Source organism: Selenomonas sp. (assembly GCF_057272215.1).
In genome coordinates this window covers 1-113198 of the sequence record NZ_DBHIUY010000010.1, presented here as the reverse complement: position 1 = coordinate 113198, position 113198 = coordinate 1, and the positions used below count along the sequence as shown (strand labels likewise).

The 113198-nt window shown below is 53.1% G+C and carries 99 protein-coding genes, 1 tRNA gene and 5 pseudogenes; 74 read left to right on the top strand and 31 right to left on the bottom strand.

Features of this window, described 5'->3' with window-relative positions; all coding sequences use genetic code 11:
* The 5 genes from ACO5Z0_RS09835 to ACO5Z0_RS09815 form a co-directional block, all read right to left on the bottom strand.
* Positions 1-450, bottom strand: a 450-nt coding sequence (locus ACO5Z0_RS09835) for an IS3 family transposase (protein ID WP_485650160.1), incomplete at its 3' end; no start/stop codon positions are given.
* Between the two features lie 197 nt (positions 451-647).
* Positions 648-2936 carry an AAA family ATPase gene (locus ACO5Z0_RS09830; protein WP_485650159.1) on the bottom strand — a complete coding sequence of 763 codons (2289 nt, stop codon included), beginning with the start codon at positions 2934-2936 and terminating at the stop codon, positions 648-650.
* Between the two features lie 11 nt (positions 2937-2947).
* Positions 2948-3139 (bottom strand): helix-turn-helix domain-containing protein, encoded by a 192-nt coding sequence (locus ACO5Z0_RS09825; protein WP_069180717.1) that lies wholly within the window; start codon positions 3137-3139, stop codon positions 2948-2950.
* An 8-nt stretch (positions 3140-3147) separates the two neighbouring features.
* Complete coding sequence (locus tag ACO5Z0_RS09820; protein ID WP_485650158.1) at positions 3148-3786, bottom strand: hypothetical protein; 639 nt, start codon at positions 3784-3786, stop codon at positions 3148-3150.
* A gap of 13 nt (positions 3787-3799) precedes the next feature.
* Positions 3800-4612 (bottom strand): hypothetical protein, encoded by an 813-nt coding sequence (locus tag ACO5Z0_RS09815; protein WP_485650157.1) that lies wholly within the window; start codon positions 4610-4612, stop codon positions 3800-3802.
* A gap of 383 nt (positions 4613-4995) precedes the next feature.
* On the opposite strand from ACO5Z0_RS09815, the gene ACO5Z0_RS09810 reads away from it, so the two are divergent.
* A complete protein-coding gene (locus ACO5Z0_RS09810; RefSeq protein ID WP_485650156.1) occupies positions 4996-5640 on the top strand; it encodes a sigma-70 RNA polymerase sigma factor region 4 domain-containing protein in 645 nt (214 codons plus the stop codon).
* Positions 5641-5686: 46 nt separating this feature from the next.
* Here ACO5Z0_RS09810 and ACO5Z0_RS09805 read toward each other — a convergent pair whose 3' ends face one another.
* From ACO5Z0_RS09805 to ACO5Z0_RS09785, 5 genes are all read right to left on the bottom strand, one after another.
* Positions 5687-7636, bottom strand: a complete 1950-nt coding sequence (locus ACO5Z0_RS09805; protein ID WP_485650155.1) for a DNA polymerase — start codon at positions 7634-7636, stop codon at positions 5687-5689.
* 68 nt (positions 7637-7704) lie between these two features.
* A complete protein-coding gene (locus ACO5Z0_RS09800) occupies positions 7705-8265 on the bottom strand; it encodes a DUF2815 family protein (RefSeq protein ID WP_485650154.1) in 561 nt (186 codons plus the stop codon).
* Positions 8266-8371: 106 nt separating this feature from the next.
* Positions 8372-9508, bottom strand: coding sequence for a DUF2800 domain-containing protein (locus tag ACO5Z0_RS09795; RefSeq protein WP_485650153.1), 1137 nt, complete (start codon positions 9506-9508; stop codon positions 8372-8374).
* A complete protein-coding gene (locus tag ACO5Z0_RS09790) occupies positions 9501-9788 on the bottom strand; it encodes an NAD-dependent DNA ligase (RefSeq protein ID WP_485650152.1) in 288 nt (95 codons plus the stop codon). The genes ACO5Z0_RS09795 and ACO5Z0_RS09790 overlap by 8 nt, the downstream gene beginning before the upstream one ends.
* Positions 9763-9888, bottom strand: a complete 126-nt coding sequence (locus ACO5Z0_RS09785) for a hypothetical protein (RefSeq protein WP_485650151.1) — start codon at positions 9886-9888, stop codon at positions 9763-9765. Before ACO5Z0_RS09785 ends, ACO5Z0_RS09790 begins: the two co-directional genes overlap by 26 nt.
* Before the next feature lie 286 nt (positions 9889-10174).
* Between ACO5Z0_RS09785 and ACO5Z0_RS09780 the strand changes: the two genes are divergently transcribed.
* From ACO5Z0_RS09780 to ACO5Z0_RS09680, 21 genes and pseudogenes are all read left to right on the top strand, one after another.
* Positions 10175-10378 carry a hypothetical protein gene (locus ACO5Z0_RS09780; RefSeq protein WP_485650150.1) on the top strand — a complete coding sequence of 68 codons (204 nt, stop codon included), beginning with the start codon at positions 10175-10177 and terminating at the stop codon, positions 10376-10378.
* On the top strand, positions 10375-10767 hold the full coding sequence (locus ACO5Z0_RS09775; RefSeq protein WP_485650163.1) for a DUF7768 domain-containing protein: 393 nt from the start codon (positions 10375-10377) through the stop codon (positions 10765-10767). The genes ACO5Z0_RS09780 and ACO5Z0_RS09775 overlap by 4 nt, the downstream gene beginning before the upstream one ends.
* Positions 10768-13623, top strand: coding sequence for a DUF927 domain-containing protein (locus ACO5Z0_RS09770; protein WP_485650149.1), 2856 nt, complete (start codon positions 10768-10770; stop codon positions 13621-13623).
* A gap of 266 nt (positions 13624-13889) precedes the next feature.
* Positions 13890-14363, top strand: coding sequence for a hypothetical protein (locus tag ACO5Z0_RS09765; protein ID WP_485650148.1), 474 nt, complete (start codon positions 13890-13892; stop codon positions 14361-14363).
* Positions 14360-14641: a VRR-NUC domain-containing protein gene (locus ACO5Z0_RS09760; RefSeq protein WP_485650147.1), complete on the top strand. Its 282-nt coding sequence runs from the start codon at positions 14360-14362 to the stop codon at positions 14639-14641. The genes ACO5Z0_RS09765 and ACO5Z0_RS09760 overlap by 4 nt, the downstream gene beginning before the upstream one ends.
* Complete coding sequence (locus tag ACO5Z0_RS09755) at positions 14634-15311, top strand: ORF6N domain-containing protein (RefSeq protein ID WP_485650146.1); 678 nt, start codon at positions 14634-14636, stop codon at positions 15309-15311. Before ACO5Z0_RS09760 ends, ACO5Z0_RS09755 begins: the two co-directional genes overlap by 8 nt.
* Before the next feature lie 31 nt (positions 15312-15342).
* Positions 15343-16683, top strand: coding sequence for an SNF2-related protein (locus tag ACO5Z0_RS09750; protein WP_485650145.1), 1341 nt, complete (start codon positions 15343-15345; stop codon positions 16681-16683).
* On the top strand, positions 16684-17040 hold the full coding sequence (locus ACO5Z0_RS09745; protein WP_485650144.1) for a hypothetical protein: 357 nt from the start codon (positions 16684-16686) through the stop codon (positions 17038-17040). It begins immediately after the preceding gene.
* Position 17041: 1 nt separating this feature from the next.
* Positions 17042-17446, top strand: a complete 405-nt coding sequence (locus ACO5Z0_RS09740) for an RNA polymerase subunit sigma-70 (protein WP_485650143.1) — start codon at positions 17042-17044, stop codon at positions 17444-17446.
* A 161-nt stretch (positions 17447-17607) separates the two neighbouring features.
* Complete coding sequence (locus tag ACO5Z0_RS09735; RefSeq protein WP_485650142.1) at positions 17608-17964, top strand: HNH endonuclease; 357 nt, start codon at positions 17608-17610, stop codon at positions 17962-17964.
* Between the two features lie 111 nt (positions 17965-18075).
* Complete coding sequence (locus ACO5Z0_RS09730; RefSeq protein ID WP_485650141.1) at positions 18076-18645, top strand: P27 family phage terminase small subunit; 570 nt, start codon at positions 18076-18078, stop codon at positions 18643-18645.
* A gap of 5 nt (positions 18646-18650) precedes the next feature.
* Positions 18651-19914, top strand: a pseudogene (locus tag ACO5Z0_RS09725) (site-specific DNA-methyltransferase).
* Positions 19914-20456 (top strand): N-acetylmuramoyl-L-alanine amidase family protein, encoded by a 543-nt coding sequence (locus ACO5Z0_RS09720; protein WP_485650140.1) that lies wholly within the window; start codon positions 19914-19916, stop codon positions 20454-20456. The pseudogene ACO5Z0_RS09725 and the gene ACO5Z0_RS09720 overlap by 1 nt, the downstream one beginning before the upstream one ends.
* Positions 20457-20753: a prevent-host-death protein gene (locus ACO5Z0_RS09715; RefSeq protein ID WP_485650139.1), complete on the top strand. Its 297-nt coding sequence runs from the start codon at positions 20457-20459 to the stop codon at positions 20751-20753.
* Positions 20754-20820: 67 nt separating this feature from the next.
* Positions 20821-21555 (top strand): virulence protein, encoded by a 735-nt coding sequence (locus tag ACO5Z0_RS09710; protein WP_485650138.1) that lies wholly within the window; start codon positions 20821-20823, stop codon positions 21553-21555.
* Positions 21539-21775, top strand: a complete 237-nt coding sequence (locus ACO5Z0_RS09705; protein ID WP_485650137.1) for a DUF4314 domain-containing protein — start codon at positions 21539-21541, stop codon at positions 21773-21775. Before ACO5Z0_RS09710 ends, ACO5Z0_RS09705 begins: the two co-directional genes overlap by 17 nt.
* Positions 21772-21957, top strand: a complete 186-nt coding sequence (locus ACO5Z0_RS09700) for a DUF5049 domain-containing protein (RefSeq protein WP_485650136.1) — start codon at positions 21772-21774, stop codon at positions 21955-21957. The genes ACO5Z0_RS09705 and ACO5Z0_RS09700 overlap by 4 nt, the downstream gene beginning before the upstream one ends.
* 117 nt (positions 21958-22074) lie before the next feature.
* Positions 22075-23028 carry an amidoligase family protein gene (locus ACO5Z0_RS09695; RefSeq protein WP_485650135.1) on the top strand — a complete coding sequence of 318 codons (954 nt, stop codon included), beginning with the start codon at positions 22075-22077 and terminating at the stop codon, positions 23026-23028.
* Between the two features lie 120 nt (positions 23029-23148).
* Positions 23149-23640, top strand: a complete 492-nt coding sequence (locus ACO5Z0_RS09690; protein WP_485650134.1) for a gamma-glutamylcyclotransferase family protein — start codon at positions 23149-23151, stop codon at positions 23638-23640.
* Positions 23641-23737: 97 nt separating this feature from the next.
* Complete coding sequence (locus ACO5Z0_RS09685; RefSeq protein WP_485650133.1) at positions 23738-23962, top strand: DUF7678 domain-containing protein; 225 nt, start codon at positions 23738-23740, stop codon at positions 23960-23962.
* 101 nt (positions 23963-24063) lie between these two features.
* A complete protein-coding gene (locus tag ACO5Z0_RS09680) occupies positions 24064-26685 on the top strand; it encodes a terminase large subunit (protein ID WP_485650132.1) in 2622 nt (873 codons plus the stop codon).
* A gap of 109 nt (positions 26686-26794) precedes the next feature.
* Here ACO5Z0_RS09680 and ACO5Z0_RS09675 read toward each other — a convergent pair whose 3' ends face one another.
* Positions 26795-28318 (bottom strand): SEC-C metal-binding domain-containing protein, encoded by a 1524-nt coding sequence (locus ACO5Z0_RS09675; protein ID WP_485650131.1) that lies wholly within the window; start codon positions 28316-28318, stop codon positions 26795-26797.
* Between the two features lie 130 nt (positions 28319-28448).
* Here ACO5Z0_RS09675 and ACO5Z0_RS09670 point away from each other — a divergent pair, with 130 nt between their 5' ends.
* The 23 genes from ACO5Z0_RS09670 (at position 28449) to ACO5Z0_RS09560 (ending at position 47511) form a co-directional block, all read left to right on the top strand.
* Entirely contained in the window at positions 28449-28727 is a 279-nt protein-coding gene (locus ACO5Z0_RS09670) for a transposase (RefSeq protein ID WP_485650130.1), read from the top strand.
* The gene (locus ACO5Z0_RS09665) at positions 28673-29587 is read left to right on the top strand and encodes an IS3 family transposase (protein WP_485650162.1); all 915 of its coding nucleotides are present in this window, start codon (positions 28673-28675) and stop codon (positions 29585-29587) included. The genes ACO5Z0_RS09670 and ACO5Z0_RS09665 overlap by 55 nt, the downstream gene beginning before the upstream one ends.
* A 142-nt stretch (positions 29588-29729) precedes the next feature.
* Positions 29730-30989, top strand: coding sequence for a phage portal protein (locus ACO5Z0_RS09660; protein WP_485650129.1), 1260 nt, complete (start codon positions 29730-29732; stop codon positions 30987-30989).
* Complete coding sequence (locus tag ACO5Z0_RS09655; protein WP_485650128.1) at positions 30979-31674, top strand: head maturation protease, ClpP-related; 696 nt, start codon at positions 30979-30981, stop codon at positions 31672-31674. Before ACO5Z0_RS09660 ends, ACO5Z0_RS09655 begins: the two co-directional genes overlap by 11 nt.
* A 13-nt stretch (positions 31675-31687) precedes the next feature.
* Positions 31688-32863, top strand: a complete 1176-nt coding sequence (locus ACO5Z0_RS09650) for a phage major capsid protein (protein ID WP_485650127.1) — start codon at positions 31688-31690, stop codon at positions 32861-32863.
* A gap of 69 nt (positions 32864-32932) precedes the next feature.
* Positions 32933-33208 (top strand): head-tail connector protein, encoded by a 276-nt coding sequence (locus ACO5Z0_RS09645; protein ID WP_485650126.1) that lies wholly within the window; start codon positions 32933-32935, stop codon positions 33206-33208.
* A complete protein-coding gene (locus tag ACO5Z0_RS09640) occupies positions 33208-33549 on the top strand; it encodes a phage head closure protein (protein ID WP_485650125.1) in 342 nt (113 codons plus the stop codon). The genes ACO5Z0_RS09645 and ACO5Z0_RS09640 overlap by 1 nt, the downstream gene beginning before the upstream one ends.
* A complete protein-coding gene (locus ACO5Z0_RS09635) occupies positions 33539-33928 on the top strand; it encodes an HK97 gp10 family phage protein (RefSeq protein ID WP_485650124.1) in 390 nt (129 codons plus the stop codon). The genes ACO5Z0_RS09640 and ACO5Z0_RS09635 overlap by 11 nt, the downstream gene beginning before the upstream one ends.
* Positions 33925-34284 (top strand): tail completion protein gp17, encoded by a 360-nt coding sequence (gp17, locus tag ACO5Z0_RS09630; RefSeq protein WP_485650123.1) that lies wholly within the window; start codon positions 33925-33927, stop codon positions 34282-34284. Before ACO5Z0_RS09635 ends, gp17 begins: the two co-directional genes overlap by 4 nt.
* Complete coding sequence (locus tag ACO5Z0_RS09625; RefSeq protein ID WP_485650122.1) at positions 34284-34880, top strand: major tail protein; 597 nt, start codon at positions 34284-34286, stop codon at positions 34878-34880. Before gp17 ends, ACO5Z0_RS09625 begins: the two co-directional genes overlap by 1 nt.
* A 20-nt stretch (positions 34881-34900) precedes the next feature.
* Positions 34901-35212 carry a phage tail assembly chaperone G gene (gpG, locus tag ACO5Z0_RS09620; protein WP_485650121.1) on the top strand — a complete coding sequence of 104 codons (312 nt, stop codon included), beginning with the start codon at positions 34901-34903 and terminating at the stop codon, positions 35210-35212.
* A 171-nt stretch (positions 35213-35383) separates the two neighbouring features.
* The gene (locus ACO5Z0_RS09615; protein WP_485650120.1) at positions 35384-37996 is read left to right on the top strand and encodes a phage tail tape measure protein; all 2613 of its coding nucleotides are present in this window, start codon (positions 35384-35386) and stop codon (positions 37994-37996) included.
* On the top strand, positions 37923-38309 hold the full coding sequence (locus tag ACO5Z0_RS09610) for a phosphoribosylformylglycinamidine cyclo-ligase (protein WP_485650119.1): 387 nt from the start codon (positions 37923-37925) through the stop codon (positions 38307-38309). Before ACO5Z0_RS09615 ends, ACO5Z0_RS09610 begins: the two co-directional genes overlap by 74 nt.
* 2 nt (positions 38310-38311) lie before the next feature.
* Positions 38312-38725 carry a hypothetical protein gene (locus ACO5Z0_RS09605; RefSeq protein WP_485650118.1) on the top strand — a complete coding sequence of 138 codons (414 nt, stop codon included), beginning with the start codon at positions 38312-38314 and terminating at the stop codon, positions 38723-38725.
* Positions 38726-38737: 12 nt separating this feature from the next.
* Positions 38738-39634: a hypothetical protein gene (locus tag ACO5Z0_RS09600; RefSeq protein WP_485650117.1), complete on the top strand. Its 897-nt coding sequence runs from the start codon at positions 38738-38740 to the stop codon at positions 39632-39634.
* 3 nt (positions 39635-39637) lie between these two features.
* Entirely contained in the window at positions 39638-41689 is a 2052-nt protein-coding gene (locus ACO5Z0_RS09595) for a hypothetical protein (RefSeq protein ID WP_485650116.1), read from the top strand.
* Positions 41690-41691: 2 nt separating this feature from the next.
* Positions 41692-41916 (top strand): hypothetical protein, encoded by a 225-nt coding sequence (locus tag ACO5Z0_RS09590; protein ID WP_485650115.1) that lies wholly within the window; start codon positions 41692-41694, stop codon positions 41914-41916.
* A 4-nt stretch (positions 41917-41920) separates the two neighbouring features.
* Positions 41921-43120 carry a hypothetical protein gene (locus ACO5Z0_RS09585; RefSeq protein ID WP_485650114.1) on the top strand — a complete coding sequence of 400 codons (1200 nt, stop codon included), beginning with the start codon at positions 41921-41923 and terminating at the stop codon, positions 43118-43120.
* Complete coding sequence (locus ACO5Z0_RS09580; protein WP_485650113.1) at positions 43120-43524, top strand: phage holin family protein; 405 nt, start codon at positions 43120-43122, stop codon at positions 43522-43524. The genes ACO5Z0_RS09585 and ACO5Z0_RS09580 overlap by 1 nt, the downstream gene beginning before the upstream one ends.
* A gap of 162 nt (positions 43525-43686) precedes the next feature.
* Positions 43687-44115 (top strand): RNA polymerase subunit sigma-70, encoded by a 429-nt coding sequence (locus tag ACO5Z0_RS09575; protein ID WP_485650112.1) that lies wholly within the window; start codon positions 43687-43689, stop codon positions 44113-44115.
* 6 nt (positions 44116-44121) lie between these two features.
* Positions 44122-44310 (top strand): SHOCT domain-containing protein, encoded by a 189-nt coding sequence (locus ACO5Z0_RS09570; protein WP_485650111.1) that lies wholly within the window; start codon positions 44122-44124, stop codon positions 44308-44310.
* Between the two features lie 17 nt (positions 44311-44327).
* A complete protein-coding gene (locus ACO5Z0_RS09565; RefSeq protein ID WP_485650110.1) occupies positions 44328-45983 on the top strand; it encodes a recombinase family protein in 1656 nt (551 codons plus the stop codon).
* Entirely contained in the window at positions 45946-47511 is a 1566-nt protein-coding gene (locus tag ACO5Z0_RS09560; protein ID WP_485650161.1) for a recombinase family protein, read from the top strand. Before ACO5Z0_RS09565 ends, ACO5Z0_RS09560 begins: the two co-directional genes overlap by 38 nt.
* Positions 47512-47573: 62 nt before the next feature.
* Here ACO5Z0_RS09560 and ACO5Z0_RS09555 read toward each other — a convergent pair whose 3' ends face one another.
* From ACO5Z0_RS09555 to ACO5Z0_RS09540, 4 genes and pseudogenes are all read right to left on the bottom strand, one after another.
* The gene (locus tag ACO5Z0_RS09555; protein ID WP_485650109.1) at positions 47574-49250 is read right to left on the bottom strand and encodes a ShlB/FhaC/HecB family hemolysin secretion/activation protein; all 1677 of its coding nucleotides are present in this window, start codon (positions 49248-49250) and stop codon (positions 47574-47576) included.
* Between the two features lie 33 nt (positions 49251-49283).
* On the bottom strand, positions 49284-49520 hold the full coding sequence (locus ACO5Z0_RS09550; protein WP_485650108.1) for a DUF7336 domain-containing protein: 237 nt from the start codon (positions 49518-49520) through the stop codon (positions 49284-49286).
* Between the two features lie 5 nt (positions 49521-49525).
* Entirely contained in the window at positions 49526-49960 is a 435-nt protein-coding gene (locus tag ACO5Z0_RS09545) for a DUF7336 domain-containing protein (protein ID WP_485650107.1), read from the bottom strand.
* Positions 49944-51635 (bottom strand): annotated as a pseudogene (locus ACO5Z0_RS09540) (hemagglutinin repeat-containing protein); the annotation flags it as partial. The gene ACO5Z0_RS09545 and the pseudogene ACO5Z0_RS09540, both read right to left, overlap by 17 nt.
* Positions 51636-51991: 356 nt before the next feature.
* Here ACO5Z0_RS09540 and ACO5Z0_RS09535 point away from each other — a divergent pair.
* Positions 51992-52167 (top strand): annotated as a pseudogene (locus ACO5Z0_RS09535) (IS256 family transposase); the annotation flags it as partial.
* A gap of 40 nt (positions 52168-52207) precedes the next feature.
* Here ACO5Z0_RS09535 and ACO5Z0_RS09530 read toward each other — a convergent pair.
* Positions 52208-53074, bottom strand: a complete 867-nt coding sequence (locus ACO5Z0_RS09530) for a hypothetical protein (RefSeq protein WP_485650106.1) — start codon at positions 53072-53074, stop codon at positions 52208-52210.
* A gap of 4 nt (positions 53075-53078) precedes the next feature.
* Positions 53079-60989: a two-partner secretion domain-containing protein gene (locus ACO5Z0_RS09525; RefSeq protein ID WP_485650105.1), complete on the bottom strand. Its 7911-nt coding sequence runs from the start codon at positions 60987-60989 to the stop codon at positions 53079-53081.
* A 408-nt stretch (positions 60990-61397) separates the two neighbouring features.
* On the opposite strand from ACO5Z0_RS09525, the pseudogene ACO5Z0_RS09520 reads away from it, so the two are divergent.
* Positions 61398-62543 (top strand): annotated as a pseudogene (locus ACO5Z0_RS09520) (recombinase family protein); the annotation flags it as partial.
* A gap of 141 nt (positions 62544-62684) precedes the next feature.
* On the opposite strand, the gene ACO5Z0_RS09515 reads toward ACO5Z0_RS09520, so the two are convergent.
* On the bottom strand, positions 62685-63104 hold the full coding sequence (locus tag ACO5Z0_RS09515) for a pyridoxamine 5'-phosphate oxidase family protein (RefSeq protein ID WP_485650104.1): 420 nt from the start codon (positions 63102-63104) through the stop codon (positions 62685-62687).
* 76 nt (positions 63105-63180) lie between these two features.
* On the opposite strand from ACO5Z0_RS09515, the gene ACO5Z0_RS09510 reads away from it, so the two are divergent.
* A complete protein-coding gene (locus ACO5Z0_RS09510) occupies positions 63181-64125 on the top strand; it encodes a helix-turn-helix transcriptional regulator (RefSeq protein WP_485650103.1) in 945 nt (314 codons plus the stop codon).
* Here the strand turns inward: ACO5Z0_RS09510 and ACO5Z0_RS09505 are convergent, their stop codons facing one another.
* Positions 64126-64923: an SDR family NAD(P)-dependent oxidoreductase gene (locus tag ACO5Z0_RS09505; RefSeq protein ID WP_485650102.1), complete on the bottom strand. Its 798-nt coding sequence runs from the start codon at positions 64921-64923 to the stop codon at positions 64126-64128. It abuts the gene before it with no gap.
* 125 nt (positions 64924-65048) lie between these two features.
* On the opposite strand from ACO5Z0_RS09505, the gene ACO5Z0_RS09500 reads away from it, so the two are divergent.
* The 3 genes from ACO5Z0_RS09500 to ACO5Z0_RS09490 all read left to right on the top strand — a co-directional run bounded on the left by ACO5Z0_RS09500 (position 65049) and on the right by ACO5Z0_RS09490 (position 67539).
* On the top strand, positions 65049-65420 hold the full coding sequence (locus ACO5Z0_RS09500; RefSeq protein WP_485650101.1) for a MerR family transcriptional regulator: 372 nt from the start codon (positions 65049-65051) through the stop codon (positions 65418-65420).
* A 241-nt stretch (positions 65421-65661) separates the two neighbouring features.
* Entirely contained in the window at positions 65662-67191 is a 1530-nt protein-coding gene (locus tag ACO5Z0_RS09495; protein WP_485650100.1) for a YifB family Mg chelatase-like AAA ATPase, read from the top strand.
* Between the two features lie 30 nt (positions 67192-67221).
* Positions 67222-67539, top strand: coding sequence for a TfoX/Sxy family protein (locus tag ACO5Z0_RS09490; protein WP_485650099.1), 318 nt, complete (start codon positions 67222-67224; stop codon positions 67537-67539).
* A gap of 152 nt (positions 67540-67691) precedes the next feature.
* On the opposite strand, the gene ACO5Z0_RS09485 is transcribed toward ACO5Z0_RS09490, so the two are convergent.
* The gene (locus ACO5Z0_RS09485; protein ID WP_485650098.1) at positions 67692-68471 is read right to left on the bottom strand and encodes a DUF4931 domain-containing protein; all 780 of its coding nucleotides are present in this window, start codon (positions 68469-68471) and stop codon (positions 67692-67694) included.
* 211 nt (positions 68472-68682) lie between these two features.
* On the opposite strand from ACO5Z0_RS09485, the gene ACO5Z0_RS09480 reads away from it, so the two are divergent.
* The 6 genes from ACO5Z0_RS09480 (at position 68683) to ACO5Z0_RS09455 (ending at position 73525) form a co-directional block, all read left to right on the top strand.
* Positions 68683-70344 (top strand): putative polysaccharide biosynthesis protein, encoded by a 1662-nt coding sequence (locus ACO5Z0_RS09480; RefSeq protein ID WP_485650097.1) that lies wholly within the window; start codon positions 68683-68685, stop codon positions 70342-70344.
* Positions 70341-71213 (top strand): diacylglycerol/lipid kinase family protein, encoded by an 873-nt coding sequence (locus tag ACO5Z0_RS09475; protein WP_442673263.1) that lies wholly within the window; start codon positions 70341-70343, stop codon positions 71211-71213. The genes ACO5Z0_RS09480 and ACO5Z0_RS09475 overlap by 4 nt, the downstream gene beginning before the upstream one ends.
* Positions 71214-71369: 156 nt before the next feature.
* Positions 71370-71951, top strand: coding sequence for a translation initiation factor IF-3 (gene infC, locus ACO5Z0_RS09470; RefSeq protein ID WP_442673270.1), 582 nt, complete (start codon positions 71370-71372; stop codon positions 71949-71951).
* A 2-nt stretch (positions 71952-71953) separates the two neighbouring features.
* A complete protein-coding gene (rpmI, locus tag ACO5Z0_RS09465; RefSeq protein WP_442673262.1) occupies positions 71954-72148 on the top strand; it encodes a 50S ribosomal protein L35 in 195 nt (64 codons plus the stop codon).
* A 32-nt stretch (positions 72149-72180) separates the two neighbouring features.
* The gene (rplT, locus tag ACO5Z0_RS09460; protein WP_006192170.1) at positions 72181-72534 is read left to right on the top strand and encodes a 50S ribosomal protein L20; all 354 of its coding nucleotides are present in this window, start codon (positions 72181-72183) and stop codon (positions 72532-72534) included.
* Positions 72535-72703: 169 nt separating this feature from the next.
* Complete coding sequence (locus tag ACO5Z0_RS09455) at positions 72704-73525, top strand: TrmH family RNA methyltransferase (protein ID WP_485650096.1); 822 nt, start codon at positions 72704-72706, stop codon at positions 73523-73525.
* Here ACO5Z0_RS09455 and ACO5Z0_RS09450 read toward each other — a convergent pair.
* On the bottom strand, positions 73513-74214 hold the full coding sequence (locus ACO5Z0_RS09450; RefSeq protein ID WP_485650095.1) for a thiamine diphosphokinase: 702 nt from the start codon (positions 74212-74214) through the stop codon (positions 73513-73515). The genes ACO5Z0_RS09455 and ACO5Z0_RS09450 overlap by 13 nt on opposite strands.
* Positions 74215-74326: 112 nt before the next feature.
* On the opposite strand from ACO5Z0_RS09450, the gene ACO5Z0_RS09445 reads away from it, so the two are divergent.
* From ACO5Z0_RS09445 to dut, 4 genes are all read left to right on the top strand, one after another.
* A complete protein-coding gene (locus ACO5Z0_RS09445) occupies positions 74327-75004 on the top strand; it encodes a metal-dependent hydrolase (RefSeq protein WP_485650094.1) in 678 nt (225 codons plus the stop codon).
* A complete protein-coding gene (miaA, locus tag ACO5Z0_RS09440; protein WP_485650093.1) occupies positions 75001-75939 on the top strand; it encodes a tRNA (adenosine(37)-N6)-dimethylallyltransferase MiaA in 939 nt (312 codons plus the stop codon). The genes ACO5Z0_RS09445 and miaA overlap by 4 nt, the downstream gene beginning before the upstream one ends.
* A complete protein-coding gene (gene hfq / locus ACO5Z0_RS09435) occupies positions 75929-76162 on the top strand; it encodes an RNA chaperone Hfq (protein WP_442673257.1) in 234 nt (77 codons plus the stop codon). The genes miaA and hfq overlap by 11 nt, the downstream gene beginning before the upstream one ends.
* 74 nt (positions 76163-76236) lie before the next feature.
* The gene (gene dut / locus ACO5Z0_RS09430; protein WP_485650092.1) at positions 76237-76692 is read left to right on the top strand and encodes a dUTP diphosphatase; all 456 of its coding nucleotides are present in this window, start codon (positions 76237-76239) and stop codon (positions 76690-76692) included.
* A 12-nt stretch (positions 76693-76704) separates the two neighbouring features.
* Here the strand turns inward: dut and ACO5Z0_RS09425 are convergent, their stop codons facing one another.
* Positions 76705-78462 carry an Rqc2 family fibronectin-binding protein gene (locus ACO5Z0_RS09425; RefSeq protein ID WP_485650091.1) on the bottom strand — a complete coding sequence of 586 codons (1758 nt, stop codon included), beginning with the start codon at positions 78460-78462 and terminating at the stop codon, positions 76705-76707.
* Between the two features lie 248 nt (positions 78463-78710).
* On the opposite strand from ACO5Z0_RS09425, the gene ylqF reads away from it, so the two are divergent.
* The 9 genes and pseudogenes from ylqF (at position 78711) to ACO5Z0_RS09380 (ending at position 87416) form a co-directional block, all read left to right on the top strand.
* Positions 78711-79619: a ribosome biogenesis GTPase YlqF gene (gene ylqF, locus ACO5Z0_RS09420; protein ID WP_485650090.1), complete on the top strand. Its 909-nt coding sequence runs from the start codon at positions 78711-78713 to the stop codon at positions 79617-79619.
* 14 nt (positions 79620-79633) lie between these two features.
* The gene (locus ACO5Z0_RS09415; protein WP_442676853.1) at positions 79634-80380 is read left to right on the top strand and encodes a ribonuclease HII; all 747 of its coding nucleotides are present in this window, start codon (positions 79634-79636) and stop codon (positions 80378-80380) included.
* A 131-nt stretch (positions 80381-80511) separates the two neighbouring features.
* Positions 80512-82566 (top strand): hypothetical protein, encoded by a 2055-nt coding sequence (locus tag ACO5Z0_RS09410; RefSeq protein ID WP_485650089.1) that lies wholly within the window; start codon positions 80512-80514, stop codon positions 82564-82566.
* Positions 82563-82901, top strand: coding sequence for an EscU/YscU/HrcU family type III secretion system export apparatus switch protein (locus ACO5Z0_RS09405; protein WP_485650088.1), 339 nt, complete (start codon positions 82563-82565; stop codon positions 82899-82901). Before ACO5Z0_RS09410 ends, ACO5Z0_RS09405 begins: the two co-directional genes overlap by 4 nt.
* Entirely contained in the window at positions 82898-83263 is a 366-nt protein-coding gene (locus ACO5Z0_RS09400; protein WP_485650087.1) for a YraN family protein, read from the top strand. Before ACO5Z0_RS09405 ends, ACO5Z0_RS09400 begins: the two co-directional genes overlap by 4 nt.
* A gap of 197 nt (positions 83264-83460) precedes the next feature.
* Positions 83461-83901 (top strand): 50S ribosomal protein L13, encoded by a 441-nt coding sequence (gene rplM, locus ACO5Z0_RS09395; protein WP_442672782.1) that lies wholly within the window; start codon positions 83461-83463, stop codon positions 83899-83901.
* Between the two features lie 25 nt (positions 83902-83926).
* Positions 83927-84319: a 30S ribosomal protein S9 gene (rpsI, locus tag ACO5Z0_RS09390; RefSeq protein WP_006192988.1), complete on the top strand. Its 393-nt coding sequence runs from the start codon at positions 83927-83929 to the stop codon at positions 84317-84319.
* A 252-nt stretch (positions 84320-84571) separates the two neighbouring features.
* Positions 84572-86148, top strand: a pseudogene (locus tag ACO5Z0_RS09385) (type I restriction-modification system subunit M).
* Complete coding sequence (locus ACO5Z0_RS09380; RefSeq protein ID WP_485650086.1) at positions 86145-87416, top strand: restriction endonuclease subunit S; 1272 nt, start codon at positions 86145-86147, stop codon at positions 87414-87416. The pseudogene ACO5Z0_RS09385 and the gene ACO5Z0_RS09380 overlap by 4 nt, the downstream one beginning before the upstream one ends.
* A gap of 112 nt (positions 87417-87528) precedes the next feature.
* Here ACO5Z0_RS09380 and ACO5Z0_RS09375 read toward each other — a convergent pair whose 3' ends face one another.
* Positions 87529-88407 (bottom strand): Abi family protein, encoded by an 879-nt coding sequence (locus tag ACO5Z0_RS09375; protein ID WP_485650085.1) that lies wholly within the window; start codon positions 88405-88407, stop codon positions 87529-87531.
* A 151-nt stretch (positions 88408-88558) separates the two neighbouring features.
* On the opposite strand from ACO5Z0_RS09375, the gene ACO5Z0_RS09370 reads away from it, so the two are divergent.
* Both ACO5Z0_RS09370 and ACO5Z0_RS09365 read left to right on the top strand, forming a co-directional pair.
* The gene (locus tag ACO5Z0_RS09370; RefSeq protein ID WP_485650084.1) at positions 88559-91618 is read left to right on the top strand and encodes a type I restriction endonuclease subunit R; all 3060 of its coding nucleotides are present in this window, start codon (positions 88559-88561) and stop codon (positions 91616-91618) included.
* A 278-nt stretch (positions 91619-91896) separates the two neighbouring features.
* Entirely contained in the window at positions 91897-93963 is a 2067-nt protein-coding gene (locus tag ACO5Z0_RS09365) for an alkyl/aryl-sulfatase (RefSeq protein WP_485650083.1), read from the top strand.
* 349 nt (positions 93964-94312) lie between these two features.
* Here ACO5Z0_RS09365 and ACO5Z0_RS09360 read toward each other — a convergent pair whose 3' ends face one another.
* The 8 genes from ACO5Z0_RS09360 to ACO5Z0_RS09325 all read right to left on the bottom strand — a co-directional run bounded on the left by ACO5Z0_RS09360 (position 94313) and on the right by ACO5Z0_RS09325 (position 103484).
* Entirely contained in the window at positions 94313-95185 is an 873-nt protein-coding gene (locus ACO5Z0_RS09360) for an RsiV family protein (RefSeq protein ID WP_485650082.1), read from the bottom strand.
* Between the two features lie 298 nt (positions 95186-95483).
* On the bottom strand, positions 95484-95984 hold the full coding sequence (locus ACO5Z0_RS09355; protein ID WP_485650081.1) for a methylated-DNA--[protein]-cysteine S-methyltransferase: 501 nt from the start codon (positions 95982-95984) through the stop codon (positions 95484-95486).
* Positions 95985-96065: 81 nt separating this feature from the next.
* Positions 96066-96761, bottom strand: a complete 696-nt coding sequence (locus tag ACO5Z0_RS09350; RefSeq protein WP_485650080.1) for an MT-A70 family methyltransferase — start codon at positions 96759-96761, stop codon at positions 96066-96068.
* The gene (locus ACO5Z0_RS09345) at positions 96754-97428 is read right to left on the bottom strand and encodes a BglII/BstYI family type II restriction endonuclease (RefSeq protein WP_485650079.1); all 675 of its coding nucleotides are present in this window, start codon (positions 97426-97428) and stop codon (positions 96754-96756) included. Before ACO5Z0_RS09345 ends, ACO5Z0_RS09350 begins: the two co-directional genes overlap by 8 nt.
* A 90-nt stretch (positions 97429-97518) precedes the next feature.
* Positions 97519-98805 (bottom strand): hexokinase family protein, encoded by a 1287-nt coding sequence (locus ACO5Z0_RS09340; RefSeq protein WP_485650078.1) that lies wholly within the window; start codon positions 98803-98805, stop codon positions 97519-97521.
* A gap of 70 nt (positions 98806-98875) precedes the next feature.
* A complete protein-coding gene (locus ACO5Z0_RS09335) occupies positions 98876-99652 on the bottom strand; it encodes an HAD-IIB family hydrolase (RefSeq protein WP_485650077.1) in 777 nt (258 codons plus the stop codon).
* Positions 99649-101313, bottom strand: coding sequence for a glycoside hydrolase family 13 protein (locus tag ACO5Z0_RS09330; RefSeq protein WP_485650076.1), 1665 nt, complete (start codon positions 101311-101313; stop codon positions 99649-99651). The genes ACO5Z0_RS09335 and ACO5Z0_RS09330 overlap by 4 nt, the downstream gene beginning before the upstream one ends.
* Positions 101314-101375: 62 nt before the next feature.
* Entirely contained in the window at positions 101376-103484 is a 2109-nt protein-coding gene (locus ACO5Z0_RS09325) for an alpha-glucoside-specific PTS transporter subunit IIBC (RefSeq protein ID WP_485650075.1), read from the bottom strand.
* 418 nt (positions 103485-103902) lie between these two features.
* On the opposite strand from ACO5Z0_RS09325, the gene ACO5Z0_RS09320 reads away from it, so the two are divergent.
* Together ACO5Z0_RS09320 and ACO5Z0_RS09315 are read left to right on the top strand one after the other, a co-directional pair.
* Positions 103903-112977: a hypothetical protein gene (locus tag ACO5Z0_RS09320; protein ID WP_485650074.1), complete on the top strand. Its 9075-nt coding sequence runs from the start codon at positions 103903-103905 to the stop codon at positions 112975-112977.
* Positions 112978-113055: 78 nt separating this feature from the next.
* Positions 113056-113141, top strand: a tRNA-Tyr gene (locus tag ACO5Z0_RS09315).
* The last annotated feature ends 57 nt before the right edge of the window (positions 113142-113198 follow it).

Below are 113198 nucleotides of genomic sequence, written 5' to 3'. Positions count from 1 at the left end.
CATACGACGATCCGTCAAGCTTGCAACAACGCTGCGATCATACAGATCAATAATCGTACAGTTGTATCGGACATCGCCTCCTTTGAGAAATAAATAGGTGAAATCTGTTGCCCATTTCTGATTGATTTGTGTTGCCGTAAAATCTTGCTTGAGCAGATTCTCAAACTTCTTATGCTCTATGCCACCTTGATATCTTGGAGCTTTTTGCCGCACAATAGAGCGCAATCCCAGTTCTGTGTTCATGTACTTATGAACCGTCAGGGCAGAAAGCTCGATACCTTTGCGCGCCAGATCAACCTGCATCCTGCGGTACCCGGCAACGCCATTGGTTTCATGGTATAGGGCTTGAATTTGACGCAGGATGTTCTGTTTTCGGGCATCTTCTTTTGCCCGCCTGTGCTTTCGGTAGTTGTAATAAGCATTCGGATAAATTCCAAAACGCCGCAGCAACCACCGGACGCCGAACAGATTCCGATGTTCATCGATGAATCGATATGCCTCTAGTCGATTCCTTTTGCGAAGAATGCCGCTGCTTTTTTAGGAAAAGGTTTTCTTTGCGTGCATCTGCGAGTTCTTCGCGCAAGTGAAGTGGTATACTAAAACTGGATACAGAAGGGGATATCGAGTGTAATCAAGCACTGCATATTTTATGATCTCACCGTTTCCATCATCATGCGGTAGTGCTGATCTTGCCCCATAATCTCAAACACTTTCTCAAAGGTAGACTTGAGGCTTTGAATATCTTCGGTATCTTCCACATAATCGAATCCTGCATTAAATCCCTGTGTGTCAGAGCCGACATATTGCAATAACGCATTGATGGATTGGACAAGCTCTTCATCTCTGTTCCCGTCAGCATCGTTGAATACGGTTTCGTCCTTGAAGATGCGTTCGCGGAGAACGTGCCCTTCGAAGCCGCTGATCTGCAGGAAGTAATAGTCCAGTATGTGCCGCATAACCCGTTTCAAGGCGATGGCAGACTTTACCTCGCCATATTCATGCCAAAGTGCCGCATAGGAGTTTTGGACAGGATTGTAATTATGGGGGATGGTTGGCTCTTTAGCGTGTGGATTATGCTTGGTGCAGCAGAGAACTTCAGAGATGTTATTGGTCTTTTTTACAAGATAGAAATTCACACATTCCCATTGCTTTATTCTATCATAGGAAATCCCGTGCAGGAAATAGGCGTTGTGAGTCAGAATGAACATTTGCCTGATAAATCGTTTGGCATCCGCTTTTGCCGGATGTCCATTGTTGTAGCAAATGCCAATCAACTCGCGGATGATGGTGCTGACGATGAAAAGTGAACTGCTGTCCATACTGGACACTGGGTCGTCGATGACCACGATTCTGTCTTTGAAAACGGCATCGGCGGATTCTCTTCCCCATACCTTGTGATAGAAATACAGAAAGGCAATAAAGTTTTTCTCGCCCTCACTCAAGCCATGGGCGGGGGAGTTGTCATCACGGACGATGACATACCTGTTTTTATCCTCATCCTTGTTGCCCTTCTTCCTAAGATGGAAGCCTTGAAAGCCCGAGTCGGACAAAGTTTTGTTTATGGCGAGCATGGTGGAATCTATGCCCTTGATTTCCTTCGCAAGGTCGGTTATTTCGTCACTGAGGGCTTTCCCCTTATCAGTAAGCGTTTTTAATTCGGCATTCAAAGCGTCTGTTTCGGTTTTGTTGGCGTGCATCTTCCTTATGTAGTCTGTCTTGACAGATTTCACCAAGAAGGACATATGCTGCCATACAGCGGTCACACATTCAGCCTTCTTGGTTGCGCGGGATTTTATGATTTCGTTGTAAGATTTGATGTCTTGGTTAAATCCATCAATCAACGCAGCTATCTCAGTTATTTTGTCATCAAGTGGTTCTATGCTTTTGACAGTACCCGGCGTTTCCACCTTATCTGCCAAGTGTTCCTTATTCAACTTGATGGTAGTTGCCAGCGCACCAACTTTATCATCATATGCCGAGAAGTCGATTTGAGGAAATGCACCGAGTTTGTTATTTTGCAGCAGGGTAATGAGTGCCGTAGTTTTCTGTTCGTACTCCGATATGAAGCCTTGAAGTTTCTGTATATCTTGCCGATAATGTTCGTCAAAGCAGGCAGCAAATTGCTCTTCAAAATCATCATCGAGCTTCTTCATACAATATGGGCATTTCCCATCCGACTTATGGGCATAGGTATCATGACTGCGCCTAAGCCAGTCGGTAGCACCGATTCTTTTGATGAATTTGGCATATTCGTTGTCGGAACTGCTGATAATTTTCTCATCCAGCAAGTCAAAGCCGTCGATCTTGTCCTCAGCGAGCAGCTGGGGCTTTTTTAATTCCGTATAGGTAGTAGCATCGCTTCCGAAAGCAATATCGTAAAGACGATGAAGTTCGTCGAGATTAGCTTCTTTGGCTGTGATGCTCGTTAGCAGTTGGTCACATACGATTGCTTTTGTAATACGGTTAGAAATCTTTGCTTTGACAGCCTTTGGAAAATCCGCTCTTGGAGCGGCCGTGAGACTCCAGAAACGGCTCTCTAACTCTCCCCGCAAAGAAGCAGGTAATTTTTCTTTCCCTTCTTTGGTTTTCTTTTGGGTAGCGTATTGTTCCCGGAGTTTATCGAGTTCTTCCTGTTTGGCAGAAATTTGGTTTTGCTTTTCAATATCCTCGGCATTCATGCTGAATACACCCGGCATGGATCTGTCTTCCTGCAAATTCTCACGAATGAAGTCTTGATTATACACCAACACCTCATAGGCAGATACATCGGGAAAAAGTCCTTCTCTTTTTCCCTTGAAGCACTGAGCAATGGTTGATTTCCCCGCACCGTTCTTACCGAAGAAGAAGTTGATAAGCGTCGGCTCTATGCTCCTATTCTGATAGGTGTTGGTGTTTAGGGTGATCTTTTGGACAACTCCGGGTAATTTTTCATCCATGATGAGTACTCCTATTCGGATATCTTTCCATTCCTTACATAATCATCCACTTCAGATATTTTAAACTTGTAGCGTTTTCCCGCTTTATAAAACGGTATCTTATTTCCCCTTATCCATGCTCTGACCGTATCCTTGCTAACGCTGAGATATTCAGCTACATCTTCCAAGTTTACCCATTTTTCAAGTTGTGTATCTTTTTCCATTGGTTGCCTCATAATAGTGGGAATCCCATATCAACAAGTTCAGCGATTAAATCGATTTTCTTTATGCTCCAATGAGAACGATTGAATTCGTTATAAGAGGAATCGCCATATAAATCCAATTCAAATAACGCTTCGTTTATTCTCTGCTGTGGAAGGCGATAAATGACGTGAGGATAGATCATCACGCCGTTTCTTCGAACCTTGATCTGTTTAATATAGCCAAAGCCGACAGACTGATCCGTATCTGCCCATCCGCCATGTCTGTTCTCATTGGCAAACAGGCATGGAAAGGAAATCACCTTCTGTACTGTCGAGTCATCCTTCAAAGTCGAAAACATCTCTTTTACATCGCTGTCCATAAACTCCGTTAAGGCTCTGTCAGAAGCCACCTTGAAGGGGGTGAGGTGTTCAATCTCTAAATCTGCGCCCCATACGAACAGGTTGTAATAATCGCGGTTAAAATTTATTCCTTGTGCATTGGGTGTAAGAAGCGGGGGTGGCACATCAGACAATGGAATATTAAGGTGCAGATGGTCGATTTTATTATTGGCAACAAGGTTGTTGATTCCTACAGCAACATTCCTTTGAACATCCGGCACATACGTATTCAGAAGCGGAGGAAGAACGGTTTGCAGTTCACTTGCCAATTTCAAGTTCCTCCTATGACAGCGTCAGATTTTGAATCGTATTTCCGTGGATGTTGTTTTTTATCTTAATGTCGTAGTAGTTGTTGATTGTTGGCTCTTGTGGCTCAACATGAGCAGTAAATTCCTGCGAGTCAAATATCCCATCAGTTTCGGTCTCAGTAGGCTCTTCGATTTTTGCCGATGTTACGTTTATAGACATCGTTATGTCACTCCCAACAGTCCCTCTGTAATCGTTACGTTTAGGATACCACGATTGATATGTTTCCGCTCCCAGTTCGTTTTTCTCGGCACGGTTCATAATAACGAAGTGCCAAATGCCAAGGAGGAATGGCTCAATGTAGATTTTGTCCGTGCTGTCAATATCCTTCTTTGAGATCGGGCTTCCGTCCGGCAAAATATAGAATTCATCTATTGATTTTATGGTGTCATCATCCTTAATCATGCCGAGAAGACAACGCGCCAATTGCTCTCCGTTTCGGGGAACATCGATGCATTCCGAGACAAAATTGGCCATCATATAGAGAGCCTTGGAATTGTCGCTTCGTACATCTCGGTCAAACTTCATGCGGGAATCGTTGTCGGCGAAACCCGTAAAGGAAGCTAAGGAGTTCTGACACACCTTGAACTGGCTGGTGTATGTTTTGATGCTGCCTCCGGCATCGGCAGGAAATTCACCAAGCCTATATATTGACAACAGCCTCCTGAACACTTCTCGTTCAGGGAGGCTTTCTTTTTGCCCATTCATATGGTCGGTAGAAGTGGTAGTGCGCTCCGTCACCCGCAAAATTTGGGTGAGAAATGTGCCGCCGCACAAATATGGAATCATGGTTCTTCCTTCTTTGTCGCTGATTGTCAGAAATTAACTCAATTAACTGGATTAACACTTGTAGGGGATTGCATTTAACTCAATTAACAATAATCTGAAGTCGAGAGGTGGTTGAGAGGCAATCTTCATGTCTCATAGCAAACCACACTCAATCATTATATCACAGATTTACAGTTTGCCTATATGACGAACAAAGTTTCTGTGAAATTCGCTGCCTCAAGGCTCACCTTCTCCGGAGAGGGTGCCCAGAGCGGAGAGGCGGCAGGATATTAGTTAACGCCAACCTACTGGGGTGGTTGGTCATCAGGAAATGAGGATTCGTTCATGATGGCCAACAAAATACATATGGTGGACTTGTCCTCATTTGGAGGAGGACAAGTTCAATGGCAAATCAGAGTAAAACCGAGGATTTCTACATCATCATGGAGCTGGGATTCGAGTCAGTATGTGGCTTTGATCCTGCCAACGTCGTAATGTACAAGCCGTACTATGCCAAAGGAACGACGGCAAAGGCGTACAAATGCTACAAAACGCAGGGGTCTGTCGGCTCTAATCGGGAGTACTGGAATATGGTGCGTCGGGAGGCGCAGCAGAAGGCTCGCGAGAGTCGCTGCATGGTCAGAAGTCCGAAAACGGGGCGGCTCATTCGCTGCGAAAACAACTGCGTCCAATGCCCGGCGTTCCTGAGCGGCGACATCATCAAAGAGAAGAATCGCCCGGCCTCAACGGAATATATTGCGGAAAAGAACCTTGAAGCGCAGCATGGCGACTTCGGTAATTCTTACGCCAGACGGTCTATCGACAGTCCGTTAGTGAACTATATGGAGGACGACATTCTAGACCGTGTTGTGCTGGATGCCTTGATTGAAAAAGCGGCTACGCTTAGTCCTAAGCACGGAGAGATTTTCAAGTTGCTTTTTGACTATGATACACAACAGGCGATTGCCGATGAACTGGGCATGAAGCAGCGGACAGTTTCAGATAAGGTCAAGGCAATTCGGGAGCTGCTTGCGCCCGACATAAGGTAAGCAGAATAAAAAGGAGCATCCTATCGCTGTGACAGGATGCTCCTTTTCAATCTTTCTGATAGAATTCACACTCGAAACCATCGGCGCGGAGCCGTAGCCCCTCCGCCCAAGGCGGAGTTCTTGCCATTTGCTCACAAACGGCAGAGAGCAAGCCGCACTCGTCGCATTCGATGATGATTTCATCGTGAACGTGCGCGACAATATCCATGTGCTTCAACGTCTGTATGGCATAGCAGAGAATGTCACGACTGATGGCTTGTGTGATGTTTTCCACGAGCTTCGGTCCGTACGATTCTATCCGTACCCACTTCTTTGCCGTGTTCAATCCCATATAGGTAATGGATTCGCCGCCGAACTTGTTCTCGCCGATGCGCGGCTTTGCATAGGCAAGCCGTCTGCCGCTCGGAAGTTCGATGAACATCATGCCGCTTTGGTAGATGAACTGGATGCCGTGCGTGACCGTCTTGCTGCGCTCCTTGATGCAGTCCTTTGCAGCTCGGTCGACTGCCCACCAGAAATCCACGATATGCGGATTTGCCGCACGCCAGGCATCCACGAGCGGTTTCAGCTCATCTTCCTTCATTCCGGACTCCAATGCGCCGAATGCCTTCAGCGCACCAACGGATCCGCCGTAGCCACACGCCAGTTCTGCCTGCTTCCCCTTCTGCCTGAGATGCCCATTCTCGCCATGCTTCACCACGTTACAATGAAACATCCTGCCCGCCGTGGCACAGTAGATGTCGCCATCATTTGCAAAAACATCCATGCGCCATTGCTCCTTCGCAAGCCACGACAGCACCCGTGCTTCGATGGCAGAGAAATCTGCAACGATGAACTTCCTGCCCTCCTTGGGGATAAAGGCAGTGCGAATCAACTGGGACAAAACGTCAGGAACAGAGTCGTAGAGGCTGTTGAGGGATTCGAAATCGCTCTGCCGCACAAGGGCGCGGGCATACTCGATGTCAGCGAGATGGTTCTGTGGAAGATTTTGTAATTGAATATTCTTGCTGGAAAATCGCCCGGTGCGGTTCGCGCTGTAGAATCTGAACGTCCCTCTGGCACGATGGTCTGCAGAGGTAACATTCTTCATGGCGATGTATTTTCTCACGGATGACTTGGCAAGCTGCTGCCGCAAGGACAGCGCCTCGCTAAGTTCCGGCGGCGCATTCTTCAACAGCTCCAGCACAGCCTTCTTGTCGAGAGAATCCGTCTCCATACCATGCTGAGAGAGCCATCCCTTCATTTGCTGTACGGAGTTGGGATTGTCCAGCCCTGTGAGTCGTTTCATTCGCCCAGTCAGTTCCTCGTGAGAGCGGGCATCGACGGCGATGGCGTTATCCACCAATTCCATATCTATACGGATGCCGCGATCATTGATTTCTTGGTCGAGATGATATTCATCCCAAAGGAAATCCGGAACGGGGAACTTGGCGAGTCGATGCTGAATTGCCATCTCAACCTCGACATCACGCTTGTTGTACGCCTTGAACATTGCCCACTTATCTGGGGCATGGCAGGGAAGATTGCGTGTCCTGCCGCTGTTCGCTTTGGTGGCCGCGCAGGGCATGCAGAAGAAGCGAATAAGGGACTTTCCTTCTGTCATTTTCTGCTCTTCAAGTCCAAGGACGCTGCCTACATCGGCAAGAGAGAGGGAAAGTCCCATGTACGCTGCCCAAACCATGGTGCATCGCCAGCTTTCGGGGCTAAGGAAGGCAGCACGGAGAAATCCCAAGTCTGACAAGTAGCGTGATAGGCAGACACGCTCAAAGTTGGCATTGAACGCCCATTTGATGACGCTGTTGTCGGTCAGAGCATCCAAAATCTCCTGCGGAATCGGCTCCCCGTTGGCGAGGTCGACGACCTGCACTTCGCCGCCGTCCACGGCATAGGCAAAGAGCAGTATCTCAAAATTTGGCGACTCGGCATATTTGTAAGAGCCGCATTTGGAAATATCTACATCGGAAAATGTTTCTATGTCGATGGAAATCGTATTCATGTCGATTCCTTTCTTGCCAAAAGGCAGCGAGGATTTCTCCCCGCCGCCCTGGCAGAAGCCTTGTCTAATCAGTTGAGAAAATCTTCGTCCTCGTCGGCGAAATCGTCCTCGGCGCGGGTCTTGCCGCCCAGTGGCTCACCGTCGGAAATCTTCTGCAGGTTGTTCAGCCCGCAGGCGATGCCCTTGTTGCCGTTGCTGTTGAAGGCGTAGAAGTTGATGCTGGCACGACCGTAAACGCCGGAATACACCTCGGAGCGTTCGAGAATCGGCTGGCGGGCGGCATCCACGATACCGGGAGCCGTGGCAGAGTTCGCATTGATAAAGTAGCTGTCCTTGTAAGCCTCGTCATCGGGGCGCTCCGCATCGCCATCGCGCAGCGGATTCTTGATTGCCGAGAGCGCAGGCACAGACTTGCTGTTGCCTTTGAGCTTGCTCTGTCCCTCATCGTATGCCGCTTGAATAGCATTCGTGACCGCCGTCACGGTCTTGGTATCGCTCTTCGGGATAATGAGCGACACGCTGTACTTGGGGGAGCCGCCGTTGATGCTCTTCGGCTCCCAGACATTGGCGTAGCTCCAGCGCGTCTTTACGCCCGTGATAACCTTGGTTGGATTGTGAAATTTTGCCATAGTGGTGTTCCTCCTCAAATTTCCTTGTCGGTCAGCGTCAACCAATCAGCCTGCGCCTTGGGGCTTGGCTTCTTGGGACGCTTTCGCATGGGCGGCATTCGCGCCACTAAAGTGTCGATGCCGCTCCAAAATCATCTGCTGCAGTGTTCATTGCCGGACGCTTGTCGCTGTCGGGGACAAGCACCGGCTTTCCGGCTGGTTTATAGACCAGCTCGCCTAAGAGTTCCTCAAACTTCTTCTTGCCAAGTACCTGGCTCATGGCGGTGATGCCTAGGAGCTTTTGCTCATACGGCTCAAAGCCTGCCGCCTTGACTGCCTTGGCTACGGCATCCTCATCGGTGTACTTTCTGTTAGAGCGGCCTTCGACTACCTTGAAGCCATCAAACCGGGTGCCGGAGAGAGCTTTTTGCAGGGCATAATCCTTGACGTCGCCCGCCCAGGAAACCAGATCGTCAATCCTCGGCAAAATGGCGGCAACTTCGCTGTCCTCCAAGGTGGCAGGAACCTCGAAATCGTACTTGGCGAGTTCCAGGTTGTATTCGGCACGTTTCCGGCAGTTCGCCCTGGCCTTGCAGAACTGGCAGTGGTCTCCGGCTTTAAACTCGCCGTTTCCCTCCTGTGACAGTTTGTCAGCGGGGGCGAGGGTGTCACTTGCCCATGCGAGCAATTCGTCTTTTCCCATCTCGTACAGGCTGATGTTTGCCCGGCGAGGCTGATAAATGACGAGGGTGATGCGCTCGATGTCATAGATGCCATCAAACAAGTCCAGTGCACCAAGGGCGTAGCAGGAAAGCTGGCTGTTCTTCTCTGCTGACACCAAATTACCGAGGCCGTGCTTGTAGTCAATGACATACAGCATACGGTCGGCGACAATCACGCAGTCGCCCGTGCCGAAACTTCCCTCCACGTCCACATAGCGAGAGTAATCCAGTCTTTGCTCCACGAGGACGAGCGGATCGTTGCAGGATGTCTTGGCCTGTGCTATGCACTCCAAGACGAAATCCCGGTAGCCGTCGGAGCATTCCTCCATCTCCTCGTCGTAGAAGGAGAGGTGCTTGACGGGATTTCGAACTCTCTTGCCCAGAGCCTTTTCCAGCTTGTAGGCGCAAAGTTCGTGGCAGTCGGTTCCGGCTTGAGCGTATTCGCTGGGCTTGTCGGCGTATTCCTCAGAGAGCCTTGCCGACGGCGGGCAGGCAATCCAGCGTTGGCTTGCCGATGCTGAGAGTAGGGAATGCTTACCCATTGGCCTTCACTCCTCCGATGGCATCGGCTTCTGAAAGAAGCGCTGCATAGTGGGATGGGTCAACTGCAGACAGGCGATCGGCTCCGTATTTCGTGATGAGAGCCTTGACCTCTGCACTGAATCCCGCCTGCGCCGCAAGTATCAGCTTGTGCCGGACATCCTCAAGGGACGGCGGCGTCGGCTCTTCCGATGAGAGATTTTTTGCCAGTTCATCAGCGATGTCCATGATGGATTTCGCCGAGAGCCGCAGGGCTTCAATCTTCGCTGCAAGGTCTTCCATCCTCGCTCCCTCCTTCCGACAGCTTGTCCGCAAGTCGCCTGGCAATGATGCTGATGGCGACCAGCACTTCTGCCAGTTCCTTGTCGTTCTGAGTTTCCATGTGGATGTACCTCTCTTTCCGAGGGGCTTTCCTGCCCCTTCACTATTGAAAGGACAGAAACCTGAGTTTTCAGCGGATAAAATTTAAATATTTTTGCCGTTTCTGCCTCTCGCTATTGAAAGGACAGCAACGGCTATTTTTAGCGAAAAAAAATAGAGCCGCTTTTGGCTCTGGCATTTATAAGGAAAGGAAAAATTTTGTGGATTTATCCGCTAAGAATCCGATCTTCTGTCCTTTCAATAGTGAAGGGCTATGATGCCCGGTGTTTTGAAGGAGGAACGCTTTTATGTTCTATGTCAAGGAAACGATCAACGACGCTATGGAAGTCACAGTCGAGATCAACGACGAGAATGTCTTTTGCCGCTGCCCGCGCTGCGGAGAGGAAGTGCCGATCGACCTCAACGAGTTCTGTGGCGATGCCAAATTCGATCTCTTCGGCACGGCGATCTGCTGCACGGAATGCAGCAGGAAGGTACGGTGCGGCAGATGATGGACTGGAAAAACCACGAAGGTTACGCCGACCCGACGGCGTATGCTGCTCTCAACAGGGCAATCCGAAAAAATCGGTTTGCCTACATCTGCTCGCCGTATCGGGATAACCCGCGCGTCAATGTCATGCGGGCGCGGCAATACTGCAGGTTTGCGGTGAGCCAGGGGCGCATTCCTCTCGCGCCGCACCTGTACTTCCCGCAGTTCATGTCGGAGGGGACGGAGCGCGAGAAGGTTATGCAGATGAACTTCGAGCTTCTGAAGCTGTGCGGCGAGGTCTGGGTGTTCGGCGACAAGATCACCGAGGGCATGGAAGCGGAGATTGCTCATGCCGGGAGGCTGCGGAAGAAGATTCGTTATTTCACCACGAAGTGCGAGGAGGTGCTATGAATGGATTTTTACGAGACTCTTTACGGGAAATGCCAGAATTGCACGTTTTCCGTGATCACCCTTCCCGACAAAGGAGTGCGGCACTTTGAGACCATAGCTTCCATGCGGGAGGAAATCGGCAGGGTGGGAGATACCCGCAATACCTACATTCACCCCTGGCCGAGACGCAAAGGCATCAAAGATGGCGTGCGCGGTGATTCGGCAGACACCATGTACGCCACTTGCCTTTTCGCCGACATTGACATCAAGAGCGAGGCGCATAGAGAACAGATGCTTCCGGCATCCCGGGCGGAAGTTCTTTCTTTTTTAGATGCGTTTCCTCTGAAAGCGACCTTCACGGTTTTTACGGGACACGGCATTCATGCCTACTGGCTCTTTGACGCGCCGATTCATTTGACCGATGCCAATCGGGATAAGATGGAGAAACTTCTCGCGGGATTTGGACGCTGCCTTATGAAAAAAGCGAAAGATGAACGGGGATGGCGCATCGACCCGGTATTTGACCCGGCGAGAATGTTACGGGCTGTGGGCAGCATGAATCTGAAAATAGGGGAGAAAATCCCCTGTGAGGTGATTGCGGAAAATGAAGCGTTCTACAAGCCGGAAGATTTTCACGCCTACGTATTGGATGCGCCCAAGCCGCGAACGGAAGAATTTCATGTGGACGAACGTGTCATTGGGAGTGCCGAGAGAATCATGGAAGGCTGCGCGGCATTAAAGCAGATGACCGAACAGCCGGATAACGTCAGCGAACCTCTGTGGCACGCCCTTTGCACCAATGTGGCGCTCGCCAAGGACGGCGAGGAGAAGTTTCAAGAGTGGAGTTCCCTGTACAGCCATTATTCCCCGATGGAAACACAACACAAGCTGCGTTCTGCCCGCAATGCCAATAAACCCTGCACCTGCCGTTACATCAAGGATTGCGGTTTGTTTCCCTGCCCCGATGGCGGCTGCGGCGTAAAGGCACCCATCGTTCTTGCCCTTTACACGAAGTTCGAGCAGTTGGAGATTATTTTGGGCAAGGATACCTTGTCGGCAGAAGAACTCCTCGACCCCTATGTGGTGGGATTGCTCCCTTACGCCAAGGAAAACTGCCCCGCCGAATATTCACGGCTGAAACTTGCGGCGAAAAAAGTGGGCATCGGCATGCGGGATTTTGACCGCATAGCCAAAAAGGAGGAGGAAAAGCGGGACGTTGGAATTCCTTTTGATGCCGAGCCGGAGGAAATCAAGCTGAAGGGCATAGATTTGCATGGAGCCATGACGCCCAAAGGCTATCGCATCACCATGGAGTATGGGGTGGAGTCCTTCTACTTCGACGAAGGTGCGCTCGTTTCCTCAAACCTTTGCCCGGAGCCGCTCGTCATAGAACGCCGAATGGAAAATATCGACAACGGCACGGAGCGGTTCGAGCTTGCTTATCATCGCAGCCGCAAATGGAAACGGCTGATGGTGTCAAGGGCGATTGCGCTGAACAAGTCCTCGGTAGTCAGGTTGGCAGATAATGGCGTACCCGTGTCTACAGATAACGCCGATGGCGTGGTTCATTATCTTTCCCGCTACGAGGCAGAAAACGACAAAAAGATCCCTTTTGTACGCAGTATCGGTCGTATCGGCTGGCTTGGGGAAAAGGAATTCTACCCGTATATACTCGAAAGCCCGGTGGAATATGAGGACAAAGACGATGCGGCGATGATTGCGGCAATGAAGGAGCAAGGAAATTTTGAGACATGGCTTGCCTTTGCGAGAAAGCTACGGGGACAGACATACGCCCGAGCCATTATGGCTGCATCCTTTGCCTCCATCCTATTGGAAAAACTGAAAAGGCGTGTGGCGATTATCCATATCTGGCACTCATCCCGCAGTGGCAAAACGGCGGCTCTTAAATTCGCACTATCCGTTTGGGGAGACCCCATGAAACTCATGGGAAATTTCAACAGCACCGCTGTCGGCTTGGAGCGGAGAGCAGGGACTCTTCGCCACTTGCCTTTGGGCTTGGACGAATTGCAGGTCTTGAACGAGCGAAGGCTGTCGCCCTCGATGGTGGTTTATTCTTTGGGCAACGGCTACGGCAAAACTCGTGGAGCGAAAGCCGGAGGATTGCAGGAAGTCCCGGTATGGCGAAATGCCATCATCAGCACAGGGGAGCAGCCGCTTACCAATGAGGCCACCATGGACGGCGTACATAGTCGCGTTTTGGAACTTTACGGTCAGCCCATCTCCGATGCGGATTTTGGACGCAAGGTACACCAAGCAAGCGAAAACCATTATGGTTTCGCGGGGAAAGTGTATCTCGAACACATCGTAGACACGGATTTGAGCGATGAGTTTGAGGAAATCCGGGAGAGCATTGGCGACGGCGACCAAGGAGTGCATCTGGACACGGTAGCTTTATTGGCATTGGCGGACTATCACGCAGGAATATCGGTATTCGGCGAAACCAAGCGAAAGGCGTGGAAGGATGCCATTTCCTTTGGCAAGCGCATACTGACCAACGCCAAGGAGAACGAGCCGGAGGATGTTGTTGACCGGGCTTACGATTTCGTCACCGACTGGATTGCCGCCAACAGAAAACGCTTCGCCCAAGACGCCATACCTTGCTTGGGTAAAATCGAACCCGGCAAGGTACTGGTCATCGCCACAGAACTGAGGCGGGCATTGGAGGACAACGGCTTTTCTTATACCAAGTGCCGTAAAGGATTCCGAGACCGGGGCTATGTCGATACCTTTGAGGACAGTCAAGGCAAAAGCCGCAGTCAATATCTGCGGAATATTCAAGGCGTAAATGTCCGAGTGTTTTGTTTTCCCATCCAAGTGGAGAATATTTACCCTCCTGATGAGGATTTTTTGACATGACGGTGGTTAAAAATCGAGGAAAAAACCGTCCAAGAACCCAATGATTTCAAGGGTTCTCGCTCAGATAACCACTTTATCACCTTTTCCGCGCACACATTAACTTATATATAGAAAAAGATAATGAAGTATGGATTACATCGTTTCTATATGAGGGTATGTATTAAGTGGTTACTGTGGTTAAGTGGTTATCTATATAGACATATCAAGGCTTGAAAGGATAACCACTTACGTAACCACCAATTTTTAAGTGGTTAGGAGGAAAGAGGATGTATACCGAGCGATGCAGTGAGAAACTGGAAGCTATGGGCGCACCGCTCGTTGGCTGGTATTGCGAAGATGTCATTGATTGGGGTGAGGCGGCCTTCACCTGTGAACTTTGCGGTTATAAAAACGTGCGGTTTGTCCATGTGATGGCGCATAAGGACTTTTCGGAAAAACTCCGTGTCGGATGTATCTGCGCCGGAAATTTGGAGGGAGATATTTTCGCCGCCAAAGTTCGTGACAAGGAGGCCAGAGCTAAAAGCCGACGCAAGAAAAACTTCTTGAAAAAAGAATGGCGTGAGGAAAGCGGCATGCTGACACTTCGCTTCAAAAAACAGAAATTGACCATCGAGCAAGACAGTTTCCTTGGCAGACCTTACTTCAAGGTTGACATCGACGGCGATTGTTACCAATGGAAAAACAATCGCCGTATCGAAACCTTGACAGCCGCCAAGGAATACATCTTTGAGCTGTTATGAGAGAAAAAATCATCGAAAAGGAACTTGTAGCAAGAGTCAAAGCGATGGGCGGCATCGCGCCCAAGTTCACCTCGCCGGGATTTGATGGAATGCCCGACCGACTGGTGCTTCTTCCTGGCGGCAGGATGGGCTTTGTGGAGCTGAAAGCGCCAGGGAAGAAGGCGAGAGCCTTGCAGATGGCGCGGCACAGGCTGCTTCGGCGGCTGGGATTCAAGGTGTATGTGATTGACGAGATAAATCAGATTGACAGCGTATTGGAGGAGATCGACCATGAATGAACTTACGGTTTTAGAACATAACGACATCCGGGTCATGACCACGGAGCAACTCGCTGAGGCGTATGGATGCGATGTCCAGCACATCAAACAGAATTTCAACAACAACAAAGAGCGGTTCACGGACGGCAAGCACTACTTTCGGCTCGAAGGTGCTGACCTCAAGAGCTTCAAGAGGCAAGTCGAAAATTTCGACCTGCCTGTGAGCAAGTTTGCATCCGCGATTTATCTCTGGACGAAGAGAGGGGCGGCTCGCCACAGCAAGATGCTGGGAACGGAGCGGGCATGGGATGTTTTTGACGAGCTGGAAGAAAGCTACTTCAACCCCATGAAGAACATGACACCAGAGGAATTCCTCCTCTGCAGCGCACAGCGGATGGTGGAGCAGGCAAGGGCGATCAAGGCGGCAAATGCCCGGATCGACAAGGTCGATGAGCGGCTTCTTGAGGTGGAGTCGAGGCAGATGACCATCGACCAGCGTCACTACACCATCATCGGCTATGCCAATCTCACAGGAATCCGTGGGGTGAGTCGGGATGTTGCAGCCAAGCTTGGGCGCAAGGCAGCGGCGATGTCCAGAAAACAGGGCTACCACATCGGCAAAGAATACGACGCCAAATACGGCATGGTGAACACCTATCATGTGGATGTGCTACAGGAAGTTTTCCGGTAATGAATTCAGATGAGATTGGAGGTGATGCCCCGTGAAGTTCATACCGCATGATTACCAGCAGTATGCCATTGATTTCATCGAAAGCCATAAAACTGCCGCCGTACTCCTGGATATGGGACTTGGGAAAACGGTGATTACGCTGACGGCGCTCAACAACCTACTCTTTGATTATTTCGAGATTGGGCGTGTTCTCGTCATTGCGCCGCTCCGTGTGGCAAGAAACACATGGCCGCAGGAAATCGGCAAATGGGAACATTTGAACCATATTCGCTATTCCGTTGCAGTCGGTACAGAGAAAGAGCGGCTGGTCGCTTTACGCAAGCCAGCATCGCTTTATATCATCAACCGCGAGAACGTGCCGTGGCTCGTGGAGAAAACGGACTTCACCTACGATGCCATCGTCATTGACGAACTCTCCTCGTTCAAGAATTGGAGCAGCAAGCGATTCAAGGCGCTTATGAAGGTTCGTCCTCTCGCCAGCCGTGCCATCGGTCTGACGGGTACGCCGTCCGGCAACGGCTTGATGGATTTGTTCGCGGAATTCAAGGTATTGGATATGGGAAAGCGCCTAGGACGATTCATCACGAAGTATCGGCAGGACTACTTCAAGCCGGACAAGCGCAATGGGCAGGTCGTGTTCTCCTACGTTCCCTTGCTCGGAGCCGAGGCGCGGATTTACGAGAAAATCTCCGATATCACCATCTCTATGAAAGCCGCCGATCATCTGAGGATGCCGGAGCTGATTGAGAGCGAATACACGGTGAAGATGAGTGATGATGAGAGAAAGATATACACCGAGATGTGCGAGCAGTTGGTCTTGCAAATGAAGGGCAGCGAGGTGACGGCGGCAAACGCCGGAGTCCTGTCGGGCAAGCTCTCCCAGATGGCGAACGGCGCGGTCTACACGGACGATGGGGCTGTTCTGCATATTCACGACCGCAAACTCGACGCCTTGGAGGACATCGTCGAGAGCATGAACGGCAAGCCGCTTCTTGTGGCGTATTGGTTCAAGCATGATGCAGAGCGCATCGAAACGCGTGTGCCTTGTGTCCGACTGGATACGGATGAGGAAATTGCCCGCTGGAATCGCGGAGAAATCCCCGTTGCTCTGATTCATCCTGCCAGTGCAGGTCACGGGCTGAACCTTCAAAGCGGCGGTTCGACCCTTGTGTGGTTCGGCATCACATGGAGTTTGGAACTCTATCAGCAGACCGCGGCAAGGCTCTATCGGCAGGGGCAGGTCGCCAAGACGGTGGTGGTGCAGCACATCATCGCCGAGGGCACGATTGACGAGAGAATCCTTCGTGCCTTGAAGAAGAAGGACAAGACGCAGGCGGCGCTGATTCAAGCTGTCAAAGCGGAGGTGGGATAAGTGTACCGGAAAAATTACGAGAATCTGGCAAATGCCATCATCGAGCAGGTGGTGACGGACTATCGGAGAGTCGCGAAGTTTCTCAAAAAACATCCTCGCACCGATTCGTTGGAAGCTGTTGTTGCCACTCAGCTTGCCGATAAGGAAAAGCGCCGTGAGGAATGGAAGAACCTCAAGATCCCCAAGGAACGGGAGGAAAAAAGCAAGGAAGAACGATTGTTAGACTCCATCCAGGAGAGCGAACGGATGGCGGCTGAAACGGAGCGGTTCTTCCACTCCAAGTGGTTTGCACAACTTACCTCGCTTGACGGACAGTTGCTTTTCGAGCATATCAAGAAAGAATTGGAGGATGAGTGATATGGCAGCAAAAGAATTTTTGAGCCAAGCCTTGAAGCTGGATCAGCTGATTAACTCCAAACTGGAGGAACTTAACCAATGCCGAAGACTCGCCGAGAGTATCAACGGCAGTCGTTTGGACGAACGGGTCTGCCACAGCGCATCGGAGGAAGCGTCCTACGTCAAATGGGTGGAACGCATCGTGGAGAAAGAAAAAGAATTAGATTCCGAGATTGACCGTTTGGTGAATATAAAAATGAAAATCAGTGGCTTCATCGGCAAAATCAATAATCCTCAATGGCAATGCCTCTTACGGAACCGCTATGTGTTGGGCAAGACATGGGCGGAGATTGCCGAGGAAATGGACTGCAGCGTCCGAAATGTTCTTCGGCTTCACAAAAAAATCTTGGAAAATCTCGAAAACTGACACTTGATGTCACACAAATGCTACTGAATGTCACTGTTAGTCACGTTGCGTGTCACCCCATTGATGTGATAAAGTTCAGAGTAGAAGAGTATGCGTGAACTCGACCTCCAAAGGGAGTACTCCCAGCGGAGGTTTTTTTATGCCCAAAGAGAGGTGAAGTGATGCCGAGGAAACCGAAACGCCCGTGTCGCTACGGCGGCTGTCCCAACTTGACGGACAGGAAGAGCGGTTACTGCGATGAGCACGAGAAGCCGATGCAGAGGCACTACGAGCACTTCACTCGCGGCTACAGACAACATGAGCGATACGGCAGTGTGTGGCGCAGGATTCGCGACCGACACTTAGCACGAGAACCGCTGTGCGAGATGTGCAGAGCGCACGGACACTTCGTCGCGGCGACGCTCGTGCATCACATCAAGCCGCTCGGCGATGGCGGCACGCATGACGAGAACAATCTCATGTCGCTCTGCGTGTCGTGTCATGAAAAGATTCATCAGAGGAGCAGAGGAGATGCCTAGCCCCCCCCGGGGAGGTAAAATCTCCAAAACCGCGCCATTGCTGGACCGGCGATGGGTCACGCGCGAAAAAAGACCGGTTCAAACGGGGGATTAAAGAAAGGAGGGCGAAAGATGGCGAAGGACGGCACGCACCGAGGCGGCAGGCGCATCCGTGCGGGAGACAAGCCCGACGCTCTGGCGGACAAGATTGCAGGCGGCAGGGCGGCGAACATCATGGAGTTTCCCATGACGGAATTGGACGGTGCAGACCTTGCAGATGCCGCAGAGCTTTTCGGTGCAGATATGCCGAATCCGAGCGAGTATCTGTCCGCACGCCAACGTAATGGCAAGTCGCTCGGCGCGGACGAGATTTTTCGCGAAACATGGCTGTGGCTCAAGGAGCGAGGATGCGAGCGATTGGTGAATCCACGCTTGCTCGAAAGCTACGCGCAGGCCTTCGCTCGCTTCATTCAATGCGAGGAAGCTGTGAGTCAATACGGGCTCATTGGCAAGCATCCGACGACAGGCGGCGCGATTGCAAGCCCCTTCGTTCAGATGGGGCAGGCATTCCAGAAGCAGTCCAACCTGCTTTGGTACGAGATTTTCGACATCGTGAAGCAGAACTGCACGACGACGTTCAGCGGCTCGCCACAGGAAGACCGAATGGAGCAGCTGCTTAGGTCAAGGAAAAATGTGAGGTGAAGGCTTTGGACAAAACCACAAGCGAGATGAAGCTCGTACCCATCGACAAACTCGTGCCCTATGCCAACAACGCACGGACACATTCGCAGGAGCAGATCAACAAGCTGCGCGGCAGTTTGCGAGAGTTTGGCTTTATCAATCCTGTCATCATTGACAAGGATTACGGCATCCTTGCAGGTCACGGGCGCGTCGCCGCTGCCAAGGCGGAGGGCATGGAAAGCGTGCCTTGCGTCTTTGCCGAGCATCTGACGGAAGCGCAGAAGAAAGCGTACATCCTCGCAGACAACCGCTTCGCGCTCGATGCGGGATGGGATGAGGAAATGCTGCGCGTCGAGATGGAAGCCTTGCAGGGCATGGACTTCGATGTATCTCTCACGGGCTTCGACGAAGCGGAGATTGCCGATTTGCTCTCAACGGACGACGAAGCGCAGGAAGATGACTTCGATGTAGATGCAGAATTGCAGAAACCATGTGTCTCTCAACCGGGCGACCTTTGGCATCTCGGAAAGCATCGCGTCCTTTGTGGGGGATTCCACTCTGCCGGAGACATACGGGCGTCTGCTCGGCAACGAGAAGGTCAACCTCGTCTGCACGGACCCGCCGTACATGATCCGCCTTGAAAGCACATCGGGAAAAATCAAGAACGACGACCTTTCCGACAAGGATGCCTACGAATTTCTCAAGAGTGCATTTACGGCGTTTCACTCCGCGATGGTAGCGGATGCTTCCATCTACGTATTCTATGCAACAGCAAAAGCCCGCATCTTTCATGACGCTTATGAGGATGCGGGCTTTAAAGTTGGCGCGGGACTCGTGTGGAAGAAAGACCGCCTCGTGCTCACGCGCACGGACTGGAAGTACATTCATGAGCCGATTATCTGGGGCTGGCGCAAGGATGGCAAGCATAAGTGGTACGGCGATCAGAAGCAGACGACAGTCTTTTCCTTTGACCGCATCAAGGACTCGAAAAAGGATGGCTGCGGTCATCCGCCCTCGAAGCCCGTGCCGCTTCTGGCGTATCTCATCCGCCAGTGTACGCAGACGAACGGCATCGTGCTCGACGGTTTCCTCGGCTCGGCGTCGACGCTTATCGCCTGTGAGCAGTTGGGGCGCGTTTGCTACGGCGTGGAGCTTGAGCCGAAGTTCGTGGACGTGGCAGTGGAAAGATACATTCGGAGCAAAGACGGAGCGACGGAAGATGTGTATTTGGAGCGAGATGGAGAGCGCATTCCGTATGTGAATGTGTCGAAAGCGAAGGAGGAAGAGTGATGCGTATATTTTTGAATCCGGGGCACGCCCCTAGCGGCAATCCCGACCCAGGAGCGTGCGGATTTGGACTCCGAGAATGCGACGTGGCAAAGAATGTCGCAGATTTGGTAGCGGGCTATCTCACGGATGCAGGTGTGGAGGTCGTTGGCAATCTCCAATCGGACAGCTTGGAGGAAGTTGTCGATGTCTCCAACGAGAGCGAAGCCGACCTTTTCATCTCGATTCATTGCAATGCCTGCAACGGGAATGCGCGAGGCACGGAAGTCTGGTATTACCACCGAAGCGCATACGGAGAAATGCTTGCCGACTGTATCCGCCATCAGATCGTCGATGCGCTCGGTACGGCAGATCGCGGCAGCAAGGGCGCGAAGCCCGGCGTCAACGGACTGTACGTCCTGAACAACACGGGCGCGACAGCGGTCTTGGTGGAGCTTGCCTTTATTGACAACGAGGAGGATGCACAACTTCTGCGCGACAAGCAAGACGATTTTGCCCGTGCCATCGCACGCGGCGTAACGGATTACGAACAGGAGGTTTTTTAGATGGTGGATTGGAAAATGCTGCAAAGCGAGATGAAGGTTCATGCCGTGGGCTTCGTGCGGAAGGAAGCGAAAGAAGCGGCAGTGCTCTGGCTCAAGGAGAAGGGGCTTCCCGCTGCGAAGGAGATCGCGGTCGCCTACATCGCCGCCTTGAAGGAAAGTGCCGCGAAGGAAACGGGCTGGTGCCGCTTCCGCGACTGCGTGTTCCTGCCGGGCGTGGTGCAGGTGGCGCTCTGGCTTGCGGGCAACATGCTTGAGCGCATGACGGCGGCAGAGCAAAATACCACGAATCGAGCATAAATAGCTTGCTATATTCCTGTTTTTGAGGGATGTATGTAGTGAAACTATTTCAAGGGAGGATTGCACCATGAAGATTCATTACAACATCACGAAGGAGCAGCGGAAGAAACTGGTCGAGGTCGTCGGCAAAGCACTCGGAAAACAGCCTGTCTACTGCGGAGCGCCGACATTTTCTTACCGGGTGGGCGAGGTAGAGATTACGCCGGACGGAAGCATTTGCAACGAGGACGCGGCGGAGGTCGAGCGCGTGCGCACGGCGCTTCTGGAAGCAGGATTTGTCGCCGAAGAAGATGAACCCGAGATGCTAACGGCAGAAGTGGAGACAGCGGGAGCGGCAGCAGTGGAGACAGCGGCAATGACCGATGACGAGGACAAGCTCACTATCAGTCTCCCGCGCAGCTTCCTCACGGAGACGGCTCTGAAGAATCTGGACGCGCTCCTTGCCAGCAAAGGGAAGCTGATTCAAAAGGCGTTCAACATCGAGAAAGCGACGTACACTCGGACCGAAGAAACGATCAAGTTCGCATGGTTTCACGGAAAGATTGCCGAAGATACGGTACGCGCTTACACGGATTTCATCAGCAAGCTCTGCGAAATGGCGCAGAAGCAGAAACGCGCCATGGCGAAGGAGAAGCCGACGGAGAACGAGAAATACACTTTCCGCTGCTTCCTGCTGCGTCTCGGCATGATCGGCGATGATTACAAGACGAGCCGCAGGATTTTGCTGCAGAACCTCACGGGCAGCAGCGCGTTCAAATGCGGGCATCGGAAGGAGGCGGCAAACTGTGAAGTTTCCGAGTAGGGAGCAGATCGCCGCGCTTCGACAAAAATATCCGAAAGGGACGATGGTGGAGCTTATCTCGATGGAGGACATGCAAGCTCCGCCTCCCCACACCCTTGGCGAAGTGCAGGGCGTAGACGACGCGGGGCAGATTCTCGTGCATTGGCAGACAGGCTCTTCGCTGAACTTGCTTCCGGGCATCGACTCTTTCCGCATCGTAAGAGGAGAAAGCAATCCATGAGTGACGAGGTTTTTCGCCAGATCATGGCCATTCGCGATACCGGGCGCGTGAATATGTTCGACGTTCCTGCCGTCCAGCGCATGGCTTTCGAGAGCGGCTTCTACGAACTGGTCTGCTTCATCGAGGAACATCGAGAAGCGTATATACACTTCATTCTGACGGGAGAGGGGCCATTGCCTTAAAACATCTCTCGAAATCCCCAAGTATACACAAATATTCGCTTGCTATATGTGTCTTTCAGAGGCATATATGTACATGAAAAAAGAAAACAGGGCAAGCAAAGAAAGGGGATTTCAAAAATGAAAGAGACCACCGCACGGCAGATTGAGAACATGAATAACCAGACCATCGGCGTGGAAGTCGAAATGTACGGCATCAGCCGCAGCAAGGCAGCCAAGATTGCCGCCGAGTTTTTCGGCACCGGCAACTACGAGGATACCGCCAGCGAAAACGGCTACCACACTTGGAGCGCATGGGATGCCCAAGGACGCGAGTGGAAATTCCAGAGGGATGTCAGCATCAAGGCACGGAACAGCAGCGAACAGACCGAATTGGTCACGCCGATCCTGACCTACGCCGACATCGAAAACTTGCAGGAACTCATCCGGCGGCTGCGCCACGAGGGAGCGAAAAGCAACCCCGCACATATGTGTGGAGTCCACATCCACATCGGGAAAGCCGACCACACGCCCCAAACCCTCCGCAACCTTGCCAACCTGATGGCAAGCCACGAGAGCCTCCTGATTGCCGCCATGCGGATTGACCAGAGCCGCATCGGACGCTACTGCCGGACGGTCAACCCCAACTTCCTCGAACGGCTCAACAAGGAAAAGCCCAAGACGATGGAGGAGTTAGCGGACATTTGGTACGAAGGAAACTACGCCAGCCACGGACGCGACCACCATTACAACGACAGCCGCTATCATTGCCTCAATTACCACGCAACCTTCACCAAGGGGACGATTGAATTCCGGCTTTTCCAATTCGCCAACCCCACGGCGGAGCGCAAGGGCGGCTTGCACGGTGGAGAACTCAAGAGTTACATCCGGCTTTGCCTCGCCCTTTCCGAGATGGCCAAGAGCCTCAAGACCGCAAGCCCCAAGGAGCCGCAACATGAGAATTCGAAATTCGCGATGAGGACTTGGCTGATGCGGATGGGATTCATCGGCGAAGAGTTCGCCACGGCAAGGGACATCCTGACCCGGAACCTTGCCGGGGATGCAGCCTTCCGCTTTGGAAGAAACATCCACTAAGCACTAAGACCCCAAACCACCCGCCGGATGGCGGGCTTGGGGTGGTAGAAGCCAAGTTATTATGGCAAGTTATTATGACAAGTGGATGTTGCTTCGAGAGCAGAAGGGAGATTGATGGACATGAAGGGAAGAATTTACATCGCCTACGGCTCGAACATGAGCGTGGAGCAAATGAAGTTTCGTTGCCCGGAGGCGCAGCTTTTGGGGACGGGGTTGCTTGATGGCTGGCGGCTGATGTTCAAGGGTAGTCTTACGGGAGCCTACGCCACCATCGAGCGGGAAAAGGGACTCACCATGCCGATTCTCCTTTGGCGCATTTCGGCTGCCGACGAGGAGCGGCTTGACCGCTATGAGGGATTCCCTTCCTTCTACTACAAGCGGACAATCCAAGCCGTGAAAACCGATGAGCATGGGGCAAAATGCGGACTTACTCGCGGCATGGCCTACATCATGCACGAGGAGCGGAAATTTGGAATTCCATCTGGGCATTACCTCCGCATCCTCGAACAAGCCTATAAGGAGTTCGGCTTTGACGAGAAAATCCTCGGCGATGCCTACGATTACAGCCAGCCGGAGAGTCTTTCGGCTGAGGATTTGCCCTGTCTTTGGTAAAGTATACACGCTGAATCGCTTGCAATCTCTCGGGAAGTACGGGAATATGTGACTGCCGAAAGGGAAAAGCACAGAGCAAGCGAAGGAGGGAACGACCATGTGGAGCAAAGGCAGCATCGAGATTGACGGAACGAAAGTACAGTATTGGGTAAAGCATTTCGAGGAAGGCTCGGAATGGGGCATTGACGGCGGCAGGATTTCCAAACTGGAATGCCGCGCCGACGGTAAGATGCTCCTGCATTACGAGCGTGGGTGGGACATGGAGCCGGAAACGGAGCTTGGCTACCGAGCCTACGCCATTTTGACGAAGATGTACAACTGAAAAACGAAACCAACCGAGCGCAGCCCTTCGGGGCTGTTCCTCGTACAGATAGATTTTGGGAGTCGCTTATGGCGGCTCCTTTTTGATGGGAGGTGATTTGCTTGCGGAAATTGACCGATTACACGCCGACAAAATTCATGGCTAAGGATTCCCGCTACGATGCCGATGCCGCAGATTATGCGGTGGGATTCATCGAGTGTCTCTGCCATACCAAGGGGACATGGGCAGGAAAGCCCTTCGACCTCATTGACTGGCAGGAGCGGATAATCCGTGACCTTTTCGGCATCATTAAGAAAAACGGCTACTGTCAATTCAATACAGCCTATGTTGAAATTCCGAAAAAGCAAGGAAAGCAGTTAGCCTTGGACACCAAAATTCCTACGCCGGGCGGCTTTGCCACGATGGGAGACTTGCAAGTCGGCGATACCGTTTTCGATGAGAACGGTCATCCCTGCCGTGTGGTAGCCAAGAGCGAGGTTGACGATACAGAGCAAGCCTATCGGCTGACTTTCCGTGACGGCTCCTCCATTGTAGCCGGAGAACGGCATCTTTGGAATGTGGAATACATCGTGGGCAAGACCAAGCCTTTTCTGTGGACAACGGGCGAGATTTATCGGCGCACGATGAGACATAGGGAGCGGAACAAGCATGATGTGCATGAGGCACTTCGCTCCGTTATTCGCATTCCCGTTGGAAAGCCCCTTCAAACGGCAGAGCGTGATTTGCCGATAGATCCATACCTGTACGGATACTGGCTGGGGAACGGATGCGCCACCAAGCCGGAAATCACCGTGTGCGATGGAGATTTGCAGGCGGTTATGGCAAATATTCCGTATCGTGCCTACAACACTATCTGTCAGCCGGGGAGTGTCCGTGTATATTATCACGAACTTCGGAAAATCCTCGTGCCGACCTTTCGTGATAAGGTTATCCCAGCGGCTTATTTTCGAGCCTCCGAAAATAAGCGGTGGGAGCTTTTGCAAGGGCTGATGGATTCCGATGGATGCATTGGCAGACGCAAGGCGCAAAGCGTTTATGTCAGCACCGTAAAGCAGCTTGCCGAAACTGTCAGGGAACTTTTATGGAGCCTTGGAATCAAGAACTCCATGACCGAATCTCCCTCGACACGCTACGGAGAGCCAACGGGTGAAACGCTTTATACCATTCGGTTTACCACTTTTACCGACCAACCAACATCAAAGCTGCATAGGAAAATCTGCCGGAAACGGGAGCGGGTAAAGAAAACTCGCTCCTGTTTTCATTATCTGGAAAATATCGAGCCGCTCTACGGGAAAATCCCAATGCAGTGCATTCAGGTGGACAGCACCAGCCATTGTTATTTGGCGGGAGAATCTTTCGTTCCGACTCATAATAGTGAGCTTGCCGCAGCAGTCGCTCTCCTGCTTTGTTGCGGAGATGGCGAGGAACGAGCTGAAGTGTACGGATGTGCGGCAGATCGCCAACAGGCAAGCATTGTCTTTGAGGTTGCCGCCGATATGGTGCGGATATGTCCGGCACTCAATAAGCGGGTGAAAATCCTCGCATCCCAAAAGCGTATGGTGTATGCGCCCACCAACAGTTTCTACCAAGTCTTGTCCGCCGAGGCTTATTCCAAGCATGGCTTCAACATCCACGGCGTGGTGTTCGATGAGCTTCACACTCAGCCCAACAGGAAACTTTTCGATGTCATGACCAAAGGTTCCGGCGATGCCCGTATGCAGCCGTTGTATTTCCTCATCACGACCGCCGGGACGGACACGCAAAGTATCTGCTACGAAACGCACCAGAAGGCTCTCGACATTTTGGAGGGACGGAAGTTTGACCCCACATTCTACCCGGTCATCTACGGAGCGAGTGCCGATGAAGACTGGACTTCTCCTGCCGCGTGGAAGAAGGCAAATCCCTCCCTTGGAATCACCGTAGGCATCGACAAAGTACAGGCGGCTTGCGAGTCAGCCAAGCAGAATCCCGGCGAAGAAAACTCCTTCCGGCAACTTCGGCTGAATCAATGGGTAAAGCAGAGCATAAGATGGATGCCGATGAACAAGTGGGATGCCTGTGCCTTCAAGATTGATGAGGATGACCTCGAAGGGCGTGTCTGCTACGGCGGCTTGGACTTATCCTCCACCACGGACATCACGGCGTTTGTCTTGGTGTTCCCGCCGATGGATGCCGATGACAAATACGCCGTTCTTCCTCATTTTTGGATCCCAGAGGACAATATCGACCTCCGTGTGCGCCGCGACCATGTTCCCTATGACCTTTGGGAGCGACAAGGTTCCCTCCAGACTACCGAGGGCAATGTGGTGCATTACGGCTTCATCGAGAAATTCATCGAGCGGCTGGGGGAGCGGTTTAACATCCGTGAGATTGCTTTCGACCGCTGGGGGGCGGTGCAGATGGTTCAGAATCTGGAGGGAATGGGCTTTACCGTGGTTCCTTTTGGGCAGGGCTTTGCGTCCATGTCACCGCCCACCAAGGAGCTCATGAAACTGGTGCTGGAAGAGAAAATCGCCCACGGTGGCCATCCGGTGCTCAGGTGGAATATGGACAACATCTTCATCCGCACCGACCCCGCAGGGAACATCAAGGCCGACAAAGCAAAAAGCACGGAGAAGATTGACGGGGCGATTGCCCTCATCATGGCTCTTGACCGTGCAATTCGATGTGGGAATGATAATGGGGAAAGCGTTTATGACAGCCGGGGCGTGTTGGTGTTCTGATTATACATTTAGGTCTTTGTTGAGACCATAGTAGGAATTAACATAGAATGAACATTAAATCAATCTATTATAGACTCCTATAGAGTCGGACTGAAGAGTTTCTTTTGTTTTAATTCAGTCTCCTTCCACAACACTTCTTATATTTCATTCCTGATCCGCATGGACATATATCATTAGGGCTAATTTTAATCATATTTCTATATGTTCTACTTTTTAGTTCTGTATTAGTACCAACAATCTTAAGGCTACTAGGTGTAATACCTTTTAAACCAAGTATTAATATTTGAAATCTATAAATTAACTCATAAATGACTGCCAAACTTTTATACATTTGCCAAATATAATAACAAATCTCTTTAAGTGATCTATTCGTGCATTTCGTCTTGTCCTTCGCATCTATAAAATTGATTATTTGGCCATATGTATTAGCCACCTCATGAGCATCATAACTGAAATGTCCGATACCATTTCTTACGTCTTTATCAAGATATTTTCCTATTAGTTTTTCACATGGTTCTAGATCTGAAATGTAATTAACTATTTTACCATGTACGCTCTCAGTTATTAACCCTTCTAATACTCTTCCTTTAAAAATATTGGTGCTGTCATTACGCAGTATTCTAAAATCACCTCTGGTGAAGATATTGTCCAAACCGGCTACGAGTCCCATTGTTCGGCATATATGCTCATACAGATCAACATATAGACTTTTTACATCTTCAAAAGAAGCTGTGGTTATAACCCTAGCACTCTTTAATATTGCATTGGTAGATTTATAGTAATTTACGCCTATGACTGGTAGTAGATACTCAATATTATCCATGATCCTTTGTTGAAGCTTTACTGTATCTCGCTGCCACCGATTCAAATTTCCAACACGGTTAAGTAGCAAAGCCAATCCTACAACTTGATATTTATGATCTTTCACTGCCTTTGAGAAGATTTCTTGAGCTTGTAAGAGATGATCCTTTCCAATCTCATTCATATACTGACTTTGATTTACATAAAGCATAATACGCAACTCATCAGCGTCATTCTCCATGGGGAAATGTTGTGCTGACATTCGCATATCTCGGCGAACAACATTTTCTAATGCCTTCTTATTCTTAGCCGCATATAAATCATTGCAGTTTTTAACAAGTTGTAATCCATCAGATTTATACGTCAGTATCCTTTGAAATTCCATCCTATACTCTTCATAATTTTCTATCTCAATAGTAGTACGAATAAAAGGAGATATAGGCATAGTATCAAATGCGTCATAAACACTACTTGGTGGATTTGTGAGAAATTCGGGAGAAATAGAAATAATTTGACTTATTTGCTTCAAGTTCAATCGTTTAATCTCTTCAGTAGATAATTGCTTTGCGTTTTTAAAATGAATATCTTTTTCATTCCATTCCCCGTTAAGAGTCACGCCACATTTGCATTTGAATCTTATTGGATGATGATTAATAAATCCCATCTGATATTTAAGATTTGTAATCTTTTCACATATATCACATTTTAAATATAAATTAATAACCATCAATGTCCCTCCATATATTAAAACCTTCTTCTCTAGAAAAATTATTATCAACAAAGTTTGTTTAATAGTGCGGTCTATTTCTTTCGACAAATCCTTCTTTAACAAACAGTAACACTTTACAACATTTGAATTTAATCACAATACATTGCGACTGGTTTTATGATGCTAGTATGAATTAGTGGACACGAAAAGTGCGACACAGTAAAATTGCCTTAAGAAAGGATGTGTGTTGCACATGGCCCGCAATAGCAAACACTACGCTGAAGAATTTAAGCAACAAATCATTGAGCTACATCTGGCTGGTAAGCCAGTTGCAGAACTCGCGGCTGAATATGGCTTGGTTGAACAAACAATTTACAAATGGAAAAAGATCTATGCTCCTACAATCGAGGTGGATGAAAACAAATCCATTTCCTTGAAAGAATATCGGGCCATCCAAAAGAAAATGCGTGAACTGGAATTGGAGAACGAGATATTAAAAAAAGCTACAGCCATATTCGCCAAAAAACAATAAATCAAATCGTTGCTTTCATAACAGAATATCAAAATGTATATCCAATTAAACTCATGTGCAAGATGCTTCACTTTAATCGTAGTACCTATTACAAGGTAATACATCATGTCTCTTCAACGAGAGCATCCGAAACACAGCAGCTTGATGCAGATATTTTGAGGATATACTACGATACAAAACGCCGCTATGGAGCACCTAAGATTTATAAAGATTTACACGGTAATGGCTGGCATATCAGCTTAAAACGTGTACAGCGAAGAATGGCTGCCATAGGCATTGGTTCTGTAGTAATTAAAAAGTACCGTCACTTCTCGAATAACCATCCGGTAGAAGAGAAGGAAAATATATTGAACCAGGATTTTAAGACCACTGGAATCAATCAAAAATGGTGTACAGATATCACGTATATCGCAACAAAGAAAGATGGATGGACATACTTGGCATCTGTCATGGACTTATACAGCCGCAAGATCATCGGCTGGGCCTATGACACATCAATGACAGCTGAACTTGCAGTTAAAGCCGTCGAGAATGCGTGTCTGAATGTTTCTAACCCGGAAGGTATTATCCTTCAAAGTGATCTTGGGGCTCAATACACGAGTGATCAGTTTGAAAGCTATCTTGCAAAGAAAAAGATCCGGCATTCGTTTAGTCGTAAGGGATGTCCTTACGACAATGCATGCATTGAATCGTTTCATTCCTTACTGAAGAAAGAGGAAGCTAATCTTCGGGAATATAAAGATGCAAAAGAAGCTTTCAATAGCATCTTTGAGTATATTGAGTCTTGGTATAACCACAAAAGAAAACATAGTAGCCTAGGCTACAAGACACCAGATGAGGTTCACATGCTGAGAGCCTGATTTAATAGTCGCAATTTTGGTGTCCACTTTATTGACTTAGATCCATTAATTGTGAAAAACATATTGTGGTAAGAGCGAAAAGTTGGAAAGTGGAGATCAAATAATCACCCTTGCTGTTAAAAGTTTAAGGAGCGTGATACATATGGGAATTTTCAGTTGGCTCTTGCGCTCACGGGACAATCCCACCAATAGCTACCACTTCAGCGGCTGGCCGTTCGTGTTCGGCAAGTCTGCCGCCGGAGCCAAGGTCAACGAATTCACAGCCATGCAGACCACGGCGGTTTACGCCTGCGTCCGCATCTTGGCGGAGTCCATCGCCGGGCTTCCGCTTCATTTGTATGAATATCGAGGGAACGGGAAGGAGCGAGTGCCGGGGCATCCGCTCTATTTTCTTCTCCACGACTCGCCCAACCCCGAAATGACCTCTTTCATATTTCGAGAGACAGCGATGATTCACCTGCTCCTGTGGGGAAATTCCTACGCACAAATTTTGCGTGATGGGCGAGGACGCGTGATGGGGCTGTACCCGCTTCTGCCCAATCGCATGAGTGTCGGACGCGATGAATCTGGGGAAATCGTTTACACTTACACACCGATGAGCGAGTCCAATCCGCATCTCAAAGGACAGCGGCAGATTACTCTGCGGCGTGAGGATGTGCTCCATATTCCGGGACTCGGCTTCGATGGTCTTGTCGGCTACAGTCCCATCGCCATGGCGAAGAACGCCATCGGGATTGCCCTTGCGACGGAGGAATACGGCGCAGCCTTTTTCAAGAACGGTGCGCGTCCGGGCGGCGTTCTGGAACATCCGGGAGTCTTGAAAGATCCATCGAAGCTCCGTGAAAGCTGGCACGCCGTCTACGGTGGCACGATGAACACGGGCAGGATTGCTGTGCTCGAAGAAGGCGTCAAGTATCAGCAGATTGCCATACCGCCCGAAGAAGCGCAGTTCCTTGAGACGAGGAAGTTCCAGATCGACGAGATTGCGAGGCTCTATCGCGTGCCGCCGCACATGATCGGTGACTTGGAAAAATCCAGCTTCAACAATATCGAGCAGCAGTCGTTGGAGTTCGTAAAGTACACGTTGAATCCGTGGGTGGTGCGCTGGGAGCAGTCGCTGCAGAAAGCACTGCTTACGGATAAGGAGCGGAAGGAATATTTCATCCGCTTCAAAGTGGACGGGCTTTTGCGCGGGGACTACAAGAGCCGCATGGAGGGATATGCCATCGGCAGACAGAACGGCTGGCTTTCCGCCAACGACATCCGAAGCCTCGAAGACCTCAATCCAATTGAGGGTGAAGAAGGCGGCGACCTCTATCTCATCAACGGCAGTATGACGAAGCTCAAGGATGCGGGGTTGTTTGCGAATAAACAGCAGTGGGGGGAAAATGATGAAACGTAAATTTTGGAACTGGGTGCGAAACGAGGGGGAGAAGCGCACACTGCTCCTTGACGGCGAGATTTCGGATGAGACATGGTTCGGCGATGAAGTCACGCCTGCCATCTTCCGCGAGGAGCTTCATGCAGGAAAGGGAGATGTCGTTCTCTGGATCAATTCGCCCGGCGGCGACTGCTTTGCGGCGGCGCAGATCTACAACATGCTGATGGACTATTCGGGCAGTGTCACGGTCAAGATTGACGGACTTGCGGCATCGGCGGCATCCGTCATCGCGATGGCAGGCTCGACCGTGGAAATATCTCCCGTAGGCATGATATTAGTCCACAACCCTATGACCGTTTCCATCGGCGATGTGCAGGAGATGGAACGCGCCATCGCACTGCTTGCCGAGGTCAAGGAGAGCATCATCAATGCCTACGAAATCAAGACGGGAATGTCGCGTGCGAAGATTTCGAGGCTTATGGATGCTGAGACGTGGATGAATGCGAAGAAGGCGGTGGAACTGGGTTTTGCCGATGCCGTTCTCAATGGAGAGAAGAATCGCCCGATAAGCGATGAGGCGGATGGCCTGATCTTCTCTCGCGCCGCCGTCACCAACTCCCTGCTCTCGAAATTCGGGCAGGGCAGGCAGCTGAACAAAGTCGATGCAGAGTCGCTGAAAAAGCGGCTCTTTTCTATTGCACACTGAGGGGGAAAATAAAATGGATAAGATTTTGGCAATGCGTGAAAAGCGTGCGGCTCTCTGGGAGCAGGCGAAGGCGTTCTTGGATGAACACACGCAGGAAGGAAGTCTCTCGGCGGAGGATGCCAAGGCATACGAACAGATGGAAAACGAGGTTCTCGCGCTCGGCAAGGACATCGAGCGTATGGAGCGTCAGGCGATTCTCGATGTGGAAATGGCAAAACCGACGGCGGCGGCAATCACCAATATGCCGGGCGCGTCTTTGGACAAGGACAAGCAGGGCAGGGCGAGCGATACCTACCGCGCCGCAATGCTCAAGGCGCTGCGCACGAACTTTCGCCAAGTTGAGAATGTGCTGCAGGAAGGCACGGACGCAAGCGGCGGTTATCTTGTGCCGGAGGAATACGACAAGCGCCTCATTGACATCCTCAGCGAGGAAAATGTCCTGCGTTCCCTTGCAACGACGATCACGACGAGCGGCGAGCACAAGATCAACATCGCGGCCACGAAGCCTGCGGCATCTTGGATTGAGGAAGGCGCACCACTCACCTTCGGCGATGCGACCTTCGATCAGATCGTCCTCGACGCGCACAAGCTGCACGTTGCAGTCAAGGTCACAGAAGAACTTCTCTACGACAATGCCTTCAACCTTGAAAACTACCTCATTGAGCAGTTCGGCAAGGCTCTAGGCAATGCCGAAGAGGATGCTTTCCTCAATGGCGACGGCGTGCATAAACCGAAGGGGCTTCTCGCTACGGGGCAGCCTTCCCTCACCACAGCGGCGGCAGACATCAAGGCAGACGAACTTGTGACACTCGTCTACAGCCTCAAGCGTCCCTACCGCAAGAATGCGGCGTTCCTCGTCAACGACCAGACGCTCGCCGCCATCCGCAAGCTCAAGGACAACAATGGCGCGTATCTCTGGCAGCCTTCGTACCAGATGGGCGAACCCGACCGTCTGCTCGGATACCCCGTTCACACCTCGGCATATATGCCGGCGGCTGCAGCAGGGAAGATCGCACTTGCTTTCGGCGACTATGCCTACTACAACATCGGCGATCGCGGCACGCGCTCTTTGCAGGAACTCAAGGAGCTTTTTGCGGGGAACGGCATGGTGGCCTACCTTATGAAGGAGCGCGTCGACGGCAAGCTCGTGCTGGCGGAAGCCGTGCAGCTGTTGAAGATCAAGGGATAAGGAAAAGGAAGAGCCGCTACATCAATGGGTGCAGCGGCTTCTTCTTTGATGGAAAGGAGATGCGTTCCTATGCTTGTATCGCTCGAAGAAATCAAAGGCTACCTGCGCATCGACTCGGATGCCGAAGACAGCCTGCTCACCTCCCTTGCAGATACGGCGGAACAGCTTTCACTGGCAATTTTGCGTGCCAAGTCGTGGAAGGAAGTCAAGAAGCAGGAAGCGGCGCGGACAGCGGTTCTCTATGCCGTTGCGTATCTCTACGAGCATCGCGAGGAGGCTGACCATCGGAAGCTCGCCCTGACGCTTCGTGCTCTTTTGTTTGGCGAGCGAAAGGAGAGTTTCTAGTGTATGTGAGTGTCAACGAACTGCGTCATCGCATCACGGTGCTGCGTCCGCGAGATGCGCCAGATGCGGCAGGTAATCTTATCGAGGAGAGCCGTGAGCCGTACTGCACGTGCTGGGCAAAGATACTGCCGTTCGCAGCGAAAATCTCGGACGGGTATGCCGAGCAGGTCAAGGAAGTCGAGTATCGCGTCGTTATGCGCTATCGGGAAGACATCCGAGATACGGACTTCATCCAGTGGGGAAATAAGACTTTGGAAATCAAAGCGCCGCCTTACGGCATGGACGGCAGGAAGAGATGGCTTGTCATTGAGTGCAGGGAGTTGGTGGAAGATGAGCCGTGACTTTGTTTCTACGAGAGAATTGCTGAACCGCATGGGCAAGGGCGCAATGGATGCGGCGAAAAGGGCTTTGGCAGAAGGAGCGGAAGCCGTCAAGACGGAGGCGAAAAGCCGCTGTCCCGTCTATCGGGGGCGTGACAAGCGCGTCGTGCCGGGTGCGCTTCGAGATTCCATCCACTGCGTCAAGCGCGGGGGCGGCACGTCTTGGCATATCGTGGCGGATGCCAAAGCACAGGACGGCACAGCATACGGCAAGCTCGTCGAGTTCAGTCCGAAGATCAACCAGCCGTTTCTCTATCCCGCGCTTGATGCCGAGAGGGATGCCATCAAGAAGAACATCGTCGAAGCCGTCAAGGCTGCATTGCGGAGGGAAGGAAAATGAGCACAGCGAGCAAGGTCTACCAGGCATTGGCGAGATACAAGCCACTTACAAGACTGCTCCATCGAAACGGCATCTACCACGGGAGAAGTCCCGATGCGGGAAGCTATCCCGTCCTTGTATATTCCGTTATCTCTGATGTGCCCGCGCTGTCGGCGGACGGCATGGAGATGGAGCGGCGCGTGACCGTGCGTCTGCACATCCTCACGAAGGACGGCGCGTATGAAAAAATCGAGGATGCCGCGAGAAAGGTCATGGACAGCCTCGGCTTTCGCCGTTATCAATCGATGGAGTTGGCGGAAAAGCAGGCGTTCGTGAAAATCATGGATTTCAAAACAGGAACAGGAGTTGAGAAATAATGCCAAGTCCAAGCGTAACAGCGCCCGCCGCCAATCTCACGAGCGGGCAGTTCATCAATGTGGAGAAGCTGCATATCGCCAAGATGCTGACAGATGTGCCGAACGGTACGGCGACGTATGAATCGCCCATCAGCTTGGGTAAGATTCTGCGAAAAGTGGACATCAAGCCCAAGACGAGCCAGGCGGAACTTTTTGCCGACGGTCAGTCCGTAGATACGGCGGCCAATACCGCCTCGTACGATCTGACCTTCGACACATCGGCGCTCCCCTTGGAATACGTCGCCTATCTCTTCGGGCACAAGATTGACAAGGGCGTCATGACAGCGAACAAGGACGACGTGCCGCCGTATTTCGCCGTCATGTTCCAGTCGGACAAGCGAAACGGCAAGAAGAGGTTCACCAAATTTTTCAAAGTCCAATTTGTCGAGCCTTCGGAATCGGGCAACACGAAGGAAGAGAACATCAAGTACGATACGCCGACCATCTCGGCAAAGGCGATCTATCGTTTGTCGGACGGGCAGTCGTATGCGAAAGCCGACGAGGAAGCGACAGGCTTTGCCGCCGAAACCGGGACGAAGTGGTATGAAAGCGTATAAGGAAAGGCGGGAAAACTCTGATGGAAACACCAACCATCACGCTCTATGGCAAAACGTATGCGCCGAAACCGCCCAAGATGAAAGTGTGGCGCAGGTTTCTTGCCTTCTTCGACGAGGACAAAAAGAACCTCAGCGTCGAAGAGTTCCTCGATGCGGAAATCGACCTCATCCTGCTCGCCTTTGACCGTGAGGAAGTCACGAGAGAAGCCATTGACGACAACATCGAGGTCGCGGACATCGTGCCATTGACACGGGAACTTTTCCGCTGGATTCAGTTCTTGACCTTCCAGAAACTCGTGAAACTCCCAAACGACGAGGCGGGGAAGGCGTAGAGCTTTCCCCGTATCAAAACATTCTGCGCTACTACGAGCGCCTGCAGTCCTCTTACGGCTGGACGATGCAGGAGGTCGACGCTCATGAGATCGCCTTTCTCTTAGATCAGCTTTTGGCAATAACGCAGACCGAGGACAGGCAGGAAATTTTCATTGACGATGTGATGTGACATGGCAAGAGGACAGAAAATCGATGAGCTGTATATCAGTCTCGGCTTGGACATCGCACGCCTGCAGCTCGATTTCGATACGGCAGGGCGCACGGTTTCCGAGACGATTTCAAGGCTCAACAGCAAGAGCAGTCAGCTGAAGCTCAAGATGGACGTCGACCTCGCCAAGCTCGACGGCGCGGGAACGGAGCTTGACAAGATCAAGGTCAAATACGAAGCCATCAACCGCCAGTTGGACATTCAGAGGAAAAAAGAAGAAATCCTCGCCAACGTGCTCAAGGATGTGCAGAAAGCGGACAAGGACGGCGCACGTACGCGCTATGCCGAAACGAATCTTTTGAAGCAGCAACGGCAGGTCGCACAGCTTGAAGCGGAGCTTAGAAAGCTCAATGCCGAGATGAAGGCGATGGGGCAGAAACTTTCGGCGGGCTTTTCAGCTGCCAAAGGAGGCGTTCACAGCCTGTCGGAAGGCGTGTCCATTTTGAACGCCAAGACAGCGGCTCTTATGGCAGTATTCACGTCGGGTGCGGGATTGTTCAACATCACGCACGACGCGATGCAGGCGGGCGAGGGTATCTACCGTCTGACGAAACGCCTGCACACGACGACGGCGGAAGCCGCACAGATGAGCCGCGTGTTTAGTTTGGCAGGAACAAACATCGACTCGCTCGTGCCGCTCTTTGCAAGGCTCGATAGACAGATGGAGTCGGCAGGTGCGAAGGGAAATGTCACAACCGAAGCCCTGTCGCGTTTCGGCATAGCCTTGACAGACGAAAAAGGCAATCTCTTGGGGCTAAACGAGCAGTTGGAACGTCTTGCTAAAGGCTATCGAAGCGCCGCCGATGCCGGAATGGAAGAAGCTTTCACCGCCGAAGTCCTCGGAGCAAGGGGCGCGGCGCTTATCCCTGTCTTGGAACAGTATGACGACCTTATGGAAGTCGCCTCGCACGTCAAGACGACGGGATTGCTCAATCCAGAAGAAGCGCATCAAGCATATCTCAAATGGCGTGAGATGGAGATGGAGGCGGGACAGCTCAAGCTCGCCCTCGGCTCTGCACTCCTGCCTGTCGCGGAAGACTTAATGCCAAATGTCATAGACAGATTCCAAGACCTCATCGCCTGCATCCAAGACAACAAGGACTCTATCGAGGAGCTTGCCGATGTGGTCGACGCTTTTGCTCGTGCTTCCGTCGATGTCTTGGATGGCGTGGCGGATGCCATGGAGAGCATCGGCATCAATGCGAAATCCGTAAAAGAAACATTGCACGATATTGGCACGTTTGCCAAGCACGGCGGCATCAAGACCACGGTGGACGCGATGCTCGTCGGTGCGAGTACGGGTGCTGTGGCGGGAACGCTGGTAGAGCCGGGCGGCGGTACGCTTGTCGGTGGCATCGGTGGTGCGATCGTCGGCGGCATCGGAGCTTATGAAGCCGCCACAAGCAGTCAGAAGTTCAAGGACTGGCAGGCGGCGGATGATGCGCTTAAAGCTGAGAAAAAGGCGGCAAAAGAAGCGGAAAAGGCTCTGCAGGACGAGAGTCGCGCACAGAAAGAAGGGGCGAAAGCGGCACGGGAGAATGCCGCTGCCGTCCGTGCCGCCGCTAAGGCAAACGAGGACTTGAAAGAAAGCCTGTACACGCTTTCGCACAGCGACCTTGAAAATGCGCTGCATGAGGCTGCCAGACAAGCGGAGAAGTTTCGTCAGTCGGGTGCGGACGCGCAGATGGTAGAAGAATATCGGCTGCAGAAGCAGGCGAAGATTTACGAGGATTTCCAACGGAATGTAACGGATAAGGTAAACGCCATCCACCATACGGAATTGGAGAAGCATCTCGCACAGATAGACGAGGAAGAGCGTGCCTATCGCCGTCAAGGCTTGGACAAGATCAGTGCCGCCACCTGGGCAGAGGCGAGCAAGGCTCGCATCATGGAGCAGTGGGAGTCAGAGGTAGCCTCCAAGATTGACGCTATATGGAAGACTTCGTTGGAAAACCGTCTGGCGGACATCGAGCGCGAGAAAAAAGCGTGGATGCAGAAGGGCTTGGACGAGGTGAAGGCTGTGAAGTGGGCGGAGAAGGAAAAACTCGATGCCCGAAGGAATGCCGCCTTGGAAGCTCTCAAGAGCCAGAAGAAAGAACTGGAAGCATTCCGCAAAGGCGGCACGAGTGGGTTGTTGGACTACTTGCGCGAATCGAATGGGCTGACAAAGGACGATCTGAATTTCCGTCCCGAAGAACTGGAACGGTTTCAACGAGCAAGGCAGACAGCGTTGGAAGATATTCTGCCGAACTTTGCTCCGCGCCGGGAAAGAGAGTCGGGAGAAATCAAGATTACGCTCGGCAATGAAGTGATGGAACGCCTTGCAGGAACGTTTGAAAGCGGCATGACGCAGAAGGTTATGGACAGGCTCAATATTGCTCCGACGGTGAATTCCTCTGGGCGAGAAAGCCGTCCTACATCGACGGCAAACATCGAAGTGCAGGTGAACATAGAGAATGCCGTGACACAGGACAACGAGGGGATGCGGCTCTTGGCAGATCATGTGGCCGACCGCATCCGTCCTGCTGTCGAGCGTGCTTTGGGAGGGGATTCCAATTCATATTCAAATTGGTGATGTACGGACGCTCGAAGCGGAGAACTGGCAGGTCTTGCCCGACGACCGTCAGCGCATGGTGGAAATCGTCGGCGGCGTGGTCGTGCAGGATTTCGGACACGTCGCCCAAGGCGACCGCATCTCCTGCACCGTTACGGTATTGGCGGCGGATTGGGAGAAAATCAAGAGATACTGGGACGCTCGCGAGAAAGTGGACGTTACGGACGAGGCGGGGAATATCTGGCACAATTTGCGCGTGACGGTGAAGGCATATGCCTATGTGCCGCACTTCCCGCAAGTTTATAAGCTCACACTGGAATTTTGGAGGGTATGACTATGGCGAACAAGCTGCACATTTATATGAACAATCCTACGAACCGCATGAAGGATGGCACGGAAGCAAGCACGGATACGGAGACTTCTCCCATCGCAGTCCTGCTGGATGCCGCAAAAGAAGAGGAGAAAGCCGTCAAATGCGCCGTGCGCTGCGATTCCGGCTACAAGGTCGAAGGCGCGGTCACAATCAAGTTCGTTGGAAAGAATGCCGCCAAGTGGAAAGCCGCTCAAGACAACAACTACACGGCAGATACGGTCTTGGCATCCGCTGACTGGAAAGACACAATCTCCCTGCAAAGCGTCGGCGAGGGCAACGTCATCTTCTGGGTCAAGGCGATGAGCACGTCCGATGAAAGCCCGAAGAATGACACCACCGTTGACGTACAGGCGGAAGGGCTGATCGTAGAAGTCTGAGGAGGCGATGGCATGGCGTTCAAGTACATCAATCCGGGGTATGCCGACTTGATTGACTTGGGAAGCGACAAAACGGTGCGGGATGCAAAGTACAGCAAGACGGGCGTATCCTTCTGGATGCCGAAGATACGCGGCATTGCCGTTCCCTATACGCTGACCGAGCTGTACGGCAAGTTCGACGTATATATCAAAAGCGGGAAGAACCTGGATTCGACGGCGTGGCTTCAATTCGGCGAAAAGAACAGGGTCAAAATCCGCGGGTACAATGACTATTGGACTGTCTACGGGGCGAACAGTAACACCTCTTACTTTGATGCCAGAAAACATATGAAGCACGATGACGTCAATACCATATGGTTTCATATGAAGCAGGGACTCAATTACGACGCGATGCTCCATGTCATAGTCAACGGACATGAGATTGGCAAACGGACGAATCTTTACATGGATCTTCGAGAGGCGAAGGAAATCAGCATTTATGCGGATACGGATGATGCGTTGCTTTCCAATATCATTTTGTCTGACGAGGATATCAACATGAAAGAGCAGGCTGTCCTTTTGTCCGTTCAGTTGACGGTCACGGATATGACAGATGGCGGCGACGGAAGCTATCGGGCGACGGCTGCGGGACAGCAGATTTTGCAGACGATGGATACGGCGGCGCTTGCCGCAACGTATGGTGCAGATTCCCAAGTGACCGGCGTCACGCTGTTCGGTGCTCCCGCCTATCGCACGGGAACAGGCATCTGCACGCTCACAGCCTTGGAAGATGTGAGCGGAGCAGTGACGGAACACGGCAGACATGAATTGACGGATAAGACGACGGCGATTGTTTGGGACGGACGTGGCGCATCTTTCAGCATGGCGGAGATGGAAGCGAGAAAGTTTGGCTGGAAAGCGGGGGAATAGCGCATGGACGTCTTGCTGAAGCCGAAAACCTGCATCGCATGGATTCCCATCGGCGAGGAAGTCCTGCAGCCGAAGATGTGCATCGCATGGATTCCCCGAGGGAAAGAAGTCCTGCATCCGAAAATATGCGCGTCGATTCTTCCTGCGCCCAAGCACAGGGAAATGATGAGTGTAGATACCGAGCGCCAAGTTGCTGAAACAGCTGAAGCAAGAGCAGACAGCCAAAGACAGGTTTGCAGCACCAACCGCATTGCTGCAGATACAAGACGCACGGTCACTTCTTCCGCCATCGACTGGACGGGTGCCAAGCTCCTGCGGCGTGTCGCATATCACGATACAGTTTCTGCCGCCACGCGAAGATGCGTTGGCGGCATTTATGTTCGCATCCACTGCGACACCTACCGCACGCTCTCGCCGAACTACAATATTCCGCGCGGAGCGACGGAGCGTGAAGTCGTCAAGCGCGAGACGGTTCGTGGAGACACAAAGCGCACACCAGGCATCAAGAATCGCATATCAGTAAGGATGCAGCGTGGACTCGGCAGGGGAAATGTCGCCAAAGCCGCCCTGCGCCGTACCGTCGTAGCGCTAGTGCGCGTCCGCTTCGATACCTTGCTCCGCATTCCTCATGTGCTCGAATACGTCAAAACATCCCGAGGAAGAAGCAAGCGTGCCGTATCACAGATCGCCGACAACTTCCGCGCTCACGGCATCCGCTCCTTTGCCGTCGCGCTCGGCGAGATGACGCTCTCCGATACTTTTCAGATGGAGACAGCACAGCCGCTTGCCATCGGCGATGCCGTGCGCGGTCAGATCTTGGACTATCGCTTCTCCTTCCTCGTGGAAGAAACCCTCCAACGGGACTTGCTCCAAACGGTAAAAGGAACGTACAGCAAGGACGCGACGCTCTACTCTGCCATTCACATCTTCGTGAAAGAAGCACAGGCTTCCCATTACGCGCAGTCTATCGCCGCCGCGCTCGGCTTGCAGCTCCATTGGGCGTGCGATGATTTCACGCCGTCGCAGAACTTCGAGGACAGTGGCATGACATATCAAGACTTCATCTCCGCGCTTTTTGGCTGGACGGCGAAACTGCCGCAGAGACAGGTCAATGTGTTCATCCGCGAAGATACGCTGCATATCGTTCAGCGCGGCAGAGAAGCATCTGTCCTCGACATCACGGACTGGCCGCACAGTCGCCCAACCGTGGAGCGCCGCCTTGTGCGCTCCTTGTGGCACAACGGCCATGCCTCGGAGATGGCGGGGAACGCCTACAACGAAGAAGATACCGAGCCGATTCCCTTTACAGGCACAATCTCTTGGGAAGAAATGAGCCGCACCTACCACAACGGCTTCTTGACAAGTGAAACGAACGAGAAAGGCATGACCGAATACACCTACCATGGCGAATATCTGACGAGCAAGCAGACGCACAACAAGGACGGCTCCACAAGTCGCACGGAATACACCTATGCCGAAACCGAGCGTGATGTGTATCTCGTCAAAGAATGGGAGCGCACGACAGAACCCATCAACGATGGAAAAAAGCACACGGAATACGACTGGACGGACTGGAACAACGAGCGCGGCACGGAGCGCATCATCTACCACGCTCCACTAGGCTATGGCTGGTATGCGACGACCGTCTATGTCGACGGCAATCTTGAGGGCAGCACCCTCTCGCAGGGAAAACCGGGCGGCAAGGCAAGCCGCTTCACGGTCGAGCAGTCCAATCTGAGCCTCGGTTCAAGCTATTCGCGTGACGAAGAGGACGCGCCCTTCACATCGCTGATTGATACGGAATTTCCCGTGAAAGGCGAAGCGTACCTCAAAGAACTGACGCAGGCGATTCTCTGGCTCAACCGCAAGACGCAGGAAACCGTCACGCTGGAAGTTTTTGCGAATATTCAAGACGGTGTGCCGGATGTCGGGCATATCGCTGATTTCACCGAGCGCATAAAATTCGAGGGCAAAGAATATTTCCTGCAGTCGAATGCCGTCGAGCTTACGCCACGCTCCCTCAAGCAAACCATAAAGATGACGAGGTGGTACTGATTATGAACGGTGTGCAAGGACTAGCTGACATGCTTGGAAAGAGCGTCAAAGATACACGAGAGAGGCAGGAAGGCAAGGCGCAGAGGGGTGTGATTCAAGGCGGCAGAGTGCGCATCGGATCGCGCTCCTATCCGTTCAAAGCTGTCGTAGACTGCAGCACGGAAGAAGGTGCACTCGTCTGGGTGCAGATTTCCAAGGGCGGCACGGCGATTATCTTAGGAGCGTGAGAATATGCACAGAGCAAGAGTGACGGAAGTGAGAGGAAAGAAAGTTCTCGCCGAAGGGAAGTGGCTCACCGTCATCGGCAATCGAAGCGTCCATAGCGGCGACTGGGTGTGGACGGACGGCCGCTGCATCTATGGACATGAATCCACAGGCGGCAGTGCGCCTGTGCTCGGTAAAAGAAGGGAAAGCGGCGTTCCCGTCTATGTTGGTGCAAGGCACTGCATCTATCAAAGAGGAGTGTTGCGAAATCTGCATGTTGACTATGAATACAGAGGGCTTCTTTATCTGGGGGCGCACGCCGCACATCTTCTGCCGCATCCGTATCCGCAGAGAAAGCAGCAGCTTCTTGATGCAGACATGGATGCAGCCGGGAATATTTTTACGCTTACGGGCGTTTATTGGACATTGGATGAAGACGGGATGTGGCCGAGTCCTCTGGGCGCTGTCCGTGTGGAAAAGAATAGGAAAGAAATCGCCGCGCACGATCTCAGGCCGTATTATGAGATGTTCAAACTGCCGCACTACACAAGCATCGTCACTGGAGGCGGACATATAGACTGCGAAGGGAACTGGGGCTTCTATTTGGAAATCGACGCATCCTCAGACGACAGATATAACGAGAAGAGACCCGGCACAGAATTAACCAACACAGTGTATTATGTGGATTCTGGAGGTGCGCGTCAGTTGTTCCATGACTATGCACGCCTGAACGAAAAGGGGTTCATACGGAAAAGTGAAAAACACACGGGTGCGAGAGGAAAGAATTTTCCAATCCACGACGGCTACTACTACATGTGGAACCAATACGCGCCGACGGGCGCTAACTTCTTGTCCCGTCCCGAACGCATCATACTGACCATTTTCACACCGACAGGAGATAAAATCCTCACTGGGTGCTTCCGCCTTGGCACGCGCTTTACGATTCTCCGCATCGGAGATGGGCAGTATCTGCTTGGCGTGCATTCCGTAACCACGCAGACGCTTTCCATGTTCACCACAGGAGAGGATCAAGTTCCGGAGGTATATCCTCCCGAGTGGGGATGGGACGAAGTTCATCCTTTCGAGAACGGACTGTACCTATGCAAAGACGGTCTGCTGCAAAAACTGGCGGAGGGTGATTGCGACACGTTCCGCTTCCGTCGTGTGCGGGACGTAAAGACATGGGAAAAGACGTTGAAAAATGCAATTCAAGGAGGCAAAAAATAATGGAAAACCTTATGAACCTTCGCTGGTGGTCGGCGTGCGTCGGCGTGCTTGTCGGCGAGTTCCTCGGCGACTTCGACCATCTGCTCTACGCACTGGTCGTATTTATCGCCGTAGATTACATCACGGGCGTCCTCTGCGCCGTATTGGACAAGAACCTGTCGAGCGAGATCGGCTTTCAGGGCATCGTGCGGAAAGTCGCCATCTTCCTGCTCGTCGGCGTGGCAAACGTGCTCGACATCCACATCATCGGCAGCGGCTGCGTCCTGCGTTCGGCGGTGATCTTCTTCTACCTGTCGAACGAGGGCATCTCGATTGTAGGACATGCAGCGAGAATGGGACTTCCCGTACCGAAGAAGCTGCAGGAAGCCATGAAGGAGATACGAGAAAAACAGATGCTCGGATAAAGGAACGAAGCCCGGCGGGGGAAATCCTGCCGGGCTTATTTTTTTGCCCAAAATCCATGAAGTTTCACCTTTGCCGTGGCTCTCTTATAGAGGTGATTTTATGAAAACATCCGCTAAAAATTCGGCTTTCTGTCCTTTCAATAGTAGAGAGGGGAGAATACCATGACAGAAGAGCAAAAGGAGCAAATCAAAGACCTTCGCATGAAGGGCGTGGGCTACAAGAAAATCGCGCAGTACATCGGCTTGTCCGAGAACACCGTGAAGTCTTTTTGCCGCAGGATGAATGCAGCAAAGCCGGAGGCAGTCAAGCCGCAGGCTGCGGATGTTGGCTTGAGTTGCGAATGCTGCGGCAAGTCGATGGAGCAGATTCCCGGCAGGAAGAAACGGCGGTTCTGCTCCGATGCCTGCCGCCAGAAGTGGTGGAACAGCCATCTGCATCTCGTGCAGCGAAAAGCTGTCTATCCATTGGTGTGCCGTCATTGCGGCAGAACCTTCGAGATTTACGGCAACAGCCACAGGAAATACTGCTCTCATGCGTGCTATATCGCCGAGCGGTTTGGCGGATGCAAGAGCGCCCGCACTCGGAGGTGATCGCCCATGACAAAGGAACAGTTTCAGCGCGAGAAAATGTACCAGGCCACGATGGGCATGGTGCGTCGGATGCGTTCTGCGGGGCTGATCTCTTTGGAGGAATACGCTAAGGTCGAGCAAATCTTCCTCGAAAAATATAAGCCGCTGATCGGCTCAGTATATGCGGAAATACCGTTGACTCCTTGCCCGAGTTGAGGGATATATGATGAAGGGTGATACAATTGAAGCTTACACGCATAGAACCGACCGTAGCGACACTTACGCCCAAAAAGAAAGTGGCAGCTTACGCTCGTGTTTCCGTGGAATCGGACAGGCTGAACCATTCGCTTTCGGCACAGGTCAGTTACTACAGCAAGCTCATCCAGAACAATCCCGAATGGATTTATGTCGGGGTGTACGCCGACAGCGGCATCTCCGGCGGTGGGATTAGCCGCCGGGCAGAATTCAAGCGAATGGTCGAGGATTGCGATGCCGGATGCATCGACATTGTTCTCTGCAAGAGTATTTCAAGATTTGCCAGAAACACGGTAGACCTGTTGGAAACCGTGCGGCATTTGAAATCTCTCGGGATTGACGTGTGGTTCGAGAAGGAGAACATCCAGTCCCTCTCAGCAGACGGGGAACTCATGCTCGGAATTTTGGCGGGCTTTGCGGAAGAGGAGAGCCGCAGCCAATCCGACAATGCCAAGTGGTCGATTCAGAAGAAATTCGAGCGAGGGGAGCAATGGCACGCAGCAGCTTACGGCTACCGCTGGGACGGCAAGTCTTTCGTCATCTGCGAAGAAGAGGCAGATGCCATCCGGGTGATTTACGACAATTTCCTCAAGGATATTCCGCTCAGTCAGACATCCCGCTGGCTGCAGAAACACGGACATGCTTCATCCGTGCCGTTCATTCGCTACGCCTTGCGGAACATGGTCTACGTCGGAGACGTTCTCCTGCAACGCTATATCACGGAAAATCCTCGGACACACAGAATCATCGAGAACAAGGGGCAGCTGCCGCGCTACTACATTACGGACAACCACCCTGCCATTATCGACCGGAAGACGTTCGAGAAGGTGCAGGCAAAAATCAGGGACAGCTACGACTTCAACCCAGCGGCACATCGCATCGTAAAGCCAAGCTGCTTCTCGGCAAAAATCATCTGCGGCAAATGCGGAGCACACTTTGTCAAGGGAGCGACCAGAACCAACGGACATGACGGCTTGCAGGAGCATTGGTTTTGCTACGACAAAATCCGCAAGCGGACGTGCAAAGCCGGAAACATCCGAGGGTATCGACTGCGCGAGGCTTCCTGCGAGGTGTTGGGACTGACGGAATTTGACGAGAATGTGTTTGCCAAGACCGTAGAGAAAATCCTCACCACCGATGCGGATGTGTTGGAATTCCACTTCTACGATGGCACGGTCAAGACGGCGAGAATCCACTATTTCGATCAAGCGGAAAAGAAGTACACCGACCCGCACAAGAAGCCCTTCGGCTACCGATGGAGCAAAAACGGTTATGTGCTTGTTCCCAAAGAAGCCGAGGCGGTTCAGCTGATATTCCAATACTATCTCGACGGCTGGCAAATCACTGACATCTCACGAAAACTGGAAGCCGACGGCTATGGCAGCATTCACGGGAAAATATCGCGCAAGCTGATCGCCTACACGCTGGACAGCGACTTCTACCTCGGTGTTCGCCGAATCAAGGCGCAGTTCTCCGAGAGTGGGAAGGAAGAGGTCATCAAAAACGACCACGAGCCGCTGGTGACGCAGGAGACGTTCGATGCCGTTCAAATGCGGCGGCGAGCGGAATACAAACGATGGAAAGGACGTGAGCGCGATGCGAAGTGTGACGGTCATCCCCGCCAGCATCCATAAATTCTCGGAAGTTCCGCTGGCAACTGCAGCCAAGCGGAAAGTCGCGGCGTATGCGCGAGTTTCCACGGACAACGAAGACCAGAAAACATCCTACGCCGCCCAAGTGGATTATTACACCAACTACATCAAGAGCCGCTCGGACTGGGAGTTCGCCGGAATGTATTCGGATGAAGGCGTGACGGGAACCTCCATGAAAAAGCGTGAGGGATTCACCCGCATGGTGCAGGACGCTCTGGACGGCAAGATTCAGTTGATTGTCACGAAATCTGTATCGAGGTTCGCAAGAAACACGGTGGACAGCCTCACAACGATACGGAAACTCAAGGAAAACGGCATCGAGGTCTACTTTGAAAAAGAGGCGATCTGGACATTTCAGGCTCGCGGCGAAATCCTCTTGACGATTCTTTCCAGCCTATCGCAGGAGGAAGCGAGGAGCATTTCTGAGAACGTCACATGGGGCTTGCGGAAGAGATTCGCAGACGGCAAGTTCTCCGTCGGATACTCGCGCTTTCTCGGCTACGACAAGGGCGAGGATGGAAATCTTGCCATCAACGAGGAGCAGGCCAAGATCGTGCGGCTCATCTTCCGACTTTTCCTTGAGGGTATGACGGCTTGCCGAATTGCCAAGGAACTGGCCGCACGACATATCTTGACGGTCACGGGCAAGGAGAAATGGAACGCTAAGACCATCCGAGGAGTCCTCGCCAACGAGAAATACACGGGCTGTGCGAGGATTCAAAAGACCTTCACGCCGGACTTCCTCACCAAGAAAGCCGTCAAGAACTGCGGACAAGTGCCGAGCTACTTCGTGGAGCAGAGCCATCCTGCCATCATCGACACTGCCGTGTTCGAGATGGTGCAGCGAGAGATGGAGCGACGCACACGGGAAGGCGGGAGATACAGCGGCGTGAGCATTTTCTCGGGGAAAATCCGGTGCGGCGAGTGCGGCGGCTATTTCGGTTCTAAGGTTTGGCACTCAACAGATAAGTACAGGCGCACCATCTACCGCTGCAACAATAAATACGACGGGCAGAAATGCCAAACGCCCCATGTGACGGAGGATGAAATCAAGGAAGCATTTGTTACGGCATTCAATCGTCTGGTGACGGAGCGGGAGGAGATCATCGCCAATGCGCGACTCGTCCGGCAGACCCTTTGCGACACGATGGCGCTCATGGAGGAGAAAGCCAAACTGCAGCAGGAACTGGCGGTGTTGGTGGAGATGACGGAGAAATGCGTTATGCAGAACGCCCGCATTGCACAGAATCAAGAGGAGTATCTACAGCACTACGAGGGACTTGTGGCGCGGTACGATGCCGCCAAGGCACGGTTTGACGAGGTGACGGACGCCATATCTGCTAAGGAAGCGCAGTCCGAGCGATTGGCAGTGTTCGAGCGGACGCTTAAGGCGCGGACTGCTCCTGTGGCAGAGTTCGACAGCCAGCTGTGGGCGAGTATGGTAGAGTGCGTGACCGTGGATAAGGGCATGACGGTGATGTTTCGGGATGGAACGGAAGTGAGCGTGTAGAATATGGAGTAACAAGAAGATTTTCAAGGGCGGGATTGGGCTTGATGTTGGAGAATGAATCCCTAGAATTTCAACCCGAGGGAGAACCCATACGTCACATCCGGCGTATGGAATCCCTCGGGTTTTATGATGGGCGCAGCGGCGAATACGTCATAGGAAAGTGTATCTATCGCACCGCGCAGCCCGATTGCTGCGCCTGCGAGCACATGCCCGTTGTAGAGATCGGCGCCGTAGCCGTAGACGGCACCGACATCGAGTCCAAGGTAGAGTTCTGCCTGCTGCTTTGGAAATTTCGTCGCAAATTCATTTCTAAGATACCAGCCGTTTGCTCCCATCAGCGTGACCTCGCCATCGAAGCCGCGCACGGTGTAGCGTCCGCCCATGCTGATCATATCCACGCCATAGAGCCTTTGCTCGTTCATCGTCCACTGTCCGTGTAAGGAACTCGTGAATGTTGCAGGCCGATGATCGAAAGTAAACGGATGGACATAATCCACATCGACGAACCACAGGCGATAGCGCGTCTTCGGCGCATTCGGATAAGTCTTCTCCTCCTGTGCGCCCAGCCAACCGAGTCCGAAACGGTGCGCGATACGGAAATAAAGCGTATCCCGCTCGATATAGAGCCGCTCTGCATAGCCGACTTCAAGCGATGTCTGGTGCATCGCTTGAATCGGAATCTCCACATCGTTGATAAAGCTGTGTGAATTGCGCTTCCGAAGACGAATATCCAAGCTCGTTTTCATAGAAGCAGAGCGATGTAGCGCATAATCCCAGGAAAACATAGAAATATTCGTATCGCCCGCACTGATGAAATCATAAGGGCGGCTCTCGACTGTCTGATGGTATTTTGACCGCTGGTAAGAAAGTGTGAACGTATGCGCTCCGTAAGGAATCGTATAGCTGACATTATGCCCGCGCGTGCCCTTCGCATAGCCGTCCTGTGCGCCGTCGAGATTCATGCCGATGCGAAGGATATCATTGCGCTGAAATATCTGATCGACGCCGACACTGCCGTAAAGCTGCAGTTTTCCTGTATCCTTAAGACCGGAATCATCGAAGGAGATTGTACCGTAGACATTCTTGCTGCGCATCACCGTGAGCATCAGGTTAGTCATTTGCGGCTCCTGTGCTGGCAGGAGTTTCACGGCAATATCCTGCGAAGGCAGGCGCTTCGCCTGCTCAAGCCCCTGCTCAATATCGCGCACATTCAAGACATCGCCCTCGCGAAACGGGAAGAGGTTGTAGGTATAGAGTGTATCACTGCCCTCCGCAAAGCGTACGGCATGAATGCGTCCGATCTGCAAAACGAGGTGCAGCTCTCCCGAAGAAAGATTTTGCTCAGGGATAACGACACGGCTCGTGGAAAAGCCACGCTCCATAAGTTCTCGATTCATCTTACCGATGACTTCATTGATATCCTTGAGAGAAAGCTCGCGTCCTTCATAGTCACGGGAGATGTGGCGCAGGAAATAGAACTTCCCAGAGTCATTTTCAAGCACGACCTTGGCGATGGGGAAACGAACCGTTTCATCGGCAGGGAGCGTTGAGGAAGGGAGAGGGGGCGTATCGACCTCCGTGCGTTCTTGATGCAGCCGCTCCTGCCGTGCCGCCTCCTGCGCTCGCGACTGGTCAAGCTGCTCTTGCTGTGAAAGTGGAGCAGCATTGGCGGGAGAGACGGATAGGGGGAGGATGGCTACTGCGAGTAGGAGGGCAGATGGGAGTTTGAGTGTTATCAAGTAGGTTCACCTCGAAGTTCTTGGGACGTAGCTTTATTCATCGAAGTCGTCGTCATCATGCAAAAAGCCCGTATCCCAGCCACCGACATTTATGCGATACTTGTCGATGTAAAAGCAGTCCATCGGATAATCTCGGAAGCCAGGTTTTTTACTGTACATGATCTGCGCTTGTTCAGCTTTTTCTCTCGTTGAAAAAATGCCGAGCGTTTTGAATATATCAATGCCACGTTCATTTTCGTAGCAATGTCCTAGTTCATAACAGTATTCCATACTTATCACCTCTTCGCTTCTAGGATAATTCTGGCATACCGTAGCAGGGCTCCGGATTCTTCTGAGAAGAAGCTGCTTTTCGGGTTCTCCGATTTTCCATGCTTAGCCAAGATCCTCTTGAGAAATTGCCGAGGGCGCTCCCCTTCACGTACCTGTTCCTCGCTTGCCCAAAGGGGGATATCGCAGGAGATGTTCTGCGGGGTCATTCGGGAGATGAATCCTTCTAGCCAATAACAAGCATCGATTTCATATTCTATCACGTAAAAACAAGAATATGGATAGTCGCGGAAACCGCCCAGCTTCATGTATCTTGCCGCTTCATCCTGCGCATTTTTGCGACTGCTGTAAATTCCGATTTCTTTTGCTTCTATGTTGTATTTGGCCAGATCGTAAACATGTAATAACATATAGACAACGGTTGCCTTATTTGTTCTTTCCACCGCGATCGCCCCATTTCTTTAATTTATTGTAATCACTCCTTGGACCTTTATCGTAGTTCCCTTTTCCATATAGTTCGTCCATAATCCTTTTTGCAAATTCCTTGCCGCTTTCTCCAGAATTTGGACGTAAGCCTTTAGCCCATGAAGGTCGATCTGTTGATTTCTCCTTTTCAGACTTTCTTGTGAAGAATATGTTGTCATCTGGGATATTTTTTGCCCAATCTTCTCGAAAAATGAATAAAGGATCTGTATAGGTTTCTCGGTTAGAGTCTGGTATGTAGGGATGAAGCATAAACGGGTATCCGGGAGTATCCCAAGGAGTCACTGTCGTTGAATCTAAGATGTAATGCCTAGTATTGTCTGTCGACGATGAAGTGGAATAGGATATTCCAAGTTTTTGCAAAACAGCTTCTAGTGCCGAATCTGCTCTCTCAAGTATGCAATGTCCGTTTTCCTCTATTTTGGCTAGAGCTTCTTTTGTATCTGTATTTTGGATATACTGTACTCCGCTGGAAAAAACAATAGCATAGCTTATTCGAGGTAATGCTTCCTCTAAGAGTTGAACAATTCTGGGCGACTGTGATGAAACGGCAGCGGCAACTGCAGCAGCCGCTGCCGCATGATTGTTCTTCGTCCCACTAGTTGCCGAAGTCGCACCAGAACCCGCATTCCCACCGATCGCCTTAGCCGCCGCAGCTCCTACAATCGCACTGACGATCTGTGCAGTGCCGGGATCCTTGATCTTCTTGATCTCGCCAATGATCGCCTCGTTTACGCCTGCACCGATGGCGCCAGAAGCAAAGCCAGCTCCCGTGATCTGGCTCATGATGCCGCCGATGATGGCGTGGACGGCGACTTTTCTGCCGCTGCCGTCATCGGGTAGGTTATGGGCGAGGCGGAAGGCTTCTTCGCCGAAAGCCTTGGCAAGTTCCTGTTGTTCTTCAATCGTCTGCTTGTCAAAGATTCTGCCCAGCTCATTCAGCGTGTTCGTTGTATCGCGGTTCAAGGCAGAGATGTCCTGCGTAGGATTCTCGCGAATGTCGATGGTTCCCTGCGCTACAGCAGAACTTGTCGTGCTGTTTGCATCGCCTTTGGCCGGCATGGAGAGGTTGGGGGAGAGGCTTATGGTGTTATAGACCTTGTTCTTCTCCTGTCGGCTCATCTTGTCATAGCTGCCGTAGTGGTGATACTCGGCGCCTATGCTTTTTGCGCTGTAGTCCGCACCGTTCTCCAAACCGCTGAAAGAGAACGTCCCCGTGCTGAGACGGTTCTTCTCCGCTTCTGCGTCGCTTGCGATCACGGCGCCCTTGAGGTCGGTGTTCTTCTCGACGTAGATGTCGAAGCCGTCTTTCCCTGCGAAGATGCCTGCCTGCTCATGTGCGCTGCAGTAGTAGGATTCCAGGTTTCCCTTGCTGACCGATGAACCGATCATGGGCTTGGAGAAGGAGCGGAGGATTTTTTCGGAGCCGACCGGGTCGAGCATCTGATTCATGCTCCAGGAGAAGTTGAAGCCCGCCGATGTGTTCTTCTCCTCGTAGGTTTCTTTTTCCTGCAAGGTCTCGATGTTGAGATTGCCGCCGATCTTTGCTGTGACCTTGTTGCCTTGCACCGTGCTGCCGAGGATGTTCGTATCCTTGCCGCTTTCAATCTGCAGGGCGTCTTTGGCAGAGATCTCCATCTTTTAAGCATTAGCGCTACAAATCACTGAATTCTTGTTCCTTTTCGGTATAATGGACTGAATTCTCACTAGTTCTGGTTATTTTTAGATTTAGAGAACCTTTACCGGGTCCCAGATGAAAATCGTATGGATCGCCCGCCGCTGGGCCGATACTTATAGCACGAAATTGTGTTTTTCCTAACGGAATATATATTAGAGTGAGCGTAGGAGTGGAGAACCCGTCCAATGAAGCCGTCCTATCTGTTCGTGTCCGTCGATTACCTGTACGGCTCTCTGCGCACGGAGGCGGCATCCAGCAAACGGCGGTGCACGTCCATCATGGCTTACGACACGGATGACTGCAAGGATGTGTTCGGAGGAGTTCTTTCCCCAACGAAGATGCGGTGTCCAAGCTGCTGTACCTACGGGTGCAGAAACTCCAACAGAAGTGGGGCGGACGCAAGATCCCAAACTGAGCGCTCGTGCGCAACAGCTATTGATGGATGAATGTATGGCAAAGGTGATGGAACACTATGATACGGCGTACTGAAAAAATGTTTACACAAAACTCTTGACATACCTAAAATCATCTATATAGAGATGCCTAACTTGCATATTATATCATACGAATTAGAACGCATTCGTTTTGAGGAAGTTAGGATAAATAGATAATACATGCTTTTACGAATGCTTCCTATGGCATGTATAAACCTCATACCTTGTGAAATAGGAACTTTCTTACATTCAGCTTTACAAAAAAGATAAACACACTCCTCACTACTCAAAACAAGCAAATCTGCAATAACATCAATAAAATGTATTTGTTTCCAAGAGGGGGTATCGGGTATTACGTGTATTTTTCCTAGGTCATATTTGGTTAATGGTTTGAATGTCTCTACAATGTAGTGGTGATTTATATCCTTATATCCTAAAATACCCTTAGTTGCATTGGCATATATAATATCGTTTTGATAATCTTCTTTTATTGCTTTTTGGTAAAAGCGATAGTCTAGATAAAATTCTTTATCGATGCACTGAATATCTTCCACAGAAATAGATTCGATGACAGCACAGGATATATCGATACAAAAGAAATGTTCGCTATAATCACCAATGTATACTTTATCCTTTCTCCAACGGTAACTCATAGAATAAACTATTTCCTGAAATATTATTGGGATTTTTATTATCTTATATGTTTTCTTTAAGATCTCTATGTGTATGAATTTGTTATTTTCTCGGCAATACAACAAAAGCTCTTTTGTATCCATATTTTTATAGCAGGCATCTATCATCAATCCCGGCATTATTTCCAGGGAATATACTGTTTTTAAATTTTCATCGTAAATAGTAATTCCTTTCTGCTCGTTGTTTACTATAATCATATCATTCATATATTCTATGAGATATAGATCTTTGTTTTGTATGATACGTTTTCCTAAATCTGATACAATCATATCTTCACAGCTCCAATTTTTTGCCGGAATCCGCTGTTCCTGGTCTGATTTCTCCTGTTTGAGGATCCGCTTCTCCCAAATGTTTTCCACGTTTATCGAAAACTTCTAAATGGGCACTTTCACCAATATGTTGTGTATCTCGATAATAATAGTAATTCCCTTTTTTGTATATCTTTACATTTTTTCTTATTTTTCCAGTGAAATGGTACTCTGGATTTCGCAAAACAGTCTCTGAATCTAAAGGTACACGCTTGTCAATTACATAGGCAGGAAGATCGTTAATTTGAGATTTAGAAACTGAAGCAAGGAAGCGGGATGTATCCTTTTGCATATTATCCAGCGAATTTTTTGTAATTACGAGGCCATATCCTGTAAGAGCAGCACCTTTGGCAGAGATGGAAAGAGAGAGCCCGCCTGTCTCTGGAGCCGCTACGAGACCGCTGGCGCCCATAGAGAATCCCATACCGATGCTTCCCAGGCCGAGGTTGAAGGTAGCCACATCTCCAGCAAGCGTAGCGAGATGATAAAATACAGTGTCTCGATTGTCGATGCGGCGCCCTGTCAATCCTTGGTAAATACCTTGGCCGAGGCCGAAGGACATGTTGTTGTCTACCGCCACAACAAATCCAGCAGCTCCATCTATAAGCGGATTCCGCATGTCCGCAGGCGTGACTGAAATCCTGCCTAAGCGAATTTGTGGCAGTCCGTCGAAAGTGACGTAATCGGTATTTTTCTTGTTGATGATATCAGCGATTTCATCGGGCGAGAGGATTCCTTCTTTTGTCAGGCGTTCTTCCTCTTCGTCGTCTTGCCGGTCTTTTTCTTTGTCGAGTCTTCGATATTCCTGCTCGATCGCCTCTTTTTCGGCTTCTGTATTGACCGCTTGCAGACGGCGCTCTTTCTCTAGGAACTGTGCTTTTGTCAATAAGTTGTTCTTCGTCCCGCTTGCCGCAGCAGTCGCACCAGCACCGGCATTGCCGCCGACCGCTTTCGCCGCAGCAGCTCCTACAATCGCGCTGACGATCTGTGCCGTGCCGGGATCCTTGATCTTCTTGATCTCGCCGATTACAGCCTCATTTACTCCTGCACCAATCGCACCAGAAGCAAAGCCAGCACCTGTGATCTGGCTCATGATGCCGCCGATGATGGCATGGACAGCGATTTTTCGGCCGCTGCCGTCGTCGGGGAGGTTATGCGCGAGACGGAAGGCTTCTTCGCCGAAGGCTTTGGCAAGCTCCTGTTGCTCTTCAATCTTTTGCTTGTCAAAGATGCGCCCGAGTTCATTCAGCGTGTTCGCCGTATCGCGGCTCAGGGCAGAGATGTCCTGCGTGGGATTCTTGCGAATGTCGATTGTTCCCGGTGCAACGGCAGAAGTTGTCGTGCTGTTCGCATCGCCCTTGGCAGGCATGGAAAGGTTGGGGGAGAGGCCTATGGTGTTATAGACCTTGTTCTTCTCTTGTCGGCTCATCTTGTCATAGCTGCCGTAGTGGTGATACTCGGCACCGATGCTCTTCGAGTTGTAGTCTGCCTCGTTTTTCAAGTTACCGAACGAAAACATCCCTGTCGAGAGGCGGTTCTTCTCCTTATCCGCCTCGCTTGCAATCACGGCACCCTTGAGGTCGGTATTCTTTTCGACATAGATATCAAAGCCACCTTTGCCTGCGAAGATGCCGGACTGACCTCTTGCACTGCGGTAGTGGGAGTCGATCGTTCCTCTGTTCGCCGAAAGACCGATCGTGGGCTTGGAGAATTTTCCCGCGCGAATATCCCACGAGAGATCGAAGCCTGCCGATGTGTTCTTCTCCTCGTAGGTTTCTTTTTCCTGCAAGGTCTCGATGTTGAGATTGCCGCCGATCTTTGCTGTGACCTTGTTGCCTTGCACCGTGCTGCCGAGGATGTTCGTATCCTTGCCGCTTTCAATCTGCAGGGCGTCTTTCGCAGCGATCTCCGTCGGGGTATAGGTCAGCGCATTTTCCCGGCTGTTTCCCTGTGCCTTGCTTGCGTGCAGGGAAAGCCCGGAAAGTCCTTGCGGGCTGAAGGAGATACCGATCCCGGCGGAGCTTGCTTCGTTCTGCGTCGTCGTGCGGTTCCTGTTTTCTCCGGCGGTCAGCTGTATATTCTGCTTTGCTGTCAGGGCGACGTTCTTTCCTTCGACTTTAGAGCCTTGGATGGTAAGATCGCGTTCGATGGCAGAGAGCGTTGCTTTCTCTCCGGCGGCTATTTTGCTGCCCGCATATTCCTTGGTGACGCTCTCCGTGCGGCTGTAAGACTTGCTTGTGCCGAGGCTGAGATTCAAGGAGAAGCCCGAGGCATCCTTCAGCGGGTTTTGTCCCTTGCCGAAGTTTTCATGGATGAGGCGGCCGGCCTTCCAGGCGTAGACGGCCTTCAAGCGGTCGTCCTGCACTTCGCCCATGCGCTGCAAAGGTGCGGCGATCTCCTGTCCGAGGCTCAAGAGTCCATGCCCGAGGCTGACGGTCAGTCCCGTTGTTCGGCTCTCCTGCGTCAAGACATCGCGGTAGATATTTTCCCTGCCGTCGATCTGCGTCTCCTTTGCCGTGATGCTCGCATTTTTGCCTGCGAGGATGCTGGCCGATGTGAGGTGTGCGGTATCTCCGGCTGTGATCTTGACGTCGCCTGCAAAGCCTGCGATGTTCGTTCCCGCCTGTGTAAGGGCAGAGCTGTCGCGCTCGCTCTTGACCTGCTGCGTGCCGATGGTGAAGCCGAGACCGCCGGAGGAGAAGATGCCGGAAGTCTTTTCTTCCTTGAAGCTGTCCGTATGGGCGTAGTTCTCTTCCGATGCCGCAGTGAAGTTTCTTCCTGCAGCGATATTCGTGGTATTGTCCGCGAGGACGTTTGCCGCCTGCAGCGTCACATCTTGTTTGGCGGCGAGATTGATGTTCCTGCCTGTGACCAGCGTGCCGCGCGCCTCGTCCGCCGCATTGTCGATGCGGATGGTTGTCCGGGTGCTCGACAGGAAGCCGCTTGCCGTATGGCGATGACCGTAGTGATCTTCGGCAGTTTCGCGTCCGGCGGTGAGGGTGATGTCCTTTCCGGCGGTGAGGGAGGTCGTGCCTTCCGTGCTGGCGATGGCAGCGGCTCTTGCTTTCAGATCGTTTCCGGCAGCTATGGAGATGTTTCCATCGGCGCGAATCTCTGTGCCAAGCTCTGTACCGCGCTTGGTGCGCAGGTAATTCTCTGCATTCTCCGTCATGTCTTTTTGGCTTTGGAGCTTCTTTGTGTCAAGCGTGATGTTTTCTCCCGCTGAGAGGAGGACGCTGCCATTCTTGCCAAGCGCGGAGAGCGTTGCGCCGACAAGCTCGATGTTCTTTCCTGCGCTGGCGACGAGGACGCCATCCGCGCCCTTGACGGCGATGCCTGCCGTCGTGTTCAGTACGTCTTGGTTCGCCAGATGCTCGCTCGTGCTCTTTGCCGCTATATTGCCCTTGGCCTCCAACACGACAGACTTCTCGCCGAGAACCGAGCCTTGGATGCGGATGTCTTTTTCCGACTGTAACGCGATGTTCTTGCCGAGGACAAGCCCCGAGCTTTCCAGATCTCCCGCTTTGGCGAGGATGTTCTCCCCGTAGAGCGTGCCTGCATTCTTGAGGGCTTCCTTGGTCTCGACGACGATGTTCTTCGCCGAGACGAGGCTGCCGCCTTCGGTGAGCTTGAGTCCGCCCGTATTCTTGGTATAGAGGACGGGGTATATGGCGCGTTCTTTTTGACCGTTGACTTCGACCTCGCGCTCTTCGAGCCAGATCATATCCGAGGTGAGAGAAGCGATCTGCTCCTTGGAGAGGGCGACGCCTGGGGCGAGGTTCATCTCTTTGGCATAGGAAATGCCCGCATCCATCAATGCTTTGAATGCAGTTTCATCGTCCGTATAGCCTTCCAGATGGCGTTTTCCCGTCTGCCTTAGAATCTGATCGGCAAGAAGCTGTTGCTCGTAGAAGCCGTCGCCGATGCGCTTGGGAATCTTGTCTTGATCCCATTTCATTTGGCGGTACATGTAGTCCGAGGAGAGGAATTTCCGCTTGTTGGTAAAGGCGGGATCCGTTTCTACGAGATACTTTGCCGTGGATTCCGGATGGACATGGTAGAGAGAACTGACGAAGAGGGCTTCCATCTTCGTACGGTCGTCGGATTTGGATGCGTTCGTGTGGGAGAGTCCGAAAGGGGAAAGAGCGTTTTGCACGCGCTGTCTCTGTGCATCTTGGATGTCCGCCTTTTCGACGGACGCAGCATTGCCGCCCTCATAGGTCTGCACGCCGATGGGGGAGGGATTGCTCTTGGTGATTTCGGGCGTCATAAAGACTTGGGAATTGTAGCGGCGCTCCCGTCCTGGGTGAAACCAGCCGCCTCTTCTCGTGTAGCTTCCCTGCGTCGTTCCGAAAGTGACGGCAAGCTCCTGCTGCTTTTTTGCGTCTTCTCGAAGCGCTCCTGTGGTTTTCAGCGTATTGCCAGCGATGATGCTGCTGTCTTCATTTTCGACATCGCTTTGAAGGAGAATGTTCTTCCCCGCACGGATACTGCCAGGAAGAGACGAAGTGACTTTTTCGTTGGAGATTTGCGAATAGCTGCGAATCACGGTGAAGTTGTCGATCTTTTGTCCGGCGGCTTCAGCGACGGAGGCGTTGTGCGCCTTTGCTTCTTCGTTGTAAGCCGTGATCTTTTCATTGAGTCTGGTGAGGATGGCTTTATACTGCACATCCCATGCTTTTTGTGCGGCAGGATTGTCGTCAGCAGGGCGTGCAGTGGGCATGGAAGTCACGTTGAAGCGCTCGAAGATGGGATCGTCGTAGGCGTAGTTCGGTGCGATCTTGCCGATGAGTTCGTCGGGAATGGGCGATCCTCCTGCGGCGATTTCTTCTGGGGAGAGTTGCCGGATTTCTTTATAGGCAGCGAGTTCGAAGATAGGCTTTAGGGCGACGTAGCTGTGATATGCGCCGTAACCGCTGTCGATGTCACGGAATTCTTCTGCGGGAAAGGCTTTGCCGTATTCTTTGTGTCCGCCCTCATCAATGCGAAGCTTCACGGGATTGTCTTTCGTCTCTGTGATGACACGCTTGGCGGAGAAGGCGGCGTTCTCGTTCTTCGTCAAAGGCGCGGTGATGGAAATGCTGCCCTGCGCCTCGATGCGTGCGCCGCGATTGGCGACTTCTTCTTTTGCCGCAAGCGAAAGATCGCCGCCCGAGTAGAGCAGGGCATTTCCGCTGTTTTGGATGGAGTTTGCCTGAAGAGCGAGAGCTTCACGTGCGGCGATGACGCCTGAGGGAAGGGCGGTGAGCTCGGCTTTGACGGCATCTACAACCTTTTGCTGTGTGTCGTAGGCGGATTCGGCGGTTTTGATGTTCGTGTTGTAAATGGCAATGTTCGCCTGGGTTGTGAACTTTGTGACGTCGACGCGATGCGCGGCTTCGAGGAGCTCGGCCTTTTCCTTGAGGATGCGCATCTCTTGTGCCAGACGCGCTTCAAGAGCGGCATGCTTTTCGTTTCGGATATGCGAAGCCTGCACATGGATCGTATTGCCGTAGATTCTGCCCGTGGCGTCGTTCTTGAGATTCGAGGCGGTGATAGCGGCTCCTTCGTCGGCTTGAACAAGGCCGCGATTCTCCATATCTGTCGTATGAATGGTGAGGCTTTTTCCAGAGATTTCTCCCGCAGCCGTTTGCGTAAGGCTTCCTGTCGTTGCAAGGAAAAGCGTGCCGCCAGCTTCCAGCTTTCGTTGATTGTAGACGTTTCCCTGAAGATTTGCCGTGAGGTTTCTTCCTGCATGGAGATTGCCGAAGTTTTCTGCAGCAGCTTCGTTGGAGAGGCCGCTGTCATGGAGCGAGAGGCGCATATCTCGGTTGGCAGAGAGATTGCCGGCAAGGGGCATGGCGCTCGCTTCAATGGAGAGGTCTCTGCCGCTTTGGATAGAGGCGTCTTGGATGTCGAACGCATTTTTGACGGTGAGGGAAACATCCCCGTTGCCTGCAATCTGACCGCTTTGTGTATGAAGGTTCTCGGCAGAAAGCGAAAGATTGTTTCCGCTGAGGAGTTGTGCGCCGTTATTGCTGAGTTCTTTTGCCATGATTGTGAGCGTGCCGATATCGTTCGCTTTGCCCGAGGGAGCGATGGCGGCAGCAAGCGTGCCTTTGTTGACGACGGAAGCAGCATGAATCGTCGTATCCGCTTCGCTGATGATCTTGCCGCTGTTGTAAAGCGCGGCGGCAGAGATGTCTTCTTCCGTGCCGTTCTTTGCCTGTACGTTGATTCTTCTGCCATAGATTCCGCCGGTGGCGTCATTCTTGAGCTGTGCAGTATGGAGAATTGTTTCTTCCTTCGCTTGAACAAGACCGCTATTTTCTACATCTGCCGCCCTGACATGGAGATGCCCTGCCGAGAGTACTCCCGCAGCGGATTGCGTGAGACTTCCGTCTGCCGTAAGGGAAAGCGTGCCGCCTGCATTCATCGCCCTCTGATTGCGGATGTTTCCCCGGATGTTTGCCGTGAGGTTTCTTCCCGCATGGAGATTGCCGAAGTCCTCGGACGCCGCCTCGTTGGAGAGGTCGCTTTTTACTGCGATGGTCATATCCCTGCCGCTGGAGAGATTGCCGCCAAGGGGCAGGACGTTCGCTTCGACGGACAGGTCTTTGCCGCTTTGGACGGCGCTGTTTTCAACGGTCAGGGCATTCTGGGCGACAAGGGAAATATCCCCGTTACCCGCGATGCGGCTGTTTTGCGTGTGCATGTTTTCGGCGGATACAGCGATGTCTTTGCCGCTGAGGAGTTGGGCGTTGTTGTTGTCGAATTCTTTTGCCGTAACAGTGAGCGTGCCGGCATCGTTTGTTTTGCCCGAGGGAGCGATGGCGGCGGCGAGCGTGCCGGTATTGGCGATGGCTGAGGCATGGATTGCCGTATCTGCTCCGCCAACGATCTTGCCGCTGTTTTGCAAGGATGAAGCCGTCAGGACGGTGTTTTCCTTGCTGTAAACAGCGCCGCTGTTTTCTATTTCGTTTGCACGAATACGAGTCGAGCCGTCCGTGTAGAGGTTGCCCGATGTCTTGAGGTTACCGTTGACGTCGAGGGATGTGGCCTCCGTGCTCGTGATCTGTCCCGCGAGGTTGACGCCGAGTCCTTTTTCCGTGCCGATAAGCTCGATGCGGTTCGCGTACATGCCGCCGATGGCAGCGAGATCGAGGGCGTAAGTCGGCGTGTCCTCCGTGCCTTTTATGGGCGTGATGGTGCCATCGGCATAGCGGATTTCGTTGGCTCCGGCAGCGAGCTTGGCGTTTTTCGCCCAGAGTCCGGCATTGATTTCGATGGCGCGGGCATAGATTTCCGCAGAGTCTACACCTTGGACATTGAGACCGTTGCCTGTGACAGAGAGAGTGCCGCCTTCCACACGGATGGCAGCGAGATTGCCCGATGCATCCATCTCGGTGCGCCCGGTGGCAAGCGTCACTCTGGCGGTATTCAAAAAGCCGGCACCGTCTGCCAGAATCCCGTTGGGATTGGCGATGACGATGCCGGCTCTGTCGCCTGCGACCTCTAAAAAGCCGCGCAGTTCAGACGGATTGGCGCTCGTGACTTCGTTGACGATGATGCGTGCCGTGCCTGCGGCGAGATTTGGATTCCCCTGCACGTATCCCGCAAGCTCGGTGGAGGTGAGGCTGTAGCTGTTGTTGAGGATGGCGCCGCGTTCGGGAACATTAAAGAATTCATAGCGGTTGACAGACACGCCGCCTGCCGTGGGCGCTGTGATTTGAACGAGGGGATTGCCGCTTGCCGTTTCCGTTACAAGGGGGCGTTCCGCAACTGGGGCGTTGTTGTCCGGAAGAATTTCCTCCGCAAAAGCAAGCATCGGCTGCACAGAGAATGCGCCCAAGGTGAGCCAGCTCGTAATCTTTCTTGCCAGTTCCTTCTTTTTCATGCGATAAGAGCCTCCTTGAATGATGTAAAACACAAAATGAATAAAACTATGATAGCATGTTTTAATGATTCTTTCAAGAGAGCAAAAAGGGGAAGGGAAAAGATAGATGTAGTCTTATAGTCTATGGAGTCTGTCAGCGTATGTACAGCTCTTCGAGCAGTCTTGTTCGACATCCAGATTCCATGACCAATTTTTAGATTCTCGTGTCCAGTTTTTCTGGCTAGGGTGTGCAAAATCTCGACCTAGGGGGTGCAAATGCACCCCCTAGCACTATGCCGAGAAGCCTTGATTTATGCGGCTTCGCGGCGCATACTCGCTTAACGATAGGCAGGGGGGTGCAAGGGGGTGCATCGTTAATCGGGTATAGGGGGTGCATCGTTAGATTGTATCAAAGTTAGGGGTAAGACGGAACTCCTTATAACGATTATGTCCAGCCTGGCTCAGGAGGAAAGCCGCAGCATCTCGGAGAACACCACATGGGGCAAGCGGAAGCAGTTCGCTGAGGGCAAGACCAGTGTGGGCTACAGTGCATTCCTCGGCTATGACAAGGATTTCAAAATCAACGAGGAACAGGCGTAAGTGGTGAAGCTCATCTACAAACTCTTCCGCGGCGGGCGATCCTTCTACGCCATCACTAAGGAACTGGAAAAGCGCGGCATCAAATCTCCGTCGGGAAAGGATAAGTGGTACATTTCTACGGTGCGCTCCATTCTTACCAACGAGAAGTATCGTGGCGACGCACTGATCCAGAAAGAGTACACGGCGGACTTCCTCGATAAGACGCGACGGAAGAATACGGGCGAGATTCCGCAGTATTATGTGGAGGAGCACCACGAGGCGATTATCCCGCCGGACTTGTTCGATTTTGTACAATCGGAGATAAAGCGTAGAGAACAGAACGGCAAGCACAGCGGAGTGAGTATCTTCGCGAACAAAATCAAATGCGGCTGCTGCGGCAGTTGGTACGGGGCGAAGGTATGCCACCCCACGGATAAGTACCGCAGAGTCATTTACTGCTGCAACAAGAAATATGCCCACAGGGGAAAGTCGTGCAGCACGAGGCATCTGACGGAGGATGAGATCAAACAGATTTTCGTTAAGGCAATGAACTCGTTGGTGGAAGTCAAAGAGAACGTGATTGCGGAACTTCGATGCCTGATTGATAGCGTTTGCCAAACGGAGGAACTGATAGAGGAGCGCGGTAGGGTAGAGCAAGAACTTCGTGTTTTAGCAGAACGCCTTGAAACGCTGATTCGCGAGAATGCACGGGTGGCACAGGATCAGACGTTATATCTGAAACAGGAAAATGAGATTCGTGCGCTCTATATGAAAAAGCAGGGGGATATGGAGCAGTTGGACGAGCAAATTGCCGCGAGGGAGAGCAAGAGAAACACCTTGGAGACCATGATTCAAGTGGTATGTGGCATCAATGGGGAGCAGGTTGAGTTTGACGAGGAGCTATGGGGAGGTCTGCTTGATTACATTGTGGTCAAGGAGGACGGCGCGGTAGTTGTTATTTTCAAGGGCGGGATTGAGATTGGCATTAGGGGGTGAAGATATAACTTCCAGAGGTCACCTTTCACACAAAAGATTCCATTTACCAGAAGCAGCCTCGCTACAGACGCAGAAAAAAGGACGACCTTTCAGCCGTCCTAAGAAAGATGCTCTTCAATCATCGGTATGGGGAAACAACACTCAAATCTCGATCGTCTCGCTGTGCTCCATATCCACAGTAACCGTTGCGGTGGGGAATGCGATCTCGTAGACGATGAGTGCGTCACCGACCGCAGCAATTGTTTCATCGTAGCCCGGAATCTTTGCCGTGAATGTATCGGCGAGGTCGAAGATACTGCGCGTGCTCTTCGCGGCAGTGCCGACGGCACGGACGTGTGCTGTTCCTCCGTCATGAGGGATCGTAGTGAACGAAACTGTATGGTTTGCGTCGATTTCACCAACCTTTGCATTGTCTGGAAAGGTTGCGAAGTAGACGAGCTTTTTCTCCTCTGCATAGACAAAATTCACAATGCGCACATGGGGCGTATTGTCCACCGATGTAGCAAGTGCGAGGTCTTGATGTGCTGCCATCAGGCGCAGAAATTCGTTACTCATGTTCATATCCATACTCCTTTTCTTTGTGGAATAGTTATAGTATAGTATAAAAAGGTGTCAATTTGCGGCACTTTTATGGAGGATGTATATGAATAAATCCGAGCGTCTGAACGATATGATACGTTATCTTTCGGGAAAGAACTCTTTTCAACTGCGCGATCTGATGGAGCGATACAGTATTTCGCGCAGCTCCGCTCTGCGCGATGTGCGTGCACTTGAGGAGTTGGGACTGCCAATTTTTACACGCGCAGGACGCGGCGGATCATATGGGATCTTACCGAAGCGTCTACTTATGCCGATCCTTTTTACAGTAGATGAAATATATGCGCTCTACGTTGCAATGCGTACGCTCGACTCATATCAGACTACACCGTTTCATCTGGATGTGGCGCGTCTGCGGGAGAAATTTGAGGAGTGCGCCCCTCTTCACAGAGCTTCCCTGCATCGTATCGCGGATATTTTACGCCTTGATGTGACGAAGCACGCGAATGAGAGCACGTGTCTGCGCGAGATTTTACAGTTTGCGGTGCAAGAGCAGCCTTGCGTGATTCAATACCAAAAGAAAGAACTGCGCCGCTATACAGTACAGTTCTTTGAGATTCGCGCAGCGTATGGGCAGTGGTATGGAACGGCACACGATTTCGAGATGGGGCAGGCGCGTGTCTTTCGGTGTGATCGAATCACTTCCGTGGAGGCGTGTACGGATGCAACGGGGATGCCTCTTTCAGCATTTGCTCGTCCTGCAGAGGATCTCTATTGCCGTGCAGATGCTCTCTCCTTTGTTGTCAAAATTACAGCAAAAGGACGAGATTTTTTTTATAAAGAACACTATCCATCCATGCGACTTGTGGAGGAGAACGGGCGGTACTATATCCATGGATTTTATAATGTGGGCGAGGAGACATTCATTGCAGACTATTTCATCCACTATGGAGATGCGGTGTGTGTGGTTGAGCCTATGGCACTCAGAGCGGCGATCCGCACACGGCTGCGTACATTGACGGCACATTATAAGGAGAGGGCTTAATTACTCATCGACTACATTTTGATTATGTGCAGAACCTCCCGCATAGGGAAACTGTGGCAGGCACAAACGAAATGCGAAGGTCTCGCGATCAACGATACCGATTGTCTGGTCGCTATCGTATAGGGCGAGCAGGAACTCTGCCATTTGATCGCTCGTGTGATAGGTGCCGAATGCCTTGTTGTAGTCGTAGGCGGGGTTGTTGTTTGCGACTGCGCCGAACTCGGTCTGCGTTGCAGCAGGAGCGAGGAGTTTCGTACGCAGTTTCGCACCACGTGCCGTGAGCTCATGTGCGAGCCCCTCGGTGAAGGCACTGACATAGAATTTTGTCGCGCAGTAGGTGACAGCAGTTGGGACAATGGTGTAGCCGCCAACGGAGGAAACGTTGATCAGCTGCGCATCTTCTATCTCAGCGAAGTCTCGTACAAAGAGTGTGGAAAAGACGGTCAGTGCCTCGATGTTCAGATGGAGCATTTGCCGCATTTTGCCGAGGTCAGATGCACCGACTGCGCCATAGTTTCCAAAGCCCGCATTGTTAATCCACGTCCGGATCGGCAACTCTTTCACTGCATCATAGACTTGCGTGATGTTTTCGGCAAGGCAGAGATCGGCAGTCTTGACGATAATGTCAAGTGTCGGATGTGCGGCAAGAAGTTCTTTCCTTAGAGCATTTAGTCGTTCTGTGCGTCGCGCAATAAGGATGAGGTTGTGTCCACGCATGGCGAATGCCTTTGCCGTTGCAGCTCCGATACCTGAGCTTGCCCCTGTGATGACAGCGTATTTGTTGTTTTGTTTGGTCATGATGAGAGAAATCCTCCTCGTATAATGTGTTTTGTAAGCAAGACAACATTGCTTTGCTTACGGAAAACCTTCTTTTGGTGCTACTTTATAATGTAGAGTATACTCTATGTCAAGGAGGAGATTTTATGGAATATAGCATTGGTGAATTCTCTCGGAAAACGGGTCTTGGCATTCATACACTGCGCTACTATGAACATGAAGGGCTGATCTTGCCGGAGCGTACGACGGCGAATCGGCGGCGGTACTCTGAACGTGATGTTGCGTGGGCGGCATTTCTCCTACGCCTCAAGGAGACGGGAATGCCGATTCGGGAGATTCGGCGTTATGCCGCACTGCGGTCAGAGGGTGATGATACCCTCTCGGCGCGGATGGAAATGCTCACAGCGCATCGTGCTAATCTTGCGGCGGAGATGGAGAAACTGCACGCACATATGGAGGCGCTCGATGATAAGATCGCATTTTATCGTGTGGAAATTGCGGAGCGTGGTAAAGAATGATTTGATGCGGAGTGATCTGTATCAGATAATCTGCACAGGAAAAGCGTTGCAGTGATGCTCGCTTAATGATGAACAAGGTGAAGGGATAACCTAAACTTAACCAATCAGTTTGCCTCCCTTCGGGCTTGACCTCTTGGCATTTTACACTAAACCATGGGCAGCAAGCAGGATTAAATCTCATCAATGGAGAAAAATAGTAAACAAAAGAAACACCATTCCAATCAAAAAGAGGTGCAGCTTTGTGTTTGCTAAATCGTATGGTGCGGTGACTTTCGGGGTCGATGGGAGGATCATCGATGTCGAGGTTGATGTTTCTTATGGATTTCCTGCGTTCGACATCGTCGGGCTTCTTGATACGGCGGTGAAGGAGTCGCGTGAGCGTGTGCGCACGGCGATCAAGAATACGGGCGTGAAGCTCAAGCCTGCGCGGGTGACGATCAATCTTGCGCCTGCAGATATACGAAAGGACAGCTCGGGGCTGGATCTGCCGATTGCCGTCGGGCTTTTGGCGGCGTATGGGCTGATTCCGGCAGAGCGCATGGAGCGTGCCTTGTTTGCGGCAGAGCTTTCTTTGGAGGGGGAATTGCGGAGTGTGCGCGGTGTGCTGCCGATGACGGTCGGGGCGAAGGAGCATGGTTTCAAGGAAATCTTCGTTGCGCCGGGCAACGGCAGTGAGGCATTGCTCGTCGACGGTATCCGCGTGTATGCGCCGAAAAACTTGCGCGAGATGTACGATTTTCTCTTGGGCAAGGCGGAATTGCTTCCGTTGGAGGTGAATCCCAGTGCACCAAGCGATATGGAAGTGCCTTCGGATGACTTTGCCGATGTGCAGGGGCAGTTCTTCGCCAAGCGTGCTTTGGAGATCGCGGCGGCGGGAGGGCATAACCTGTTGATGGTCGGCGTTCCAGGCTCGGGCAAGACGATGCTCGCGCGCCGTCTGCCGTCGATTCTGCCGCCGATGACGCGGCAGGAAGCGTTGGAGGTGACGAAGATCTACAGCATCGCGGGGCTTTTGAAGGACGGCAGCGGTCTCGTCGAAGAGCGTCCCTTTCGCAGTCCGCATCATACGACGTCGACGGTGGCGATGATCGGCGGCGGAAGCATCCCGCGTCCGGGCGAGGTGACGCTCTCGCATCACGGCGTGCTGTTTCTCGACGAGCTGCCGGAGTTCGGCAAGTCGACGCTGGAAGTCCTGCGCCAGCCGTTGGAGGACGGTGCTGTGACCGTGGCACGCGTCAATGCGACTTTGACGTTTCCCTCTCGTATCATTTTGGTCGTGGCAATGAATCCTTGTCCGTGCGGCTATTTTGGCGACAAGGAGAAGAGCTGCGACTGCACGCCGAATGAGATCAAGCGCTATACGCGGAAAATTTCGGGGCCGCTGCTCGATCGCATTGATATTCATGTCCATGTGCCGCGCGTCAAGTACGAGGATATGACATCTGTGGCGAAGGCGGAATCTTCGGCTATGATTCGTGAGCGCGTCCTGGCTGCGCGAGAGATTCAGATGGAGCGGTTGCGTGAATGGGGCATTTTCTGCAATGCGCAGATGAGTCATGCGATTTTGAAAAAGACGTGCCATCTTGAGCCGGAGGCGCAGAATCTCTTGGCGCAGGCATTTCAAGTCATGAATTTGTCGGCACGCTCGTATGACCGCATCATCAAGGTCGCTCGCACGATTGCCGATCTTGACGGGGCGGCGACGATCGAGGCGAAGCATGTGGGAGAAGCTATACAGTTGAGGGACGATGTGGGACTGAATGTGGAGTGATGAGGAAGTCATGTTGATGGAGGAATGTTTATGGCATCGACGAAAGAGTATCTGGAGTTCGTATTGGAACAGCTATCCGGTTTGGAAGATATTTCCTATCGTGCTATGATGGGCGAGTACATCCTTTATTATAAGAAAAAAATCTTCGGAGGAATTTACGATGATCGATTCCTTGTGAAGCCGGTCAAGGCAGCTGTTGTGCATATGCCGGATGCAGCGTATGAACTGCCTTATGAGGGGGCGAAGGAAATGTTGTTGGTGGATCGCTTGGAGGATAAGGCGTTTTTGAGCGAGTTGGTGCATGCGATGTATGAGGAGCTGCCCGCGCCACGAGTAAAGAAGAAATAGAAGAGGGTTTGTTGCATAAGACGCATTTTCTTTATGCAACAAACCCTCTCTTATGTAAGTAAGACGGTTAAGGAAGCTCTGACAAATGCAGCTTCCATCTTCATACAGCTACACTGTATTCTCGTCGTTGACAAATCCTCGACATAGCACCGTTACGCTTGCGGTTTACTGCCGCTGAAATATATTCTTCGTACATCATCGCGCAAATCTTCCAGATTGCTTGGGCGGAATCGTATATTGTAGCCGATAAAGAGGGGGGATGTGGCGAATCTTGGCATGATTTTGACACGCATGACGCCGCGCTCCTGGTAGAAGAAGATGTTGTAGCTGTTGCATCGTTTGTTGAAGTGGCGCATGAGGTAGTCGACGGCGATTTGTATGTCGTCGGCTACCGTGTCTATAGGGGCGCCTGCCGTTGGCACGATGTTGAATTCGCTGAAGCCGATGCGCGGGCAGGTAGCGATGTTGAAGTCGACGCCGTTTTCTTCGTGGATGGTCAATCCCTTGAATTCTATGGGATCGAAGGTCAGATGTTCGTTGAGTGCGTGAAAGCCGACGATCTGCATGTGGGGATGGCGTAGTGTACCGCCGGATAGAGGACCGAAGTTCTTGAAGAAGATGACTGTTTCATAGTCGCCGGAGTTCTGCATTTTTTGCCAGTGATGCACGCCGAAGCGAATGAGGCGGTGCATGTGATCTGCGGAGTAGTCAGGCATGTCCGAGTGGCAGATCTTGCTTTCGATGAGGACGAACTGGTCGGCGTCTTCGATGACGTTGTATTTGTTCTTGAGCAGGATGAGGTCACCGTCTGTATCGACGATGCCCGAGAGTTTCTCGCGGTCGCAGAAGGGGCAGGGGGCGGTCTTGTTGATGATGTTTTCCGGCTTTTTCTTGCCGAGCGTCGTATTGAAACCGATGAGATTGATTTCCATAGAGAAGACACCTCAAGTATTGTAACAAAATCGACCTAGTATATTTCCGGCAGAAATGGTATAATTCCTACGTTAAGTTCTAGGGAATTTCAGGGTGCAGAAGATGCATCATTCCTCTTATTATATAGAAATTCGTACATTTTTGCAAAGCGGCTTTTCTGTATTCCGTATAGCTGTGAAAAATGGAAGAGGGGAATTGGGCAGTTAGGCGGTGTTTTGTATCAGTAATCAGAAATCTACAGGCAAGAGCAAGGCGGAGAGCTTCCTCAAGGGAACATTGATCTTGACGGTGGCGAGCTTTGTCGTGAAGGTCATCGGCTCTTTGAACTGGATTTTCGTTTCGCGCATTTTGGGCGGCGAGGGCATCGGGCTTTACCAGATGGCTTTTCCGATTTATTTTTTTGCTATGAGTATTTCACAGGCGGGTGTGCCTGTCGCCATATCGATCATCACGGCGGAGCGCGTCGCTTTGAAAGACGTATTTGGAGCGCGTCGCGTCTTTCGCATATCCATGACTTTGATGTTCTTTACGGGTCTTTTGTTTTCGCTTCTGACGTATTTCGGCGCGGGTTGGCTTATCGAATGGCAGTTCATTCGCGATCCACGCGCTTATATGGCGGTTGTGGCGCTCTCGCCGACGATTTTCTTTGTGACGCTGCTCGCAAGCTCACGCGGCTATCTGCAGGGGTGGCAGCGCATGACGCCGACGGCGGTTTCGCAGATCATCGAGCAGATCTTCCGCGTGCTTACGATGGTGATTTTTGCGAGTCTCCTGCTGCCGATGGGGATTGACTATGCGGCGGCGGGGGCGAGCCTCGGTGCGTTTGCCGGCGCCATCGGCGGACTTTTGGTGCTCGTGTATTATCATTGGAAGCTCGACAAGGATATCGAGCGAGAATACGGTTCGAATCTTGCGCCGCCGCCGGGGAAGGAGCCGACGCCGCTCGGGGCGATCATCAAGCGCATTTTTTCGCTCGCACTGCCCGTGTCGGCAGCGAGTATCATGCTGCCGATCGTGTCGAACCTCGATCTCTTGATCGTGCCGCAACGGCTGGAGGTCGCGGGCTATACGGTGCCGCAGGCGACGGAGCTTTTCGGCTATCTCACGGGCATGGCGGTGCCGCTCGTCAATCTGGCGACGATTCTCACGGCGTCTTTGGCAGTGAGTATTGTGCCTGCCATCTCGGAGGCGCGCGCATTGAAAGATACGCAGCGCGTCTACAATCAGACGGCGGCTGCCGTGCGCATATCGAACTTCGTATGCTTCCCTGCGTTCGTCGTTGTGCTTGTGCTGGCGACGCCGATTTCGACGCTTATTTATAATGCGCCGGGCGCAGGTCCCGCCGTACTCGTCTCGTCGTTTTCCATTGTGCTTCTCGGGCTGCATCAGGTATCGACGGCGGTCCTGCAGGGGCTTGGGCATCCGAAGATCCCGATGATTAACATGATTCTTGCCGCTGTCGTCAAGGTTGTTCTCAACTGGGTTTTGACGGCGATTCCGTGGCTCGGTATCATGGGCGCGGCATGGGCGACGGCGGCGGATATGGGGGTTGCCGCTGTCATCAATCTCTATTTCATTCGGCGATATATCGGCTATCGCATGGAGCTTCTGCAGTTTTGTAAGACGATGGCGGCTGCGGCTGTCATGGCAGGGGCTGTGTATGTTTTCTATGGTTTCGTCATGCATACGTTCGCCGTCAATGCAGCGGCGACGTTTGGCTCTGTGCTTGTCGGCGTCGTCGTCTATGTAGCGGCGCTGCTTCTTATCGGCGGTCTTTTGGAGGAGGACATGGCGCGCATACCGTTCATCGGCTCTTTGAGTATTCGTTTTTTGCGGCGCATCGGTGTTTTCCATACGGGGGCGAAGTCATGAGAAAGTTCTTGCTGGTCTATAATCCCGTTTCGGGCAACGCATCCTTCAAGCAGCGGCTCGATGAGATGATCTGGCGCTTCCAGAAGCTCGGCTGTATGCTCATCCTCTATCGCACGAGCAAAGCGCTCGGCGATCTTGCGCTCTATGTGCGCGAGTCGGGCGCGGAGGGGATACTCGTTGCGGGCGGCGACGGTACGGTGCATGAGGTCGTCAATGTGATCGTACGCGAGAAAATTGATGTTCCTTTGGCGATTATCGGCAGCGGTACGTCGAATGATTTTGCGACGTATCTCGGTCTTGCAGGAGATCTTGAGGCGTACATCGCGCGGATTCTCGCGCGTAAGACGATGCGTGTCGATCTCGGGCGCATCGGCGAGGAGTATTTCATCAATGTGGCAAGCGCCGGCGTTATGACGAATATCGCGCACGAGGTTGACGTGCGGCTGAAAAATACGCTGGGGAAAATGGCATATTACTTGAAGGGAATCAGCGAACTGCCGAAGTTTCGTTCGGTGAAATTTTCCATCGAGGCAAACGGCGAGATGCGCGAAGTGGAAGGATTTCTCTTTGTGATTGCCAACAGCGGCGTTGTCGGCAGCTTCAACAATGTGGCGGCACATGCGAGCATCGACGACGGTAAGCTCGATCTTCTGCTCGTGAAGAAGTGCAGTTTGCCGGAGCTTGTCGCTTTGACGGCGGAAATTGTTGCGGGAAAGGGTATCTCCGAGAAGAACGTGCTGTATTTGCAGGCGAGCGAGTTTCATATTGCGGCGGATGCGCCGCTTTTGAGCGATGTTGATGGTGAGCAGGGACCGCCGCTTCCTATGCATGTTGAGGTCGTGCCGCGCGTGATCGAACTTTTTGTTTGAACCCTTGCGCCCTCATGCGCCGGGTTTTGAAAAAATTCCTTGACGCACGTAGGTTTTTATGGTATTCTAGCAAAGTAATTCAAGAAGAGGCCGCCGCTTCTCACCTGCCGATATATGTCGGACGGGTCTTATATGCAGGGTTTGCAAAAGGAAGGGGTGGCGTCTGCCGCCCTTTTATTTTGCTCGTTCACCGGGAGGTGTTTTCCCATTAGCAGGGAATCTTTAAGAATCAACGAAGAAATCCGCATTCGCGAGGTGCGCGTCACGAGCGCGTCCGGCGAGCAGCTTGGCATCATGGCGACACGCGATGCTTTGCGTATGGCGGAGGAGCAGCATCTCGATCTCGTCGAGGTTGCGCCGAAAGCGAAGCCTCCTGTCTGCCGCATCATGGATTTCGGTAAGTACCGTTACGAGCAGCAAAAAAGGGAGAAGGAGGCGAAGAAGAAGCAGAAGATCGTCACGATCAAGGAGGTCAAGCTGCGCCCGAACATCGAGCAGCATGATTTCGACGTGAAGCTCAAGAATGCTCTTCGCTTTCTTGAAGAAGGAAACAAGGTCAAGGTCACGATTATGTTCCGTGGCCGTGAATTGTCGCATCCGGAACTTGGCAGAGAGGTTTTGAACCGCGTATCCGATCAGCTCAAGGAGCTCGTTTCCATCGAGCGCGATGCGAAGCTGGAGGGCAAAAATATGACGATGATTCTTGCCCCGAAGGCGCAGACTAAAGGAGGAAAATAAACATGCCAAAGGTAAAGACACGCAGAGCCGCTGCAAAGCGCTTTTCGATAACGGGTTCCGGTGAGTTTAAGCGGAACAAGGCGTTCAAGAGCCACATTTTGGAGAAGAAGACGAGGAAGCGCAAGCGCAACCTGCGCAAAGCGACGCTTGTCGCTGCTGCCGACCACAAGCGCGTGCGCGATATGCTGAACAAATAATATTCGACAGAAGATAATGGAGGAATAAGGTTATGCCAAGAGTAAAATCCGGCGTTACGGCGCATCGCCGCCATAAGAAGATTTTGAAGCTCGCCAAGGGCTATCGCGGCGCGAAGAGCAAGCAGTTCAAGAAGGCAAACGAGACGGTCATGAAGGCGCTCTATTATGCTCGCCGCGACCGTCGTGCGAAGAAGGGCGAGTTCCGTAAGCTCTGGATCGCCCGTATCAATGCGGCTGCACGCATGAACGGCATTTCCTACAGCCGTCTTATCAACGGTTTGACGAAGGCTGGCGTTGAGGTCAATCGCAAGATGTTTGCCGATCTTGCCGTGCATGATGAGAAGGCGTTTGCCCAGCTCGTTGCCATCGCTAAGGAAAATCAGTAAGAATATGACGAAGGGGGAGCTTTTTTAGCTCCTCTTTTTTATTATAGAGGTCTAAGAAGGCAAGTCCAAAGAGCGCAGACGGATTGGCGAACTTTCGTTAAGGGCGGCGCGCGGTGTCTTTTGGATAGACGTTTGTATGTGTAATCTGTACGATTTTCATGGAGGAACGATGGAAAAGATCGAGAGTGTGCAGAACAAGAAGATCAAGTGGCTTGTGCGTTTGAAGAATGCCAGGCGACGCAGGGCGGATGGCGTCGTCGCCGCCGAGGGCGTGCGCCTCGTCGAGATGGCGGCGGAGGCGGGCTGGGGGATGCGCCTTTGCCTCGTCACGGCGGAAGCTGTGCGAGAGGTGCGTGTGCAGCGTATCGTCGCTCGTCTGACAGAGTTCGGCTGTCCACTCTACGAGGTGACGTCCGAGGTTTACAGGAAGGTGAGTGATACAGATACGCCGCAGGGGATTCTTCTTGCTGTGGAGGAACGATGCGCAGACTTGGCAGCGCTTGCCCCGCAGACGGATATGCTTGTCGTCGTGCTTGACGGTGTGCAGGATCCGGGCAATGCAGGGACGATTGTGCGTACGGCGGATGCGGCGGGAGCAGACGCCGTTCTTTGTTTGGAAGATACAATCGACGTGTTTTGCTCCAAGGCGGTGCGCGCGAGTATGGGGTCGGTCTTTCATGTGCCGATCATACGAAATGTATCGTGCGAAGCGTTGCGCATTTTTCTGCAGCGAGGGCGCGTACGCCTGCTTGCCGCCGACCTCGACAGAGCGGCGCAGCCGTATTATGCGGCAGACTACAGCGGCGGCGTCGCGCTCGCTTTCGGCAACGAAGGCAACGGCGTGTCGGACGAGATTCGGCGGATGGCGCAGAAGCGGCTTTTCATCCCGATGTTCGGCAAAGCGGAATCGCTCAATGTTTCAACAGCGGCGACGCTCCTGCTCTATGAAGCGGTAGGCGTGCGGCGTGGCTTTCGCCGTCATTGCCAATAGAGGTAGACGGCGAGCGTGCCTTCTTTCAGCCGGACAGAGAAGGATGAGCTGTCTGCGGCAAGTTCGTTGCTGACGGCGTAGGGGGCATCGCTGCGCAGGACGGCGTTTTCCAGCTGCCACTCCGTTCCTGTGACGGATATGCCGCGGCACTCGGCTGTCAAGGAGAGAAGCGAGAGGGCTTTGGGCTTTTTCGCTGCTTGGAAGGTCAGGCTGTCCTTTCCGTGCAGGAAAAAACACGCTTCTTTTTCGTCCGCCAAGATCATCGGTATGTTGCTGAACGCACATGAAAAAAGCGTGCTTATAGCATGGTCGAAGCGCCCGCCGAAAGCTCCCGTGAGCAGGAGAAAGGCGTCGGGGGAAGTGGCTTTGATCTTTGCAAGGGCAATCTGTGTGTCTGTGAGGTCTTTTTTTACATGGAAGCGCTCGGTTTCTACACCTGCGGTGAGCGCCCAATCCCAAGCGGCGGGTGCGGCGCTGTCCCCGTCGCCGAGCAGGAAGTCGGGGATGCGGTTCATCGCATAGCAGAGGTCGATGCCGTGGTCGATTGCCCAGAGTTTGCCGCAAAGCGCCTCTTGAAGCCAATCGACCGCAGGCGGACGGCCTCCGGTGATGAGCGTGTAGATGTGCTCGGAGAGTGTGTAAGAAAAGGTGACGACGCCTTGTGGCAGGGAAAATTTATTCGTGTGCATGTTTTTTCTCCTCGATTATTTCGTCAGGAAGGTTTTTCAGGTTTTTTGTTTAATTATACAATATATTAGATTTTTTTGGTTGAAAAATAAACGATGAGAGGAGTTGGAGAAGATGGTCAGGTATACTTACTACGGACACGCTTCCTTCTTGCTGGACGACGGCGCTTCGAAGGTGTTGACCGATCCGTTTCTGACGGGAAATCCACTCGCTGCGATTCGAGCGGATGAGGTGGAATGCGATTACATCTTGCTGACGCACGCGCACAGTGACCACTTGGGCGATGCGCCTGCCATAGCCAAGCACACGGGTGCTATGGTTTTGGGCATACCGGAAGTCCTCGACCTCTGTTTGCAGGCGGGGGGCGACATCAAGACGCACGGCATGAATATCGGCGGTTCGGTCAAGCTGCCGTTCGGCAAGGTGCGCATGACGATGGCGCTGCACAGCTGTGGCGTGGCTGGCGGCATCGCCTGTGGCTATGTCATACAGATCGGCGGCGTCAACATCTACTTCGCGGGTGATACGGCGCTTTTCAGCGACATGAAGCTCATTGGGCAGAAGGATCCGCTCGATTATGCCGTGCTGCCCATCGGCGACAATTATACGATGGGTCTTGAAGATGCGGCGCTCGCTGCACAGTGGCTCAATACGAAGAATGTCCTGCCGATCCACTACAATACTTGGCCTGTCATCGCGCAGGAAGCGGAGCGGTATAAGGAAGTGACGGAGGGCATGACACGCGCCGCCGTACATATCGTGGAGCCGGGCGCGTCGCTGGAGCTTGCATGAAAAAGGCGCGGCTCGTCGTCCTCATCGGGCCGACGGCGGTCGGCAAAACGTCGCTTTCGCTCGCACTCGCCAAGCAGCTCGATGCAGAGATCATCTCGGGCGATTCGATGCTCTTTTATCGTGGCTTCGACATTGGCACGGCGAAGCCGACGAGAGATGAGCGTACCGTCGTGCCGCATCATTTCATCGACATCCTCGCACCGACGGCGTCGTTTAATGTGATGGACTTTCAGCGGCTGGCACATGAAGAGATCGGGCGCATCACGGTGCGCGGCAAAATGCCGCTCGTCGTGGGCGGCACAGGGCTTTACATCAAAGCGCTCGTTGAAGGCTACGTTTTCAACGAAACTTCGGGCGACGCGGTATATCGGGAACGTCTGGAAGCATTGGCACGGGAAAAGGGCAAATCCTACGTTCATGGTCTTTTGCACGAAATGGATCCGCAGGCGGCGGCGCGGCTGCATGTCAACGATTTTCGCCGCGTCGTGCGTGCCTTGGAAGTCGCTTCCTTGGGACATGAGCATATCTCTGAGCGACGTGCAGCGACTTTTGGAGATCTGTTCTACGATGCTTACGTCGTCGGACTTCGGCGTGAACGGCAGGAACTTTATATGCGTATCGAAGAGCGTGTCGATGCTATGCTGGCTGCCGGTTTTACGGAAGAGGTGCGGTCGCTCTTGTCGGCAGGCGTTCCGCACGACTGTCCGGCGATGAAGGGCATCGGCTATCGCGAAATGCTTGCATACCTTGCAGGGCGCATGGATTTGGCGCTTGCCGCAGCGGAGATTAAGAAGGCGACGCGCCGCTTTGCGAAGCGCCAGATCACATGGTTTCGCAAGATGCCGTATGTGCATTGGTATGATGCGGCGCAGGGGGAATCGGCGCTGCTTGAAAAAATTTGTACGGATATAAGGAGGTCTTTCCATGCCGGTTAAACCGCTCAACCTACAGGATAATTTTCTCAATCAGATGCGCAAGGAAAACAAAGCGGTCAGCATCCATCTGCTCAACGGCTTCCAGATGAAGGGATATGTCAAAGGGTTTGACAATTTCACTGTGATCTTGGAAGTGGCAGGCAAGCAGAATCTCGTTTACAAGCACGCCATATCAACGATTGCCGCAACGAAACTCGCGCCGGTCGGCGAGACGGAGAAATAAGAGGAAAAGCCTTCTCCCGCGGCGAGGAGAAGGCTTCTTTCGTGATGGACATAAAGGCTTTGGGGGGGAATTTGTTGCGAAGGCGTGGATTTGAAGTCATCCAAGCGTATAAGGCGGCGGGGATCGTTCTGCCGCAGCGAAAGACGGCGGCGAGTGCGGGATATGATCTCGCGGCGGCGGAAGCCTGCGTATTGCCGTGCGGCAAGGTGACGCTCGTGCCGACGGGACTCAAGGCGTACATGCAGGATGACGAGTATCTGGGGCTGCACATCCGCTCGGGGATTTCGCTCAAGCATCAGCTTATGCTCGTCAACGCGCAGGGAATCATCGACGCGGATTACTATGATAATGCAGAGAATGAAGGGCATATCATGGTGGCAATTTTGAATCTTGGCGCAGCGGATTTTCTCGTGGAAAAGGGGATGCGCATTGCACAGGGCATCTTTTACAAGTATCTCACCGTCGACGAGGATGAAGCAGGAAAGGGGGATGCGCGTATCGGCGGTTTCGGCTCGACGGGTAAGGGATGAGGCGGGCGGCTGTCATTGTCCTTCGAGAAGCAGCTTTGTTGTTTCTTCTGCCGATGGCGTCACGTAGAGCGTCTTTTGGTGTGTGAAGATGACGAAGCCTGGGCGCGAGCCGGATGGCTTTTTCACATAGCGTCGATAGGTGTAGTCTACGGGCACGTTTGAAGAATTCTGCGCCTTGCTGAAATAGGCAGCGAGGAGGGCGGCGTGACGCAGGCTCGCTTCGCTCGGCTCGTCGCCGTTTAGGCGCAGGATGACATGCGAACCGGGGATGTCCTTGGCGTGCAGCCACAGATCGTCAGGCGCTGCCGTCTGGAAGGTCAGGCGGTCGTTCTGACAGTTGTTCTTGCCGACGAGGATGTTTTTGCCGTCCTCGGTCATGAAGCGGAAGGGAGCGGAGGGTTTGTCCTGCCGCTTTTTTTTCATGTTCTCCTTGAGAAAACCGCTCTGAATCAGCTCATCTTTGATCTCCTCGATTTCGGACGCTGTTGAAGATGCGGCGAGGGAACTTTCAACGCTGGCGAGGTAACGGATATTTTCCTCAGAAAGCGCGATTTGTTCGCAGAGCAGCTTTTGCGCACGCTTGCGTTTGTCGTACTTGTGGTAGAATGCCTGCATGTTCTGACTGAGCGTCAGTCTTTGATCGAGCGTGAGCGTGAGCTTTTCGCCCGTTTCACTGTAGATGTTGTCGACGGTCAGTGAGGCGTCGGCATGGTCTTTGTAGAGGTGCGCGTACGTCATGAGGTTGTCGCCGCAGATTTTGTAGTCCTCGGCGTTTTCTGCCTGCCGCAGATCTTCTTGCAGGATGCTGCGTTTGTTTTCGGCGCGGGACAGCTCGGTCCTGACGAATTTCGTCAAGCGATCCTTTTCGGGCGGTGTGTAGGCTCCGGCAAGAAATGTGGCTTTTTCGAGCATCGCGCTGATGGTGGGGAAGGAAAGCGTCGTGCTCTCTGCCGGGAAGTAATGGAGCGGGAAGGGCGAGGTCGCGAGAACCTTGTTGTTCTTGTCAAGGATGAGGCTGGGGGCGGCTTCTTCCTCCATGCAGGCGGCATAGACTTCGGCGAGGGCGCACTGCAGCGCTTCCTTGTCCTTTTCGTCCAAGCTGGCGCAGGGCATCTTCTCGGGCAGCCCGGCAGAAAAGATGACCTCTCGCGCACTTATCGGACCAAAGCCGAGACAGGCGTTTAAAAGTCCCTTGTGGAGCGTCGCATCCGAATCTTGTGCGAGGCGTTCTGTGATAGCGGCGGGTTTCGCGGTGCGCAGATCGAGCTTTTCCTGCGCGGGCGGCGGCGCATATTCACGGCCCGGAAGGATGAGGCGCGTGCGGCTGTTCGTGCTGCCGACTTTTCGAAGCGCATCGATGACGACGCCGTCCTGCACGAGAATGATGTTGCTGTACTTGCCGATGAGTTCGACAATGAGGGTCTTTGTAACGATCTTGCCGCCTGCCGCGAGAGAGTCGAGATCGAAGCGGATGATGCGGTCGAGCGAGTGTTGGCGGATGTCGGCGATGCGTCCGCCTTCGAGCTGCTTGCGCAGCACCATGCAGAAGATCGGCGGTTCTGCAGGATTTTCCGGCGCTCTCTCCGCGAGAAAGACGGCGCTCGCCTGTGGGTTTGCTGCGATGTGCAGCAGATGGTTTTTGCTGGGCTGGCGTATGCTCAAGAAAACAGAAGATTTATTCGGCTGTGTAATTTTATCAATGCGTCCGCCAAGGAGCGCATAGCGCAGCTCTTTGACGAGCGGCTGTGTAGAAAAGCCGTCAAGGCTCATGGTCGTCACCTGCTCTTTCGTAAGATTTTCGAGGATATCATGGTTCCTATAGCATAGCATTGCTTGGTATGATTGGCAATACAAGGGGAAGATGAAGCCCAGCCAATCGGTCTGCGCTTAGTGTAAAATATTTCTCGGTGGGGGTTGCAAAAAGGCAAAGAGACCTGTACCCTATAGTGTATGCTGACAAGGCAAATACAAAATATGCAAGGATTTGGCAAAATCAAGGTCTGAGAGGAATATACATCATGACGGGAAATGACAGGAAAAACGACCTGCCTATCATCCAATGGTATCCGGGTCACATGAAGAAGGCGCGGGAGTTGGTGGAGGCGAATCTGAAGCTCGTTGATGTCGTCGTCGAGCTTCTGGATGCACGGATTCCGGCGGCGAGCGCAAATCCCATGCTGCGTGAGATTGTGGCGGATAAGCCGCGCATCGTGGCGCTCAATAAGAGGGATTTGGCAGATGAGAAGATGACGAAGCGCTGGCTGGATTATTTTTGTGCGCATGAACTTCCGGCGGTGGCACTCGATTCGGTGACAGGAAAGGGGACGCGGGAACTTTTGGCGCTCATCGAGAAAGCGGCGCGGTATCGGACGGAGCGACTGGTGGCAAAAGGCGTGGCGGCACGCAAGGCGCGCGTGATGATTCTTGGCATACCGAACGTGGGGAAGTCATCGTTGATCAATCGTCTGGCGGGTGCAGCGAAGGCAAAGACGGCGGACAAGCCGGGCGTCACGCGTGCCAAGCAGTGGATCCGCATTGGCGCGGATGTCGATCTCCTCGATACGCCGGGCATTCTTTGGCCGAAGTTTGAGGATCGAGAGGTCGGATTGAAGCTGGCGTTTACGGGTGCGGTCAACGATGAAATTTATGATATGGAAAATGTAGCGCACCTTTTGCTTATGGCGCTGCGGCGCGATCATCCGGAGCGTTTGCAGGAGCGCTTCAAGTGCAAGGATGCGTTGCCGGAGGCGACGGAGGAGCTTATGGAGATGATCGGGCGCAAGCGCGGTTGTCTGTTGAAGGGCGGGCGCATTGATTTGGAGAAGGTGCAGCATATTCTTCTGTCGGAGTTTCGCATGGGGAAGTTCGGCAAGATCAGTTTGGATGCGCCGCCTTTGGATGTGCCGAATGAGGCGTATGGCGGTTAATGGATGGGGAAGAAATGACGATAAAAGAATTGGAGCGCCTTTATGCGGCAGGGCGATGGTCGGCAAAGCTGCAAGAGCAATGTCGGTCGGATACTCGCGCAGGGGTGCAGAAATTGGTGCGTCGATGGGAGCGGGAAGCGCAGGAACGTGCTCGTGTGGAAGCTTTGTATCGTTATGAGTTTTTGGCGCGGGAAAAGGGCTGTACGCTCGTAGCAGGCGTCGATGAAGCCGGACGCGGTCCCTTGGCTGGACCTGTCGTGGTTGCGGCGGCTATTTTGCCGGTGGGGCTTTTTTTGCCGCATTTGAATGATTCAAAGAAGTTGTCTGCGAGCGCGCGTGAGCAGCTTTTTTCTGCCATCTTGGAGAGCGCCGTTGCTGTGGAGATCGTGAGCATCTCCGAGAAGATCATTGACGAAAAAAATATTTACCAGGCGACGAAGCAGGGCATGTGTGAGGCTGTCGCGGCATTAAAGCCGCAGCCGCAGCGGGTATTGATTGACGCCGTACCGCTGCAGCTGCCGATGCCGTCTCTTTCACTGGTTCACGGTGACGCGAAGTCTGCGTCGATCGCGGCAGCGTCGATTGTAGCGAAGGTTGCTCGGGATCGCTTGATGTTGGCATACGATGAGGAATACCCGCAGTATGGCTTCGGGAAGCATAAGGGGTACGGCACGGCGGAGCACTTAGATGCTTTGCGAAAGTATGGTCCTTGCCCTATCCATCGACGGACGTTTGAGCCGATTCGTTCGATGGCGACGTAGATTTAATTTACATGAAACCCCAAGAAGTCAAGCCGAAGGCGCAGACGGATTGGCAAGGTTTCTGTAAGGGCGGGGCACAATGTCCACGAAGTGGACGTTTGTGCGTGTAGTTTGCACGGAGGATTCGTTTCATGGCAATGGAAGCAAATGCCGCCAATGCTGCAGGATCTTTGCAGCGCGTACAGCGGCCTCAGACGACGGGATCGACAGATGCCGTAATACGACGCGGGGACGGGGCTTCGTCCTCGCCTTTTGCAAAGGAAACTAATGTTTCGATACGAAACTCCATCGCGGATTTGTCGTCGATTCTTGGAAGAATCTCACAAGGGCAGGAGGACTCTGTTGAGGTTTTGCCGGATCAGCTGCAAAAGGTGATCCGCAATGTTATGGAGAGCGCGTTTTCTTTACATGCGACCTTGGAAGAGGGGCTGGGAAGTACGACGGAAAGTCAGCGCTTCTCTTTGGAGCAGTTGGGTACATTATCGCGTATGCTCACACAGTTGGGCGCATTGGCGGAAAAAGGTGTGCAGGTTGGCGATTTCAGTGAGAGTATGCAGACTTTGCTGCAGAATTTGAAGTCGCTTTTGACGGCGCAGGAGGGCGGCGGTTCGTTGGAACCGGCATTGCTCAATAAGCTGTCGTTTCAGTTGCTCGACGCCAAGACTTTGGATGATTTGCCTGTTGCGCTGCAGCAGGCGTTGGCGCTTTTGGCGCAGCAGCAGCCGCAGGGCGGGCAATCGACGAATGAAGCGGGATCGCTTGATTTTCTAAGGTCGCTCGTGCAGTATTTCCTGCCGCGTCCCGGTGAGGAGAGTGCAGCTTTGACCATGCAGGCGCAGACCTCACCCGAGGGCGGCGCCGATGCCGATGGCGGTGCAAAGGCGGCGCAGCAGCAGTCCGCAGAGCAAACGCTAAAGCCTATGGAAGAGCGGGCGCCTGCCGCACAAGGGACAGCGGAGGGGGAAGCGGCGCCGCAGGGAAAAGAGGCGGTGCTGCCGCAGCCTGCAAAAGCTGAAAATGCCGTGCAGCAAGACGCTAAGGGGGCACAGGCAGGGACGTTGCTGAGCACGGAGGACGGTGCGGCAGAAACAGCGCCCCAAGATGCAGCGGGCAATCGCGTACCGGAAGGCAAGACGCAGACGAATGCACAGCCAGGGCAGAGTGAAGCGCAGCCGCAAAAGTCTGCGGGGCAGGGAACTGCCGCCGAAAGCAAGGGGCAGCCGAGTGAACAAGCGCTGCGCGGCGCTTTGCAGGACGGCAGGTCGTCCGAAACGGCAGTACCGCGCCAAGAGCCGCAGAGCGCGAATCCGCAGCCGACGAGACAGGATGGAGCTTCGCAAAGTGCAGCGCAGGAAAAGCCGCAGCAGCAAGGGCAAAATCCGACGAATCCTTCCACCAATCTATCGAACGAGGCGAAGACGTCTGCGCGGCAGACGCCTGTGATGCAAAACACGCCGCAGCTCATGCAGAGCTTGAAAGACACGGCGGCGTTCATGTTGAAGAACATGCCGCTTACAGAGAAAGACGCTGCCTTGCTGCGTGATTTTGTCAACAACGGACAAAAGCTCTTGCCGGACAAGGACGCGAAGCAGCTGCAGCTTCTCCTGCGTCTCAGTCAGAACAATATTCCAGCCGCCGTCAATCAAGCCGCTGTGCAGAAGAATCTAGGCGATTTGCCGCGTCTTTGGGCGTTTATGCAGTTGTGCGACATGACGGCGGTGAAGGATATGAAAGCGCAGCAACTCAAGCGAGCGGGCAAGGACGTCGCGGAGTTTGCCGCTTCGATGAAACGGTCGATGGAGGGAGGCAGTCTGTTTCAAACGGATGGCAAGGGCAATACGCACCGTTCGCTGAACTTCATGCTGCCTCTTTATATGGGAGAAGGGGAAAAGCAGAGTTTCCCCGCTTACGCTAATGTCTACAACGAAGAAAAATATTCGCCCGAGGACGGGCAGATGCACAAGGAAACGTGGCTTAGGCTCTGCGTGCTGACCGATCATATCGGAGCGGTTGAGCTCACGTGCCAGGTGTACGATGCAAAGAGTCTCAATATGCGCGTACTCTTTTCTGAAGCGTCCGTTGTGGACGAGTTCAAATCATATATTCCGGAATTTAAGGAATCTTTTCGCACCATGACATTGGAGCTTGCCGATCTCAAAGTCAGTGTAGCGGGTAGCAAAGAATGATGAATATGAACATGGAAAATCAAGAACTGTCGGTGCAAGAGCAGGAGAACATCGCCGATAAAAGGGCTGTAGCGCTGCGCTACGAACCGCAGCGCCGGCAGGCGCCGAAGGTCGTGGCGAAGGGGCGTGGCTTCGTCGCGGAAAATATCCTCGCGGCAGCGCAGAAAAATGCGATTCCCGTCTATCAAAATAAATCGCTGGTCAACATGCTGATGGCGCTTGAACTTGACCGCGAGATTCCGCCGGAACTTTATCGCACGGTGGCGGAAGTTCTAGCCTATGTCTATCGCATAGACAAGCGGCATCAAAATCAAAGGGTGGAGTTGCCCAGATGACGAAGAAAGACTTCGGCGATCAGGGCGAAGAAGCGGCGGCACGGTATTTGGAACAGCACGGCTGCCGCATCTTGGAGCGTCAGTTTCGTGCAAAGGTTGGAGAGATCGACATCATTGCCGAGAAAGGCGGCGAAATGATCTTCGTCGAAGTCAAGACGCGCCGCTCGACGCACTTCGGCGCACCTGCACAGGCGGTAGGGCGCACGAAACAGCAGCGCATTTTTCGCACCGCCTTTTTGTATGTGCAAAAGCATGGGTTTGAAGAACGCGCCTGTCGGTTTGACGTCATCGAGATTCTCGCTGCGGGAGAATCGTATACCGTGCGTCACTATGAAAATGCCTTTGAATTTAGCGGCTTCTAAGGACTGCATTCTGCATCATACAGCAGCATTTATGCTGCTGTATGATGCAGAATGCAGAAATAAGGCTTGACAAGCCATACCTTTTTGAATAGAATATCTCTGTATGAGCCGTAGCAAGCGCATCCATTAGCCCCGGAGCGCCGACGGATCATCATCTATGAAAATAATGCATTGCAATAAGTTGAGGGAGGATTCGCATGAAGACGACATTTATGGCGAATGCAGCGAATATCGAGCGCAAGTGGTATGTTGTCGATGCTGCCGGTCAGACGGTAGGTCGATTGGCTGCGGAAGTCGCTAAGGTGCTCCGCGGCAAAAATAAGCCGACTTTTACACCGCATGTTGATACAGGAGATTTCGTCATCGTAATCAACGCAGAGAAGGCGGTCTTTACAGGTAAGAAACTCACGGACAAGATGTACTTCCGTCATTCCGGATATCCGGGTGGCACGACGTTCACGGCGGCGGGAAAGCTCATGGAGAAAGCTCCGGAAAAGGTCATTGAAAAAGCGGTGCGCGGCATGTTGCCGAAGAATCGTCTCGGCGCACAGATGTACCGCAAACTCAACGTCTATGCCGGTTCGGAACACCCCCATGCAGCGCAGAAGCCCGAAGCGCTCGCGCTCGACATCCGTTGATTTCTGGAAGGAGGAGCTTTAATCTATGGCATTAGTCAGCTATTACGGCACGGGTCGCAGGAAGACCTCGGTCGCTCGCGTTCGTTTGGTTCCCGGTGACGGCAAGGTCACGATCAATGGTCGCGATATGGAAGAGTATTTCGGTCTCAAGACGCTTGAACTCATCGTTCGTCAGCCGCTGAACCTCACCGATACCGTCGATAAATACGATGTCATCGCCAACGTCAAGGGCGGCGGTGCTTCGGGTCAGGCAGGTGCGATCCGCCACGGCATCACGCGCGCTCTGATGGAGCTGGACGGAGAGCTTCGTCCGGCTTTGAAGAAGGCTGGTTTCGTCACGCGTGATCCGCGTGAGAAAGAACGCCGCAAGTACGGTCTCAAGAAGGCTCGCAAGGCCTCGCAGTTCTCGAAGCGTTAAGCAGCAAGAACCGAATAGAAAGTTACAAAAGCCCGTCAGTCCGGTACTGGCGGGCTTTTTCGCTTATCTCGACGTGCTGAAATTGCCCGTAAGATTGATGAAAATACGCTGATTTTCGCCTTGAAAGTTACATACAAGTTACAAGAAAATGACAGCGGCTTGTTCTGATTTGTCGGATTTCCTTTGCATGGAGCAGGACAAAGAGAGAGTCAGCGCGAAGTACAAAAAGATACTGATTGCGGAGGCGATACGATGGACAACAAGAAGGAAATGGAGCGGGCAGAGCTGCATCGGGCGATTTGGCAGATTGCGAATGATCTGCGCGGTTCGGTGGATGGCTGGGATTTCAAGCAGTATGTCTTGGGCACTCTTTTTATCGCTATATCTCGGAGAAGCTGACGAATTACCTCAACCGCGAGGCGCATGAGGCGGGGGATACGGCGTTTGATTATGCCGCACTGTCCGATGAAGAGGCGGAGACGGAGCGCGAGAATCTCGTAGAGGAGCAGGGGTATTTCATCCTGCCGAGCGAGCTTTTTGCCAATGTGCGCAAGGCTGCGCCGACGAATGAAAACCTCAACGAAACGCTGGAAAAGGTGTTTCACAACATTGAAGCCTCGGCGACCGGCACGGCGAGCGAAAACGATCTCGCGGGGCTTTTTGAAGACCTCGACGTCAACAGCAACAAGCTCGGCGCGACGGTGAAGGAGCGCAATGCAAAGCTCGTGAAGCTCCTCGACGGCATCGGCGAAATGCAGCTTGGGCACTATCGAGACAATACGATCGACGCTTTTGGCGACGCCTATGAATATCTCATGGGCATGTACGCTTCGAATGCCGGCAAGAGCGGCGGCGAATACTATACGCCGCAGGAAGTCTCCGAACTGCTGACACGCCTCACGGTCATCGGCAAGGCGCGGGTGAACAAAGTGTACGACCCCGCCTGCGGCAGTGGATCTCTATTGCTGAAGTTTGCCAAAATCCTCGGCAAGGAGAATGTGCGAAACGGCTTTTACGGGCAGGAGATCAACATCACGACGTACAATCTTTGCCGCATCAATATGTTCCTGCATGACATCAATTTCGATGACTTCGACATTGCGCGCGGCGATACGTTGATTGACCCGCAGCATGATGCATTCGAGCCGTTTGAGGCGATTGTTTCCAATCCGCCGTATTCGATTCGATGGGTGGGTAAGGAAAATCCTCTGCTCATCAATGATCCGCGTTTTGCGCCTGCGGGCGTGCTTGCACCGCCGTCGAAAGCCGACTTCGCCTTTATCCTGCACGCGCTCGCTTGGCTGGCGGCGAATGGTACGGCGGCGATCGTCTGTTTCCCCGGCATCATGTATCGCGGCGGCGCGGAGAAGAAGATTCGCCAATATCTCATCGACAGCAATTTCGTCGATGCCGTGATCCAACTGCCAGACAATCTCTTTTTCGGCACGAGCATCGCGACCTGCATCATGGTGCTGAAGAAGTCGAAAGCGGACACGACTACGCTCTTCATCGACGCTTCGAAGGAATGCATCAAGGTCACGAACAACAACAAGCTTACGCAGGAAAATATCGAGCATATCTTGCAAATGTATACTGACCGCGCAGATGTTGCCCACACGGTGCGCCGCATCCAAGGCAAGGAAATCGCCGCCGAGGACTACAACCTCTCCGTCAGCACTTACGTCGAACCGGCGGACACGCGCGAAGTCATCGACATCGTGGCGCTCAATGCAGAGATTCGCGAGATCGTCGCAAGGGAAGAAGTGCTGCGGCGTGAAATCGACAAGATCATTGCTGAGATCGAGGACGAGGAGGGCATCGCGCTATGAGCAGGCTGAGGGAGTTGATGGAAGAGCTTTGCCCGAATGGGGTGGAATATAAGAAGCTGGGGGAATTTTTATCTCGTCATACAGGGATGGCAATTACCGCAGGGAAAATGAAAGAATTGCATATACCGAATGGTGAAATTCGTATATTTGCGGCAGGAAATACTTTTGCGGATGTTAGAGAAAGTGATATTGATAAATCGGCTGTTATAAGAGAACCAGGTATTATTGTGAAATCACGTGGTAATATAGGATTTGAATATTATACAAAACCCTTTTCGCATAAAAATGAAATGTGGTCATATACATGTTGTGACAATGCGACTTCTTTGAAGTATGTTTATTATATGCTAGAAAAAAATGCAACGTATTTTCAAAACAAAGCAAAGACGGGAAAGTTGCCACAAATTTCTATCGTGGATACAGAAAACTATGAAATCCCTGTCCCGCCATTAGAAATTCAAAATGAAATCGTAAAACTGTTAGATAATTTTACGGAACTTACAGCGGAGTTGACAGAGCAACTAATGACGGAGCTTACGTTGCGGAAAAAGCAGTATAATTTTTACCGCGACAGCCTTTTGAGTTTTGTCCGCGTGGATGATACAATCGTTCAGACAGACAGACAGACAGACAGACAAGCTCAAAGAATAAGTAAATTTGGGCGAAGAATCCAAAAAGATGTTGTATGGCGAACCTTGGGCGATATTGGTACAGTTTGCATGTGTAAGCGAATTCTGAAGCAGCAGACAAATACAGAATCTGGTATCCCCTTTTATAAGATTGGCACATTCGGAAAGACAGCGGATTCTTACATTTCAGAAGAGTTATTTGCGGAATACAAGGCAAAATATTCCTACCCGCGAAAAGGTGAAATCCTTATATCGGCGGCGGGAACAATCGGACGATCTGTCATTTATGATGGAAGTCCCGCGTATTTTCAAGACTCCAATATTGTTTGGATTGCGAACGATGAATCGGTTGTGTTAAATCGCTACTTGTATTATTTCTATTCATTATTTCCGTGGCGAGTTGCAGAAGGTGGAACGGTTGCACGGTTGTATAACGATCAGATTCAACGGACAGAAATCCCCGTCCCGCCGCTCGACGTTCAGCAAAAAATCGTCTCCATCCTCGATCGCTTTGACACCCTATGTGGCAATCTTACAAGTGATCTCTCCGCCGAGATCGCCGCACGCAAGAAGCAATACGAACACTACCGCGACAAACTGCTGACCTTTCCAAGAAGCAAGCTCGAAGAGCGCAGCTGATTGGCGAAAAGGTCGTATGTGAAAACGCCCCGAGAGCGCAAGCCGAAGGCGCAGCGTGATTGGCAGGCGTTGACCGCTGCTGAGCCGTCCAAGAAGCAAGGATTTTTCTTCTTTATAGGCATTTTTTCCAGTCGCTCCGGAAACCATAATAGTGCATTTCGACGAAAGGAAAGCGTTCTGACAATGCGATGAGCTTTTGCTTTAAATCGTTAAAATCTGCTGTGGTGAGCATACGCCTCATAATGAACAGGAAGCCGTATAAATGGGCGTTATCTAGTGTACCGTTTGCGTCTTTGCGAAGGAAGGTTAATTCTGCTTTACTAAGGCTGGGTTTTTGCTGAAAAATGCGATTGTATAGTCTACTTCCATGTGCACACAGATTGCGAATAATCGTCATGCTGTGCATGAATCTTCGCAATAAATCGCTTCCTTTTGTTGGGTGGAGGTTGAAGGCGTCGGCAATTGATTTTTTCAGGGAGGGAACGGAAATTGCGTATAAAAAGGAAATATCAGCGATCGTTAGGAGATCGACATAAGCCCAAATAGGAACGCATTCTCCGAGGGCATCGAAATGTTTCAGATAGGCTTCGTGAGGCAATCGGGATTGTCGTTGTCGCTCTGCTTTAGCGAGGATTTCTGCGTGCTTTGTGGGATTGGAGAATAACGTCGGATTCTGATAAGAGATGGAACCATACGCTTTTGCAAGTTTATAGGCATAGATGGATTTCATTTTAACTTCAATGATTTCGAGGTATTCCAGTAGGAGATGGCGTAATTCATGGTCAAAATTATAGATATCCATGATGTTCTGCATCGTTGCGGACGGGTAGAATTGGTCGTGTTTTCGCAGGGTAAGAGAATATCCGCTGATGCGATAGTAATTGTTGTGCAGTAGAAATTCTTTTGTTGTAGTATCGTTTTCTATTGTAAGACCGCGTGACGCCAGCAAGACGATCTGTTCTTCGATACGTTTGAAAACTTTTTCTGCCACTATTGTTTCCTCCATAAAACAAAACGCCCCCAAGTGTGCATATCATCCAATTAGGATGCCAGAGGCCTGGGGGAGAAGTTATTTATATTATAGCCTAACTTTATTTTTTTGTAAAGATATAGGCGTAATTTCGATGAAACGAGGGATACCCATGTACTACAACCTAATTGCAAGCGCAGAAGAGAGCACGGTGCTCGCGCAGTATGTTCGCGAGGAGCGTGCGCCGTATGCGGCGTATCAGTCGGAGGCGGCGCTTGAGCGGGCTTTGATCGCTCTGCTGGAAGAGGAAGGCTATACATATCTTCGGATTCATGACGAGGCGGAGCTGATCGCGAATCTTCGGGAGCAGCTTTCGGCGCTCAACGAGTATGCGTTCAGCGATGCGGAGTGGGAGAGGTTCTTCAAGGCGTCGATCGCGCCTGCAGGCGACGGCATTGCAGAGAAGACGCGGCGCATTCAGACGGATTACATTCAGAATCTTCGGCGCGATGACGGAACGACGAAGAACATCAAGCTGATTGACAAGGAGAACATCTACCACAATCGTTTGCAGGTCATCAACCAATATGCGGTGGAGGGCGGTGCGGACGCTCAAGCAGAGAATGCAGCGGCTCATGCAAATCGCTACGATGTGACGATCCTCGTCAACGGCTTGCCGCTCGTGCATTTGGAGCTCAAGCGGCGCGGCGTGGAGATTCGCCAGGCGTTCAATCAGATCAATCGCTACCAGCGCGACAGTTTTTGGGCGGGTGCGGGACTGTACGAGTATGTGCAGGTTTTCATCATTTCGAACGGGACGAATACGAAGTATTATTCCAATACGACGCGTGCAAGTCATATCCGCGAGATGGATGCGGCGGGGCGCAGGGCGAGCAAGAAGACGAGCAACAGTTTTGAGTTCACGTCGTTTTGGGCGGATGCGAGCAACCGCCTCATCACCGATCTCATGGATTTTGGACGCACGTTCCTTGCCAAGCATACGTTGCTTGCCGTCTTGACGCGCTACTCGATCTTTACGACGGAAGAGGTGCTGATGCTCATGCGTCCGTACCAGATTGCGGCGACGGAGCGCATTTTGTCGCGCATCAAGATCGCGTCGAATTATAAGACTTGGGGCAAGATCGAGGGCGGCGGCTATATCTGGCACACGACGGGTTCGGGTAAGACGCTGACTTCGTTCAAGACGGCGCAGCTTGCCGCAGGACTGCCGGATATTGATAAGGTGCTCTTCGTGGTCGACCGCAAGGATCTTGACTATCAGACGATGAGGGAATACGACCGCTTTGAAAAGGGCGCGGCGAACGGCAATACGTCGACGCGCGTGCTCGCGGGGCAGCTCGCGAATGATGCGGCGCGGATCGTCGTCACGACGATTCAGAAGCTCGCCATGTTCATTAAGCAGAACAAGACGCACGCAATCTACGGCAAGCATGTCGTGCTGATTTTCGATGAGTGCCATCGCTCGCAGTTCGGCGATATGCACACGGCGATTGCGAAGGCGTTCAAGAAGTATCATATCTTCGGCTTTACGGGCACGCCGATTTTCGCGCCGAATGCGTCGGGCGCGGGCAAGCCTTCGGCGCGGACGACGCCGCAGCTTTTCGGCGATAAGCTCCACACCTATACGATTGTGAACGCCATCAACGACGGCAATGTGCTGCCGTTTCGCATTGATTACATCAACACGATGAAGAGCAAGGCGGAGATCGAGGACAAGGAAGTGCGTGCCATCGACCGTGAGAAGGCGCTTGCCGCGCCCGAACGCATTCGTGCCGTGACGGAATATATCCTCGCGCATTTCGATCAGAAGACGATGCGCGGCAAGGCGTATTCGCTCAAGGGGCAGCGCGTCTTGGGGTTCAATTCGATGTTCGCGGTCGCGTCGATTCCTGTCTGCATGAAGTATTACGAGGAGTTCAAGCGTCAGCTGACAGCGGCGGGGCGCGACCTTGCGGTTGCGACGATTTTCAGCTATGCGGCGAACGAGGACGATCCCGAGGACGCTTTGCCCGATGAGGATTTTGATACGGCGGGGCTTGACCGCACGAGCCGCGACTTTCTTTCGGACGCGATTGCGGACTATAATGCGCGTTTTTCTACGAATTTTTCGACGGACGGGGATTCCTTCCAGAATTATTACAAGGATCTTTCTCAGCGAATGAAGAAGCGCGAGATCGATTTGCTCATCGTCGTCAATATGTTCCTCACGGGCTTTGACGCGACGACGCTCAACACGCTTTGGGTGGATAAGAACCTCAAGTACCACGGGCTGATTCAAGCGTTTTCACGCACGAACCGCATTTTGAATTCGGTCAAGACGTTTGGCAATATCGTTGCTTTTCGCAATCTGGCGAAAGCGACGGATGATGCAATCTCGCTTTTCGGTGATGAGAATGCCGAGAGCATCGTGCTGCTGAGAGGTTTTTGCGACTACTACGACGGCTATGACGATGAGAGCGGCCGCCATCATAGGGGCTATGCGGAACTTATCTTGGAGCTGCGCGAGAAGTTTGCTGTCGGTGAGCCGATCTTGGGCGAGCAGGCGCAGAAGGATTTCGTACGCATCTTCGGCAGCATTCTGCGGCTGCGGAACATTCTCACGGCGTTTGACGATTTTGAGGAAAATGATCCGCTCCTGCCGCCGCGCGATTTGCAGGATTACCAGAGCATGTACTTGGACATTCATCGCGAGATGACTGGCACAGGAAATGCGGAGAAGGAGAACATCAACGACGATGTCGTGTTCGAGCTGGAATTGATCCGGCAGGTGGACATCCATATCGACTACATTCTGCTGCTCGTGGAGAAGTATCATGCATCGAACGGCCTGGATAAGAGCATCATCGGCGCGATCGACCGCGCCGTCGGCGCAAGTCCTGAGCTTCGGAGCAAGAAGGAGCTGATCGACGGCTTCATCGCGACGGTCAATACGAGTACGAAAGTGATGGAGGACTGGCGCACCTATGTCGATGCGGAGAAGGAAAAGGCGCTTGAGAAAATCGTGCAGGAGGAGAAGTTGAAGCCCGAGGAGACGGAGAAGTTCGTCCGAAGCGCGCTGCGCGACGGCAGGTTCAAGACGACAGGCACGGCGATTGATACGATTCTGCCGCCCGTTCGCCGCTTCGGCGGCGCTCGCGCCGAGAAGAAGGCGGGCGTCATCGAAAAGCTCAAGGCGTTCTTTGCGACTTTTATGGGGCTGGTGGAGGAGTGAGGGGGGCAGTTTGCTTGAGCGCACCGACAAAATGAAGTTCGCCAGATGTACTCCGTCGGTTGAAGATGGATAAACTTTTTTCTATGGTATTTACTGCGGGCATATCGCTTTCCAAGATCTTGCGTTTCAATCGGTTCTTCTCTTGCAGCTGATTTATGATATAATAGTATAAGCGTATTGGTTCGTTTTAAAGCACCATGTAGATTGGGATGCATTATGAAAGAATCACGGAGAAACGAATTTTGGTATGGTATGCGATATGTGGGGAGAGAGGAACATTGAAAAAGAAGGCAACGGGCCAGGTGATTCTTTCACTGACGGCTGCAATCCTGCTGGCTGCCGCACCCTGTGGGGCGGCGGATATGGAAGCGGGCGCGGGAAACGGCGCGACGGCAGAGGAACTGACACCGGATTCAAAGGGTGCGACGGAATTTACCCGACAAAAGAACGAGTCTGTTTACAGCCTGTTGGATTTTGCTGACAGACAGGAAGCGGAATTTGCCCAAAGAGGGCGGATTGCCTCGCCTGAAAAGCTGGAGATCAAGGATTCCTACGGCAATATCGTATGGAGCCAGAAAGCGTATGGTTTTCTGGAAGACGCAGCGGAGAGTCCTGATACCGTCAATCCGAGCCTTTGGGAAAATGCCAAAAACAACCATGCCTATGGTCTTTTCGAGGTGGAAAAGGGAATCTACCAAGTGCGCGGGTACGACATGGCGAATCTCACCCTCGTGGCGGGCGATACCGGCTGGATCGTACTCGATACGACGATGGGCATCGAATGTGCAGGGGCAGCTCTCGATCTCGTCAAACAACATCTCGGGGAGAAACCGATCAAAGCAGTCATTATCTCGCATCCTCATATAGACCATTTCGGCGGTGTCGGGGCTTTCGTGAACGATAAAACGGTTGCGGACGCCTCCCTTCCTATCGAGAAGCAGCTTGCAGGCGGCAAGATTCCGCTCATCGTTCCGGAAGGATTTACCACTCATGCGGTGGAAGAGAATCTTTATGCGGGCAAGGCCATGGGGAGGCGTGCAAACTATCAGTACGGTACGCTTATCGACAAATCCCCGACGGGCGCGCTGTCAATCGGCATCGGCATGGGGCAGTCCAAGGGGACGGTATCCTTTGTCGTGCCGTCGTACGAGGTAAAGAAGACCGGCGAAAAAATCACGATTGACGGCGTGGAGATGGAATTCCAGCTGACTCCCGGAACGGAAGCTCCTGCCGAGATGAACATATACTTCCCGCGCTACAAGGCGCTCTGGGCCGCAGAGAACTGCACGGCAACGCTCCATAACCTGTACACTCTGCGCGGCGCTGAGGTGCGCGACGGAAATGCATGGGCGAAATATATCATGGAAGCGATGTCGCGGTATGCCGATCGAACGGAGGTTGTCTTCCAGTCGCACAACTGGCCGCATTGGGGCAAAGAGGTCATCCGCGATTATATGCTGAATACCGCTGCGGTGTACAAGTACATCAATGATCAGTCATTGACCTATATCAACCAGGGGTATAACGGCGTGGAAATCGAAAATATGCTGCAGCTGCCGGAGCGGCTTTCTAAAAATTGGTATACAAGGCCGTATTATGGGACGCCGGCGCACAATGCCATGGCGGTCTATCAGAAATATATGGGTTACTATGACGCCAACCCGGTGAATCTTTGCAGACTTCCTGCCGAGCAAAGCGCGAAGAAGATGGCACAATATCTGGAGCTTGGCAGCATGGATGCCTGCCTTGCGCAGGCGAAGCGGGATTTCGCCAAGGGGGAATACCAGTGGGTTGCCGAATTCACTAATCAGCTCGTATTCGCAGATCCTTCCAATCGGGAGGCAAGACTTCTCTGTGCAGACGCGCTCGAACAGCTGGGCTATCAGGCAGAATCCGGCACATGGCGCAACTGCTATCTGACCGGTGCGCTTGAACTGAGGAAGGGCAATAGGACAAAACGGCCTAGGAGCGGCGGTGAATTTGGCCGTGCTCTCATGCGCCAGCTTACACCGGAGATGGCATTCGACTACATGGATATCCTGCTGGATAAGAAGGCTATGGCAAACCGGGATGCCGAGATTCTTTTCCATATCGAAGATCTCGGCAAATATTACAGAGCCTATCTTGTGGACGGCGTCCTTCTCCATGCGGAGGATGCGGGAAAAGCTCCTGCGGACACGACGGTTGAATGCAGCTCCAAGACGATGCTCCTGCTGCTCATGGATTACAATGCATTTGCCCGGAAGGCAAAAATCAAGGGAGATGCAGCTTTGCTGCAAAGACTGGCGGCCAATCTGACTGAGCTCGGTCGGAAATCCGGCATGTTCAATATTGTGGAGCCGTGACATCAGCAACGGTTGGCTCACTGCCCAGTTGCTGCTAAATAAAGGAAAACCTCAAATGGGAGTATGTCGATATTGCCATGAGAACCTAAGAAGTCAAGCCATGGACGCAGACGGATTGGCCAAGTCTCTGTAAGGCGTGAGGCATATGTACAGGTTGACGTTTTGATGTGTCATCACTGAAATCGGGTGCGAAAACAAAATATGCCGTTTCGCGTGATGGCTGAACATATGTCCTGAAAGTTTATTCGGCATACACCGTGTGAAGAGTTGCGATTGCGGTGATGGATGCCTGCGTGCCAAAAAATAGCAGGCGCGGTCTGTAGCCAAACTACAGATCGCGCCTTCTTTGTCATTTCAATGGATAAGCCTTGGTGAAAAGCTCAGGGGCGTCCTCGCGCTTGATGGTGAGTGTGAAGTCGCCGGAGGCATAGGGCGCGAGGGCGTAGGGTGAGTAGAGAAAGACGAGTTCGCCGCGTGTGCCCATGTACCACGAGAAGGTATCGAGTCCTTTTCCGGCAGGATGGATCCGTTCTAGCTGCTTGTCAATGTCATAAGCGAAGAGCTCCTCTTCACGATTTGGGTATTGGGTGCGGAAGGCGGCGGCAAGTGCTTGGAGCAAAGTCTCGCGGTTCGAGACAATCGCAGCGAGACCGACTTCTTTTCCTGTCTTTGCGTCGAAGGTCATGCCGCCCTTGCCGTGCATCGGGTGTGCACCGCCGGCGTAGGAGATGCCGAAGAGGCAGAAGCTGATCATGTGTTCATCGACGCGTCCCCACTTCGCGATGACGGAGTAGTCGAAGTAAGCGGTCTCTTTGAGAAAGCCGCGTTTAAGGTCGCCTTTTTTGCATTCATAGGTAAAATCGAAGCCCTTTTTTGCATCTTGCGCTTCCTGTTTGCTCCAAGTATCAAGACTGTGTGCGAGAGCAGTGCGTCCTTCGCCGTTGATGCGAAGGATCGGATGGCTGCTGTAGGTCACGCACTTGCCGGCGGCGTTGCAGGCTTCAAGACGATGGTCTTCGACGATGAGCCATGAAACGGGGGCTTCGACGGAGCGGTCGTTGTATTTGCTGTTCGCTGTTTTTGCCGGACGTGTATACTCTCTGATCGTGTCGGGCTGCGCCGCTGCATGGGCGGCGGTGGGGGCGAGAGGGACGGCGCTTGGGAGAGGTGCGAGTGAGGAGAGCAAGAGAGCGGCTAGGATGGGTGATGCAAGTTTTTTCATAAAGAAATCTCCAATCTGTGAAAAAAGAAATTATGCGGATACCTAAGGGAAAATTTTGTCTGCCTGTCATTTACTACAGTATGCTTGCTAGGGTTTTCGCTTATATAAGGAATGAACGGCACAAGGGCATTCGCAAAGGATGTTGAGAATCAGGAAAAGGAGATGAAGTCTTATGAAACGAGCAGTAAAGGTCGTGGTATTCAGAAATAACATTATGCATTAAAATCATAAAAAAGAGATTTGAGAAAATATTTTCTTGAAAGGAAAACTTCGAGTAACCGCGTCGATAGCATGGGGATCAAGGGATAAAGAAGCGCGTCATATCTACGCCTTCAAGCTCTAAGAGTTTCACCTTCTTGTCGATGCCGTCGGCATAGCCGGTTAGGCTACCGTTCGTGCCGACGACGCGGTGGCAGGGGACGATGATGGAGATCGGGTTGTGCGCGACTGCGCCGCCGACGGCGTGAGCGGCTTTTTTCATGCCGATGCGGGCGGCGATTTCGCCATAGGTCGTCGTTTCTCCGTAGGGAATCGAGAGGAGGACGTCCCAGACCTTTTTGCGAAACGGCGTGGCTTTTGGCGCGAGCGGCGGCAGAAAGTTCGGCTTCTTGCCGCTGAAATAGAGATCGAGCCAACGGAAAGTCTCTACGAATATGGGGAGGCTTTTTTGCTTGTGCTCATCTTCGAGTGTGGCGGCGAAATATTTCTGTCCGTCGAACCAAAGTCCGACGAGGGATGTGCCGTCGCTGGCGAGGGTGATGGAGCCGAACGGCGACGCGTAATGCGCTGTGTATTGCATGAGGGTGTTTCCTTTCGTGCGTGCATGAAATGCTGCACTTACGTTTTGGACGCTGGAGGAAGTTTTGTGAGAGAATATTCGCTAGGGAATAGAGAAAAGACGTTGTTCTTCTGTCGTGGCGATGTTCGGTTTCGGCAGAGTGACAGCGGTTGTGTGGTTTGCATACGTGTTCCAGTCGGGTGCGTAGTCGGCAAAGGCTTGATTGCCCCACATATCCCATGCCTCGCGGTCGCCGCGAGCGAAAAGTTCGATGTATGGACCGTTGGAACAGCTTTCAATCAAGGAGATAAACTCGTCCGGCTTGCGCGAGTGTTCACGTTTTTTTGTGCGAAGAAGGTTGACTTGTCTGCGAGCGGGGGCTAGGGTTCGATTGTTCTTTCCTTTGATGCCGAAGAGCAGGATTTCCGTGACATTGCGAAAATAGAAGCCGACGCCGCGTCCGTCAGGCTGCCCGTCGTGGCGAATTTTTTCCCATATAATATTTGTCTTATAGGTAAAACCCCATGCCTGCATGACGGCAAGACCGTCGGGCAGAAGGGCATTTGGCACCCATAGATAAAGATGGGCTTTTTCATCGGTAATGTCCTGCACCGGCAAACGCTTGATTTCATCTAAGGTCATGGTGGCATAGCGGTGCAGGCGCTTATGTTCCGGCGCCATTTTTCCCGTGCGGTTTTGGAATTGCCAAGGTGGATCTGCATAGATGGTTTGGTATTTTTTTCCTTTTGTAAAGGAAGAAAAATCAGCTATAGTTTTTTTGAAATCTACATCATTCATTCGTATATCCCTTCACACAGGCTTTTTTGATACCGACAGCAAGGATAGGGCAGCCGCCGTTGCGGCGTGAATCAAGACGCGGGATGAGCTTCCCCATCCATGTTGTTGATGCGCCGTATTTACGGAGTAAGGGTTTACCGTTTTCATCATTGATTTCGCGAAATATGTCGTTGAGTTCTGCTGTGCGTGTCACGATGACGCCGACGTCAATCAAACCACAGTCGAAATATGTGCGCATAGCGAGAAGATCACGATCAAATGTTTGATCTTTGCTGTTCCATTCCAGATCGAAGGCGACCTTGCCTTTGATAAAGTCGATATTATGACCATCAATGTGATTGGCAATGGTCTTTTTATCAAAAGGTTCGGAGGAAAAGCGACCACGTTGTGCGGCTTGTCTCGGATAAAGTTTTACGACAAGATCGCCTGTGATGCGTATTTCTCTCCAGCCGTATGGATAGAGAACTTCATCGAATTTTTTAGGAATGTTTGTTTCGTTGCCTCCCTGCTGCTTCAAATCATCGACCGATATTTCTAATTTTCTAAGGCAATCTTGCAGTTCCGTCCATTCTGTCGGGAAGGAGTGACTGAGTATCGCAAGGGCGTGCCCGTAGCTGTAAAACTCAAATTTTTGTTGAAGATCGTGTGCGATGGTTTTTGTTGGCAAGACGATACACCTCCCTGCTACATTATAGCATGATTCTTCCCTATAAAAAACATCCCGTGCTTTTGAAAACTGCACGGGATGGTTGATGACTTATCCTTCCATCGTCATGGCGGCGGCTAGGGCGGCGCCGAGGGCGGAGCCGGTGTTTTCGAGGACGATGTGGATCTTTTCGGCGTCGTCGCCGAGGAGGGCTGCGAGTGCTTTCTTGAGGTTTTCGGCGACGAGGGGCATCTTCTCATAGACGGAGCCGTCGATGGCGATGTGCTGCTCCGGGATTGCCGCGCCATGTGCGCGATGGCGCACGATGCCGGCGAAGGTCGCGGCGACGAGGCGGGCGGAGCGGGCGATGATGACGGCGGCGAGGGTCTGCAGCAGGTGCAGCTCAAGCGCGTTGAAATTCTCGCCGGTCTTTTCTTCGAGGATGGCAGCGGCTTCGTGGCGGTCGAGGTAGGCGTCGGCGACGATGGTGGAAAGGTCGATGCTCGTGAAGGAGAAAGGATTGTTCTTGCCGAGAATGTCGGAGAGCGCCTCGCCGTAGATTTCGCCGAGGTAGCGTCCCGAGACCATCTTTTCGAGGTGCTGTGCGCCGGGCTTTTCAGAGGTTTCGTCGATGTGCCTGTCATACTTCGTCGGGCACAGCTTGCCGAAGCCGCCCGATTCCATGTTGATGACGGTGGGCGGCTCGGAACCCTCTTTGAACTCCTCAAAGTAGCAGGTGTTCTGTCCCGTGGCGTAGATCGAGCCGATGTAGGCGTTCGGCTTCTTGTAGGCGGCGGCAAGGAGCGTGGCGACGGTGTCGTTGATGACGGCGACGGGGATGACGTTTCGTGCGCCGCGCCGTGCGAGCGCTTCTTTCAGAAGGTCGTTGACGACCTTGCCCTCGACGCCTTGCGTCGCGAACTCCTTCGTCCAAGTGATGAGTTTGGCGTTGTAGAGGTCGGTCTGCACCGACGGGAAGGAGAAAGTGTGACCGAGCAGGTACGTCGTCGAGCGGTTGCTCTCGATGGCTTCGTCGATGAGTTCGGCGAGGAAGTCGAACATCTCCTCGGCGGTGGCGCTTTCCGATACATAGTCGTAGACGCCCGGCTCGGTCAGAGGCTTCGCCGCCTTCTTAATGACCTGGTACCTGCCGCCGCCGTGCAGCAGGATGTGCAGGGCGCGTACGTTCGTGCCGCCGAAATCGAGCGCGAGGAAATCGCCGATTTCCTTGCCCGTCGGCAGGGCGACGTAGGAGCGCAGCATTCGCAGTGTGGAATCTTCGCCCTTAAGTCCCGTCTGCATCTCCGCCTCGAAGGCGGCGGAAATCTTCTGAAGCTCGTCGTCGCTGATGCTGAAGGCGGCGAGCACCTCGTCGTATTTCTTCTTGTCCATAGTCATGGCTGCTCCTCCTCGTATACTATGTTTTGTAGGCAAGACGACATCGCCTCGCCTACAGAAAGATCTTCTTTTATACTAAATATTGTTTGAGCATGGCTCCGACGCTGGAAAAAGCCTGTTTCGCCTGCTTCTGAATCGCTTCTCGTGCCGTCGTCAGCGTATAGCCGTCGAATGCTTTGAGCATCGGCAGGTCGTTCGTTTCGTCGCCGATGGCGAAGATTTCTGCACCGTCCCAGCCCATGACGGAGAGCAGTGTGCGTATGCCCTGATCCTTGCCGACGCCGACGGGCGTGATGTCTAGGCTGCAGGCGTTCGGGTAGGCGTGGATCTTCGCGCCGAGTTTCGCGTTGAGCGCGGCGGCGCAGGCGTCGGATTCGGCGGGAAGCGGGAAGCCCATAGAAAATTGCTGGATCTTCTTGAGCGTGCCGATCTCGGCTTCTTCGATGTAGATGATAGGGAAGTCCCATTCCTTTGCTTCGCGCTCGATCCACGAACCTTCCGACTGGTGGCAAAGGTATGTCACATCGGCTGCCGAAAAGGCGAAGTGGAAAGATTTCTGCGCCAAAGGTTCCTTGGCGATTGCCGACAAAGCGGCAGGCCCGATCTCGGCTTGGAAGCGCACTTTTTCTTCTGCGTCGCGGATGATGCCGCCGTTGTTGCAGACCGTATAGTCAAATTCCAGTCCGAACGCGCGAAGCTGCGGTACGAGCATACCGTAGTCGCGTCCGGAGACGACGCCGAACTTGTTGCCTGCCGCACGCCACTTCTTGACGGCCTGCAGCGTTTCTTCGTCGATCTTGCCGCCCCTGAGGAGCGTCCCGTCGTAATCGCTTGCAGCTACCTTCATCGTATCTCCTCCTCGTAAATCACAGCTTCCAATGGACGAAGCGCAGTTGTCGGCGCGTCCGCATAGCTTCCGGCAAGGCGCGTGCCGCGAAGGAAGCCTGCGGGAAGCGCCGCGTCTTTTGTGCTGAAATTGACCGCCGTCTTGATGCGCGTCTTTCCCAGTGTGCGCGAGAACGCATAGATTTGCTCGTTTTCCGTAAGAAGCTCTTCGTATACGCCGTCCAAAAGCGCAGGGATCGTCTTGCGCAGCTTGGCGAGATGGCGGTAGAAGTGCAGCACGGAATCGGCGTCCTTTTCCTCGGCGGCGGCGTTGAGCGTGCGATAGTTCTCGTTGACGGGCAGCCACGGTGTGCCGCTCGTGAAGCCCGCGTGTCTTTCTGCCGTCCACTGCATCGGCGTGCGTGCGTTGTCGCGGCTGTTGAAGTGGACGAAGCCCAGCGCGTTTTCCTTGGAGACGCCATCTTCTAAAGCGAGCGCGTACTGGCCGTGCGACGAAATGTCGTCGTAGGCGTCGATGGAGTCCCAAGCCACGTTCGTCATGCCGAGTTCTTCGCCCTCGTAGATGAAGGGCGTGCCGCGCAGCGTGAAGAGGACGGCGGCGAGCGCCTTTGCCGCGAGCGTCTTGTCCGCGCCCTTGGGGAAGAAGTAGTCGACGGAGCGTGCGCGGTCGTGGTTCTCGAAGTAGATGGGAAACCAGCCTTCCTTGGCGGTGGCGTGCTGGCTCTTCGTGAGCGCGCGCTTGAGCTTCGTGAGCGGCCACGGCTGCGCCTTGTGCCAGCATTCGCCGCCCTCGTAGGGAACGAGGACGTGGCTGAATTCGAAGAGCATGGAGAAGACGCCGTTTTCGCCGACCCAGAGCGGCAGTTCCTCGGGTGTGACGCCGTTCGCCTCGCCGACGGTGAAGATGTCGTGTCCGTCGAAGACGCGTGCGCGGAACTCGTGCAGGAAGTCGAGGATGCCCGGCGTGTTCGCCGTCATCTCGTGGACGCTCGTCATGCCGTCCGCCGCGTCCGGCTCGCCGTCGGTAAAGACGGCGGGCTTTTTGATGTAGGTGATGGCGTCGATGCGAAAGCCGCCGACGCCCTTCGCGAGCCAGAAGTTTGCGGCGGCGAAGAGCGCTTCACGGACCTCGGGATTCTCCCAGTTGAGGTCGGGCTGCGCTTCGGCGAAGGTGTGCAGGTAGTATTGACCGCGCTCCTCGCTGTACGTCCACGCAGAGCCGCCGAAGATGCCGCGCCAGTTCGTCGGGGCGCTGCCGTCCGGCTTGGCGTCGCGCCATATATACCAGTCGCTCTTCGCGTTCGTGCGGCTCTTCTTTGACTCCAGGAACCACGGGTGCTGATCGGAAGTGTGGTTGTAGACGAGATCCATGACGATGCGCATGCCGCGCTTCTTGGCTTCGGCGATCAGCTCTTCCATGTCGGCGAGTGTGCCGAAGTCGGGGTTGATGTCACAATAGTCGCTGATGTCATAGCCGTTGTCGATCATCGGCGAGGGGTAGACGGGCGTAAGCCAAAGTGCGCCTGCGCCGAGCGACTTCAGATAGTCGAGCTTTTCCGTGATGCCGCGAATATCGCCCGTACCCTTGCCGCGCGTGTCGTTGAAGCTCTTCGGATAGATCTGGTAGACGGCGGTGTTCTGCCACCATTTCGTTGCTTTCATGCGTTTTTCCTTTCCATGCATCCCCCTGCCGTGCGGGCATGGGATGCGAGACTTGTCGTGCGTCAGAAGGTTAGGACGTCCGTCTTACCGGCTTCTGCCGTCATGCCTGTGTGCTTCTTCATCAGCGGGTACTCGCCTGAGTTTGTGACTGCCATGATGACCGTATCTTGATAGCCGGCTTCCTTGATCGTCGCGCGGTCAAACTTCACGAGCGGTGCGCCTTGAGCGACCTTATCGCCCGCATGGACGAGAAGCTCGAAGCCTTTGCCGCCGAGCTTCACTGTGTCGACGCCGATGTGGATGAGCATTTCCGCGCCGTTTGCGAGGCGAAGCCCGACGGCGTGCAGGGAATCTTCCATGACCATCGTGACCTCTGCGTCGGCGGGCGCGACGACGAGATTGCCCGTCGGCTCGACAGCGACACCGTCGCCCATCATCTTCTGCGAGAACATTTCATCCTTGACTTCGCTCATGTCGATGACTTTGCCATCGGCGACCGCAGCGAAAGCGAGGGATTTTTCCGTGCCGACGGCGATTTCTGTCGCATCGGATGCGGGCGCTGTGAGAAGCGCCTCGAAGCGCTCGCGCACCTGCGGCACGGAGAGTCCGACGATGACCTGGAACGCATGTCCGTTGCGCACGAGACCGTGGGCGCCTGCCTGTGTGAACACGGCGATCGGCTGCACGAGGTCGGGATCGTTGACTGTCACGCGCAGGCGCGTCGCGCAGTTCGTGACGTCCTTGATGTTCGCGGAGCCGCCGAGCCCTTCGAGGAACGCTTTTGCCTTTACGTCACGCTCATCAAGCTTCATGCCGGGCGCTGCATCTGCCGCTGCGCCGTTCGCCTGCTTCGCTTTGTAGTCCGCCTTCGTGAAGAGCTTGTCCTCGACGTCATCGTCCGTCCTGCCCGGCGTCTTGTAGTCCTTGAAGCGAATGAGCCAGCGGAAGACGAAGAAGTAGATGGCGGTGAAGCACAGGCCGACGGCGATTTGCAGGATGTACGTCGTGTAATGATAGGAGAAGAGCGGAATCCAATTCTGCACGAAAGCGTCGATGAGACCGCCGCCGAAGTTGCCCGAAAGCCCGATGGCATAGAGCGTCGCCGAAAGCGTCGCAGAGAGGACGGCGTGGACGGCGAAGAGCAGCGGCGCGACGAAGAGGAACGTGAACTCCAGAGGCTCCGTGATGCCGCAGAGCATCGCCGTGACCGTCGCGGGAATGAGGAGCGCCGCCGTCTTCTTGCGCTTCTCGGGCTTGGCGCAGGCGTAGATGGCGAGCGCCGCGCCGGGAAGACCGAAGACCTTGCCGCTGCCGTGCAGCGCGAAGCCGCCCTCGGGGAAAAGCTCGCGCAAAGACTGTGCGCTCGTCATGAAGTCGTTGATATGACCGAGCCAGTACGCTTGGATGCCGCCGTCAACAATCGCGGGACCGAAGATGAACGGCAGGTAGATGAAGTGATGAAGTCCTGCGGGAAGCAGGATCTTCTCCGAAAACGTATACGCCCAGACACCGACGATGCCGCTCGTCTTGAGGAAGAATTGGAACTGCTCGATCGCATGCTGCACCATCGGCCAGACGAAGCAGAATACGAGCGCCATCGGGATCATGACGGCGAAGCCGACGGCGACGACGAAAGCGGGACCTTTGAAGATGCCGAGCCAGTCGGGGATATTTGTGTCGTAGAAGCGATTGTGCAGATACGCCGTGCAGCACGCGATGAAGATCGCGCCGAGCATACCCATGTCGAGCGTCTTGACGTTCGCGATCATCGCGAGGCCCGTGCCCGCACCCGCCGGCTGCGTGAAGTCTACGCCGAACGCGTTGCCGTGCAGTGTGAGGATCGCCGAGATGAAATAGTTGAACAGCATGTAGATGACGAACGATTCCATAGCGCAGCGCGCAGGCTCTTTCTTCGCGAAGCCGATGGGGACGGCGATGGCGAAGAGAATCGGCATCTGTGCGAACACCGTCCACGCGCCCTGCTCGACGATATACCAGAAATCGTACCACAGCGTTCCCTTGTCGGCGATGCTGCCGAAAAGACCGGGATTCTTGCAGACGATGGATACCGCCACCGTCAGACCGAAGAACGCGAACAGGATGACGGGTGTATACATCGCGCCGCCAAACCGCTGCATGTTCTGCATGAAGACGTCCTTGCTGAGTGACATGAGCTTTACCTCCTCTAAATCACTGAAAATCGTTATCTATACCATAATGGAAAAATGCCGAGAAAGCAAGTACAGATTAACTTGCTCGGATCGGTGCATGATGATTCTCCCCCCTGTTCTCTAGTATGATGTTGTCTTGTTAAATTTTAACCTGTTTTTGAAGAATGGGCAAGGTGGAATATAGAATGATTTTTCCGCGAATTATGAAATGAATTCATTTGTTTGAGATTCATGAAAAAATACTAGACAAAGGAGATGGGATAATGGTATTATTCGAATGATTGATATTAAAAGTCATTATTTATTGGTAAAATAATGATGGAAGGAATGCAGAGAATTGCCGCTTCAGCGGGGAGTCAAGAAGATTCCCTTAGAGTTCACAAGGAGGAATTAAGTCAAAATGCTTAGTAAAGGTAAGATGCGTAGAAGACTTGCAGTCATGGTGACACTCGCCCTGTCTAGCGGGGGGGGACACTTGCTCTCGTCGGACGGCGGTACGCTCTGGGGCATGTCGACAGCGTATGCGGCAAATGTGACAGTTGGCGTCGGGGAAGATCAGAGCGGCGATGTCAACGGCGGTGATACGGACAACAATACAGTCACGATCGGCGCGGAGGGCGGCGGCGATCATCCTGTCATCGGCGGCAATGTTGCCGGTGGTAGCTCTGCGAATGCGACGGAGAATGTCGTTACGGTCAACAGCATTAAGCTGACCCGTTCCGATGGAACGATCTACGGCGGTATTGCTACGGGGACGGCATCGAAGAATACGGTCATATTCAAGGACGGCACGGCGACCTCGCTGGTCGGTGGAACGACCACGGGTGCGTCGGGCAGTGCACAGGGGAACACCGTCACGGTTACAGGCGGTAAATTGAACTATGTGTGGGGCGGACTGGCGCAAGCCGGAAGTAGCAGCGCCACGGGCAATATCGTCAACATCAACGGCGGCATATTTTCCTCGGGCGGCGTCATCATCGGCGGCGGCGGTAGGAATGGCGTAACGGGCAATATGTCGAATAATACCGTCACCATCACGGGCGGCGCACTGAACAACAACAACAAGATCTATGCGGGCGATTCGCGTTCTCTTTCAAGTACATCGAATGGCAATATTGTCAACCTCGGCGATGAAAATGGCAATTTCAGTGCCAATCTCAATCGTGCGGAAATCTGGGGAACGAGCTACGGCGGACAGGTACAGGGTAATGACAGCGATAAGATCAGGGGCAATACGCTGAATGTTAATGCCTCGGGCATTCGTCTGGAGATAGTTCGCAACTTCCAGAAGATCAACTTCAACCTGACGAAATCGGTCACAGCAGGTTCTACCATGCTGACGATGGACACGGGTAACTTCGGGTTGGGCTACGGCAAGGCATTTGACTGGGAGAACTTCTCTCTGACGGGCAAGGAAAACGATACGGACAAGACAAAATACGGGCGTATCGGGAATATTAATCTGCTCTTCGCATATTCCGGCTCGGATATGAAGATCGGAAACTATACGACCGGCGGAAGAAAGGGTACGACAGGCGACTATGAGTACCACATGGAGGCGGATGGCAGTAACTTTATGGGGAGCCGATCTTCGAAGCTCATCAAGGCGAATGTCGACCGCTTCAAGAACGCCGACGCGACGGTGAACAACGCCGCAGGATCGTATGTCTATGGCGGCTATTCGAGTCTCGGCAATACGACGACGAACAACAAGATCAAGATCACGAATACGAACAATACGAGTTTGAATGTTATCGGCGGTCGTACCGATGGTACGGGTGATTCGACAAACAATCATGTTACGATTGCGGACACAAGTACGGTCAACTATGTCTTTGGCGGCTGGGCGACGAAGGCGGACAGCAAGGCAGAGGGCAATAGTGCAACCATTGAGAGCGGCAGCACCACGAAGAATTTCGTCTATGGAGGCTTTGCGAAAAATACAGCAAAAACGAATAAAGTGACCCTAGGTGGAACGGCAGAAAAGATTGTCTACGGCGGCTATGCAGATGTCACGGCACAAGGGAATGTTGTGACCGTCACCGGAAGCGCAGAGCAGAATGTCTACGGCGGCTGGGTGAATGGCACGGGCACGGCAGAGGGGAACGAAGTTCATATCGAGGGCGGTACGCTGAAGCAGTTCGTCACGGGCGGGATCGGAAAAGTCGATTCGACCGTGACGGGCAACAAGGTCTTCATGACAGGCGGCACGGTCACGCGAAACATCATCGGCGCGGAAACGTCGGGCACGAACGGTAAGGCGACGAAGAATATCATCGAAATCTCGGGCGGCACGGTCAATGGTTTTTTGAACGGTGGTTTTATTGCGGGCGGAACAGCCACGGAGAATGAGGTCGCGATCTCGGGCGATACGACCACGGTCAAGCAGAGCGTCAACGGCGGCTATGATACGCAGAGCGGTACGCTGACAAAGAACAAGGTTACGATCTCGGGTGGTACGGTCGAGCAATTCGTATATGGAGGCTACTCCAATGACAGCGGTACGGTGACAGGAAACGAGGTCACGTTCTCGAACGGTACGGTCAAAAAGAATATCAACGGCGGATATGCGTTGACCGGTGGGACGGTAACGGAAAACAAGGTTACAATCTCAGGCGGTACGTTAGAACAAAACGCTTATGCCGGCTACTCCGATAAGTACGGCACGGTCACGGGAAATATCCTCACGATCACGGGCGGTACGATCAAGGGTACGGTCTATGGCGGCGCAGGCGGCGATAACAATGCCGCCTATACCGCTAAGACATTTGCCGCAAACAATAACACGGTTACGATTACAGGCGGTACATTCAGCAAGGCAATTTATGGTGCATACTCGTGGCATTCAAGCGGCACGACGGAGAACAACACCGTCAACCTCGGCGACGACACGCATACGGATCTCTCTGCTGCGACGCTCTCGGCGAGTGAGATCTATGGCGGCAACAAGGCGGCGACGGGCAACACACTCAATGTCAATGCGAAGAATATTACAGTCAAGTCCGTCAACAACTTCGAGAACTACAAGTTCAAGCTGAACGAATCCTTCGAAAATGGCGATACGATGCTTTCCGTTGCGGATGCAGGAGATTTCAGCGGGACGGGCGTGGATTGGAGTAAGATCACCGTCGACCGTTCGGGACTTTCTGCAGACTATGTTTCCAATGTCCACGGCGTGCGTCGTGTGACTCTCTTAAAGAGTGCGACAGCAAACGCGCTGCATTTCACGGGCTACAACACGAGAACCTACACAGCAACGGACACACACGAAAGCCGTCTGCGCACAGATACGGGGAATGCTGCGGCGACTTCCGTCCTATATGAAGTCAATCGTTTCAAGGGCGGACGTGTGACGTATGATGGCACGGCAGAGACGATCAACAACGAGATCTATGGCGGCGTTTCCTATGATGGACATACGACGACGGACAATCAGCTGACGGTCAAGGGACTGAAAGCCGCGAACGATCCGAAGTCTGCTTTCGGCGGCATCAACAAGGGCGCGACGGGCGACGTCAAGAAAAATACGCTGAATATCGAACTTGCAAATGACAGCGATACGATCGACGAGGCGTATGCGGGCAAAGCCGAGAATGCGAACAATACAGGCGAAGTCTCGGGCAACGTCGCCAATATGAAGAAGGGCACGGTCAACAAGCTCTATGGCGGTCACGATGTAGGCAAGGGCGCGGTCAAGGACAACGTTGTGAATTTCTCGGGCGGCACGGTCAATACCGAAGTTGCGGGCGGCGTCGGACATAAGGCGAACGAGAACACCGTGACCATCACGGGCGGCACGGTCAGCGGGAATGTCTACGGCGGCAAGTCGGACGGCTCCGGCGCCAGCGCCTCGGGCAATACCGTGAACCTCGGCGCAGAGGACGGCGCATATACGGCGAATCTCAAGAATGCGGCGCTTCACGGCGACAATGCGTCCGGCACGGGTGCAACACTCAACGTCCGTGCGAAGAATATCACGGCGAAGTCTGCCAAGAACTTTGCGAACTATACGTTCCAACTCAATGATGACATCGCGAAAAACGGCGGCTCGATGCTGACGCTGACCGAGAATAATGGCTTTAACGGCGGCAATCTGTTTGACTGGACGAAGCTCGATGTCGATACGTCGAAACTCTCGGGCAGTACGGTCATCGGCAAGGCGACGCTTCTCACGGGTACGGCGAACGGATTGAAATTCTCGAACTATGCGGGACGCAATAAGACGACTGCCGCGACAAACGGCGACTATGAGACGGCGCTGCGCACGGATACGAATACGGGTACGGCGACGAAGGTCGTTCTCGACTACAATCGGTTTCAAAATAATGCCAATGCGACGTATGACGGATCGAAGCCGGCGACACAGCTTGCAGATGGCTCGACCGAAATTTACGGCGGTATTTCCTATGCAGGAAATACGACGAAGAACAATCATCTGACGGTGACGAACCTCGCTGGCAATGTCACATCCGCATACGGCGGCAAGACGGCGGGCGCGAAGGGCGACTCCGTCAAGAACAGCGTGACGGTCGAGAAGACGGGAACGGGCGCAATCTCCAACGTCTTCGGCGGCTATACCGCCTCGCAGGAGGCGACGGCAAAGGCGGCAGATAATACCGCGACGATTAAGAGCGGCACGTTCGGCGCGGTCTACGGCGGCTATGTCAAGAACGCGGCGAGCGCGACGGGCAACCACGTCTTCATCAAGGGCGGCACGGTGCAGACTGCAGTCGTCGGCGGCGGCGGCAAAAGCACGGCGACGGGCAATATGTCGGGCAACGACGTCACGATCACGGGCGGCAAGGTCACGGGCTACGTCATCGGCGGCGATACGCGCCTTTTGACGAGCACGTCGAACAAGAACATCATCAATCTCGGCGATGACGCGGGCAAGTATACGGCGGATCTTTCGGGGGCGGAAGTCTGGGGTACGAGTTACAACATCCAGACATTTGCCAACACGGATGCGAAGATCGCGGGCAATACGCTCAATGTCCAGGCGAAGGACGGTGTGACGCTCAAGAAGGTGCGCAATGTCGAGAAGTTCAACTTCCGCTTGCATGACGATACGACGAAGACTGCGCCGTTGCTGAATTTGACGGAAGCGGGCGGTTTCGGCAAGGTTTCCGCTGACAACTCGGACGTCAAGGTGAAATGGTCGAATGTCACGGCAGACCTCTCGAATGTCACGACGGCGAAGGATGCTGCGAAGATCCAGGGAAAGAACACCTACACCCTGATGCGGGCGGCGGACAACTCCTTGAAATTCAGCGACTACGCCGCACGCTATGCTGTCTATGGCGGCGTCTATGAGACGGGGCTGCGCACGGATACGGGCACAGCGACGGCGAAGGAAGTGCTCTACGATGTCAACCGCTTCAAGGATGGTCGCGTCACCTATACGGTGGCATCGATGGGCGAAGCGGTCGGCGGCTATTCCGCCTTTGGCAATACGACCGAGGGCAATACGCTGACGGTCACGGGCACAGCTACGGGTACGAACGCTTATGGCGGCAAGACGATGGGCGATACGGGCGGTTCGAAGGGCAACACGGCGAAGATCACGGGCGGTTCGCTTGCCAATGTCTATGGCGGCTACGTTGATAAGGCTGCAAATAACAGTGCGGTCACGGGCAACAAGGTGACGCTTACGGGGGGCACGGTCACGACCGCCGTCTACGGCGGCTACACCGCAGGCGCGGGCAAAACGACGGACAACACCGTCAACATCGGCGACGGATCGGCGGCGACGCTTGCGGCAGGAGCCAACCTCGAACATGCGACGCTCGCGGGCGGCAACAAGGCGGACGACGTCACGGGCAATACGCTCAACGTCATGGTCAAGGATGCGTCGGCAAAGAAGGCGCAGAACTTCGAGAACTACACGTTCCATCTGACCGATCATATCGCCGCCGACAAGCCGAAGAGCGGGGTCATCGACGACAGCTTCACCAAGAGCCGCGGTACGATGCTGACGCTTGCGGAAGGATTTGACGGACAGACGGCGGACTGGAACAAGGTAAAGATCGACACATCGAAACTTTCCGCCGACAAGACGCTCGGCGCGATCACGCTGATGAAGAGTACGGCGACAGGCAAGCTGAAGTTCTCGAACTATGCGGCGAAGAATCATGCAGTGAGCGGCGATTATGAAGTCGTCCAACGCACGGATACGAATACGAGCGTGGCGAGCGCCGTCCTCATCGACGTGAACCGATTCAAGAACGGCGATGTCACTTATCAAAATGGCGACAACAACGCCAAGACCTACGCCGGCGTCTCCTATGGCGGGAATACGGCGGAAAACAACAAGTTCACGCTTAAGGGCATCTCCGAGGGCAAAACGCTCAAGTACGTCTCGGGCGGACGCTCGGAAGGCACGGCGGGCGGCGCCGTCAAGAATACCGTGAATCTTTTGGGCACGGGCAAGGGAACGCTCGAAGAGGTCTACGGCGGTTACGTCGGCAGCGCGGCGAACGCAGCGGATGCGGCGGAAAATACTGTCAACATCGCGGGCGGCACGGCGAAGAACGTCTACGGTGGCTACACGCGCGGCACGGGCAAGACGACGAAGAACACCGTCAACATCGGCTATACGGACGATAAGGGCGTGTTCCACGACGTCGCCGACGGCGCGAAGGTCACGGGCACGATCTACGGCGGCAGCAGCGACGCCGACGTTACGGGCAACACCTTGAATGTCAGCGGCAAGCTCACGGCGGGCAATATCAAGAACTTCGAAAGCGTTAAGTTCCACGTCAGAAATACGATGGCGAGCGGCACGACGCTCTTGACGCTCGACGGCGCGGCAAAGACCGAGGGACTTGATTGGAAGAATGTCACTTTGAGCGGCGACTTCAAGCCTGCGGTCAAGAGCTATGAAGCGTATCATTTAACGCTCATGGCAAATGAAAAAGGCATCGATTTCCGCAAGGGTGGCGTTGACACCTATGCGCCCATCGGCGCCAAGGGCGTGACCAAAGGCGATTACGAGAGCGTCATCGACACGGATACGCATACGGCACAGGCAAAGGCCGTCCATGCCGACGTCTATCGCTTCCGCGGCAACACGGCGACATACGGCGAAGCCGACGGCGTACACGATGCAGCATGGGGCGGACGCTCTCTCATCGGCAACGACGCGACGGGCAACACGCTGACGATCACGGGAGGCACGCTCAAGGATGCTTACGGCGGCTGGTCGGCGGGCAAGACGACGGGCAACACTGTGAACTTCTCAGGCGGCACGGTCACGGGCACGATCTACGGCGGCAGCAGCGACGCGACAGGAAATACGCTGAACATCAAGGGTGTGCAGAGCGCGGGAAATATCAAGAACTTTGAAAAGCTCCACTTCGATACAAGCATGGCGAAAGCCGGCGATACGCTGCTGACGCTCAAGGGCGGTGCAGCGACGACGGGGCTTGACTGGCAGAAGCTCGAAGCCGCAGGTCTTGACGAAGGGAAACTCCGGACGCTTACGGGCGCAGCGCGTGAAGAACTGTTCTCGCTGATGGCGAACGCGAAGGGACTTGACTTCGGCACGACCTATGACAAGGCGAAGGAAAAGACTGTCGGCGACTACGAGTACGCGATTGCCAAGGAAGCCGACACGGCGAAGGGAGCGGCGGCGGAGAAAGTCGTTGTGCGCGGCTTCCGCTTCCAGAACAACGCCGACGCCGTCTATGAGACGGGCGACAACAAGGCGGCATGGGGCGGACGCTCCATCGTCGGCAACACCGTGCAGAAGAACAAGCTGACCGTCAAAGGCGGCACGCTCACCGACGCCGCGTACGGCGGCTTGAGCGCCCGGGGCGCGGTCACGGGCAACACGCTTGTTCTCGCGGGCGGCACGCTCAAGAACGCTTACGGCGGCTTCGTCGAGGGCGCGGGCAGCGCCACAAAGAATATCGTCGAGGTGCAAAAGGACACGCAGGCGCAAATCTACGGCGGTCATGCCGCGCAAGGCGAAGCTTCGGGCAATATCCTCAACCTCGGTGCGGTCAACATCGGCGCGAACGTCTATGGCGGCTCGGGTAAAAAGACCGAGGGCAACATCATCAACCTCTCCGGTACGAAGATCAAGGGCGTGGTCACAGGCGGCACGGCGGCTCTTGCCGCCGGCGGCAAGGCGAACATCCTCGCCATCCGCGCCGCCGGCACGCAGATCGGCGACTTCATGGGCGTCCAGAACCTCAAGTTCTATCTGCCCGCAGGAGCGAAATCCTCCATGACGACGATGCTGCGGCTCGGCGTCAAGGAGAAGAGCATCAAGGGGCTGAATGTCGATCTCGATCTCTCAGGTGCGGCGAAGGCGCTCAAAAAGACCGATGTATTCAGCCTCATGAAGGTCGCCGAGGGCGGTGTTCTGACGACCGACGAGAAGATTGCAGGCGAGGTCACGGGCACGCAGGGGGTATCGCTCGACTATAAGTTCCGCGTGCAGAAGAAGGGGACGGATGAGCTGATTGCCGCTGTCGAAAATGTTGAGATCAAAGGCAGTACGAAATCCCTTGTCGAGACGAGAACGACGGCGACGGATGTATTGAGCGGCGGCATGAACATGCTCACGGATACGGGCATCGCCGCTGCCGTCGAAGCGGCAGCCGCCGCCAATGTCAACGCGAAGGGAGAAGCTGCACCCGTAGCGAGCAAGGCGGCGCCAAACGCAAAGGCGGCGGCAGCGGCGAACATGCAGACGGGCGACTACACCGCATGGGCGGCGCAGGGCGGCGCATCCATGCGCATCCATTCCGGCTCCTACGTCGATACGCACGGCTACATGCTGAACGTCGGTTTTGCACGCAAACAGGAGCAGAAGAACGGCGAACTGCTCTTCGGTCCCTTCGTTGAATACGGCAGGGCGACGTATGACTCCTACCTTGACGACGGCACGCACGGCGGCGGTAAGACGAGTTACATCGGCGCAGGCGTTCTCGCAAGGCAGGATATGAAGAACGGCGTCTACGTTGAAGGCAGCCTTAGAGCCGGCAGCATCAAGAGCGACTACACGGGCAGCGTCTCTTCGAGGACTGCGAGCTATGACATCACGAATCCCTACTATGCAATTCATCTGAGCGCAGGGAAGAAGATGCAGCTCAAGGCGGGCGATACGCTCGAAACATACGTCAAGTATTTCTACTCGCACCAGAACGGTACGAGCGGCAAACTCTCGACCGGCGAGGACTACGACTTTGACGCCGTCGATTCGCATCGCTTGCGCCTTGGCGCACGCTATGCGCACGACATGGGCGCCGACGGCAAGTTCTATGCAGGTCTTGCATGGGAGTATGAGTTCAACGGCGAAGCGCGCGCCGCCTATCAAGGCATGGCGACGCCCAGCCCGACGCTCAAGGGCGCAAGCGGTATGCTCGAACTTGGTTACCGCTTCGCACCGAAGAAGAGCCGCATCAGCTACGATGTCAACCTCAGCGGCTGGCAGGGCAAGCGAGAGGGATTCACAGGCGGTGTAAGCGTAAACTGGGCATTTTGAGAAGGTGAAATTCCCGCTTGACAGTCCGTATAAAAGCCGCTATAATAATAATGTTTCGTCTTACGGCGAAGCGTTCATGGGTAGGTGCCCGAGTGGTTAAAGGGAACAGACTGTAAATCTGTCATCTTCGGATTACGATGGTTCGAATCCATCCCTGCCCACCAGCGGCGGCATAGCTCAGTTGGCTAGAGCATGCGGTTCATACCCGCAGTGTCCGGAGT

Bases quoted from the DNA above. Each gene is read 5' to 3' on its own strand.
- ACO5Z0_RS09450 (WP_485650095.1), bottom strand. From the start codon at position 74,214: ATGCACACGAATAAATTTTCCCTGCCACAAGGCGTCGTCACCTTTTCT.
- ACO5Z0_RS09500 (WP_485650101.1), top strand. From the start codon at position 65,049: ATGGAATATAGCATTGGTGAATTCTCTCGGAAAACGGGTCTTGGCATT.
- ACO5Z0_RS09670 (WP_485650130.1), top strand. From the start codon at position 28,449: ATGGCCCGCAATAGCAAACACTACGCTGAAGAATTTAAGCAACAAATC.
- ACO5Z0_RS09515 (WP_485650104.1), bottom strand. From the start codon at position 63,104: ATGAACATGAGTAACGAATTTCTGCGCCTGATGGCAGCACATCAAGAC.
- rplM (WP_442672782.1), top strand. From the start codon at position 83,461: ATGAAGACGACATTTATGGCGAATGCAGCGAATATCGAGCGCAAGTGG.
- ACO5Z0_RS09335 (WP_485650077.1), bottom strand. From the start codon at position 99,652: ATGAAGGTAGCTGCAAGCGATTACGACGGGACGCTCCTCAGGGGCGGC.
- ACO5Z0_RS09740 (WP_485650143.1), top strand. From the start codon at position 17,042: ATGGCAGCAAAAGAATTTTTGAGCCAAGCCTTGAAGCTGGATCAGCTG.
- ACO5Z0_RS09615 (WP_485650120.1), top strand. From the start codon at position 35,384: ATGGCAAGAGGACAGAAAATCGATGAGCTGTATATCAGTCTCGGCTTG.
- ACO5Z0_RS09530 (WP_485650106.1), bottom strand. From the start codon at position 53,074: ATGATTGTATCAGATTTAGGAAAACGTATCATACAAAACAAAGATCTA.
- ACO5Z0_RS09650 (WP_485650127.1), top strand. From the start codon at position 31,688: ATGGATAAGATTTTGGCAATGCGTGAAAAGCGTGCGGCTCTCTGGGAG.
- ACO5Z0_RS09400 (WP_485650087.1), top strand. From the start codon at position 82,898: ATGACGAAGAAAGACTTCGGCGATCAGGGCGAAGAAGCGGCGGCACGG.
- rpsI (WP_006192988.1), top strand. From the start codon at position 83,927: ATGGCATTAGTCAGCTATTACGGCACGGGTCGCAGGAAGACCTCGGTC.
- ACO5Z0_RS09645 (WP_485650126.1), top strand. From the start codon at position 32,933: ATGCTTGTATCGCTCGAAGAAATCAAAGGCTACCTGCGCATCGACTCG.
- ACO5Z0_RS09655 (WP_485650128.1), top strand. From the start codon at position 30,979: ATGAAACGTAAATTTTGGAACTGGGTGCGAAACGAGGGGGAGAAGCGC.
- ACO5Z0_RS09485 (WP_485650098.1), bottom strand. From the start codon at position 68,471: ATGGAAATCAATCTCATCGGTTTCAATACGACGCTCGGCAAGAAAAAG.
- ACO5Z0_RS09815 (WP_485650157.1), bottom strand. From the start codon at position 4,612: ATGATTCCATATTTGTGCGGCGGCACATTTCTCACCCAAATTTTGCGG.
- ACO5Z0_RS09325 (WP_485650075.1), bottom strand. From the start codon at position 103,484: ATGTCACTCAGCAAGGACGTCTTCATGCAGAACATGCAGCGGTTTGGC.
- ACO5Z0_RS09490 (WP_485650099.1), top strand. From the start codon at position 67,222: ATGGCATCGACGAAAGAGTATCTGGAGTTCGTATTGGAACAGCTATCC.
- miaA (WP_485650093.1), top strand. From the start codon at position 75,001: ATGAAAAAGGCGCGGCTCGTCGTCCTCATCGGGCCGACGGCGGTCGGC.
- rplT (WP_006192170.1), top strand. From the start codon at position 72,181: ATGCCAAGAGTAAAATCCGGCGTTACGGCGCATCGCCGCCATAAGAAG.
- ACO5Z0_RS09320 (WP_485650074.1), top strand. From the start codon at position 103,903: ATGCGTAGAAGACTTGCAGTCATGGTGACACTCGCCCTGTCTAGCGGG.
- ACO5Z0_RS09595 (WP_485650116.1), top strand. From the start codon at position 39,638: ATGGACGTCTTGCTGAAGCCGAAAACCTGCATCGCATGGATTCCCATC.
- ACO5Z0_RS09785 (WP_485650151.1), bottom strand. From the start codon at position 9,888: ATGGAAACTCAGAACGACAAGGAACTGGCAGAAGTGCTGGTCGCCATC.
- ACO5Z0_RS09360 (WP_485650082.1), bottom strand. From the start codon at position 95,185: ATGAAAAAACTTGCATCACCCATCCTAGCCGCTCTCTTGCTCTCCTCA.
- ACO5Z0_RS09690 (WP_485650134.1), top strand. From the start codon at position 23,149: ATGAAGGGAAGAATTTACATCGCCTACGGCTCGAACATGAGCGTGGAG.
- ACO5Z0_RS09790 (WP_485650152.1), bottom strand. From the start codon at position 9,788: ATGGAAGACCTTGCAGCGAAGATTGAAGCCCTGCGGCTCTCGGCGAAA.
- gp17 (WP_485650123.1), top strand. From the start codon at position 33,925: ATGAGCACAGCGAGCAAGGTCTACCAGGCATTGGCGAGATACAAGCCA.
- ACO5Z0_RS09800 (WP_485650154.1), bottom strand. From the start codon at position 8,265: ATGGCAAAATTTCACAATCCAACCAAGGTTATCACGGGCGTAAAGACG.
- gpG (WP_485650121.1), top strand. From the start codon at position 34,901: ATGGAAACACCAACCATCACGCTCTATGGCAAAACGTATGCGCCGAAA.
- ylqF (WP_485650090.1), top strand. From the start codon at position 78,711: ATGACGGGAAATGACAGGAAAAACGACCTGCCTATCATCCAATGGTAT.
- ACO5Z0_RS09505 (WP_485650102.1), bottom strand. From the start codon at position 64,923: ATGACCAAACAAAACAACAAATACGCTGTCATCACAGGGGCAAGCTCA.
- ACO5Z0_RS09455 (WP_485650096.1), top strand. From the start codon at position 72,704: ATGGAAAAGATCGAGAGTGTGCAGAACAAGAAGATCAAGTGGCTTGTG.
- ACO5Z0_RS09755 (WP_485650146.1), top strand. From the start codon at position 14,634: ATGAATGAACTTACGGTTTTAGAACATAACGACATCCGGGTCATGACC.
- ACO5Z0_RS09525 (WP_485650105.1), bottom strand. From the start codon at position 60,989: ATGAAAAAGAAGGAACTGGCAAGAAAGATTACGAGCTGGCTCACCTTG.
- ACO5Z0_RS09590 (WP_485650115.1), top strand. From the start codon at position 41,692: ATGAACGGTGTGCAAGGACTAGCTGACATGCTTGGAAAGAGCGTCAAA.
- ACO5Z0_RS09340 (WP_485650078.1), bottom strand. From the start codon at position 98,805: ATGACTATGGACAAGAAGAAATACGACGAGGTGCTCGCCGCCTTCAGC.
- ACO5Z0_RS09760 (WP_485650147.1), top strand. From the start codon at position 14,360: ATGAGAGAAAAAATCATCGAAAAGGAACTTGTAGCAAGAGTCAAAGCG.
- ACO5Z0_RS09560 (WP_485650161.1), top strand. From the start codon at position 45,946: ATGCGAAGTGTGACGGTCATCCCCGCCAGCATCCATAAATTCTCGGAA.
- ACO5Z0_RS09730 (WP_485650141.1), top strand. From the start codon at position 18,076: ATGGCGAAGGACGGCACGCACCGAGGCGGCAGGCGCATCCGTGCGGGA.
- ACO5Z0_RS09355 (WP_485650081.1), bottom strand. From the start codon at position 95,984: ATGCAATACACAGCGCATTACGCGTCGCCGTTCGGCTCCATCACCCTC.
- ACO5Z0_RS09765 (WP_485650148.1), top strand. From the start codon at position 13,890: ATGTATACCGAGCGATGCAGTGAGAAACTGGAAGCTATGGGCGCACCG.
- ACO5Z0_RS09710 (WP_485650138.1), top strand. From the start codon at position 20,821: ATGAAGATTCATTACAACATCACGAAGGAGCAGCGGAAGAAACTGGTC.
- ACO5Z0_RS09695 (WP_485650135.1), top strand. From the start codon at position 22,075: ATGAAAGAGACCACCGCACGGCAGATTGAGAACATGAATAACCAGACC.
- ACO5Z0_RS09405 (WP_485650088.1), top strand. From the start codon at position 82,563: ATGATGAATATGAACATGGAAAATCAAGAACTGTCGGTGCAAGAGCAG.
- ACO5Z0_RS09580 (WP_485650113.1), top strand. From the start codon at position 43,120: ATGGAAAACCTTATGAACCTTCGCTGGTGGTCGGCGTGCGTCGGCGTG.
- ACO5Z0_RS09700 (WP_485650136.1), top strand. From the start codon at position 21,772: ATGAGTGACGAGGTTTTTCGCCAGATCATGGCCATTCGCGATACCGGG.
- ACO5Z0_RS09660 (WP_485650129.1), top strand. From the start codon at position 29,730: ATGGGAATTTTCAGTTGGCTCTTGCGCTCACGGGACAATCCCACCAAT.
- ACO5Z0_RS09625 (WP_485650122.1), top strand. From the start codon at position 34,284: ATGCCAAGTCCAAGCGTAACAGCGCCCGCCGCCAATCTCACGAGCGGG.
- ACO5Z0_RS09425 (WP_485650091.1), bottom strand. From the start codon at position 78,462: ATGAGCCTTGACGGCTTTTCTACACAGCCGCTCGTCAAAGAGCTGCGC.
- ACO5Z0_RS09475 (WP_442673263.1), top strand. From the start codon at position 70,341: ATGAGAAAGTTCTTGCTGGTCTATAATCCCGTTTCGGGCAACGCATCC.
- ACO5Z0_RS09370 (WP_485650084.1), top strand. From the start codon at position 88,559: ATGTACTACAACCTAATTGCAAGCGCAGAAGAGAGCACGGTGCTCGCG.
- ACO5Z0_RS09330 (WP_485650076.1), bottom strand. From the start codon at position 101,313: ATGAAAGCAACGAAATGGTGGCAGAACACCGCCGTCTACCAGATCTAT.
- ACO5Z0_RS09830 (WP_485650159.1), bottom strand. From the start codon at position 2,936: ATGGATGAAAAATTACCCGGAGTTGTCCAAAAGATCACCCTAAACACC.
- ACO5Z0_RS09715 (WP_485650139.1), top strand. From the start codon at position 20,457: ATGGTGGATTGGAAAATGCTGCAAAGCGAGATGAAGGTTCATGCCGTG.
- ACO5Z0_RS09600 (WP_485650117.1), top strand. From the start codon at position 38,738: ATGGCGTTCAAGTACATCAATCCGGGGTATGCCGACTTGATTGACTTG.
- ACO5Z0_RS09550 (WP_485650108.1), bottom strand. From the start codon at position 49,520: ATGGAATACTGTTATGAACTAGGACATTGCTACGAAAATGAACGTGGC.
- ACO5Z0_RS09795 (WP_485650153.1), bottom strand. From the start codon at position 9,508: ATGGGTAAGCATTCCCTACTCTCAGCATCGGCAAGCCAACGCTGGATT.
- ACO5Z0_RS09510 (WP_485650103.1), top strand. From the start codon at position 63,181: ATGTATATGAATAAATCCGAGCGTCTGAACGATATGATACGTTATCTT.
- ACO5Z0_RS09810 (WP_485650156.1), top strand. From the start codon at position 4,996: ATGGCAAATCAGAGTAAAACCGAGGATTTCTACATCATCATGGAGCTG.
- ACO5Z0_RS09770 (WP_485650149.1), top strand. From the start codon at position 10,768: ATGGATTTTTACGAGACTCTTTACGGGAAATGCCAGAATTGCACGTTT.
- ACO5Z0_RS09805 (WP_485650155.1), bottom strand. From the start codon at position 7,636: ATGAATACGATTTCCATCGACATAGAAACATTTTCCGATGTAGATATT.
- ACO5Z0_RS09775 (WP_485650163.1), top strand. From the start codon at position 10,375: ATGATGGACTGGAAAAACCACGAAGGTTACGCCGACCCGACGGCGTAT.
- ACO5Z0_RS09635 (WP_485650124.1), top strand. From the start codon at position 33,539: ATGAGCCGTGACTTTGTTTCTACGAGAGAATTGCTGAACCGCATGGGC.
- ACO5Z0_RS09605 (WP_485650118.1), top strand. From the start codon at position 38,312: ATGGCGAACAAGCTGCACATTTATATGAACAATCCTACGAACCGCATG.
- ACO5Z0_RS09410 (WP_485650089.1), top strand. From the start codon at position 80,512: ATGGCAATGGAAGCAAATGCCGCCAATGCTGCAGGATCTTTGCAGCGC.
- ACO5Z0_RS09570 (WP_485650111.1), top strand. From the start codon at position 44,122: ATGACAAAGGAACAGTTTCAGCGCGAGAAAATGTACCAGGCCACGATG.
- ACO5Z0_RS09575 (WP_485650112.1), top strand. From the start codon at position 43,687: ATGACAGAAGAGCAAAAGGAGCAAATCAAAGACCTTCGCATGAAGGGC.
- ACO5Z0_RS09415 (WP_442676853.1), top strand. From the start codon at position 79,634: ATGACGATAAAAGAATTGGAGCGCCTTTATGCGGCAGGGCGATGGTCG.
- rpmI (WP_442673262.1), top strand. From the start codon at position 71,954: ATGCCAAAGGTAAAGACACGCAGAGCCGCTGCAAAGCGCTTTTCGATA.
- ACO5Z0_RS09825 (WP_069180717.1), bottom strand. From the start codon at position 3,139: ATGGAAAAAGATACACAACTTGAAAAATGGGTAAACTTGGAAGATGTA.
- ACO5Z0_RS09350 (WP_485650080.1), bottom strand. From the start codon at position 96,761: ATGAATGATGTAGATTTCAAAAAAACTATAGCTGATTTTTCTTCCTTT.
- ACO5Z0_RS09610 (WP_485650119.1), top strand. From the start codon at position 37,923: ATGTGGCCGACCGCATCCGTCCTGCTGTCGAGCGTGCTTTGGGAGGGG.
- ACO5Z0_RS09720 (WP_485650140.1), top strand. From the start codon at position 19,914: ATGCGTATATTTTTGAATCCGGGGCACGCCCCTAGCGGCAATCCCGAC.
- ACO5Z0_RS09735 (WP_485650142.1), top strand. From the start codon at position 17,608: ATGCCGAGGAAACCGAAACGCCCGTGTCGCTACGGCGGCTGTCCCAAC.
- ACO5Z0_RS09380 (WP_485650086.1), top strand. From the start codon at position 86,145: ATGAGCAGGCTGAGGGAGTTGATGGAAGAGCTTTGCCCGAATGGGGTG.
- ACO5Z0_RS09445 (WP_485650094.1), top strand. From the start codon at position 74,327: ATGGTCAGGTATACTTACTACGGACACGCTTCCTTCTTGCTGGACGAC.
- ACO5Z0_RS09780 (WP_485650150.1), top strand. From the start codon at position 10,175: ATGTTCTATGTCAAGGAAACGATCAACGACGCTATGGAAGTCACAGTC.
- ACO5Z0_RS09685 (WP_485650133.1), top strand. From the start codon at position 23,738: ATGTGGAGCAAAGGCAGCATCGAGATTGACGGAACGAAAGTACAGTAT.
- ACO5Z0_RS09585 (WP_485650114.1), top strand. From the start codon at position 41,921: ATGCACAGAGCAAGAGTGACGGAAGTGAGAGGAAAGAAAGTTCTCGCC.
- hfq (WP_442673257.1), top strand. From the start codon at position 75,929: ATGCCGGTTAAACCGCTCAACCTACAGGATAATTTTCTCAATCAGATG.